Source organism: Bacillus sp. V26 (genome assembly GCF_034296245.1).
In the GTDB taxonomy this organism is placed as follows: Bacteria; Bacillota; Bacilli; order Bacillales; family Bacillaceae; genus Bacillus; species Bacillus halotolerans.
Window position 1 is genome coordinate 115,344 of record NZ_JAXKQF010000007.1, and the last position, 115,343, is coordinate 230,686.

A 115,343-nucleotide genomic window follows, 5' to 3' on the forward strand; every position below is an offset into this window, starting at 1 on the left:
TACGGAAAGAAAAATCAGCTTGAGGATTTATCGCCATATATGAAGGACGGAACAATTGATGTCAGTTCAATCGATGAAAATATGCTGTCCGGCGGAAAGATTGACGGAAAGCTTTACGGATTTACACTTGGGGTCAACGTGCTTTCTGTGATTGCCAATGATGATCTGCTGAAGAAAGCCGGTGCTTCAATTCAGCAGGAAAACTGGACGTGGAAGGATTATGAGAAGCTGGCGTACGAGCTGCAGGAAAAAGCCGGCATATACGGTTCTAACGGAATGCACCCGCCTGATATTTTCTTCCCGTATTATTTGCGCACGAAGGGTGAGCGTTTTTATAAAGAGGACGGCACGGGCCTTGCGTATCAGGATGACAAGCTGTTTGTTGACTATTTTGAGCGGCAGCTGAGACTGGTCAAAGCAAAAACGTCGCCAACACCGGACGAAAGCGCCCAAATTAAAGGGATGGAAGATGACTTTATTGTCAAAGGCAAATCAGCCATTACATGGAACTACTCGAATCAATATTTAGGCTTTGCCCGGCTGACAGACTCGCCGCTTTCTCTCTATCTGCCGCCGCAGCAAATGAAGGAAAAAGCGCTGACGCTGAAGCCGAGTATGCTGTTTTCTATTCCGAAAAGCTCTGAGCATAAAAAAGAGGCCGCGAAATTCATTGATTTCTTCGTGAATAATGAAGAAGCGAACCAGCTGATTAAAGGCGAGCGGGGCGTTCCGGTATCCGACAAGGTGGCAGATGCCATTAAACCGGGGCTGAATGAGGAAGAGGCCAACATTGTGGAATATGTGGAAGCCGCGTCGAAAAATATCAGCAAAGCCGATCCGCCGGAGCCGGTGGGAAGCGCGGAGGTTATTAAGCTGCTGAAGGATACGTCTGATCAGATTCTGTATCAGAAGGTATCGCCGGAAAAAGCCGCCAAAACATTCCGGAAGCAGGCCAATGACATTTTAGAGAGGAATAATTGACGGGAAATGGGGCTGACAGAATGAAAATAAGCCGGAGTATGAGAAAAGACAATCTGGCGGGATATGCTTTTATTTCTCCGTTTATTATCGGCTTCTTCTGTTTTACGGTGATTCCGATGGGCGCGTCCCTGTTTCTGTCGTTTACAAGCTACGACCTGTTTACGGCGCCGAAGTGGATTGGGCTCGATAACTATAAGGAAATGTTTACGGGTGACGAAAAGTATTGGCAGTCGCTGAAGGTCACTTTCACGTACGTGCTTGCCGGGGTTCCGCTCCGCCTCGGCTTCGCGCTTTTTATTGCCGTCATTTTAAACAATGCGGCAAAGGGGACGGCTATCTACAGGACGCTGTTTTATCTGCCTTCTATCATCGGCGGAAGTGTGGCTGTTGCCATTATGTGGCGCAATATTTTCGGCAATGACGGGGTCATCAATGCGCTGCTGTTTTTTGTCGGGATCGATCAAAAAATTCTCTGGTACCAAGACCCGACAAGCGCGTTATGGACGCTGATTCTGCTGTCCGTCTGGCAGTTTGGGTCATCCATGCTGATTTTTCTGGCCGGGCTGAAAAACATTCCGGCATCGTACTTGGAGGCGGCCAGCGTGGACGGCGCAAACCGCGTACAGCGCTTCTTTAAGATCACGCTTCCGATGCTGACGCCGATTATTTTCTTTAACCTGGTCATGCAGACGATTTCTGCTTTTATGACCTTTACCCCGGCCTATATCATCTCAAAAGGCGAGGGCGGTCCGCTTGACGGGACGCTATTGTATTCACTCTATTTGTTCCAGCGGGCGTTTAACTATTTTCAAATGGGCTACGCCTCGGCGATGGCGTGGATCATGCTTATCATTGTCGGGCTGATTACGCTGATTTTATTTAAAACATCATCATATTGGGTTCACTACGAATCAAAGGAGGAATAACGGATGGAGCCGGTCAACCAGCCTGTCAGGCAAGCCCCGGTGTTTGAAGGGAAAAAAGCCGGGCGCATCAAGCCAAAGCGCATTCTGTTCCATGTTTTTACGGCGTCACTGGCGGTGTTATTGCTGTATCCCGTCATTTGGCTGTTTGTCAGTTCTTTTAAAGAAAGCTCCAGTATTTTCACAACCTCTCATTCTCTCATTCCAGATCCTTTTATTCTCAGCAATTATGCTGAAGGGTGGAAGGGCATTGCGGGTCAGCCGTTTTTGACCTTTATTAAAAACTCGGCGATCATTGTCGGGCTGTCTACAATCGGCGCCGTTCTGTCATCGGCTGTCATTGCCTACGGCTTTGCGCGCATCCCGTTTAAAGGAAAAGCATTTTGGTTCGCCTGTATGATGGGGACGTTAATGCTGCCGCATGAAGTGCTGATGATTCCGCAGTACATTATGTTTGCGAAATTAGACTGGCTGAATTCTTTTAAACCGATTGTCGTTCCGCAATTTTTCGGGCATGCGTTTTTTATCTTTCTGATGATCCAGTTTATCCGGACGATCCCTGAGGAGCTGGATGAAGCAGCGAGAATTGACGGGTGCGGGCGCTTTGCCTGTTTTTGGCGGATCATTCTGCCGCTCATTGCACCGGCGCTTGCGACGTCTGCGATTTTTTCTTTCTATTGGAAGTGGGAGGAGCTGATTCAGCCGCTCTTATATTTGAATAAGCCGGAGCTTTATCCTGTTTCACTTGCGCTGAAGCTTTTCCTCGATACGGAATCCGCTTCGAACTGGGGCGCGATGTTTGCCATGTCGGCCGTCTCTTTGCTGCCTGTGATTCTCGTATTCTTTCTGTTTCAAAAATATATCGTTCAGGGCATCAGTACGACCGGATTAAAATAAAAAGGAGTGTTGCAGATGGCACAGCTTATCTTTGATGAAGAAAAGGTCACATCCGTGATTGACCGAATCGTGAAACGGACATTTCAAATGGATTTTGCGTGGGATTGGCCAGGCGGCGTCGCATTTTACGGCGTGGCGGAGGCGTATGAAGCGACGGAAAACGAGGAGTATATCAAACTGTTAAAAACGTGGGTGGATGAACAGCTTGAGGATGGGCTGCCGCCGCTGTCGATCAACGGTGTATCAATCGGCCATACGCTTTTGTTTCTGCATCAGGTGACGGGAGATCACGTCTATTTGGAAACGGCTGGCGAGATGGCGGAATATGTGCTTCATCATGCGCCGCGCTTTAGAGAAGGTATTCTTCAGCATACGGTGAACTCGGCGGATTATGTGTTTCCTGAGCAGGCATGGGCGGATACGCTGATGATGGCGGGGCTGTTTATGCTGAGAATCGGCCGTGTGATGGAGCGTGAGGATTACTTCGAGGACGGCCTGCGCCAGTTTCATGGACATGAGGACGTGCTGCAGGACCCCGTAACCAATCTGTATTACCATGCCTGGGACAACAAAGCGCAAAACCACCTGTCGGGGATTTATTGGGGCCGGGCGAATGGCTGGGCTGCGCTCACGATGGCAAAAGCGCTCCCGCTCATTGAGGTGACGCATCCTTCTTTTATGATCATTGACGGATCGCTCAGAGACCAGCTGAGCGCGCTTGTCCGGCTGCAGGACGATTCAGGGCTGTGGCATACCATTTTGGATGATCCGGATTCGTATTTGGAGGTTTCGGCATCGGCGGGCATTGCCTCTGCTTTGCTGTCGAGCGGGAAGCTCTATACAAAATACGCGCAGAAATCACTTGCCGCCATTTTGGATGCGGTGGAAGAGGACGGACGGGTCAGCAAAGTATCCGCGGGCACAGCCGTCATGAAAAATGCGGAAGGATACAAACAAGTGCCTTACAAACGAATACAAGGCTGGGGACAGGGGCTTGCACTCACATTTCTCGCTGATGTGCTGAGAACGAAAAAACGCGTGTATCAGTAAAGACGGCGGCGGGGGGAAAGGGATGAAAAAACAGCCTCAACAGAAAGAACGGGTTTCACACTGGAAGGGAACGTATTTCAAAAGAAACTTTGTTTTCATTTTGCTGATTGCCTGTATTCCCGGACTGCTGACAGGCGGGGCCATCTACTTTTTGTCTATCGATAAGGTGGAGAAAGAGCTGCAAAAGTCGCATGAAACACAGGTGGCGCGTGAAGTCAGCCGGATGGATGAGAAGCTGGAAGACCTTGAGCTGACGCTTGCCCAAATGGCATACGATTCCTCGCTGATGAACGGATTGGCCGAAAAGGATTTGGAGAAAGACTTTACATTCTCCTATCAATTAACGAAAAAGCTGTTTCTATTGCGGGACCAGCAGCCGCTGATTCAGCAGGCTTCTATCTTTCTGAACAGCCCCCGGCCTCTTGTGCTGAGCCCTGAATACAGCGCGCTGACAGAACAGGATACGCTTCACAAATACCGCTCGCTTCTCGACTCCGATCGGAGTATTTATTGGAGCCGATCGGGAAAAGACGCCGCGCTGATTCAGCTCATTCCGGGTGCGGCTGAGAAACCGTTTGGCGCGATCATGCTGACGGTAGATCCGAAAGAAATGGATGCGCTCCTGCAAAGTTTGTCTCCTTATCCTGAAGGCAGCGCGCTTCTTCTGGATCAAAAGCGTGAGGTGCTTTTCCATGGAGGAGAAAAGGATTTTGAAAATGCTTTAATGAATGAGGTGAAAAAACAGCCTCACCAGAAAGGCCATTTTCAGATGGATTGGGACGGCACGGTGTATTCCGTCTCCTATGGAGAAATGAAGCGAATGCATCAGAAGTGGACCTTTGTTTCTGCAGCGCCTCTTTCAGTCATTACAGCGCCGATGGTGTTTTTATCAAAGGTGATTATTGTGATGCTAGTCATTTGTATCGGCTTGGCTGTGTGCATGACGTGGTACGCTTCAAAGAAAATTTATCGCCCGATTCAGCATCTGCTCGGACTGTTTACGGGAGGAGAGAGAAAAACATGGCAGGCGTCAGGCCAGGATGAATTTAAGTGGATAGAAAAGAGATGGCATGATCTTTCCCTTGAGAGCCGAAAGCTTCAAGAGCAGCTGCTCCGGCAGACGCCCCATATGAAAAAGAGTTTTTTGCAGCATCTGCTTCAGGGTGATTTTTATTATGACACAGAGGACAGTCTCAGATCGCGGATGGAGGATGCGGGCTGGGACATCGGGGAACACGTATTTCACGTGCTTGATCTTCAGGTGACAGGGCTTCGTGGTGATAAGAGCATGTTCTATACCGATGATGAACAGCTTGCTGTGTTTACACTGACCAATTTACATGAGGAACTTGCGGCAAACCGCCGTTTTCAACCTTCAATTCTTGATATTGGCCGCCTTTCCGTCACCGTGCTTGTGATGAAAACGAGCGGCTCGGATCTGAGGGGATATGTTTCAGAGCTGGCCCGCATATTTGGTGCTGTCACGGGACTAAGCCTGACCGGAACAATGAGCAGGCAATCGGCCCGTATTATGGATATCCCATCTCTGTTTAAGGATGTGAAAAGCGGCAAATCCCGCAGGTGTTTTGCCAATCGCCATCAGATCATAGATTTGCAGGATGATGTTTTTCAGGCTGAGCCATCCGCACCCTGCTATCCTTTTGAACTTGAAAAGCAAATCGTTCAGGCCATTCGGCTGGAAAGAAAAGAGGAAGCAGAAGAGCTGATTCGCTTATGTATGGATGAACTGGCCGAAAAGGCGGTCAGCGACAGACAAGTGCATTCTGCGCTGATTCAGCTGTTTTCCCGCATCCAGGAGGATATTCTGCATTCCGGCCTTCATCCGAGCGAGCTGTTTGGCAACAGGGATATGCTTCGCGAAATATCTGAGCTGCATGAGCCTGTCCAAGCGGCTGCCTGGCTGATGGTTGCGGTTGTCACCCCGTATCTCGCCAAACTTGAAGGCAGGAAAAACAGACAGCAAAAACAGGTGGCAGAACGTGTGATTGCGATGATTCATGAGCAGTATATGGCGGATCTTTCTCTTGAAAGCTGCGCGGATGCGCTGGGTATGAATTCTTATACCTTGAGCAAGGCCTTTAAACAAGTGACGGGCGTTAATTTTATTGATTATGTGACCCGCATCAGAATCGAAAAAGCAAAAGAACTGCTGGTAAATACGAATAAAAAAATTCATGATGTGTCAGAAGAAGTCGGCTATCGCCACAATTATTTCAACCGGATTTTTAAAAAGCAGGTCGGCATGCCGCCGGGAGTTTTCAGGCAAATGTATCAGGAAACGCCGTGAAAGGAGAGGACATGTGATGGAAAAACCGATTCAGGTGTTTTTAGCAGGGGATTCCACCGTAAGCGACTGCCCGCCGCATGAAGCGCCGATGGCAGGCTGGGGGCAGGTTTTCGGTCAATTGTTCACTGAACAGGTGAAGGTGCGCAATCACGCCAAAGGGGGAGCAAGCACCAACTCTTTTGTGGAGGAAGGAAGGCTTCGGGCGATTGCTGAGCGTATATCACAAGGCGATTATTTGTTTATCCAATTCGGCCACAATGACCAGAAACCGCGGGGGACGAAGCCGTACTCGACGTATCAGCAATATCTCACTTTGTTTGCGGACACAGCACGAGAAAAAGGAGCGCAGCCTGTGTTCGTTACATCAGTGCAGCGCCGCCGCTTTGATGAAAACGGAAGGATTGAGCACACGCTCGGTGAGTATCCGGATGCGATGAAAGCGTTAGCGAAGGAGCTTGATGTGCCGGTTATTGATTTGTTAACGAAAACGAAGGCGCTTTATGAAGCATACGGACCGGAGGAGTCAAAGCGTTTGTTCGTGTGGCTTCAGCCGAATGAACATCCGAATTATCCAGATGGCATTGAGGATAATACGCATTTTTCAGAAGAAGGGGCCATGGAGGTTGCGAAGCTCGTTGCTGAAGGCATCGAAGAAATCGGCTTGCCGCTGAAGCACCATCTCGTGAGCCGGGAGGGGAAAGAACATGTATAAAGAAGGCGCATGCCTGTACCGCAATCCGCTCCGTTCAGCAAGCGATGTGAAGGACTGGCGGATGGAGGGAGGCGGGCAGGTTTCATTCGAAGATTACCGTATGCACCTGTCACATGTACAGGACGAAGCGCACTTTGTTTATTGGTACCCGGAAACATTTCCCGACGGTATCATTGTGAAGTGGGATTTTTACCCGATTGAACAGCCGGGACTGTGTATGCTGTTTTTCGCAGCTGCCGGCATCGGAGGCGAGGACTTATTTGACCCGCGACTCAAGAAAAGAACAGGAAAGTACCCCGAATACCATTCCGGAGACATCAATGCGCTCCATCTGTCGTATTTCCGCAGAAAATACCCGGAGGAAAGAGCGTTCCGCACCTGCAATTTAAGAAAAAGCCGCGGTTTCCACCTCGCTGCAATGGGAGCTGATCCGCTGCCTTCTCCGGACGACGCTGATTCCCCGTATCATATGAAGCTTATTAAGGATAAAGGGTATGTGCATTTTTCGATCAATGATCTGCCCATTCTGGAGTGGCAGGATGACGGAAGCTCATTCGGACCTGTGTTAACGAAAGGAAAAATCGGGCTGAGGCAAATGGCGCCGATGAAAGCCGCTTATCGTGATTTGTCTGTGCACCAAGCGGTGAAAAGATGAAGACGACTGTGACGGATGCGCTTTATGCAGGCTGTGAAGCGGTTGTGAAAATCGCGTGGCTGAACGGGCTGTGGCTGTTGTTTACACTTTTGGGCGGCGTTCTTTTCGGATGGGCGCCGAGCACAGCCGCGATGTGTGCCGTCATACGGAAATGGCTGATGGGGCAAAAAGATGTCCCGGTATTTGCGTTATTTCTGGATACTTACAAAAAAGAGTTTCTGAAGGTCAATGCGATTGGACTTGCGTTTTTTGCCCTTTTGCTTATTTTGTCGGCTAATTATTATTATTTTTCGGAAAGTGCGGATTGGCTGTCCTTTACCGTGACGAGCTGCACCCTCTTGGCGGGGCTTTTGTATACCGTCGCGCTCATGTATGTGTTTCCTCTTTATGTGCATTACGAGCTTCCCCTTCGCCAATATATTCCGCAAGCGCTGCTGTTTGGCGCCATGCGGCCGCTGACCACCGGCTGCATGCTGATCGGCTGCGGATTTGTGCTTTATTTGCTGTATACGCTTCCGGGCCTGATCCCATTTTACGGCCCAAGTTTATTTGGGCTCGTGTCGATGTTTTTTGCTTTCAGAGGGTTTCAAAAAACAGAGGCGCAGCACCGCCATCAGGCCGGATAAACAAAAAAATGACAAACGGGCAAAAAAGTGCAGCCAATCAAAAACGTTTATGCAAAAATGTGACATTGAAGACAGCTCCTCAAGCGCATAAAATCCAATTTAAGTAAGCGCTTACAGATAAACGATAAGGAGCTGTCTGATGATTAGACGAAGAAAAAGCATGTTTACCACTCTCACATTGTTGGTGTTGTTGATGATGGGGGCTTCTGTGTTTCCTGTCAAAGCAGAAGGAGCGGCGCGGCAGATGGAAGCGCTGAAACGGGGCCTTGTGGCAGTCAAAACGGATGGCGGCATTTTTGTCAGCTGGCGGTTTCTTGGGACAGAAAACGCATCTGTGACGTTTAATGTGTACAGAGACGGACAAAAGCTGAATGCTTCGCCTGTCAAATCCACGAATTATATCGATAAAAACGGAACAGCGGGCTCAACGTATTCCATTCGGGCTGTTGTAAACGGAACCGAGCAGGCCGCTTCTGAAAAAGCCTCTGTATGGGCACAGCCGTATCATTCCGTTCCGCTGGATAAACCGGCTGGCGGCACGACACCAAAGGGCGAAGCCTATACCTACAGTGCCAATGATGCCAGTACGGGCGATGTGGATGGCGATGGGCAGTATGAGCTGATCCTCAAATGGGACCCGTCCAATTCAAAGGACAATTCACAGGACGGCTATACGGGTGAAGTGTTTATTGATGCGTATAAGCTGGACGGAACAAGATTATGGCGAATCGGTCTCGGCAAAAACATCAGAGCGGGCGCACACTACACTCAGTTTATGGTGTATGACCTGGATGGTGACGGAAAAGCGGAAGTGGCGATGAAAACCGCTGACGGAACAAAAGACGGCACGGGAAAAGTGATCGGAAATGCGAATGCCGATTACAGAAATGAGCAGGGGCGTGTACTTTCTGGTCCTGAGTACCTGACTGTTTTTCAAGGTGAAACGGGAAAAGAGCTTGTCACTTCTAACTTTGAACCGGCACGGGGCAATGTATCAGATTGGGGCGACAGCTACGGCAACCGGGTCGATCGTTTTCTTGCGGGCATTGCGTATCTCGACGGACAGCGTCCGAGCCTGATTATGACCAGAGGCTATTACGCCAAAACCATGCTTGTTGCGTATAACTTCAGAGACGGAAAACTGTCAAAGCTCTGGACGCTGGATTCCTCTAAGTCGGGTAATCAAGCTTTCGCCGGACAGGGCAATCACAACTTAAGCATTGCAGATGTGGACGGAGACGGCAAGGATGAAATTATCTTCGGCTCAATGGCGGTTGACCATGACGGCAAAGGCATGTACTCGACAGGCTTAGGCCACGGAGACGCGCTGCATGCCGGAGATCTTGATCCGAGCCGGCCGGGGCTTGAAGTATTTCAGGTTCATGAGGACAAAAACGCGCAATACGGCTTATCCTTCCGTGACGCCGCAACGGGAAAAATCATTTGGGGTGTCCACGCCGGCAAGGATGTAGGCCGGGGCATGGCTGCTGATATTGATCCGCGCTATCCGGGACAGGAGGTTTGGGCGAACGGTTCTCTTTACACATCGAAAGGCGCCAAAATCGGCAGCAGTGTGCCGTCGTCAACCAATTTCGGCATCTGGTGGGACGGTGACCTGCTGCGGGAACAGCTGGACAGCAACAGGATTGATAAATGGGATTATCAAAACGGCGTCTCTAAAAACCTGCTGACGGCATCAGGTGCTGCCTCCAATAACTCTACAAAAGCAACACCGGCTCTTCAGGCTGATCTGCTCGGTGACTGGCGGGAGGAAGCTGTGTGGAGAACTGAGGACAGCAGTGCGCTCCGCATCTACACCACCACAATCCCGACCGAGCACAGGCTGTATACGCTGATGCATGATCCTGTGTACCGGCTCGGCATTGCCTGGCAAAATGTCGCGTATAACCAGCCGCCGCATACAAGCTTCTTTTTAGGAGACGGCATGGCGGCACAGCCTAAACCGAATATGTATACGCCTTAACAGAAGGGGGGAAGGAACGGGCCGCACGCTTGGTCCGTTCCCATTTAAAATGAAACCAAAAAAGAGGCAGATGGAATACCTGACCAGAGGCCTGATCGCGGTCAAAACGGAGCAAGGCGTATTTGTGAGCTGGCGTTTTCTCGGAACCGATCATGAGACTGTTACTTTTCACATTTATCGGAACGGAGATCGGATCACTGGCAAACCGATTGCGGATAGCACCAATTTTCTGGATGAAAAGGGAACGGAGGACGCTCTCTATCAAGTGGCAGCTGTCTATAAAGGCCAGAAAGAAAGGCTTTCGAAAGAAGCTCCCGTATGGCGGGAAAACGTTCTCGAGCTCCCGCTTAACAAACCCGAAGGCGGCGTAACGCCGGACGGAAAACCGTATACCTACAGCGCCAATGATGCGAGCGTCGGAGATGTGGATGGGGACGGAGAATATGAAATCATCCTGAAATGGGACCCGTCCAACTCAAAAGATAACGCCCACGACGGATATACCGGAGACGTCCTCATTGACGCCTATAAACTGAATGGCGCTTTTCTGTGGCGGATCAACCTCGGCAGAAATATCAGAGCAGGCGCCCATTACACGCAGTTTATGGTCTATGACTTAGACGGTGACGGAAAAGCAGAAATCGCTATGAAAACAGCCGACGGCACAATAGACGGCAAAGGAAACATCATCGGTGAAGCGCATGCCGATTTCAGGGATGAGCAGGGCCGAATCCTGTCAGGTCCGGAATATTTGACAGTGTTTAAAGGGGAAACCGGTGAAGCGCTCACGACTGTCGATTATGAACCGCCTCGCGGCAAACTGGAGGATTGGGGAGACGGCTACGGCAATCGGATGGACCGTTTTCTCGCCGGAATTGCTTATTTAGATGGAGAGCGGCCGAGCCTGGTGATGGCACGGGGCTATTATACGAGAACGGTACTGGTCGCTTATGATTTCAGGAACGGCAGGCTGAAAAAACGCTGGACGTTTGACTCCAATCAGCCGGGGCATGAAGCATACGCGGGACAGGGCAACCACAGCTTGAGCGTTGCCGATGTTGATGGAGATGGAAAGGATGAAATTATTTACGGCGCCATGGCGGTTGATCATGACGGAACCGGTCTGTACACCACGGAACTCGGACACGGAGACGCCATGCACGTCGGCGATCTAGATCCGTCACGCAAAGGGCTTGAAGTGTTTCAGGTTCATGAGGACGCAAGCAAGCCGTATGGGTTGTCGCTGCGTGATGCCGGAACAGGCGAGGTGTTATGGGGCGTCCATGCCGGAACAGATGTCGGCAGAGGAATGGCGGCTCACATTGACCCTCGGTACAAGGGGGCGCTCGTCTGGGGAATCGATCCGCCGGGCAATGAAGGAATGTCATATGGGCTCTATACGAGCAAAGGAGAAAAAATCAGCGACAAAGCGCCTGCTTCCGCCAATTTCTCCATTTGGTGGGACGGGGACTTGGTCAGGGAGCTGTTGGATCATGATTGGAATGGAACGATCGGCAAACCAAAGATTGAAAAGTGGGATGCTGAAAACCGCTGTTTAAAAACGATTTTTCAGCCGAAAGGTGTGCTGTCCAACAACGGGACAAAAGGAAACCCGGTTCTTCAGGCCAACCTGTTCGGAGACTGGCGGGAAGAGGTCATTTGGAGAACCGAAGACAGCAGTGCGCTCCGCATCTATACAACGACACACCTTACCCGCCATCGTTTTTACACACTGATGCACGATCCGGTTTACAGGCTCGGAATCGCTTGGCAGAACACCGCGTACAACCAGCCGCCGCACACAAGCTTTTATCTCGGAACAGGAATGAAAAAACCGCCGAAGCCCGCTCTGTACATAGCGGGAAACAAAGCGGAGACGCCGCTTTAGGAGGAATGTATGGGATACGAAGCAAAGGCTGAACGCTATGACAAAATGACCTATCACAAAGCCGGGCGAACCGGATTAAGGCTTCCCGCTATTTCTCTCGGCCTCTGGCATCAGTTCGGCGCTGCCTATTCTCCGGAGAACGCGCGGTCCATGCTGAGAGCCGCATTTGATGCAGGCATCGTCCATTTTGATCTGGCCAACAATTACGGCCCGCCGCCCGGCTCCGCTGAGGAGATGTTCGGGCGCATGCTGAAAACGGATTTTGCGCCTTACCGTGATGAACTCGTCATCAGCACTAAAGCCGGCTATGACATGTGGAAGGGGCCGTATGGCAATGGCGGTTCGAAAAAACATTTGACTGCCAGCTTGAATCAAAGTTTAAAGCGGCTGGGGCTTGATTATGTGGATCTCTTCTATTCGCACCATCCTGATCCTGAAACGCCGCTTGAGGAAATGATGGAGGCGCTGGCAGGCTTTGTGCGTCAAGGAAAAGCTTTGTATGTCGGACTGTCAAACTACAATCCTGAAGAGACAGAGCGCGCCGCCGATCTTTTACAACAGCTCGGAGTCAGGCTCGCCATCCATCAGACGCGATATTCGATGTTTCACCGAGATCCGGAAAAAGGGCTTCTTGATGTGCTGGACAAAAAGGGAGCCGGCTGCATCGCGTTTGCGCCGCTCGCTCAAGGGCTTCTCACGACAAAGTACGTTTCAGGCATCCCGGAAACCTCAAGAGCAAAGGATGCGAACAGTCCTTTCCTGCAGGCGGAGCACATTACCGAAAGGGCGGTCAGTAAGGCGCAAAGGCTGAATGAGATTGCGAAAGAACGGGGACAATCGCTCCCGCAAATGGCGCTCTCATGGCTTTTGAAGGATGCCCGGATGACCTCCGTTTTAATTGGAGCAAGCCGGGCGCAACAAATAGAGGAAAACGTTCAAGCCTTGCAATCAGCGGACTTTTCAAACGAGGAGCTTTCTGCCATTGAGTTGATATTAAGTGAAAAAAACGAGGGGGAATGAGATATGGCACATCATATTTATCTTGCTGGTGATTCGACTGTCCAAACGTATGGAGAAAGGACAAATCAAGGGGGCTGGGGGCAGTTTCTCGGTTCGCATCTGCCGGAGCATATTCAGGTGATCAATAAAGCGATCGGCGGCAGAAGCTCAAAAACCTTTGTGGAGGAAGGCAGGCTTCAGGCGATTCTTGATGTGATCGAGCCGGACGATTGGCTGTTTGTGCAGATGGGCCATAATGACGCGTCGAAAAATAAGCCGGAGCGCTATACCGAGCCCTATACCACCTATAAACAATATTTAAAGCAGTATATCGCAGGCGCTAGAGAAAAAGGCGCGCATCCGCTTCTTATTACCCCAGTTGCCCGCTTTCATTATGAAAACGGCGTGTTTTTGAACGACTTTCCTGATTATTGCATTGCCATGAAGCAGACAGCCGCTGAGGAGAATGTCCAGCTCATTGATCTAATGGAAAAAAGCCTCGCTTTCTTTACTGAGAAGGGCGAAGAAAAAGTATACACCTATTTTATGGTTTCTGAGGGGATTGACGATTACACGCACTTTACAAAAAAAGGCGCAAATGAAATGGCAAAACTCGTAGCGAAAGGCATGAAGGAGCTCGGCCTGCCATTAACAGAATCCATCGTCAAAGAAGGGTGAAGGACTTGGGGAGAAAATTATATCACGGCGCTTGCTATTATCCGGAACTATGGGATGAAAAGGCGATTCAGCAGGACATTGACAGGATGCGGGAGGTCGGCATCAATGTCGTGCGAATTGGTGAATTCGCCTGGTCTGTGATTGAGCCGGAAGAAGGAAAAATTGACGTGAGCTTTTTTAAGGAAATGATCAGCCGGATGTATGAAAACGGCATCGAATCAATCATGTGCACACCGACGCCGACACCGCCTATTTGGCTGTCGCACGGCCGGCCTGAGCGAATGCATATCAACGAAAAAAGAGAGGTGATGGGGCATGGCTCCCGTCAGCATGCTTGTACAAATAACCCATATTTCCGAAAAAGAGCCGCCATCATCACCACAAGCATCGCCAAAGAGCTGGGACACCTGCCGGGGCTGATCGGCTGGCAGCTCGATAATGAATTTAAATGCCATGTGGCTGAATGCATGTGTGAGACGTGCTTAAGCTTATGGCATGACTGGCTTAGAAACCGTTACGGTGTGATTGAACGGTTAAATGAAGCGTGGGGAACCGATGTGTGGAGCGAAACCTATCAAACCTTTGAGCAGGTGCCGCAGCCGGGTCCGGCCCCGTTTTTGCATCACGCTTCATTGCGCACGATGTATCAGCTGTTTTCGATGGAGATGATCGCTCAATTTGCGGATGAACAGGCGAAAATCATCCGCTGTTATTCAGATGCGCCAATCACTCATAACGGCTCGGTCATGTTCAGCACAGACAATGAGCGGATGTTTCAGAATCTCGATTTCGCTTCCTATGATACGTACGCTTCCCAAGAAAATGCATCTGCATTTTTATTAAATTGTGATATTTGGAGGCATTTCAAAAAAGACCGCCCGTTCTGGATTCTGGAAACAAGTCCGTCATATGCAGCCTCGCTCGAAAGCTGTGCCATGCCGCACGCCGATGGGTATTTACAAGCTGAAGCCGTGTCTTCTTACGCCTTGGGGAGCGAGGGATTTTGCTACTGGCTGTGGCGCCAGCAACGTTCAGGCAGCGAGATTTCACACGGTTCCGTCCTTAGTGCCTGGGGAGAGCCGGCGGTTGGTTATCAAAACGTTTTGGCGGTTGAGCGGGCAAGAAAGGAAATCGAACCGATCATTCTTTCTACTGTGCCCGTTCAGGCTGAGGTTGCAATGACCTATTCCGACAGGGCGAAAGCGTTTCTGAAAACAGAGCCTCACCGGGGGCTCCAACACCGAACGCTTATCACACACTTTTACGAGCGCATTCTCAACACGGGTATTCATCGTGATCTCGTTCCGGAAGGCTTTCCGCTGGAGGGCTATCGTGTGCTGTTTACGCCATTTGTGCCTTATCTGTCTTCTGCTTTTATCAAAAAAGCTTCCGCATTTGCTGAAGCGGGCGGCATATGGATTGCCGGGCCGCTGACGGGAGGGCGTACGGGCGAGCATACGGTTCATACCGATTATGGCCTTGGAGAACTGGAGAAAACAGCCGGAATCAAAACACTGTTCACGTTCCCGATGAACGAGGATGCCAATACAGGAAAAGCGTTTGGCATGACGGCGCCGCTCGGGCTGTGGAGCGCGGTGTTTGATACAGAGAGCGGAAACACTCTCGGCACAGTTGAATCAGGGCCTGGTGCCGGCCATGCATTTCTGTCAGAACGAGAGCACGGCAAAGGGAAAATGGTCATGCTCGGCTCGCTTCCATCAGGCGAAAAAGGGGATGCAATGCTGGAAGCACTCGTCAGGCATTATGCGGCGGAAGCAGCCGTTTCTGTCAGGTCCGATGTCACCCCCGGTACGATTGTTGCCCCGAGAAAAGGAGAAAACGGCCTTGTATGGGTTATCGTGAATATGGATGGAAAAGGCGGGAGTGTGACGCTTCCGGAAGAGGGGACCGACCTTTTGGCAAACCGTTCAGTCGGAGCGGGGAGACTGTCAGTCGGCCAACACGAATACCGTGTGATTGAGTTTGATAATCGCAGCTGATTCTTTGCATTGAATCAGCTTTTTTATATGGAAGGAGAGAACCGATGAAAAAGATCAAATGGCTATCAGAACAGCCTAAGCTGTCAAGCGGCGTAACGTGGGGTGTGCCTTGGAAAAGAGGAGAATTGAAAAAGGGAGACTGTCTGGCGCTTGTAAATGCAAAGGGTGAAAGCCGCTATGTGCAAAGCGATCCGTCGGCCTATTGGCCGGACGGGAGCATCAAATGGACGAAGCACGCGGCTGTGTTCAGTGAACAAACCGATACAAGCTTTACCCTTCAAAAAGATGAAAACCAGCTGCCAGCGAAAAAGCTCATGATCCACGAGTCAAAGGGTGCAATCCAAGTGGATACCGGGGCGCTTGTCTGCACTGTGAATAAAACAGGCTCCGACATCATTCAATCTCTGGTGATCAACGGAAAGCCGATCGCCGCAGGCGGGCGGCTGACCGCAATAAAGGAAACGAGAAAGGAGATGGCGGCGGAAAAGGTTTTCTCACATGAAACATCGGTCAGTCTCATAAAACGTGCGGTCATTGAACAGAGAGGTCCTGTAAAAGCAGTCATCAAGATTGAGGGGGTTCATGTACTCCAGAAGACAAATGAAGACTGGCTGCCCTTCATTGCCAGATTGACGTTTTATGCCGGGCTTTCAGAGATGAATATCATGCACACTCAGCTGATCGACAGGAATTTCAAACGAGAGTTCATCAAAGGGCTTGGCATGCAGTTTGACCTCTTTTTGCAGGGAGAGCCGTACAACCGCCATTTCCGTTTTGCGGGGGACAAAGGCGTTTATAAAGAACCCGCCCAGCTGTTTGGCACCCGCAAATGGAATGAACGGTATCCTCTTTATCAGCGGCACATCAACGGCGAACCGATTTCTCCAAGTGAAGAGCACAAGGAATGGTTCGCACATGGCGTACAGAACGCAGTTTGGAATGATGTGAAACTCGTTCAGGACTCCAGCGATCATTACCGACTGGCAAAACGGACCGGCAAGGAATATTCGTGGGTTGACATGCTGCATGGTACGCGGGCGAAGGGGCTTTGCTATGCGGGCGGCGAAAATGGAGGCTTAGCGCTCGGTCTGCGGTATTTTTTTGAAAAATATCCGTCGTCACTTGAGATAACAGGTCTTGCCGGTGATCAGCCGAACTTGACCGTCTGGCTCTGGCCGCCAGACGCGGAAGCAATGGATTTCAGGCATTATACAGGGGACACCCATGTCGTCAGCGCGTACGAAGGGTTTGATGAGATGCGCTCTGATCCGACAGGCATTGCCAACACAAACGACATCAGCCTGTCATGCTTTTCTCAGATGCCGTCTGATGACGTGCTGAATGCGTTAGCGGACAAATGGCAGGCACCGCCATTGCTTATTTGTGAGCCGGACGTTTATTACGAGTCAAAAGCGCTTGGCGTTTGGAGTGTAATCGATACGGCCGATCCGGTCAAAAAAGAGCTGGAAGAACAGCTGGACGCCGCCTTCTTGTTTTATCAAAAAGAAGTGGAGCAGCGCAGATGGTACGGGTTCTGGAACTATGGGGACGTCATGCATACGTATGACCCGGTCCGGCATATGTGGCGGTATGATCTCGGCGGGTACGCGTGGCAAAATAATGAGCTCGTTCCGACCTTGTGGCTGTGGCAGGCGTTTTTCCGCTCCGGCAGAGAAGATTTGTTCCGAATGGCAGAAGCAATGACCCGCCATACAAGTGAAACCGACTGTTTTCACCTTGGAGAATATGCGGGGCTTGGCTCCCGGCATAACGTGGTGCACTGGGGATGCGGCTGCAAGGAAGCGAGAATCAGCATGGCCGGCCTTTATAAATTCTATTATTATCTGACGGGCGATGAGCGCACGGGAGATCTTTTGACGGAAGTGAAGGACGCCGATGCCGCCCTAGTGAACACCGATCCGATGCGTGCTTTCTACGAGAAAGGAGAGCACCCGACTCACGTCAGAACGGGGCCGGACTGGGCGGCGTTTTGCTCGAACTGGGTGGCGGAATGGGAGCGGACTGAGAATCCTGAATATCTCAGGAAAATCCAAATTGGCATCAGCTGCCTGAAACGCCTGCCCCTTCGCTTATTATCAGGCCCGACGTTTGAATATGATCCGGCAACGTCTATGCTTCATCACATGGGAGACGGCATCGCGGGCGGCTATCATATGATCATTGCGTTTGGCGCGCCGCAAGTGTGGATGGAGCTGGCTGAGCTTCTCGATGACCGCGAATGGGAGGAAATGCTGAGTGAATTCGGCGAGTTTTACACATTCAGTGATGAAGAAAAACGCAAAAAAAGTGGAGGTGCGCTCCATGACGGGCATTTTCACTGGCCGATGTTTGCGGCTGGTATGACAGCCTATGCTGCGAGAAAAAAGCAAGACCATAACCTCGCCGAAAAAGCGTGGAATCTTTTGCTCGACCATAAACTGAGCCATACGCCGCTTCCGATCAAACCCGCGCAAATCGAGACGTGGACTCAGCTTGAAGAGCTTCCGTGGGTAACGACAAACACTGTCTCCCAATGGTGTTTAAATGTCATTGCGGCACTTGAATTAATTGGTGAATACCTCCCCGCAAAAAAGGATACATCCGGCAAAAAAGGATAACTGCCGTCAATTCATAGGAGAAATGATGCAAAAAATGAAGATTGCAAGAATTTATGTAAGCGCTTTATATTAGGGGTGGCAAAGGAGAAATGAAAAAGGAGAAAAAGGGGGACTTACGCATCATGAAAAAAAGAATACGAAAAAGATGGATTGCTTTACCGCTCGCTGCCATGATGATAGCCGGGTGCAGCAATTCAGAAACATCCAATTCAGCGAGCGATTCAAAAAACACGATTAACATCATGGCGCCGCTGCTGTCACCGGAAAGCCCGAGTGATAAAAGCCCATCATTAAAAGCGTTAGAGAAATACACAGGCAAAGATATTAAGGTCACATGGGTGCCTGATTCATCCTACAACGATAAATTTAACATCGTCATGGCCTCTGGAGAGATGCCGCATGCGATTGTGATTAAAAATAAGTCAGCCGGCTTTATTAAGTCTGTCAAAGCGGGCGCTTTTTGGGAGCTGTCTCCTTATTTAAAAGACTACAAGAATATAAGCCAGGCTGATGAAAAGATACTCAAGAACAGCTCGGTAAATGGCGAGGTGTACGGGGTCTACAGATCGAGAGACTTGATCAGAGCCTGTATGATCATCAGAACCGACTGGCTCAAAAACATCGGGCTCGATATGCCGGAAACGCTTGATGATTTTTATGAAGTGCTGAAGGGTTTTAAGGAAAAAGATCCTGACGGAAACGGCAAGGACGATACGTACGGCATGGTCGTGCCGAAATGGATGGGGCTTGGCAACGGAAGCCCGTGGGATGTTCTGCAAATCTGGTTCGGCGCCCCGAATCGCTACGGCGTTGAAAACGGAAAGCTGGTGCCTGATTTTACAACGAAGGAATATATGGAGGCGCTCACCTTCTTTAAGAAGCTGTATGATGAAGGCTTGATCAACAAGGATTTCGCTGTTATGGATTCGGCGAAGTGGAATGACCCGGTTGTAAAAGGAAAAGCGGGTGTCATCGTTGATACAGGCTCCAGAGCGTCGCAAATTCAAAGCACCATGGAAGAAGCGGATGAGTCGAACAAGGATATCATTGATATCGTCGGCACAGTAGAAGGACCGAAAGGCAAGCGCACTTTCCCGACATCAGGATATTCAGGCATGATCGCGATACCAAAATCAAGTGTGAAAACGGAAAAAGAGCTGAAAGAGGTGCTGTCCTTCCTCGATAAGCTGAACGATAAGGAAGCACAGATTCTGACCAACAACGGAGTCGAGGACCGTAATTATGAGCTGAAGGACGGCGTATTCACCTCTCTTGAAAAAAACAACAAATCCCTTCTGTATGAGCATGAAGGCTTGGCTCAATTCAGCATGTCTATCCCGAAAAGCGAGTACTACATCGAAGATCAGAAAACAAAGCTCTTCCAGCATCGCAAGGACATCATCACTGAAGGAGAAAAAATAGCCGTCTTTAACCCGGCTGAGTCGCTTGTATCCGATGTATATACCCAAAAAGGGGCCCAGCTGGACAACATCATTCTCGATGCAAGAACACAATTTATTATCGGAGAAATCGATGAAAAAGGCTTCAAGGATGCGGTGAAGCTTTGGGAAAACAGCGGCGGCAATGAACTGATGAAGGACTTAAACAAATTGTATCAATCGTCAAAATAAACCGATGCGCCTGCCGTTCAGCGGGCGCACCGGTATCACGAAAGGAGAACAGATATGGAAACGGTGCCGAAGAAGGGAAACGCACCAGTTCTCACTGCTGGAGAAGGCATCAGCTGGATGGCTGCGCTCAAAAGAGACAAATGGCTTTATCTTCTTCTTATTCCCGGTCTGCTTTATTTTCTGATTTTCAAATACCTGCCGATGTGGGGCGTGCTTATCGCGTTTAAGGATTATTCGCCATATCTCGGTTTCTGGAAAAGCGAATGGGTCGGTCTTGATTATTTTAAAGATTTTTTTATGAATCCGGATTTTTTCCGGCTGCTGCGCAACACGCTCATGCTGGCAAGCCTTGATCTGCTGTTTGCCTTTCCCGCGCCGCTCATTTTGGCTTTGCTGTTGAATGAGCTGAGGAAGGCTGTGTATAAAAGGTGCATTCAGACCCTTATTTACGTGCCCCATTTTGTCTCATGGACAATCGTGGTCAGCATCACCTTTGTTTTCTTTACAGTCGATACAGGGGTCATCAACAAAATGGTCATGAGCCTGACAGGGAATCAGATCTCTTTCTTATCAGACGCTGACTGGTTCCGGCCGATGATTGTCATGCAAAGCATCTGGAAGGAGACAGGCTGGGGAACGATTTTATTTCTCGCTGCTTTGGCAACGGTGGATCAGGAGCAATATGAGGCGGCGATCATGGATGGGGCCGGCCGGTTTAGGCGGATGTGGCATATTACGCTTCCGGCAATCAGAAGCACCATCATTGTTCTTTTGATTTTAAGGATCGGAAGCTTTTTAAATATCGGTTTTGAACAGGTGTATTTGATGACAAACTCGCTTAACCGCAGCGTGGCTGACATCTTCGACACGTACGTTTACATGATGGGGATTACCCAAGGCGCGTACAGCTACAGCACAGCTGTCGGTTTGTTTAAATCGGTTGTCGGGATTGTCTTAATTTTCGGTGCCAATTACATCGCGAAAAAGTTCGATCAAGAAGGATTGTTTTAAAGGGGGGAGAGGTATGGCTGACATTCATACGATGCACAACACTAAAGCCGGACGGGTATTTGACGTCTGCAACATTTTGTTTCTTGGCGGCGTCGGCGCGATTACCATTTTGCCGTTTTTGTATATTATCGCCGGTTCCTTTGCGACAGAAGCTGAGCTGGCTCAGCGCAGCTTCTTTATTTTCCCGAAAACCTTTACCCTTGACGCTTATCGGTACGTGTTTTCGACACCGACGTTTATCAGAAGTATGGGCGTATCCATCTTTATTACCGTAGTCGGGACAGCCGTGCAATTGCTTTTCACCTTTACGATGGCGTATCCGCTGGCGAAGCGGCATGTGAAGGGACGGAATCTGCTTTTAAACCTTGTGATTTTCTCGATGCTGTTTTCCGGGGGGATGATTCCGACGTATCTTGTTGTCAAATCACTTGGATTGCTGGATTCCTATTGGGCGTTGATTCTGCCGATGGCGATCAATCCGTTTAACCTCATTATTATCAAAAACTTCTTTCAGCAGCTGCCGCAGGAGCTTGAGGAATCAGCAAAAATTGACGGCTGTTCAGAAATCGGCGTCTTTTGGCGGATCGCCTTGCCGCTGTCAAAGCCGGTCATTGCCACCTTTGCGCTGTTTTATGCGGTCGGAATTTGGAATGATTTCTTCCATGCTCTCTTATATATCAATGACAGTGCAAAATGGCCGCTGCAAATGGTGCTCCGCCAGGTCACGATTTTATCGGACTTAACGGCGACCAATGGCGATACGATGCAAAATACCATTCCGCCAGAGCAGGGGATTAAGCTTGCTGTCATCGTCATCGCGACCATACCGATTTTGGCGGTTTATCCATTTTTACAAAAACATTTTGCCAAAGGAATGCTGATCGGTTCTGTGAAAGGCTGAGAAAGGGAGTGTTTCATATCAGTACGTTAGATCAGATTAAAATCGCCTATATCGGCGGAGGCTCCCAAGGCTGGGCCCGAAGCTTGATGAGCGATTTGTCCCTTGATGACCGAATGTCAGGCACGGTGGCGCTCTATGATCTGAATTTTGAAGCGGCGCAGAAAAATGAAATCATCGGCAATCACAGCGGAGACGGCAGATGGCGGTACGAGGCGGTTTCAACTTTGAAAAAAGTATTATCCGGTGCGGATATCGTCATTATTTCGATTTTGCCGGGCACTCTGGATGACATGGAAACGGACGTTCATCTGCCTGAGCGATACGGCATCTATCAATCAGTTGGTGATACTGTCGGACCGGGGGGAATCATGAGAGGTTTGCGGGCCGTTCCGATGTTTGCAGAAATTGCCCGGGCAATTAGAGACTACGCCCCCGAATCATGGGTCATCAATTATACAAACCCAATGTCTGTGTGCACGAGAACGCTGTATAAAGTGTTTCCCGGCATAAAAGCGTTCGGCTGCTGCCACGAAGTATTCGGCACGCAAAAACTGCTGGCGGAGATGGTTACAGATAGGCTTGGACTAGAGGTAAAGCGGCGTGAAGACGTCCATGTTCTTGTGCTGGGCATTAACCATTTTACATGGGTCACAGCAGCTTCTTACCGGCATATTGATCTGCTGCCTGTTTTCCGTGATTTCTGTGCGTATTATGCCGAATCCGGCTATGAGCTGGAGGGGGAAAGCTGGAAGGACAGCGTATTTCACTCTGCACACCGTATTGCATTCGATTTATTTGAAACGTACGGTGCCATCCCCGCTGCCGGTGACAGGCACCTGGCTGAGTTTCTCCCCGGTTGTTATCTCAAACAGCCTGAGACATGGAAGTTTCACCTGACACCCATATCCTTCAGAAAACAGGACAGAGACCGGAAACAAAAAGAAACGGATCATATGGCACAGCAAAAACAGGGTGTTGAGAGGAAAGCATCAGGAGAAGAGGGCGTGAACATTATGGCGGCGCTCCTCGGACTGGGCGAACTTGTAACAAATGTGAATCTGCCGAATCGAGGCCAGGTCGCTCATCTCCCATTAGATGCGATCGTGGAAACAAATGCATTCATTACCCGCAACCGTGTCCAGCCGATTGTTTCCGGAGCGCTGCCGAAGGGTGTGGAAATGCTGGCGGCACGACACGTATCCAATCAGGAGGCAGTGGCGGAAGCGGGGCTAACAAAGGACCGCGGTCTCGCTTTTCAAGCGTTTCTCAATGACCCGCTTGTCACGCTCGACCGCCGTGATGCGGAGCAGCTTTTTGACGACATGCTTTCAAAGCACCAGCCGATTTTATAATAGGAGCAGTGACCGTTTAGAAAACGTGCAGTTGACCATAATGATAGTAGCTCTTAAGAAGTAGGTGCTATCAACATGGGAGATTATCTCAGTGTAGCGGCAGAATTAGTTTGCGGTTTGGGTATTTTATTTGTCATTTTGAAGTTTCTCGGAAAAACCCAATTCTCTCAAATCACTCCGTTTGACTTTATTTCTGCATTGATTTTAGGGGAACTGGTCGGAAATGCTGTGTACGATCATGAAATTAAGATCAGAGAGATTATTTTCGCTTCGCTGCTGTGGGGACTGCTGATTTACCTAATTGAATTCATTACCCAAAAAGTAAAAGGGTCCAGAAAGTTTCTGGAAGGTGAACCGAATATCGTCATCCATAATGGAAAGCTCAAATATGAAATGCTGAAGAAAAACAAGCTCGACATTAATCAGCTGCAGAGCCTTTTAAGGCAGGCAGGCTGCTTTTCCATACAGGAAGTGGAATATGCCATATTAGAAACAAACGGGATGGTCAGTGTTCTTCAGAAATCCGATTTTGGCAATCCGACGAGAAAAGATATGAATCTTCCGCAGCAAAATGTGTCTTTGCCCACCACGTTAATTCTTGATGGGGAGATTGTGTATGACAACCTGCGAGAAGCAGGGGTAGACGAACAGTGGCTGAAGCAAACGCTGAAAAAGCAGGGGATTGAAAAGACTGAGGATGTATTATTTGCTGAATGGCATCCTAATAAACCGCTGTACGCTATCACATTTGAAGAAAGCAGATCCTCATGAAAAAAGAGCTTGCGGCATAGCCCAAGCTCTTTTTCGTTATTGATGAGTCCCTTGTTTAACAGCTCTCACGTGATACATGCTCACTTCAGTGCTGATCATATAGTCAGGCTTTGGCTTGCCTTTGTTCGCTTTATGCCCGGCGATATGCGCATCGCTTTTTTCCCACTGTTTCCAGTGATCCTCGGATTGCCAGCGGATCATGACAACGACTTCCTCATCGCCGCGGCGGACGTTTTTCTCAAGCACGGTCACATCAATTAAGCCTTCCTGTTTTTCAATGATTCCTTCAGCGCTGAAACGTTCGATCACTTTATCAGCATGTCCTTCTTTTACCGTCATTTTTCTTAACTGAACAAACATTTATCTCTCTCCAATCACGCTCATATATCCGTTATTGTAAATGAAATTCATTCTCAATGTCAAAAAAAGAGCACGGCGGAGCATTTTCTCCGCCGTCACACTTATGCTTTCAATAAAAACTCATTGCCGTCCTCGTCCTGAAATTGAACAAAGGTGCCCCACTCCATCTGGTTCGGCTCACTGAGAAATTCTACGCCGTTTGCCTTCATTCTTTCATATGTACCAAAGATGTCTTCACACTCAAAGACAATAGAAGCCTTCATGTGTTCGGCGCCTTTCATTATCGCTTTCGGATAAATGACTAAACGAGTCTGTGCCCCCGTGGGCGCGACCTCCAGCCAGCTTGCGTTTGGCCCCATCGGATGGTCCGCCACAATGTCAAAACCCACTTTCTCCGACCAAAATTGCTTCGCTTTCTGCTGATCCTCAACATACACAGCCACAGTGCCGATTTGTTTGATCATAGGGAAACCTCCAATTCAATAGATATGTATATCATAACCTTTATAAAGCTGAAGTAACACAGAAAAATCAGCCGGGAGAACCGGCTGATTTACCATTAAAATGAGCAGCTTACGACATCTATATGTTTTGTGTCCAAGGCGTAATAAAACCAGCGGTGGTGTGAGGCATCCCAATAAAAGCCGCCGACGGATTCTCTTCCAAGAATGACTGGATAGAACCAAAATGAGCTGCCGTTGGTTAACCAAACATAGGTAAAACGGAAGAGGCAAGGCTGAATGAGAACGGGTTCAACTAAATAAGCTGCCCCATGCAAGCCCTGAGGCTTTGTCGGTTTTACCGGCTTTTTATGCGGGGGAGGACCTTGCGGCGCCCCGCCTCCGCCAATTCCGGGCACGGCACCTCCGCCGATTCCGGGCCCAGCGCCTCCGCCAATTCCGGGCCCAGCGCCTCCGCCAATTCCGGGCACGGCGCCTCCGCCAATTCCAGGCACGGCGCCTCCGCCAATTCCGGGCACGGCGCCTCCGCCAATTCCGGGCACGGCGCCTCCGCCGATCCCAGGTCCTGGGTATCCAACTGGGTAGCGGTAATCATATTCAACTGCGAGCCATGGCTCATAAATCGGCCCGTCATACATATATGGATGATAATACATATCATAACGTCCTTTCTCATAGTAAACTGTACATTTGACAGGATATGAGAGTGGGCTTATATTAGTGAATCTGCCTATGGATGGAATTGGCATGCGCTCAATGTGCAGAATCAATCCATTTTTCTCTAGTCCCATTCACAATTCCGATTTATAATTTTATAATATAAGAGCTTCTATTATGAAAAAGGAGACAGGCCGTGAATATCGATCAAAAACTATATCAATATATCATAGACCATACGGCTGACATCACTGAAAAATGGTTCAGTTTACGATGTCAGCTGCAAGGCGAATTATATTCCGCCGACCATTTAAGTGAAGAAACGAAAAAGCTTTTGACAGAGCAGCATACGTTTACTAATATAACAATCGCAAGTGCATTCCTGGAGGAACAAACCGAATTTCAAGACAATATGGCAAAATGGGCGCTGAATGTTGCGAAAAACAGAGTAGAGCAAGATGTTCCGGTGCATGAGGTCGTCGAAGCCATATCAAATTCAAGAATCGCATTCTGGGATGCTGTCGTTACGTTTATAAAAGAACATCGGGATATCGTCACAAATGAGGATGCTGACCGCTGGAACCGTATTGTGAATCAGTCTTTCGATAAGCTGATTATTGAGTTTTCCGAGCAGTATCAAAAATTTATGCTGATGAGGCTCACTTCTCAGCAGGAATTAATCAGTGAATTAGGCTGTCCGGTGATTTCCATTGCGGATGGAATCGGCATATTGCCGCTGATTGGCTCTGTCGACACAAAACGTGCGCAGGTGATTTTAGAGACAGTGCCGGTCCGATGCATTGAGAGAAAAATCACAAGTCTTGTTGTCGATCTTTCCGGCGTCCCGATTGTGGATACAATGGTTGCACAGCAATTGTACAACCTGTCAAAAACGCTTTTCTTACTTGGCGTCAAAGCCGTATTTTCAGGCATTCGGCCGGATGTCGCCCAAACATCCATTCAATTAGGGCTTGATTTCAGTGAATATGAAACATACGGCACGCTGAAGCAGGCGCTTGAAAACATGGGCGTCCGCTGTATTGTTGAGGAATTGGAAGAAAACTAAGATGAAATCTGATTAGGCATATGACCGTCCCTTGATGAGGTGATCATATGCCTTTTTGATTTGAATAGAAATCACCATTGATTTATTGGAAAAAACATAATATTATAATTCTTATAAGAATACTATGAATTAAAACCGAACAGAGGGGGGAAGGTCATTGGTTTCAAAAACAACCGTTGATCCGAAAGTGATTGAAAAAATCATCAGTTCGTTGGAAACACTGGATTTCGGCACTGTTCAAATCACCGTACACGATTCCCAGGTCACACAGATTGAGAAGGTCGAAAAGCACCGCTTCTCACTGAAAAGCAAAGAATCGAAGTAAAAGAGGTGTTTTTAAAGGCCTTTGTTCGACATTAAATTCTCCTTAAAACATATACATATTTCATCCATTTTTTATATAATAGACCTTTAAGATCATTTCTTAGGAGGATTTTTGACATGCAAGCTACGGTTCACGAGAGTAAGCAATCGATCATGCAGCGCATTTTGACAGTCTTTGTCTTCACGCTGCTGATCGCGACTGTCGGCCTTTATATCGGCCAATTTGTTCCTGTCGCTTTGATGCTGCCGCTTTCCATTCTTGAAGTGGGGATGATTATTCTAGCCTTCTGGATGCGCAGAAGAAAAGCGGTCGGGTATGCGTTTGTATATACATTCGCTTTCGTTTCCGGCATTACGTTATTTCCGATCGTCAGCCACTACGCTTCCATCGCCGGCGCCTATGTCGTGCTTGAAGCCTTTGGCTCTACATTTGTCATTTTTGCCGTTCTCGGCACAATCGGCGCAAAAATGAAGAAGGATTTATCCTTCCTGTGGTCATTTCTGCTGGTAGCGGTGCTCGCACTCGCAGTGGTGGGCATTTTCAACATTTTCAGCCCGTTAAACTCAGCGGCGATGATGGCGTATTCCGTGATCGGAACCATCGTCTTTTCCCTTTACATCTTGTATGATTTAAACCAAATCAAACACCGTCATATTACAGAGGACTTAATTCCGGTTATGGCATTGTCACTGTATCTTGACTTTATCAACTTGTTCATCAACCTGCTTCGCTTCTTTGGCATTTTAAGCAGTGATGATTAATCAGAAAGCGCCTGTCATTGGATAGGCGCTTTTCGTCATACATAAAAAGGCAGGTGATGTTGTAATGAAAAAACAAATGGGCGCTTATGTCTCCTTGACAGCAGCCATGACGATCGTTGGCAGCTCGGTCGTCGTCGGCAAGCTGATGGTCGAGCGCATTCCGGTTTTTCTATCCTCGGGACTGCGTTTTTTGCTGGCCTCTATCGTATTGCTGACGCTGCTGTTTTGCATTGAAAAAGGGTTTCCGGCTTTAACGAAAAAAGATGTGTTCGTATTGCTGGTGCAATCATTCACAGGTGTGTTTTTGTTCAGTATTTGCCTGCTGTATGGGGTTCAATATACAACAGGAACGGAAAGCGGCATTTTGACAAGCACAACCCCGATGGTAATCGGTATTTTATCCTTTTTCCTGTTGAGAGAAAAAATTGAGAAAAAGACGCTGATCGGCATTTTGCTGGCGGTTTGCGGTGTGCTGACGATTAATCTGTTTGGAGCGGGGAGCCAAGACGGGACGCCGAACGCCTTATTCGGCAACATGCTGATCATTGCCGCAGTCATTGGCGAAGCGTTGTTTACATTGATGGCCAAGCTGCTATCTCCGCATATTTCGGCATTGGCGATCTCGACCTTCGTATCGCTTTTCGGCTTCCTGTTTTTTCTCCCGTTTGCTTTGTTTGAGGCCTCTTCTTTTGATTTCAGCGTGCCGACTGTTTTGGATTGGTCGTATGTGCTGTATTACGCGCTTTTTGTGACCGTTTTGGCGTTTTACTTATGGTATAGCGGGGTGACGAAGGTGCCGGCGGGGGTATCGGGCATTTTCACATCCGTTCTTCCGGTCTCCGCTGTCATTTTGTCAGGCGTGATATTGAAGGAGCCGTTTGAGCTTGTGCATTTGATCGGCATTGTATGTGTCATCAGCGGCATATTTGTTACGGTCATAAAGAAAAAACAGCCGGATACGTATCCGGCTGCAGAAGAAAAGACGCTGTAGCCTGTCCAGACCGGACGGGTTTTTTTAGTCTTTAAACACGCTCAGCCTTTCAAACAGATTGCCCAGCATATTCACGAACATGTCTTTTTCCTCTTCGCTGTAGTTTTCCATAACAGCGGAAATCTTGCTGAAATGGCCGGGCAGAAATTGCTCCAGCCGTTCTTTGCCTTCCTTTGTCAGCTCGATACTCATTTTTCGTTTATCCTCGGTGTGATGCCTGCGGCGGACAAATCCGTCCCTCGCCAGTCCGTCAAGCAGGCCGGTAATCGTAGCTTTTGTGACGTTTGATTGCTTGGCGAGCTCCGTCGGGCTTAACGTGTGATCCTTTGCGTCGAACAAAAGCATCAGGATTTTAAATTTTCCTTCAGACAGTCCGCGTCTGGCGAAATAATGCTCCATCACATGATTCATTTTTTTCGAGATATCAAACAAAGATAAAAATAATTCAAGAGAACCGGCGTCCACATTGGAATATGTCTCGGCATGCTCTGTTATATGCTTGTATTTCGGTAAATGTTTTAATTCCATCACAATAAGCTCCCGTCGTTTGTCGTGACACGATTATAATGGAGGGGAAATCAGAACGCAACCTGTGTTGGAGATGATTGACAGCTGTTTGCCGCACATAGTAAGGTAATGTAGTTAGGTGCCTAACTATATATAGAGAACTGAAAAGGTGGTTATCAACATGAAACATATACTGATTGCGGGGGGCGGAATCGGCGGGCTGTCGGCAGCCATTTCTCTCAGTAAAGCAGGTTTTTCCGTCACCTTATGTGAAGCGGCTGCAGAAAACCGCAAGACCGGCGCAGGGATTCTGCAGCCGCAAAACGCACTGGCGGTGTTAAAGGAGCTGGGCGTATTTGAAGAGTGCTGCGAGCATGGATTTCAAACAGCATGGTTTAAAACATTTGATAAGCAGGGAAATCTATTATTCAAAGTCAGTGAGTCTTTCTTAGATGATAAGCTTCCGGGCCGCAATAATATTCTGCGAAAAACGTTAAATGATATTCTCATCAAGCATGCCGAAGCTTCGGGTGCAAGGATCTTGTGGGGGAAAAAGATTGTGGCTTATGAAGAAACGCCTGAAGCGGTTACCGCTGTATTTGATAATGGAGAAAAGATGCAGGCCGACATTCTGGCGGGCTTTGACGGCATTCATTCCATTGTGCGGGATGCCATGCTGCAAAAAGAAATAGAAAAAGAGTTTCTCGGCATGGGGGCGTGGCGCTTTTATATCGAGTTTCCTGATTATACCTTTGAGGACGCGACATTGATGTACAGAAGCGGAGAGACACAAATCGGCGTTGTGCCTTTGGCGGAACACGCAGGCTATGTTTTCGTCCTTCAGCCTTGCATGAGCGATTATTGGGATGAGGAAGAGACCCGGTTTGATAGAGTAAGAGAGATTCTCTCTGGCTTTCCGGGGCTCAATTTTGTTACAAAGCATATGTCAAAAGAGCATCCTGTCATTTTTAATAAACTGGAGCAGGTTGCAGTGCAGGAGCCATGGTACAAAGGACGCGTCGTCATCGGGGGAGACGCCGCCCATGCCGGAGCGCCGACCCTCGCACAAGGAGCGGCAATGGCCATCGAGGATGCCATGGTCCTCGCCGAAGAACTCAAAAACCACGACGGCATCAAAACCGCATTTCATGCATACTACGAAAGAAGAGCGCCAAGAGCGCTCAAAGTGCAGGATTTATCCTCAGAAATCGTCCGCCGCGGGCTGAAAGGCCAGCCGGGAGCGGAAGAGCTGATCGGGGAGTGTTATGAGGTGTTGAGGGAAGGGTATTAAATAGGAAAAGTCCAGAATTGAATTCTGGACTTTTTATTCTTGCTCTGTTTTATTCCGTATCCGCTCAATCACCTCATACAGTCCTTCAGGCTTATAAAACTCCACCGGCGAACTGCCCTTCTCAAACGAAATCGTCTCGGCTTCAATCAGCGCGACATAGCGACCGTTCACCTTCGCTAGGTGAATCGATTCGCCAAAATCAGCTAGCAATCCCTTAATCTCGGTTTCTCCGACTTTCATTTTCAGCTCGGCTTCCGGCGTGTGCTCGATGATCTGGGCGGAGGCTTCGATCACTTGATGTGTGTCGAGGCGCTCTTGGATTTCCCGCTTTTCGCTGGCTTCCCAGATTTCGATGTCTTGTTCAAACTGCTTGAGCTCTTCACTGTTGTCCTCAAATGTCTCATAGACGTGCTCCTGCACCATGTTCATGACCTGGGTTTTCATGATTTCCGGCATTGATTCGCCGTACTCAACGAATTTCAGGAAATCCTCGAAATAGCGGGCGTGCGAGGCTTGGTGGATTTTCAGCTCGCCTTCCTCGACCATTCCTTCCTCCGGCATGAACGGGTATTGGATGCTCTTCATGTTTTTTGTCGTGATGGCCATTTCGACTTTTTTAATGAGGGAAGAAGCGTCTGAGATGCGGGCGACCTTCGGTTCAAAATCACATTTCATAATGAAGACAAATGACTCGTCGAAGTACTTTCTCGGCACAGCCGAAGCGACTAAGAACACACCGCCGCGGACCGCGCTTGTATCAAGGTACGTACGGACGAACTGTTCGCTCAGCTCATTAAAGTCCTCTTTTGTTTCCGCCAGGCGCGCGCGGTTGAACATGTTGTAGTTCGGGTTGGAATCCAGCTCGTGGCCGGGTTCGACGATAAAATGGCCGATTTTCGTCGGCACCTGCTCGGATTGCGGATGGCGGTCCGCTTTCCGTTTGACGATTTTTTTCAGCTCTCCGTCAAGAAAGTCCTTCAGTTCGCTTTCTTCAAATTCCTCTGTATCAAGGGTCTGGAAGTGCTTGAATTGCTTGTTTGCCTGCTCATCCTTGCCCTCCACCTGTATGACGTAAAAGGATAAAAATCGAATTTCAAAATCCATATATGAACTCACCTTATTTGCGTATTGTACAGCTTCTCAAGTATAGAAAAAACAATGATCAGGCGTCAATCAGAGAAATGGAATAATCGTCACCATGAAAGGGAAATGTAGTCAGATAGAAAGCATTACATATGAAAGGAATGGTTCGATGAAGGAAATAAGCCCGATTCCTCAGCCGAAGACGTTTGGACCGCTCGGCAATCTTCCTTTAATTGATAAAGATAAACCGACCCTGTCACTGATCAAATTGGCGGACGAGCAAGGCCCCATTTTTCAAATTCACACACCGGCGGGCACGACAATTGTGGTGTCCGGCCATGAACTCGTGAAAGAAGTTTGTGATGAAGAGCGTTTCGATAAAAGCATTGAAGGCGCTTTGGAAAAAGTTCGCGCGTTTTCCGGTGACGGATTGTTTACAAGCTGGACGCATGAGCCCAACTGGAGAAAAGCGCACAACATTCTGATGCCGACGTTCAGCCAGCGGGCCATGAAGGATTATCATGAAAAAATGGTCGATATCGCTGTTCAACTGATTCAAAAGTGGGCCAGGCTCAATCCGAATGAAGCAGTCGACGTCCCTGCGGATATGACCCGGCTGACGCTGGACACGATCGGGTTATGCGGATTTAACTATCGTTTTAACAGCTACTACAGAGAAACGCCTCATCCGTTTATCAACAGCATGGTGCGCGCGCTGGATGAAGCGATGCACCAGATGCAGCGGCTTGATGTTCAAGATAAACTCATGGTCAGAACAAAGCGCCAATTCCACCACGATATTCAAACGATGTTTTCGTTAGTCGACAGCATTATTGCAGAGCGCAAGGCGGATGGGGACCAGGATGAAAAAGACTTGCTCGCCCGGATGCTGAAAGTGGAAGATCCGGAGACCGGAGAAAAGCTTGATGATGAAAACATCCGTTTTCAGATCATTACATTTTTAATTGCCGGCCATGAAACAACGAGCGGCCTGCTTTCGTTTGCAATCTACTTTTTATTGAAGCATCCCGACAAATTGAAAAAGGCGTATGAAGAGGTCGACCGGGTGCTGACGGATGCAGCGCCGACCTATAAACAAGTGCTTGACCTGAAATACATCCGGATGATTTTAAATGAATCATTGCGTCTATGGCCGACGGCTCCGGCTTTCAGCCTTTATCCGAAGGAAGATACGGTCATTGGCGGAAAATATCCGATCACAACCAAGGACAGAATTTCTGTCTTGATTCCGCAGCTTCACCGCGATCAAGACGCATGGGGAGAGGATGCTGAGGAATTCCGTCCAGAACGGTTCGAACATCAGGACCAAGTCCCTCATCATGCTTACAAGCCGTTCGGGAATGGCCAGAGAGCCTGTATTGGCATGCAGTTCGCCCTGCATGAGGCTACACTTGTGCTGGGCATGATTTTAAAGTATTTCACTTTGATTGATCATGAGAATTATGAGCTTGATATCAAACAAACGCTGACACTTAAGCCCGGTGATTTTCACATCCGGGTTCAAACGCGAAATCAGGAAGCGATTCATGCCGGCGTCCCGTCTGAGGAAAAAGCGGCGCACGACGATGAACAAAAGGGCAAACAGGAAACGAAAAGTGCATCGGTTATCGGTCTCAACAACCGGCCGCTTCTCGTACTGTATGGCTCTGATACCGGCACCGCGGAAGGCGTCGCCCGGGAGCTTGCAGATACAGCCAGTCTTCACGGCGTAAGGACTGAGGTGGCGCCCTTGAACGATCAGATTGGAAAGCTGCCGAAAGAGGGAGCCGTTGTGATCGTCACCTCTTCCTACAATGGAAAACCGCCAAGCAATGCGGGGCAGTTTGTGCAGTGGCTTGAAGAAATACGGCCAGATGAGCTTGAGGGTGTCCATTATGCGGTGTTTGGCTGCGGAGATCATAACTGGGCAAGCACGTATCAGTATGTACCCCGAACCATTGACGAGCAGCTAGCGGAAAAAGGGGCGACCCGTTTTTCTGCACGCGGAGAGGGCGATGTGAGCGGCGATTTTGAAGGACAGCTTGACCAGTGGAAAAAAAGCATGTGGTCGGACGCCATCAAAGCCTTCGGACTCGAGCTTAATGAAAACGCTGATAAGGAGAGAAGCACGCTGAGCCTTCAGTTTGTCAGGGGGCTTGGAGAATCCCCATTAGCCCGGTCGTATGAAGCGGTTCACGCATCCATTGCGGAAAATCGTGAACTCCAGTCCGCAGACAGTGGGCGCAGCACCCGCCATATTGAAATTGCGCTGCCTTCTGGCGTCGAGTACCGGGAGGGCGATCACCTTGGCGTTCTGCCAAGGAACAGCCGGACAAATGTCAGCCGGATTCTTCACAGATTCGGCTTAAAAGGAACTGACCAAGTCACACTGACGGCAAGCGGGCGCAGCTCGGGGCATCTGCCTTTGGATCGGCCTGTCAGCCTGCATGATCTGCTCAGCTACAGCGTCGAGGTGCAGGAAGCGGCAACAAGGGCGCAAATACGCGAGCTGGCCGCATTTACCGTCTGTCCGCCTCATAAACGTGAATTGGAAGATATGACAGAAGAGGGCGTTTATCAGGAACAAATTTTGAAAAAACGGATTTCCATGCTGGATCTGCTCGAACAATATGAAGCATGTGAAATGCCGTTTGAACGGTTTTTAGAGCTTTTACGCCCGTTAAAACCGCGGTATTATTCGATTTCAAGCTCTCCGCGGGTGAATCCGGAACAAGCCTCGATAACTGTAGGCGTTGTGCGCGGGCCGGCTTGGAGCGGACACGGCGAATATCGCGGAGTGGCATCGAATGACTTGGCGGAGCGCAAGGCGGGAGATGATGTCGTGATGTTTGTCCGCGCACCGGAATCCCGATTTCAGCTCCCGGAAGACCCTGAAACACCAATCATCATGGTGGGGCCGGGAACAGGGGTTGCGCCATTCCGCGGATTCCTGCAAGCCCGGTCAGCTTTAAAATGCGAGGGAAAAACGCTCGGCGAAGCCCATCTTTATTTTGGCTGCAGAAATGACCGCGATTATATTTACCGGGATGAGCTTAAGCAGTTTGAACAAGAAGGAATTGTTACTGTGCACATCGCTTATTCCCGTAAAGAAGGCATACCGAAAACGTACGTTCAGCACCTCATGGCGGAACATGCGGAAACCTTAATTTCGATCCTCGACCGCGGCGGCCGGCTTTATGTATGCGGTGACGGCAGCAGGATGGCGCCTGATGTGGAGGCCGCGCTGCAAAACGCGTATCAGTCTGTTCATGGCACCAGTGAAGAAGAAGCGCAAACATGGCTCAAACATCTGCAGGAAACAGGCATGTATGCAAAGGATGTCTGGTCAGGGATTTGATTGTTTTTACAAAGGGCTGGAAAGATCCAGTCCTTTTGTTATGTCCTTTTTAAAAAAAATGTGATCTCGCTAAACGTCTGTGCATACAATAACCACAGTCCGCCTGATGGGCGGGCTGTCCTTAAGACCTATTTCTCGTTTTTGCTAGTTTATGTTATTCTTATACTCGGTATCTATTTCTTTTTTTCCAAAAGCGGGCATGACAAAAGAAACCTTTTTTATTTACGAGAAAAAAAGTGAAACGAATTGAGGGCTTCTTTCGTCCAGTGTTTGGTTTGAAATAGGTGTAATAGAAATGGTATGGTGCAAAACGTAAATATCCCGGTATAGCGCGGTATATTTATTTGTTGTGTGATGCCTTGATTTTGTTTGGAAAGAAGGAATTGGAAGACAGGATAAAAGAGAAGGTAAAAGTAAATAAAGACTTAAAGTGTTTAAGAAAGTAGAGGTTGCCATGAAGAAACTTTTTTCTTACAAACTTAGCTTTTTTGTGTTGGCTGTTATACTGTTTTGGGCAAAAACGTATTTATCCTACAAAACAGAGTTTAACCTTGGGGTAAAAGGCACAACCCAAGAAATCCTTTTGGTGTTTAACCCGTTCTCAAGCGCCGTCTTCTTTTTAGGACTGGCTTTGCTTGCGAAAGGGCGAAAATCGGCTATTATCATGCTGATTATTGATTTTGTGATGACGTTCATTTTATATGCAAATATTTTATTCTATCGTTTCTTTGATGATTTCTTAACGTTCCCGAACATTAAACAGTCCGGCAACGTCGGCAACATGGGAGACGGTATTTTCAGCATCATGGCCGGTCATGATATTTTCTATTTCTTAGATATTATCATCTTGATTGCGGTACTGATCTGGAGACCTGAATTCAAAGGATTCAAAATGAAAAAACGTTTTGCGTCTTTGGTGATTCTTTCCGGGGTCGCACTGTTTTTCATCAACCTGCATTTTGCGGAAAAAGACCGCCCGCAGCTGCTGACAAGAACGTTTGACCGCAATTATATCGTAAAATACTTAGGTCTTTACAATTACACCATTTATGACGGTGTGCAGACGGCTCAAACAGAAACGCAAAGAGCGTATGCAAGCAGCGATGATCTGACAAGTGTCGAGAATTACACGACGTCACATTACGCGAAGCCGAACGCTGAGTACTTTGGTTCTGCCAAAGGCAAAAACATCATTAAGATTCATCTGGAAAGCTTCCAGTCGTTCCTGATTGATTACAAGCTTAACGGTGAGGAAGTTACGCCATTCTTAAATAAACTGGCCCACGGCGGCGAAGACGTCACGTACTTCGATAACTTCTTCCATCAGACAGGTCAGGGTAAAACATCTGATGCCGAGCTGACAATGGATAACTCGATCTTCGGTCTTCCGGAAGGCTCCGCATTTGTAACAAAAGGCGAAAACACATACCAGTCGCTTCCTGCGATTTTGGATCAGAAGGAAGGCTATACAAGCGCCGTCCTGCACGGTGACTACAAATCGTTCTGGAACCGCGATCAGATTTACAAACATATCGGCTATGACAAATTTTTCGACGCAAGCACGTATGACATGTCAGAAGAAAACATCATTAATATGGGGCTCAAGGATAAGCCGTTCTTTACAGAATCGATTCCAAAACTTGAATCTCTGAAAAAGCCGTTTTACGCGCATTTGATTACCTTGACAAACCATTATCCGTTTAACTTGGATGAAAAAGACGCGACGATTAAGAAAGCGACGACTGGCGATAATACAGTCGACAGCTACTTCCAGACTGCCCGTTACCTTGACGAGTCCCTTGAGCAATTCTTCAAGGAACTGAAGGAAGCAGGTCTGTATGACAACTCAGTCATCATGATTTACGGTGACCACAATGGGATTTCTGAAAACCATAACCGCGCGATGAAAGAAATTCTCGGAAAAGAGATCACAGATTATCAAAACGCGCAAAACCAGCGTGTGCCTCTGATGATCCGCATTCCTGGCAAAAAAGGCGGAGTGAACCATACGTATGGCGGCGAAATTGACGTCATGCCGACACTTCTTCACTTGCAAGGTATTGATTCTGAGAAATATATCAACTTCGGTACCGATTTATTCTCTAAAGACCACGACGACACAGTGGCGTTTAGAAACGGCGACTTCGTAACGCCGAAGTACACATCTGTCGACAATATCATCTATGATACGAAGACAGGTAAAGAAGTAAAAGCGAATGAAGATACGAAGAACCTGAAAACGAGAGTGACACAGCAGCTGAAGCTTTCAGACAGTGTCCTTTACAAAGACTTGCTGAGGTTCCACAAACTCAGTGACTTTAAAGCCGTTGATCCTTCTGATTATCATTACGGCAAGGAAAAAGATATCGAATAAGACAAAGAAGAGCCTTGAGCGGGCGCATTGCCGCGCTCAGGGCTCTTTTTTTGTGTGGTTATATAACCAAGTTGAAAAAATAGATTCCATTTGGTCACCAAGGCCGCCTCTCTCTCATATCATTACAGTAGATTTTGAAACCGGTATTGGAATCGGACAAATTATCGGGGAAATGCCTTGATAGATTGTAAGGAGGTACCAAGGTTTCGAACTCAATATTCATAGAGATGAGGGGTAGAGATGAAAGCGGTCATTCTCTGCGGCGGAAAAGGAACGAGAATGAGTGAGGTCACGAATGAACTTCCTAAACCGCTCGCCATGATAGGCGGAAAACCGATTCTATGGCATATTATGAAAATCTATCAGTACTACGGAGTGAACGAGTTTATTCTGCTTTTAGGCTACAAAGGAGAAAAAATCAAAGAATATTTTCTGAACTACGAATGGAAGCACAACAGCCTCACGCTCGACAGTTCTACAGGAGAGGTGCAGATGCTGGGACAGCCTGAAACGTGGAAAATCACATTTTTGGAGACAGGGGAAGACACGCTGACAGCCGGAAGAATCTTGCAGGCGAAGGACTACATCGGCGATGAAACGTTTATGCTCACCTATGGGGACGGGCTGGCCAATATCAATCTTTTTCATCTCATCAGCTATCATCAGACAAAGGGTGCTGCCGCGACTGTCACCGGCATTGATAAAGTCTCGCAGTTCGGCACCTTAACGGTTGAGAATGGCATAGCGAAAACATTTTCTGAAAAGACATCGAGTGACGGCATCATCAATGGCGGATTTTTCGTTCTCAATCCAAAGGTTTTCGATTATTTGCCGGAGGACGGAAACGCCATGTTCGAAGATGAACCGCTGAAGAACCTTGCGAAAGACGGTGAACTTGCCGTGTATCGCCATTACGGATTTTGGACGGCAATCGATACGTATAAAAATCTTTTGGAAGTCAACAAGCTGTGGGATCAAGGACAACATGTATGGAAGGTATGGTGAACTGATTTGAGTTTCTGGAAAAATAAAAACGTATTTGTCACGGGTTGTACAGGTCTTTTAGGAAGCTATTTGGTGAAAGAGCTGATCGAACAGGGCGCAAACGTGACGGGGCTTGTCAGAGATCATGTGCCTCAGTCCAACCTATATCAGGGAGAACATGTGAAGAAAATGAACATCGTGCAGGGCGCTCTTGAAGACTTGCCTGTGATTGAACGCGCACTTGGCGAGTATGAAATCGACACGGTGTTTCACCTCGCTGCACAAGCGATTGTCGGCGTTGCGAACCGCAACCCGGTTTCCACCTTTGAGGCGAATATTCTCGGCACGTGGAATGTTCTTGAGGCCTGCCGGAAGCATCCGTTAATCAAGCGTGTCATTGTCGCGTCAAGCGATAAAGCATACGGCGATCAAGAAAACCTTCCGTACGATGAAGATATGCCGCTGCAAGGCAAGCATCCGTACGACGTATCGAAAAGCTGCGCGGATCTGATCAGCCATACGTATTTTCACACCTATGGCCTGCCGGTCTGTATTACACGCTGCGGAAATCTGTACGGCGGCGGGGATTTGAACTTCAACCGTATCATTCCGCAGACGATTCAGCTTGTGCTGAACGGGGAAGCTCCTGAAATCCGCAGCGACGGCACCTTTGTCCGCGACTATTTCTATATTGAAGATGCCGTTCAGGCTTATCTGCTTCTGGCGGAGAAAATGGAGGAACACAATCTCGCCGGGGAAGCCTTTAACTTCAGCAATGAGATTCAGCTGACTGTGCTTGAGTTAGTCGAGAAAATATTAAAGAAAATGAACAGCAATCTAAAGCCGAAGGTGCTGAATCAGGGAAGCAATGAAATCAAGCACCAATATTTATCTGCGGAAAAAGCGAGAAAGCTGCTGAATTGGACACCTGCTTACACCATTGATGAAGGACTTGAAAAAACCATTGCGTGGTATACAGAATTCTTCAAAAAGTAACGCGAAATGAGGTGAACATACCGTGACGAGCGCCTATTGCACCGTTTTATCAAAAGGAAGATTATATCAGGCAGTCGCCTTATTTAAGTCTTTAGCGCAAGTCGATCAAGACAGCCCCATTTTTACGCTTTGTATGGATGATGACACGCACCGCGTATTGCAGAAATTGAATCTGAAGCAGCTGACACTTGTACCGGTGGCAGCGCTTGAAAATGAAACGCTCCTGAAGCTGAAGGATACACGGGATCAAAGCGAATACTGCTGGACGATGAAGCCGATCTTTCTGCAAGCTGTGCTGAACAGCAATCCTGAACTGGAACGGGTGACGTATATTGACGGAGATTTATTTTTCTACACCGATCCGTCACCGATATTTGCGAACCAGCCGGACTGCTCGGTGCTGCTTTCCCGGGGCGATATTATCATCCCTTCCTTTGAAAGAGAGCAAATTGATATGCTGCAGCGTTTGTTAGGCAGATATAACTCGGGCTTTATCAGCTTTAAACATGATAAAGCAGGAACGGACTGTCTGGAGTGGTGGAAGGAGCGCTGTCTTGAGGAGTGTAAAAATGCGCCGGGTGAAGGGAAATTCGGGGATCAGGGCTATTTGGATTATATGTCTGAGCTGTTTCCGAATGTGTGTGACATTACGACACCAGGTGTGAACATCGGCCATTGGAATTACGGACAGCATACGTTTTCCTGGAAGGATGGCCGAATTGTGCTGGAAGATGGAAATCCGCTGATCTTCTATCATTTCAGCGGATATCGAATCGTCAGCATCAATGAAATCAAACAGATTCACGAAACAACACGCACAGACCTGCCGTTCGTGCATGAGCTGTACCAGCAGACCCTGCCGCATATCATTCAGCATATCAAAGCGCTTGACCCTGAATTTAACGGTTTTGCTTCAAAAGATGATAACAAATAAATGATTAAATACAGGAAGTGAAAATGAAGTGAAAGCAAGCGTTATTATTCCTGCATATAATTCAAAGGAGCGCCTCTATAACAGCCTTCTGTCTTTAAATCAGCAGGAGTGCGATGACGAGTTTGAGGTCATCGTAGCGGATAATGGCTCTGAGGACGGAACGCTCTCGATGCTCAAATCGTTTCAAGCGGACTTTCCGTTGATTTTTGTACGGATTAAAGAAAACAGGGGCATTGCATACGGAAGAAATCAGGCGGTCCGCAATGCCAGAGGAGATATTTTGATATTTCATGACAGCGATATGCTTGCTGCCAAGGATCTTGTGGCAAAGCATATCAAAGCGCATGAAAACGAAGAGAATCTTGTCGTGTGCGGTTTATTTTGGAAAAGGATCTACAGCTATTATTATGAGCGCTTTGAAGATGAACATAAGAAGCAGCTCGCAAAATTATATGATGAAATGCCGAAAAAAGACAAACAAAAGCTTCTGGCGGAAGCGGATATCAAAAACGAAAGCTTTCTGGATCAAAGCTTTGACCTTGATACCGATTTTATTGACGTGCTGAAGCGGATACTGGATGAATACGGCGATGACTTAAAGGGCTACCATATGCCGTGGCGTTTTTTTATCACAAACAATTCATCAGTAAAACGAAAGCATGTGGCTGATCTCGGTTTGTTTGACGAAGGCATTGTGCGGTACGGGTTTGAGGATTATGATCTTGGGATCAGGCTCCATCAGGCCGGACTCACGTTCAGGCTGCATCGAGATATTGTCAGCGTTCATCAGGAGCACCCGAGCAATTGCCAGTCAGTAGACGATATCAGAGCAAACATTGCCTATATGTGCGACAAATATAACAACATTCAGTCATTAGACGTTCATCTTGCCTTTAACGGCCCATTCCCTCCGGACATGACCAACAGGATCATGGATGATATTCATAAGCTGCTGGACTCGAAGAAATACGACATGCTGCTGCATCTGTTTCTTGAGCTGCTCCATGTCGTGAAGGATCGCAATCTGGACCCGGATTGGCAGAAAAAAACACCGCGGGTGACTGCGAAAAGCTTTGATTTGCAAGCCGTTCAAAAGCTTCTGCCAAAAGCGAAGAAGAAGCTTGGCGTGAACGATTTTGCCAATGCACTGTATGCGCTTGTCAATGATTTACTGCACGTGGATCTTAGATAAATGGATGTGGTATGGTGAGTCAATTTCATTTTTCAACAATAGTGTCAAGGACGCACATCTTTAAACTGATGCCTATGATTCATTCCCTCCATGAGCATTGTGATGATTTTCATTTATATGTGCTGTGTGTCGATCAGAAGGCATATGAATTGCTTCAGCACGTGCCATGGGAGCATGTCACCTTTGTGCAGCTTCATGAAATGGAAGATCCGGAGCTATTGGAAGCGAAAAGCAACAGAACGTTCCATGAGTATTGCTGGACACTGAAGCCCGCATTTTTGTTCCATGTCATGAGTCAGTGGGATGACGCCGAATATTATGCCCATATGGATACCGATCTGTTTTTCTTTTCTGATCCAGCGCGTATTTTTGCCGAAAACCCGGCGGCTTCACTGTATTTGACCGATCACCGCAACTCGCCGCGGTTCATGTCTTATTATGAGCGAACCGGACGGTTTAACACAGGCTTTGTCGGAGCCCGGAATACGGAAGAAGCCTATAAAGCGGTGTGGCAGTGGAGACAGGATTGCATTGAATATTGCACGGTGGAAATGAATACGAAAAGAAAGACGTACGGTGATCAAAGGTATGTGGAGAAGTGGCCGGCGCAGTATCAGGGTGTGCATGTTGTCAAATCAACCGGAGCCAATACGGCGCTTTGGAATATAGAAAACTATAAGGTGACTCAAAAGGACGGCCGCGTTTATCTAGATGAAACGCCGCTGATTTTCTATCATTTTTCCGGATTCACATTGGTGACGGAGAACGAATTTAATCTTTGCTGGTATTACCGCATTGAAGACGAAGCGACAATTGAAATGATTTATATGCCTTATATATTAAACCTGAAAAGGTGGATTGACGAAATACAGTCGGCATTTCCGGACTTTGCGGACGGCTTTATCCCGAAGCATGCGGTGCCGGACACTCATTTTATACAGCTTGATTAAAAAACCCCTGCCAGGTGGCAGGGGTTTTTTCAGCTATGCCATTCTCTCAGTTTCTGATCACTCGGCAAAAGAAACGCAAGGATGCCAAGAATCGGGAGAAACGCAATGGCAATCATGGTCGGGGTCAGTCCCGCAGCATCAATGAGAGCGCCAAGGGCCACAGCTCCGATTGCTCCCATACCGAAGGCGAGGCCGACGGTTAAACCGGACATCGTGCCAATCTTTCCGGGGACAAGCTCCTGTGCATACACAACCGTTACGGAAAAGCTCGACATGAGAACCAAGCCGATCAAAGCGAGTACGCCATAGGCCAGAACCGGGCCGGCAAATGGAAGCAGAATCGCCAGCGGCGCTGAGCACAGCAGTGAGCCGAGAATGACAACTCGTTTTCCAAAACGGTCTGCGAGCGGGCCGCCGAGAAAGGTTCCGACAGCGCCAAACAGCAAAAAGACGAAAATATAGCTCTGAGCCTGCTGAATGCTTACGTGATATGTATCCATCGCGTAAAACGTGTAAAAGTTGCCGATCGCACTCGTATACCAAGAACGCGCGAAAATCAAAAAGATAATAATAATAAGAGCGGTTATAACGGACTTGGTGACAGACGAGTTTTGTTCAGCGGCTTTCTTTTGGGTGCCCTGCTTCTGTGCAAGACTGCCGAGCCGAGCGGCGTACCATTTTGCAATATAAAGCAGAAACATAACGGCGAGCGCGGCTACAAGTGTAAACCAGACAGCACCGAATTGTCCGAGCGGAACAAGGATCAGCGCGGTAATCAGGGGCGCCATCGCTTGGCCTGAGTTCCCTCCGACCTGATAAATGGACTGGGCAAGCCCGCGTTTTGTGCCGGCGGCCATATAAGCCACACGGGAGCCTTCCGGATGAAAAATAGCAGAGCCTAATCCGATGAAAAACACACAGCACAAGATCGTCACAAATGACGGGGCAAATGCAAGGCCCAATATGCCGAGCATGCTGGCAGTCAGCCCGATCGGCAGGGCGTACGGCCGCGGCCGTTTATCCGTATACCAGCCGACGACAGGCTGCATGACGGATGACACCATGTTTAACGTAAAAGCGATGATGCCGAGCTGTGTGAACGTCAAACTCATGGAGCGTTCCAAAATCGGGAACATGGCCGGAATCACAGCCTGAAGCGAATCGTTGAGCATGTGGCAGATTCCGATGATAAACAAAATCGGATACACGGTGGTGCCCGGTTTTTGAACAGGTTTTTCCTTCAGCGGGGCGGCAATAGCCAAATGATTCTCCTCCTAACATATATCACCAATGCATACCACCATATTATTCATAAGGTGAAGGATTTATCAAGAGGAAAAAAGACTCCTTCTGGAAAGAGCAGCGCCCGCCGCCAAAAAACATTAACAGTTGATGATTGTATTTTCGATTTTCAGAATATAGTATAGCTCTTCAAGATTACGGATGTGATACGTTGGCACAACCTCTGTTTCAGTTAGATTCATGCCAGGGTTAAGCCAGCACGTATCAATTCCGGCGAGCTGTCCGCCTTTGATGTCCGCTGTCAGCGAATCGCCGATGATTAAGGTGTGCTCCGCTGAAAAATGGGGAATCCGTTCAAACACATAGTCGAAGTACTCTTTCATCGGCTTTTGAAAACCTGTGTCTTCAGAAACGAAAATGTCCTTAAAGAACGGAAATAATCCTGAATCTCTGAGACGCTTATATTGAGTACTGGAAACGCCGTTTGTCACGATATACAAATCAAAATGCTGTTCCAGTTTTGCGATGAGATCAAAAGCCCCGTCCATAAGCTGGTGCCCTTCTTCAAGAAAACGGCGATATTTCTGGTCTAGCAGCACTCCGTCTGCTTCATAGCCATATTCCTTGAACAAAGCGGAAAAGCGGGTGGTCATCACTTCATCGCGAGTCATGTTTCCGCCTTCAAAGGCTCTCCAGAGGCCTTGATTAATTGTTTGATAACGGGATTCCATTTCATCGGTAAGCGGAATGTTCTGATCTTCAAACAGCAGGCGCAGCGCTAATTTTTCTGCCGCTGTAAAATCCAAAATGGTATTATCTACATCAAATAATAAAGTGCGGTATGGTTTCAAGGCTTGTCTTCCTTTCTATATGTGTACTCAAAGTATAGCACACGCAAAAACGAAAAAAGCCGGCGGATTGGACGTTTGAAATGTCCGCACCGACGGCTTACAATTATTTGTTTAATAAGCTGTGTTTTTTTGCATAAAGGAAATAAACGATCGTTCCGACGGCGATCCAGATGACAAATGAAAGCCATGTGATGCCTGGAAGGCTGTACATAAACCAAAGGCATATTCCAGCGCTGATGATTGGCACAACCGGAACGAACGGCACCCTGAAGGAGGCTTTGATTTCCGGGTGTTTTTTTCTTAACACAATCACAGCGATCGAAATAACTGTAAATGCCGCAAGCGTTCCCATGTTTACAAGGTGCGCAAGTGTGCCGAGATTAATAAATCCTGCGATCCCTGCCGCGACGATTCCTGTCAGCCATGTGTTGCGGAAAGGCGTTTTGAATGACGGATGAATCTTTGCGAACAATCCCGGCAAAAGACCGTCTCTGCTCATGGCAAAGGTTAAACGGACCTGGGCATACAGCAATGCGAGCATCACTGTTGTGATTCCGATGATAGCGCCGACAGAAATAATTCCCGCAACCGCATCCTGGCCGACGAATTTAAGCGCAAAGGATACCGGGTCACCGACATTTAATTTGGCATAAGGCATCATACCTGTCAAAACAAGCGATACCGTGATGTACAAAATGGTGCAGACGGCCAGAGCTGAAATGATGCCGATCGGCATATTTTTTTGCGGATGCTTCACTTCTTCTGAAGCGTTGGAAACTGCGTCAAATCCGAGATACGCGAAGAAAACCGTTGCCGCGCTCACAATGACGCCTTTCATTCCAAACGGCATAAAAGGAGTCCAGTTATCCGGTTTGACATAACCGAAGCCGACAATAATGAACAATAAAATAATTCCGATTTTCATCAGCACGATCACGTTGTTGAAGCGTGTACTTTCTTTGACACCTCTGCTGACAATTGCAGTGATGATGAGAATAATGACCGCAGCCGGAAGGTTAAACACGGCGCCCGGCGAGCTTCCCGGAGCTCCTGTCAGCGCAGCCGGAATATGAAAGTTAAAGCCGGCGAGCAGCGATTGAAAGTATGAAGACCAGCCTGTGGCAACCGCCGACAGCGCAATGACATATTCAAGCATGAGATCCCATCCGATTAAAAAGGCGAGCAGCTCTCCAAGTGTGATATAGGAGTATGAGTAAACGCTTCCTGAAATCGGAATCGAAGACGAAAACTCAGCATAACAGAAGGCGGCAAGCGCACAGGCGAGACCCGCTAAAATAAACGATAAGATCAGGGCAGGACCGGCACCGGTCGCGGCCACAGTTCCTGTAATAACGAAAATCCCAGTGCCGATGACACACCCGATACCGAGAAGTGTTAAATCAAATGCGCTTAAAGTACGGGCGAGGCTTTTTGACTGGCTCTGCGCATTTAATGTTTCAAGCGGTTTTTTTCTAAATAATGAACTCATAAAAAAGTTCCTCCTGGAAAATTCAAAATATTCTAATCATTATATACATTTCTCGTTGTATTATATTGTCGAAATTTGACGGCGTCAATCATATATTTTTCTGCTTTAAACGATAGAAGCTAAAAAGCGTTGGCGTATCATAATATAGTAATTTTTACAAACGGGATATTGAATTTTGCTGATGGTGAACCGATAGAAATGATAGATTGGCCATATTTTGATTTGCTGTTAAAAAGGAGATGCTGACCATGTTTCAATATGAAGAATTAAACAAACAATTTATTGGCGGAAAATGGCAGGAGGGCAGCAGCCCAAATGTATTGGAAAACAAAAATCCTTATACTCAAAAAACAATCACATCCTTTCAAAAAGCGACTGCTGATGATGTGGATGAAGCGTACCGGGCAGCGGCTTTGGCAAAGAAAAAATGGGATGCGGTCAACCCATTCGAGAAAAGAGCAATCTTAGAAAAAGCCGTTACGTATATCGAAGAGAATGAAGAAGCCATCATTTATTTGATTATGGAAGAGCTGGGCGGAACAAGGCTGAAAGCAGCTTTTGAAATCGGACTCGTGAAAAATATCATGAAAGAAGCGGCGACGTTCCCTGTCCGTATGGAAGGGAAAATTCTTCCTTCTACAATAGACGGCAAGGAAAACAGATTATATCGCGTACCGGCAGGCGTTGTCGGTGTCATCAGTCCTTTTAACTTCCCATTCTTTTTATCTATGAAATCAGTAGCGCCGGCACTCGGAGCAGGCAATGGCGTCGTTTTGAAGCCGCACGAAGAAACACCGATTTGCGGCGGTACGCTGATTGCGAAGATTTTTGAAAGCGCGGGCGTTCCGGAAGGACTGCTGAATGTTGTTGTCACTGACATTGCAGAAATCGGTGACAGCTTTGTCGAACATCCGGTGCCGCGGATCATCTCATTTACAGGATCTACGAAAGTGGGGAGCTACATCGGCCAGCTCGCGATGAAGCACTTTAAAAAGCCGCTTCTTGAGCTTGGCGGAAACAGCGCCTTTATCGTGCTTGAAGATGCGGATATCGAATATGCAGTCAATGCGGCAGTGTTCAGCAGATTTACCCATCAAGGCCAGATTTGTATGTCAGCCAATCGCGTACTGGTTCACTCATCAATTTATGATCAATTCCTTGAGCTGTATCAGGCAAAAGTGGAATCGCTGAAAGTTGGCGACCCGATGGACCCTGATACGATTATCGGGCCTTTAATCAACAGCAGGCAGACTGACGGGTTAATGAAATCTGTTGAGAAAGCGATTGAAGAAGGGGCTGTTCCAGTGAAGCTTGGCGGATTTAACGGGACGATCGTGGAGCCGACCATCTTAAAAGACGTGAAACCGTTTATGAGCATTGCAAAGGAAGAGCTGTTCGGGCCAGTCGTCTCCTTCATGAAGTTTGATTCAGAAGACGAAGCGGTGGATATCGCGAACGATACCCCATTTGGCTTAAGCGGAGCCGTGCATACCTCAAATCTTGAACGCGGCGTGGCTTTTGCGAAACGCATTGAAACGGGCATGATCCATGTTAATGACACGACGATTAATGATGAACCGAATGTGGCCTTCGGCGGCGAAAAGCAATCTGGCCTTGGCCGATTAAATGGCGAGTGGAGTCTTGAAGAATTTACGACGCTGAAATGGATTTCGGTTCAGCACGAAAAACGCAGCTTCCCTTACTAATAAAAGGAGTGATTGGAATTGAGCATAAGAACGGAAAATGAAACAGCAGATCTTCTAGACGCATTTGTGAAAGTAGCCCCTTATTTAAACAGCCTGGTTCAGGATGATATTACAATCGGCATTTATGATACGGAGAAATTGCTGGTCAATATTCCGGCAAAAACCTTTTCCCTTAACGTAAAAGCCGGAGATCCGCTGCAGGAAGGGGATATCATCACAGACGCGATCCGCAGCAATCAGAAAAAAACGAGCATGGTGCCGAAAGAATTGTTCGGCTTTCCATTGATCGCACGCGCCATCCCGCTTCATGACCAGAACGGAAGAGTGATTGGGGGAGTGGGCCTCGGCACGAGCCTTGAGGAGTCCTCTAAGCTTCATGATGTAGCGGAAAGCTTATCGGCAGTTGTTGAACAAACGGCTGCGGCCATTTCCGATATTTCTGAATCAATTAACGGATTCTCATCGCAAATGTCGGGCATTTCCTCACAAGCGAAAAAGGTAAGCGAAAGCGCGGGAGAAATCGCCGATATTTCAGTAACCGTTAAAGGCATTTCTGACCAGAGCAATCTGCTCGGTTTAAATGCTGCGATTGAAGCCGCACGGGCAGGGGAGTCCGGAAAAGGATTTTCTGTTGTAGCGGATGAAATCAGAAAGCTTGCGACGCATTCGAAAGAAAATGTCGGCCAGATCGATCAGATCACGAAAAAAATCCACAGCCTGTTAAAAGGGCTGGAAGAATCGATTGAATCGATTAATCAGCATACTGACGGACAAGCTGCTGCTGTTGAACAGATTTCCGCCACGATGCAGGAGATCTCAGGCAGTGCGCAGCATCTCGCTAAAATGGCAGAAAAAGCGCTTGAAGAAGAGTAAGAGACTGGGGACAGAGTCCCCGGTCTTTTTTTTTGTCCGGTATTTCCATGAAATTTGTCTGCTCTTTTACTAGTTTTATTCCAGCGGCTGATTTAAAATGTACACATGAACTTACGTGAGGATTGATAGGAACCATGAGCATACTAAAAGCGGAGAACCTTTACAAAACATACGGAGATAAGACGTTATTTGACCATATCTCCTTTCATATTGAAGAGAATGAGAGAATCGGATTAATCGGGCCTAACGGCACCGGAAAATCAACGCTGCTGAAAGTGATTGCCGGCTTGGAATCTGTTGAAGAAGGCGACATCGCCAAATCCGGCAGCGTGCATGTTGAATTTCTTCATCAGGACCCGCAGCTGCCTGCCGGACAAACTGTACTGGAGCATATTTATTCCGGTGAATCGGCTGTCATGAGAACGCTCCGTGAATATGAAAAGGCGCTCTATGAACTGGGAGAAGACCCGGAAGATGAAAAACGCCAGAAACACCTGCTGGCTGCGCAGGCTAAAATGGATGCAAACAATGCGTGGGATGCGAATACCTTGGCGAAAACGGTGTTATCGAAGCTGGGAGTAACTGACGTGACAAAGCCTGTCAACGAGCTCTCAGGCGGACAGAAAAAACGGGTGGCGATTGCGAAAAACTTAATCCAGCCCGCCGACCTCCTGATCTTAGACGAGCCGACGAACCATTTGGATAATGAAACGATTGAATGGCTTGAAGGGTATTTGGCGCAATATCCAGGCGGCGTCATGCTGGTGACGCACGACAGGTACTTCTTAAACCGCGTGACAAACCGCATTTATGAGCTTGAACGGGGCAGTCTCTATACCTACAAAGGCAACTATGAAGTCTTTTTGGAAAAGCGCGCGGAACGGGAAGCGCAGGCCGAGCAAAAAGAAACGAAGCGGCAAAATCTGCTGCGCCGTGAACTGGCCTGGCTCAGACGCGGAGCGAAAGCACGCTCCACAAAACAAAAGGCGAGAATCGGCAGGGTAGAGTCGCTTAAGGAGCAGAAAGGCCCTCAGTCAGCCGGCTCGCTCGACTTTGCGATCGGCTCCCATCGTCTTGGAAAGCAAGTAATCGAAGCGGAGAACGTGATAATCGCTTATGGAGGAAACGTGCTTGTCGATCGATTCAATGAACTGGTTATACCAGGTGAACGAATCGGGATCATCGGGCCGAACGGCATTGGGAAAACAACACTGTTAAACAGCCTTGCCGGACGAATCACTCCTGACGGCGGGCATATTACGATCGGCCAAACAGTAAGAATCGGCTACTATACCCAGGATCACAGTGAAATGAACGGTGAGCTGAAGGTGATTGAATACATTAAAGAAACAGCGGAAGTCGTGAAAACAGAGGACGGCGATATTGTCACCGCTGAACAAATGCTTGAGCGCTTCCTCTTCCCACGCTCCATGCAGCAAACCTATATCCGCAAGCTGTCCGGTGGAGAAAAACGGCGCTTATATTTGCTTCAGGTTCTGATGCAGGAGCCGAATGTGCTGTTTCTCGATGAGCCGACGAACGACTTGGATACAGAAACGTTAAGCGTGCTTGAGGATTATATTGAACAGTTCCCTGGCGTTGTCATCACCGTATCCCATGATCGCTACTTCCTTGACCGCGTCGTAGACCGTTTGATTGTATTTGAAGGGAATGGCGTGATTTCACGGTTCCAAGGCTCCTACAGCGACTATATGGAGCAGGCCAAAGCGAAAAAAACGGCTGAAAAACCCGCAACAGAAATCAAACCGGCTGAAGCGGAACCGAAGAAAAAACGGAAAAAGCTTTCTTACAAAGACCAGCTTGAATGGGACGGCATTGAAGATAAAATTGCCGAGCTTGAAGAAAAGCATGAACAGCTCGAAGCGGATATCGCCGCCGCGGGCAGTGATTTCGGGAAAATTCAAGAGCTGATGGCCGAGCAGGCAAAAACAGCGGAAGAGCTTGAGGCAGCGATGGATCGCTGGACGGAATTGTCCCTCATGATAGAAGAGCTAGAAAGCTAAAAAAGTGCGGCCGCAGCAAGGCTGCACTTTTTTTCACATAATGTACAAAAACGAAACGGCCAGCTTATGATAGGATGGAATTGTGTGTCAGCGGCACACGGAAAACTAACGGAGATGATGAAGTATGACATGGGCTATCGTGATGTTAATCCTCATGAGTCTGGTGAAAATCGTATTAACCTGCCTGCCAACAGGCGTCATAGAATGGCTGCTCAGCAAATTCGAGGTTCACGCCAAGCTGAACGACGAAGATGCTGTTCTCTCTCTAGATGGAAAACGGCTCGAGGGTGAAGAGAAAAGGCACATGATCGATCAATTTAACGAAGCTGTCTTCCTGGAGAAATATTATATTTATCCAGGCGACGAAGAGCGTTATTTATACCCTGAAAACGGCGGAACACCGCTCGTGATAGATACGAAAAAAGGCAAAAAAGATGTAAAGCTGTTTGTGTACAGCTACGATGACCATATCGATGTCGTGAAACAGTACAAGAAGAAGGTTATCGCGTATCGACTGCTTTCTGAAAGCATGCAAAAGCAGTCTTTGTCAGTGACAGGGAGCCTAGCTTAAAATAGGATAATGAAAGACGGGTGCTTTATGTACTCGTCTTTTTTATTATATTTTAAAACTTAACGTTTACGTTAAGGTCCGAAAGGTGTATAATAATAACAGAACAGGCGAAGGGGGATTTACCATGGAATGGATGAAGATTGATCAAGTTGCCAAAAGAAGCGGGCTTACAAAGCGGACCATTCGGTTTTATGAAGAAATCGGCTTGATTCCAGCACCGAAACGGACGGAAGGCGGCGTTAGACTTTATTCAGAGGATGATATGGAAGAGCTTGAGAAAGTGATCAGCACAAAGGAAGTGCTTGGCTTTTCCCTACAGGAGCTTCAGCATTTCATGGAAACCAGCCGCCAGCTTGAGTTAAACAAAGAGGGGTATTTGTTGTCACTGGATCCAAAGGAACGGAAAGAGAAGCTGGAGGAAATTCAGGAAACGCTGAATCACCAGCTGGATTTGATTGATGAAAAAATCCGCACATTCCAAAGCTTTAAGGAACGTCTGCACGGGATGAAAGACAAAGCGGAACATGCCATTCAATCAATCGAATAAAACGTTTGGTAAACGCTATTTTTTTGTAGCGTTTCTTTTAATGGAATAAAAATGGAGGTCAGATCAAATGGACAATACAAAACAAGTGAATCAGAAGACAGGTTTGCTGAATCAGCCGAAAGCTGTATGGGCTGTCGCGTTTGCCTGTGTGATTTCCTTTATGGGAATCGGGCTGGTCGATCCTATTCTTCCGGCGATTGCCGCACAATTACATGCTTCACCTAGTGAAGTATCACTCTTATTTACAAGTTATTTGCTCGTTACCGGATTTATGATGTTTTTCTCAGGAGCCATTTCCAGCAGGATCGGCGCAAAATGGACGTTAATTCTCGGACTTATTTTTATTATTATCTTTGCAGCGCTTGGCGGAAGTTCAAGCTCAATTGCTCAGCTTGTCGGCTATCGCGGCGGCTGGGGACTAGGTAATGCTTTATTTATTTCAACAGCGCTTGCGGTCATTGTCGGCGTGTCTGTCGGCGGCAGCGCTCAAGCGATTATTTTGTATGAGGCGGCGCTCGGACTCGGGATTTCCGTCGGACCGCTTGCAGGCGGAGAGCTTGGAAGCATTTCATGGCGCGCGCCGTTCTTCGGGGTATCTGTCCTGATGTTTATTGCGTTAATCGCCATTTCTTTGATGCTGCCGAAATTGCCTAAACCGGCGAAGCGCGTTGGGGTATTTGACGCCATGAAGGCACTCAAATATAAAGGCCTGCGGACAATGGCGGTATCGGCTTTCTTATACAACTTTGGATTTTTTATTTTGCTCGCTTATTCTCCGTTCGTTCTGGATTTAGATGAACACGGCCTTGGGTATGTTTTCTTTGGCTGGGGACTTCTGCTGGCGATTACGTCAGTCTTTACGGCGCCGCTCGTGCACAAAGCGCTGGGTACAGTGCGTTCCTTGGTTGTTCTCTTTATCGCCTTTGCGGTCATTCTGATCATCATGGGCATCTGGACAGAGCATCAGGCGTTGATTATTACATGTATCGTTGTGGCCGGTGCTGTCCTTGGTATGGTCAACACGATCATGACAACAGCTGTCATGGGCTCTGCGCCGGTTGAACGTTCAATCGCGTCTTCAGCCTACAGCTCAGTCCGCTTCATCGGCGGAGCGATCGCTCCGTGGATTGCGGGAATGCTGTCAGAACACTTCACAGCAAGCGCGCCGTATACGGTTGGCGGAATTGTTGTTCTTGTCGGTATGCTTGTGCTTCTGCTAGGTCGTAAACATCTTGCCGGAATTAAGGCAGGACATTAATAAGGAAAGACACTGCTAAGGTGCAGTGTCTTTTTTATTTGCTTAATCTTCCCTTCATAATGGTATGATCGTATTTCCCGCCAGATAGCCATTAACATATTTTAAACCCTTTATTATGAAGTGAAATGGCATGCAAGGATATGTTTTGCAATCGGTTATAATCTAATCATAATGGAATCGACGCGAGAAAGGACATCCTGATGACACAATTTTACTATTTAGCCGCTAAAACGCCTTTAGAAACCGGTTTTTTCAGTCAGCCCTCCGGCTACTCCCGGAAAGGGCATCCGCTCCGGTCAGGTATCGACGCGGCGGGCATTTATCTTGAGGAAGCCGAGAATGTGTCTGTGCATTTACGGTTGTCTTATCAAATAATAGTTCATGCTGAAGAGGGATCATTTTCCATGCATAAGGCAAAGCCTGACGCATATGACCTGAAGTGTTTACACATGCTTTATCAATACATACACAGCGTTATGAAAAACAGTTTTTCGGTTGAATGGTTCACTGCATGGGCTGATGAGGAAGACCTTGAACTGTCTGCCAAAAGAGAGTTGACACTTGATGAATTCACCTCGCCATTGCAGCTCATTTTAAAAGACAGAGAGCTTTTGAGAATCGTTCAGAAAAAATGGCAGTAAAAAACCCGCCCTTCACCAGGCGGGTTTTTTCGTAACATTAAAGCACTTTTGTCGTCCAAGACTCGCAGTTCCATGTTTCTGTCGCGATGTCCATATAGAAATCAGGCTCGTGAGAAATAAGAAGAATGGAGCCTTTGTATTCTTTGAGGGCGCGCTTGAGCTCTTCCTTGGCGTCGACATCCAAGTGGTTTGTCGGCTCATCGAGCACCAGCAGGTTGGTTTCCGAATTGATCAGCTTGCATAATCTGACCTTCGCTTTTTCGCCTCCGCTTAATACGGAGACGCGGCTTTCGATATGTTTTGTCGTCAGTCCGCATTTTGCCAGAGCGGAGCGGATTTCATACTGTGTATAAGAAGGGAATTCGCTCCAAACTTCTTCAATACACGTATTGTTGTTTGTTTCCTTGACCTCTTGCTCGAAATAGCCGGTAAAGAGGTGCTCGCCTCGTTCAACAGAGCCTTCGAGCGGCTGGATTTCGCCAAGCAGGCTTTTCAGCAATGTCGTTTTCCCGATCCCGTTTGCGCCGTAAAGGGCGATTTTTTGGCCGCGCTCCATGCGGAGGTTCAGCGGACGTGAGAGCGGGGAATCGTAACCGATCACGAGATCCTTCGTTTCGAAAACCAGCTTTCCTGATGTTCTGGCTGGCTTGAAGTGGAATTCAGGTTTCGGTTTTTCCGCCGCCAGCTCGATCATATCCATCTTGTCGAGTTTCTTTTGGCGGGACATCGCCATGTTTCGCGTGCTGACCCGGGCTTTGTTGCGGGCAACGAAATCCTTCAGCTCCGCGACTTCCTGCTGCTGTTTTTTGTAGGCCGCTTCAAGCTGCTGTTTCTTCACCTCGTAGACTTCCATAAACTGATGATAGTCGCCGACATAGCGTGTCAGCTCCTGATTTTCTACATGATAAATCAGGTTGATGACGCTGTTTAAGAACGGAATGTCATGGGAAATCAAGATGAACGCATTCTCGTACTCCTGCAGGTAGCGTTTCAGCCATTCGATATGCTGCTCATCAAGGTAGTTGGTCGGCTCATCGAGAAGCAGGATTTCCGGTTTTTCGAGAAGCAGCTTGGCGAGAAGCACTTTGGTGCGCTGTCCCCCGCTCAGATCAGTAACATCACGGTCAAGTCCGATATCACTCAAGCCAAGTCCGCGTGCAATTTCTTCCACTTTAGAATCAATCACATAAAAATCATTGTTCGTCAGCGCGTCTTGAATAACACCGACGTCTTCAAGAAGCTTTTCAAGCTCGTCAGGATCAGCTTCGCCCATTTTGTTATAAATCTCATTCATTTCTTCTTCCATTGCAAATAAATAATGGAAAGCGTCTTTCAGCACATCACGGATGGATTTTCCTTTTTCAAGCACAGTATGCTGATCGAGATAGCCGACACGGACGTTTTTTGACCATTCGACTTTTCCTTCATCAGGCTCAAGCTTTCCGGTAATAATATTCATGAAGGTTGATTTTCCTTCACCGTTCGCGCCGATCAGACCGACGTGCTCGCCTTTTAAAAGACGGAAAGATACATTATTAAAAATGGCCCGGTCACCGAAGCCGTGGCTTAAGTCCTTTACAGATAAAATACTCATGTTTACACCTCTATCGTTTATCGAACACGCTGTATGGCGTGTATTTCTCACCTTTTGATTATAAAGGAGGAAGACGATTGTTGAAAGGCATAGGAAAGAAAAAGAAAAATTGCGTTCCGCGCGCTGTTTTGAGATACTATGGAATAGATTTCAGGAATCGAGGAGAACAAAATGACGCAAACTTGGCCATTTTTACATAATGCACAATCATTTATCAAAGAAAATTGGAACGCTTCAGGCTTTGAAAAGCCGACTCCTGTACAGGAGCAGGCGGCCCAACTCATCATGGAAGGTAAGGATGTCATCGCAGAATCGCCGACAGGAACAGGTAAGACGCTTGCCTATGCACTGCCGGTATTGGAGCGTATCAAACCTGATCAGAAGCATCCGCAGGCGGTGATTTTAGCACCTTCACGTGAGCTGGTGATGCAGATTTTTCAGGTGATTCAGGACTGGAAAACGGGATCAGAATTACGGGCAGTTTCCTTAATCGGCGGAGCGAATGTGAAAAAGCAGGTCGAAAAGCTGAAAAAGAATCATCCGCATATTATCGTCGGGACGCCGGGCAGGGTGTTTGAGCTGATTCAAGCGAAAAAACTCAAGATGCATGAAGTGAAAACGATCGTACTTGATGAAACCGATCAGCTTGTCTTGCCGGAGCATCGTGAAACGATCAAGCAAATCATTAAAACGACATTAAGAGACCGCCAGCTTCTTTGTTTTTCAGCCACGCTGAAGAAAGAAACAGAAGACGTGCTCCGCGACATGACGAAAGAGCCCGAGGTTTTGAAGGTAGAACGCAGCAAAGCGGAAGCGGGAAAAGTGAAGCATCAATACATCATCTGTGACCAGCGCGACAAAGTGAAGCTGCTGCAAAAGCTTTCAAGACTTCATGGCATGCAGGCGCTTGTGTTTGTGAGAGATATCGGTAACCTTAGTGTGTACGCGGAAAAGCTGGCGTACCATCATGTCGACCTTGGCATCCTTCACAGTGAGGCGAAAAAGATGGAGCGGGCGAAGATCATTAAAGCGTTTGAGCAGGGCGAGTTCCCGCTGCTTTTGGCAACTGACATTGCCGCGCGCGGTTTGGATATTGAAAACCTGCCATATGTGATCCACGCCGATATTCCTGATGAAGACAGCTATGTTCACAGATCAGGACGAACAGGAAGGGCTGGAAAAGAAGGAAACGTACTGAGTCTTGTCACGCGTATGGAAGAATCAAAGCTGAAGAAAATGGCGAAGAAACTTGGCGTGGAGCTGAGTGAAGCTGTTTATTCAGGCGGTCACCTGAATACGAAATAAAAGGAAGGGCGGAATCGCCCTTCCTTTTTGCTGTAAAATAAAAGAAAATAGGAGCGGGGTGAGGAGATGGCTTCGATAGACAGTTTTCGTTTTTTGAAGGAGTCTGAGCTGAACATTATTGAAAAGTGGTTTGAAAATGAGAATGTCAGGAAGAGAATGGATGGAATGCTGCCATTACATCAGTGGTACGCCCGAGTGATTAATGATGAAAACAATGCTGTCATGATGGCATATGACCAACAGCTGCCGGCAGGGGTGGTCATCATTGAGTTCGTGGAGGATAAGGCGTATATGGGATTGATCGTAAATCCTCAGCATCATCTTCAAGGTTATGGGAAAACGATATTACGTAAATTAATTGATGATCCCAATTTTGCGAGGGTAAGTGAATGGGCTGCCTGCATTGAAGAAGACAATCAAATCAGTATATCCTGTTTTAAAGCAGCCGGGTTTACGTCGGTAGAAACAGAACCGGATGAAGATGGATTATTTACTTTGACTCTTCGTCATTGACGTATTTTCAAAAATAAAAGGCGGGCGGAAAGCCCTCCTTTTTTAGGTATAATCTCAGCTTTGATCACTGACTTTGATCAGCTGTTTTCCTTTATTTTCTCCTTTAAATAAGCCAAGAAATGCGTTCGGAATGTTTTCGAAGCCTTCAGTGATCGTTTCCTCATAATGAAGCTTTCCGTCTCTCAGCCATTCCGCCAGCTGTTTTGCGCCTTCAGGAAAACGGTCGGCGTAGTCGCTTACGATAAACCCTTGCATCAGCGCCTTCGTTTTGATCAGCTTGGATTGGACGCGAGGGCCCATGTCATCCGCTTCGTTTTCCGCGTTGTAGGAAGAAATGGCGCCGCACACCGGAATGCGGGCAAACTCATTGAGGAGGTTCATGACCGCATCTGAAATCGGCCCGCCGACATTGTCAAAATACACATCGACACCGTTCGGACAAGCGTCAGCAAGCGCTTGTTGAATATCATCTGCGGTTTTATAATTAATCGCTTCGTCAAATTGCAGTTCATTCTTTAGGTATTCAATTTTGTCATCAGAGCCTGCGATACCGACGACGTGTGCTCCCTTGATTTTGGCGATCTGTCCGACAGCGGAACCGACAGCCCCTGCAGCTCCGGAGACAACCACGGTTTCGCCTTCTTTCGGGCGGCCGATGTCCAGCAGGCCGAAATATGCCGTCAAACCGGTCATTCCTAAAATGCCGAGATACGCTGAAGCAGGGGCGAGACTTGTATCAATTTTTCGCACGGCGGACTCGCTGACAGCGGAATATTCCTGCCAGTTCAGGTTTCCGATGACGATTTCTCCTTGTTTCAGCTTATCTCCGTCTGACACGACTTCAGCAATAACACCGCCTGACAGCGCTTCGTCTAAGGCAAATGGCTCTACGTATGACTTCGTGTCTTGCATTCGTCCGCGCATGTAAGGATCGACTGACACATAGAGTGTTTTGACAAGCACCTCACCTTGCTTCGGCTCAGGAACGGGGATCGTTTCAAAGCGGAAATCTTCGTGAACGGGCACCCCTTGCGGACGTCTTGCTAATTGAATCTGCTGTTGAGCTGTTGTCATATTCATCCTCCTATCATTTGATTGACACCAATGTAACACGGACAAGTGATGAAATACAAAAAGTAAGCCGCATAAAAAAAGAAGAGGCAGATTCCTCTCCTTTTCAGCGTGTCGACAGACCCTCGCAAATCTGAACTGTGCGTCGGTGCTCACGAATTTACCCTCCGATGCTCGTCCTTTCTAGATTTCAAGGGTTTTCTATCACGCTGAAAGGATGACAAAAAGCTCAAAACGATAACCGTTTTGAGCTTTTTGTCAACAGTCTGAAAGGAGAGGTTTCCTCTCCTTTTTCATCACGTCCGTAATTTTGGGCATAGTCCCATCGGCAGGCACATCGGCTTCTGGTCGATCGGGCTTCTCATGATGCAGCATTCCAAGCCGAAGACTTTCCGGAAAAACGGCTGGGTGAAGACGTCTTCCGGCGTTCCGGCATTGTAGATTTTTCCGTCCAGTACGCTGATCAGATAGTCAGCGTATTGAGCGGCTTGGTTTAAGTCGTGAAGCACCATGACAACTGTGCGTCCATGATCCCGGTTCAGCTTTTTCAGGAGCTCCAGCACCTCAATTTGGTGAGAAATGTCCAAGTAAGTGGTCGGTTCATCGAGCAAAAGCAAATCAGTGCCTTGTGCAAGCGCCATGGAAATCCAGGCTCTTTGTCTTTGACCGCCTGAAAGGGCATCAAGTGTCCGATCCTTCAGCTCATTCATCCCGGTTGCGTCAAGCGCCCACTCTACCATATCGTGATCCTCTTGTGTATGCTTGGATAACAGTTTTTTATGAGGATGTCTGCCGAAATAGCATAGTTCCTGTACCGTCAATCCTTCAGGCGCCTGAGGAGACTGAGGAAGAATCGCCAGCTTTTTAGCCACTTCTTTGGACGGCTGGCGATGAATATCTTTTCCTTCTAATAGGACCGTGCCGCTTTTTGGGGCCATCAGCCTCGCCAGCGATTTGAGGATTGTTGATTTTCCGCAGCCGTTGGCGCCGATGAGCACAGTGATTTTTCCTTCTTCAATCTTTAAATCGACTCCGTCAATAATCACTGTGCTGTCATATGAAAGAGTGAGTTGGTCCGCAGCCAGTTTTCCCATGGTATCCTCTCCCTACTGTTTCCTCGCTTCGAATTTCAATAAATATAAAAAATAAGGCGCGCCGATCACAGCTGTCAATATTCCGGCGGGTATCTCAACCGGAGGAATGATGCCGCGTCCTAATGTATCTGCGATTAGTAATATAATAGCACCGATTAATGCCGATGCAGGCAGTAAATATTTAGCTTTTTCTCCGGCAAGCCTTCTGGCGATATGCGGAGCAAGCAGCCCGATAAAACCGATTGATCCGACGACAGCTACACAGCTCCCCGCCAGTGCAACTGCGGTGAAAATCAGGATGAATCTCAGCCTGTTTGCGTTTTCGCCGAGACCCTGCGCTAACTCATCTCCGAGTGACATCAGATCCAGCTTCGGAATGAGGATGCAGACAATCGGCAAAAGGACAAGAAGCCATGGTGCAAGGAGCTTAACTTCTTCCCAGTTTCTCCCCCAGAGGCTGCCTGTCAGCCAAATGAGCGCTGCATTGACGTCCCCCGGAAATTTGACCATCATATATTGCATGCCGGCGTGGCAGACCGCGCCTAAGGCAATGCCTGATAAAGCCAATGAAGAGGGCTGAATGTTTTTTTTGCGGGCTATCATTAATAATACTACAGCAATAATGGCTGCTCCGGCAAATGCGGAGAACGGCAGCACGTAGACCGGAGACTCAGGAAAAATGAGAATAACGGCCATGGCGGCCAGTCCGGACCCTTTTGAAATTCCGACAACGTCCGGAGACGCAAGGGGATTTCGGATGACACCCTGCAAAATGGCTCCGGCAGCGGCAAGCCCGGCGCCTGCCAGAATCGCCAGTATAATGCGGGGGAGCCGGTACTGCTGAATAATAAACTCGAAGGAATGATCCACTCCTAACAGGTTCGTAACCACCGCATCAGGTGAAATATACAATGCCCCGAAGCCGATGCTGATCACGGACAGCACTAGCAAGATGACAGCCAATATGAGGATGGCCAGCAAGGGGCGTTTTTGTTTTCTGGTTGATTTCTTCATTTCAGATTTCGCCCTTTCCTGCTAAATATAAGAAAAATGGTGTTCCGATAATGGCGGTGACAATGCCGACCGGAGATTCATAAGGGAATGCAATCCATCTGGCCAGGACATCTGCGTACACCAATAAAATGGCGCCGAACAGTGCCGAAAATGGCAGCACATACTTGTAATTTTCTCCGATCAGCTTGCGGACGATATGCGGGACGAGCAGCCCGACAAAGCCGATTGGGCCGGCAACCGCCACAGAAGCGCCGGAAAGAATTAAAATGATAAAGCTGATCAGAATCCGCATGCCGTTCATGTTTTGCCCGAGTCCTTTTGCGGTTTCATCACCGAGACCGAGAACAGAAACGGGGCCTGAAAACATAAGGGCAAGTCCAATGCCGATGACAGAAAACGGGGCAATGGTCATGACGTCCTGCCAATTGCTGCCGTCAATCGCACCCGTCATCCAATACAGCACATCCTCTCCCGACTCATTTAAAATAATAATCGCCTGTGTCATAGAGGACAGGAACAAATGCACCGCCATTCCTGACAGCGCCAGTTTGACAGGTGTCATTCCGCCGGAAGAGGCAATCATATACACAATTGCGCCGCCTGCCGCCGCACCTGCAAAAGCGAACACAACTGAAGAGTAGGAAGACGCCGGCAGAATGACGAGAGAAGCAACGACAAACAGCGATGCACCCGCATTCACACCGAAAATTTGAGGTGAAGCCAGAGGGTTTCTTGTCATGGCCTGCATCAGCGCCCCTGCTACAGCCAGGCTGGCGCCGACGAAAACGCCGATTAATGTGCGGGGGAGGCGAAGAGTAGAGATGATAAGCTGTTCTTTTGATCCGTCCCATACAAAAAGATATGTCAAAGCATCAATGATGCCGATGTCTGAGGCGCCTACTGAGAGATTCAGCCCAAGCCCGAAAATAAGGATGATCAGTGCAATGATAAAAACCATCAATCTTGATGATGAGCGCCGTTTGGCTGAGTAATACAACAGTCTCACTTCCTTGCTGCGTCTGTTTGCAAAAACGAAGAAGCAAGGATTCTCCTCGCTTCTCTTTTGTCCTACTTATTATACACTTTTTTGAGCACGTCTTTGGCGCTTGTTTCACTGGACTTGATTCCTCTGAATCTTGTCCAAATGTCGCGGTCTGCATCGTAGATTTGTCCGTTTTTCACCGCTTTTAGATTTTTCCAGAGCGGATTCTTTTTCCACTCATCTACGATTGTTTTACCCTCGTTGGCTGAAATAAACAAAATATCTGGATCGATTTTGCTTAACTGCTCGAGGCTGACCTCTTGATACGCGTTATCTGACTTCACGGCGTGCGTAAAGCCGAGCATGCTGAAGATTTCTCCGTCATAAGAAGATGACGTATGAAGCTGGAAGGAATCGGCTCTTGCCACGCCGAGAACGATGCTGCGGTCTTCATCTTTCGGAAGCTCCGCTTTCAGATCGTCAATGACCTTTGTATGGTCTGCGAGTTTTTCTTTTCCTTCTTTTTCTTTATTTAATGCTTTAGAAATGGTTTTGAAGCTGTCCATTGTTTCATCATAAGTCGCTTCCCGGCTTTTCAATTCAATGGTCGGTGCGATTTGTTTCAGCTGTTTGTAAATGTTTTTATGGCGTTCAGCGTCAGCGATGATTAAATCAGGCTTCAAGGAGCTGATGACCTCAAGATTCGGTTCGCTTCGCGTGCCTACGGATATATAATCAATCGGGCTGCCGACCAGCTTTTGAATCATGTCTTTTTTGTTGTCATCGGCTATGCCTACCGGCGTGATGCCGAGATTGTAAACAGCATCCAGGAATGATAGCTCAAGCACAACGACTTTTTTAGGCGTGCCGGTCACTGTTGTTTTTCCGTCTTCGTGCTGAATGACTCTTGAATCCTTAGATTTGCTTCCGGCTTTGCTGCCGCTGTTATCCTGACTTGATGAACAGCCGGATATAATGAAACAAGCGATTAATAAAACACTGATGATGGCAATAAACTTGTTAGGATAGGTGCGCATTGTTTTCTTCCTTTTTTCTGAATTTAATAATGAGAATCATTATCACAAATAAACACTATAATAGCATGGCTTCCTATGTCAATATTTTTTAAGTAAAGAAACAGAAGCCCGCTGCTTTATGTTTTTTTGATGTATGGGTCATATGGCACAAATAAATCGTACATAGCATCGCCGTGTCTGTGGGATAAAAACGAACTGGCATTGGCTTTAGAGGCTTCAAGCATATCTCTGCTGACATGGGGAAGAAGAACGCTGAGATAGCCGGACAATTTTCTTTCGATTTCTTCAGAGAGCGCAAATTCAATGTCTCCGATATTCATGACAATAGAGAAAACAAAGTCAATATCGATGTGAAATGTTTCTTCGGCAAAGATGGCAAGCTGGTGAATGCCGGCTGAATAGCCGACACGCTGATGGAAGACCTGTTTTACTAAATCACTCACAACCCACGCATTGTATTGCTGTTCTGGTGAAAAGTATTGCATTGGACATACCTCCTGCTTGTACGGATAAAAATGGCGATTCATGTTCGGACGCTCCGTGCAGCGGTTTTGATTTTGACTATTCTGAAAATACTCTCGTTCTATCACTTTACCATGGTTAGAAATTAAATATCTACTACCATTCTTCCTGTTTTTGTGCCCAATGCTCCGGATGCTGTTTCATAGAAAAAGGATCGGGTATGAATATAACATAGACATGATGAAGGAGGAATTGGATATGAAACCAGTTGTAAGAGAGTATACAAACGACGAACAGCTCATGAAGGATGTAGAAGAATTACAGCAAATGGGTGTCGCAAAAGAGGATGTATACGTCTTAGCTCACGACGATGACAGAACGGAACGGCTGGCAGACAACACGAATGCCAACACGATCGGAGCCAAAGAAACAGGTTTCAAACATGCGGTAGGGAACATATTTAATAAAAAAGGAGACGAGCTACGCAATAAAATCCACGAAATTGGTTTTTCAGAAGACGAAGCGGCTCAGTTTGAAAAACGGCTCGATGAAGGAAAAGTGCTTCTCTTTGTGACAGACAACGAAAAAGTAAAATCTTGGGCATAATGCAGGAATGTAACCCCAAAAGGCGATTATCGTCCTTTTGGGGTTTTTTATATTTGCGGTCTTTGCGGTGTTTTTTTGCAGGATGCCGCAATAAAATTCGGTACATTTTCGGTTATGAATGCCCATGAATTTGCTATTATGTTTTTTGTGAGAATATGGAACAAATTCTCACAAAATAGAAAATGGGGGTTCATACTGAATGAAAAAAGTGATGTTAGCCACGGCTTTGTTATTAGGCTTGACTCCGGTTGGGGCGAACGCAGCGGATTTGGGCCATCAGACGTTAGGGTCAAATGATGGCTGGGGAGCGTACTCGACCGGCACGACAGGCGGATCAAAAGCCTCATCATCCCACGTGTATACAGTCAGCAACAGAAATCAGCTCGTTTCGGCTTTGGGCAAGGACACCAACACAACGCCAAAAATCATTTATATCAAGGGAACGATTGACATGAATGTCGATGACAATCTGAAGCCGCTTGGTCTGAATGATTATAAAGATCCAGAGTACGACTTGAACAAATATTTGAAAGCCTATGACCCAAGCACATGGGGCAAAAAAGAGCCATCCGGAACACAGGAAGAGGCCAGAGCACGCTCACAGAAAAACCAAAAGGCACGCGTGATGGTGGATATCCCTGCAAATACGACGATCGTCGGTTCAGGGTCAAATGCTAAAGTTCTGGGCGGAAACTTCCAGATCAAGAGTGATAACGTCATTATCCGCAATATCGAATTCCAAGACGCATATGACTATTTCCCTCAATGGGACCCGACTGACGGAAGTTCAGGAAACTGGAACTCACAATATGACAACATCACAATAAACGGCGGTACACATGTCTGGATCGATCACTGTACATTTAATGACGGTTCCCGTCCAGACAGCACCTCTCCAAAGTATTTTGGAAGAGAATATCAGCACCATGACGGCCAAACTGATGCCTCTAACGGCGCTAACTACATTACAATGTCTTATAACTTCTATCACGATCATGATAAAAGCTCCATTTTCGGATCAAGCGACAGCAAAACTTCCGATGACGGCAAATTAAAAATCACACTGCATCATAACCGCTACAAAAATATCGTTCAGCGCGCACCGAGAGTCCGTTTTGGACAGGTACACGTTTACAACAACTATTATGAAGGCAATAAAAACTCATCAGATTATGCCTTTAGCTATGCGTGGGGAATCGGAAAATCATCTAAAATTTATGCACAAAACAATGCCATTGACGTTCCGGGATTGACTGCTGCTAAAACGATCAGCGTATTCAGCGGGGGAACGGCTTTATATGATTCCGGCACATTGCTGAACGGTACGCAGATCAACGCATCGGCTGCAAACGGGCTGAGCTCTTCTGTCGGATGGACACCATCTCTGCACGGGTCAATTGATGCTTCCGCGAATGTGAAGTCAAGTGTTATATCTCAAGCGGGCGCGGGTAAACTAAATTAAGAAATGAAAAAAACACAAAGGGCTGCTCACCTTTGTGTTTTTTAATTAATTAAAATGTTTATTAACTTAGTTAAGGAGTAGAATGAAAAAGGGGATCGGAAAACAAGTATATAGGAGGAGACCTATTTATGGCTTCAGAAAAAGACGCAGGAAAACAGTCAGCAGTAAAGCTTGTTCCATTGCTTATTACTGTCGCTGTGGGACTAATCATCTGGTTTATTCCCGCTCCGTCCGGACTTGAACCTAAAGCATGGCATTTGTTTGCGATTTTCGTCGCGACAATTATCGGCTTTATCTCCAAGCCCTTGCCAATGGGTGCAATTGCAATTTTTGCATTGGCGGTTACTGCATTAACTGGAACATTATCAATTGAGGATACATTAAGCGGATTCGGGAATAAGACCATATGGCTTATCGTCATCGCATTCTTTATTTCCCGGGGATTTATCAAAACCGGGCTAGGTGCGAGAATTTCGTATGTATTCGTTCAGAAATTCGGGAAGAAAACCCTTGGACTTTCTTATTCACTGCTGTTCAGTGATTTAATATTATCACCTGCTATTCCAAGTAATACGGCGCGTGCAGGAGGCATTATATTTCCTATTATCAGATCATTATCCGAAACATTCGGATCAAGCCCGGCAGATGGAACAGAAAGAAAAATCGGTGCTTTCTTATTAAAAACCGGTTTTCAGGGAAACTTGATTACATCTGCTATGTTCCTGACGGCGATGGCGGCAAACCCGCTGATTGCCAAGCTGGCCCATGATGTCGCAGGGGTGGACTTAACATGGACAAGCTGGGCAATTGCCGCGATTGTGCCGGGACTTGTGAGCTTAATCATCACACCGCTTGTGATTTACAAGCTGTATCCGCCGGAAATTAAAGAAACACCGGACGCAGCAAAAATCGCAACCGAAAAACTGAAAGAAATGGGACCATTTAAAAAATCAGAGCTTTCCATGGTTATTGTGTTTCTTTTAGTGCTTGCTCTTTGGATTTTTGGCGGCAGCTTCAACATCGACGCAACCACAACCGCACTGATCGGATTGTCAGTTCTTTTATTATCACAGGTTCTGACTTGGGATGATATCAAGAAAGAACAGGGCGCTTGGGATACGCTCACTTGGTTTGCGGCGCTCGTTATGCTGGCCAACTTCCTGAATGAATTAGGCATGGTTTCTTGGTTCAGCAACGCCATGAAATCATCTGTATCAGGATTCTCTTGGATTGTGGCATTTTTAATTTTAATTGTTGTGTATTATTACTCTCACTACTTCTTTGCAAGTGCGACAGCCCACATCAGTGCGATGTATTCAGCATTTTTGGCTGTTGTCGTGGCAGCGGGCGCACCGCCGCTTTTAGCAGCGCTGAGCCTCGCATTCTTCAGCAATCTGTTCGGGTCAACAACCCACTACGGTTCTGGAGCGGCTCCGGTCTTCTTCGGAGCAGGCTACATTTCGCAAGGCAAATGGTGGTCTATCGGATTTATTCTGTCGATCGTTCATATTGTCACATGGCTTGTGATCGGCGGATTATGGTGGAAATTATTAGGGATATGGTAGAAAGAAAAAAGGCAGACGCGGTCTGCCTTTTTTTATGTTTGATCACATTACTTTAGGGCGTGAGCAACAGATGATGAGGTGGTTTATAATGGATGGGTTTCAGCGCAAGAACAAAACGGGATTATGCCTCTCGTTATAGTAGCCGGCATATGAAAAGTTGGTATAAAAAGTAAAGAACTGAGAAGGAAGCGGGAAAATATAATTGGCAGGTGATTGCTTAACCTAGTGAGAAATGTCCGGCGTACTAGCAGCATATCTAGCATAGATGCGGAAATCACGTTTTTTATGCAACAGGTTTTCTACAAATACAGGGAAAGAAAGGTGATGCAGGGACAATCACCTTTTTTTTATTTTGTTTAGTGACCTTACAGACCGATGATAATTTTCCTGCATATAATAGCTGGAACTAATCAAAGAGGGCGGGGAATGATGTTGGGTGAATAATGTGATTGTAAATGGAGGTTTTGAAACAGGCAATCTGACGGGCTGGGCTTTTGCAAATACGTCCGTTATTAATACTTTTGCTCATTCTGCAAGATATTCCGCACAGTTTATCAGCAGCCAGCCTTATGCTTTTTTAGGGCAGATCGTGCCTATCGTTTCTGGACAATCTCTTATATTCACTGTTTCGCTTGGAAGAATGGGGAATAATCCAAGTCCTCAAGTCACTATACAAATTTTATTTGTTAACAGTGAAGGAGAACAGATTGAAGGCGGACAGGAAATGATCATTGCTGCCGGAAATTTGCCAAATGTCTCATTTAATACATGGAATGAAATATATAGACCAATTGCCCCTCCCTCAGAAGCAGTAAATGCAGTAGTGGTAATAAGTAAAGCTACTTTTGGTTCTGTTCTAATTGATGATGTTTCTTTAATAGAGTCTACCGGGGGGATTGGACCAACCGGGCCGACTGGGCCGACGGGAGCAACAGGATCAACCGGAGTAACCGGATCAACGGGAGCAACCGGAAAAACTGGTGTCACAGGATCAACAGGACCAACAGGAGTCACTGGAACAACAGGATCAACTGGTGTAACAGGCCCAACTGGAGAAACAGGTGCAACCGGACCAACGGGATCAACCGGAGCAACCGGAGCAACAGGACCAACAGGAGCAACCGGAGAAACTGGATCAACGGGAGCAACCGGAGAAACTGGATCAACGGGAGCAACCGGAGAAACTGGATCAACGGGAGCAACCGGATCAACTGGTGTAACAGGATCAACTGGAGAAACTGGATCAACAGGACCAACTGGAGAAACTGGATCAACTGGTGCAACAGGAGTGACGGGATCAACAGGAGAAACTGGTGCAACCGGATCAACAGGAGCGACGGGAGCAACCGGATCAACTGGTGTAACAGGATCAACTGGAGAAACTGGATCAACAGGTGTAACCGGACCGACGGGATCAACAGGAGTAACTGGAGAAACTGGACCAACCGGAGCAACGGGATCAACAGGACCAACAGGACCAACAGGAGTAACTGGAGTAACTGGATCAATCGGAGAAACAGGAGTAACTGGATTAACCGGATCAACCGGAGCGACAGGAGCAACTGGATTAACCGGATCAACTGGTGTAACAGGAGCAACAGGATCAACCGGAGCAACTGGAGAAACTGGAGAAACTGGACCAACAGGAGTAACCGGATCAACCGGATCAACCGGATCAACCGGAGCAACTGGAGAAACTGGACCAACAGGAGTAACCGGATCAACCGGAGCAACGGGAGTCACTGGAGCAACGGGAGTCACTGGAGCAACAGGATCAACCGGATCAACCGGATCAACCGGATCAACCGGAGCAACTGGAGAAACTGGACCAACAGGAGTAACCGGATCAACCGGAGCAATGGGAGTCACTGGAGCAACGGGAGTCACTGGAGCAACAGGATCAACAGGATCAACCGGATCAACCGGAGCAACGGGAGTCACTGGAGCAACAGGATCAACGGGATCAACAGGAGCGACCGGACTAACTGGACCAACCGGAGCAACGGGAGTAACCGGATCAACCGGAGCAACGGGATCAACCGGAGCAACAGGAGTAACTGGATCAACCGGATCAACAGGAGCGACAGGACCAACAGGTGTAACCGGACCAACGGGATCAACAGGAGCGACCGGACTAACTGGACCAACCGGAGAAACGGGATCAACAGGACCAACAGGAGCAACGGGATCAACAGGACCAACAGGAGTAACTGGAGTAACCGGATCAACCGGAGAAACAGGAGTAACTGGAGTAACCGGATCAACCGGAGAAACAGGTCCAACCGGAGCAACCGGATCAACTGGAGTAACCGGATCAACCGGAGCGACAGGATCAACAGGGTCAACCGGGGAAACAGGGCCAACAGGGCCAACCGGAGCGACTGGAGCAACAGGAGCAACGGGATCAACAGGAGCGTCCGGACTAACTGGACCAACAGGAGCAACAGGACCAACAGGAGCAACGGGAGCGACGGGAGAAACAGGAGCAACGGGAGCAACGGGAGCAACGGGAGCGACGGGAGAAACAGGAGCAACGGGAGCAACGGGAGCGACGGGAGCAACAGGATCAACAGGAGCAATCGGAGCGACTGGAGAAACTGGAGCAACAGGACCAACAGGAGCAACGGGAGCGACGGGAGCAACGGGAGCGACGGGAGAAACAGGAGCAACGGGAGCAACGGGAGCAACGGGAGCGACGGGAGAAACAGGAGCAACGGGAGCAACCGGTCCAACGGGGTCAACAGGGTCAACAGGTCCAACTGGATCGACTGGAGCAATCGGATCAACCGGAGCAACCGGAGCGACGGGACCAACAGGTGTAACTGGAGTAACCGGATCAACCGGATCAACAGGAGTAACCGGACCTACTGGATCAACAGGACCAACAGGATCAACTGGTGCAACAGGATCAACCGGAGAAACAGGTCCAACTGGATCTACTGGAGTAACTGGAGTAACCGGATCAACAGGAGCGACAGGACCAACAGGACCAACAGGAGTAACCGGAGTAACCGGATCAACCGGAGCGACAGGATCAACAGGGTCAACCGGGGAAACAGGGCCAACCGGAGCGACTGGAGCAACAGGAGCAACGGGATCAACAGGAGCGACAGGACCAACAGGTGTAACTGGTGTAACCGGATCAACGGGATCAACAGGATCAACCGGAGCGACTGGAGAAACAGGAGCAACGGGATCAACAGGATCAACCGGGGAAACAGGGCCAACCGGAGCGACTGGAGAAACAGGAGCGACAGGATCAACAGGAGTAACCGGAGCAACAGGAGAAACTGGACCAACAGGAGCGATGGGATCAACAGGACCAACCGGATCAACTGGTGCAACAGGAGCAACCGGAGCGACGGGATCAACAGGATCAACCGGAGCAACCGGAGCGACGGGATCAACAGGATCAACCGGAGTAACCGGATCAACAGGAGCAACAGGAGTAACCGGAGCGACAGGAGAAACTGGTGCAACCGGATCAACTGGTGTAACAGGAGCAACAGGAGAAACTGGATCAACAGGAGTAACCGGAGCAACGGGAGCGACGGGATCAACAGGAGCAACAGGAGAAACTGGATCAACGGGAGAAACAGGACCAACCGGACCAACAGGAGCAACCGGAGCGACAGGAGAAACTGGTGCAACCGGATCAACTGGTGTAACAGGAGCAACTGGAGAAACTGGATCAACAGGAGCAACGGGAGAAACAGGACCAACCGGATCGACTGGAGAAACTGGATCAACAGGATCGACAGGAGAAACAGGTGCAACCGGATCAACTGGTGTAACAGGTGCAACAGGAGAAACAGGACCAACGGGAGAAACGGGATCAACCGGAGCAACTGGGCCAACAGGACCAAAGGGAGAAACAGGAGCGACAGGACCAACAGGTGTAACTGGAGTAACCGGATCAACCGGGGAAACAGGACCAACAGGTGTAACTGGAGTAACCGGATCAACCGGGGAAACAGGACCAACAGGACCAACCGGAGTAACCGGACCTACTGGATCAACAGGACCAACCGGAGCAACCGGACCAACAGGAGTAACTGGAGTAACCGGATCAACCGGGGAAACTGGACCAACGGGATCAACAGGAGTAACTGGAGAAACAGGACCAACGGGATCAACAGGACCAACGGGATCAACAGGACCAACCGGAGTCACTGGATTAACCGGAGCGACAGGAGTAACTGGAGTAACAGGATCAACCGGGGAAACTGGACCAACGGGATCAACAGGAGTAACTGGAGAAACTGGACCAACGGGATCAACAGGACCAACGGGATCAACAGGACCAACGGGATCAACAGGAGTAACTGGACCAACCGGAGTCACTGGATTAACCGGAGCGACAGGAGCAACTGGAGCAACGGGATCAACAGGAGTAACTGGATCAACAGGAGTAACTGGACCAACCGGAGTAACTGGATTAACCGGAGCGACAGGAGCAACTGGAGCAACCGGATCAACTGGTGTAACAGGAGCAACTGGAGCAACCGGAGTCACTGGATTAACCGGAGCGACGGGAGAAACAGGACCAACCGGATCAACGGGAGAAACAGGACCAACCGGATCAACGGGAGAAACAGGACCAACCGGATCAACGGGAGAAACAGGACCAACCGGATCAACCGGAGCGACTGGAGAAACAGGATCAACCGGACCAACCGGACCAACCGGATCAACGGGATCAACCGGATCAACCGGAGCAACAGGGGCAACAGGAGTAACTGGATCAACAGGAGCAACTGGATTAACCGGATCAACTGGTGTAACAGGAGCAACAGGAGCAACTGGAGAAACTGGACCAACAGGAGTAACCGGATCAACCGGATCAACCGGATCAACAGGATCAAAGGGACCAACCGGAGCAACGGGATCAACAGGATCAACAGGACCAACCGGATCAACAGGATCAACAGGAGTAACAGGATCAACAGGATCAACAGGATCAACAGGATCAACAGGTGCAACGGGAGTCACTGGATCAACAGGTCTGACAGGAGTAACCGGATCGACTGGATCAACGGGATTAACAGGTCCAACCGGAGCAACAGGATCAACGGGAGCAACAGGTCCAACTGGATCGACTGGATCAACCGGATCAACAGGAGCAACAGGAGTAACCGGACCAACCGGGGCAAATCCGCAGCTGTTTTACAATGAGGTAGCAGGCCCAGTTTCAGTTGCTGTTAACGGTACTGAAACGTCAATTGGGACTTTAAGTCTGCCAACAGTCGCTGGCCAATTAATAAAATTAGATTTTGCCATTTCTGTTGATGTGACAACGACAGCTAACTCGAACTTTACTTTCCAAACCAGAATTTATAGAAACGGAGTATTGGTAGATATACGCTCTGTCCAAAGAAATGTTAATGCTGCCATTACGTCAAGATTTCCAATTGCTACAACGTATGTAGATATTACAACAGTCACAGGCACGACTTCTTATGAGGTTAGGATAATCTTTACCACAATAAGTAATGTGAGTGGCAGCATCGCACTAAACCTAGATATAAATGCTATTAGGTTCCCTTAATAATAGAGAATGAGAGTCACTTCTTTTTTAAAATTCAAGCATTTGAAACAAGAAACCTACTTTATAAAAAAGTAGGTTTCTTGTTTTTGCCTAATGGAAGACTTATCATGTTTTAAAATACTCCCTCAAAAATTTTTCAAGGTAATCAGAATACTGGTCAGAATCAAACTCATTGCCGCAAGCATGTATGACCCATGGCTCTTTTTGAAGAGGAATACCGACAAGATATCCCTTTTTCCTGAACTCAAAGCATTGAGAAGTATCGTAAAAATGCCAGCCGTCAAAGATCTCTTTTCGCCACGGGAGATCGTACTGGGTGGCCAGTAATAAACCGTCTAATGCTTCAACTGTTTTCACGGATCCGTCTATCTCATCAAACAACAAATAGCTATACGTACTGCGGTATTCAATGACTTTTCCCGCTTTTTTAGAAGCCTCCCACCAAATTCCGCTTTGCGGCACTTCTTCAGCTCCTATGACGCCTATCATGCCAAGCACATTGTTCTGCTGAAAGACATGAAGGATATCGTAAATAAATGAACGATTGATGATAAATGTATCCTGATGGACATACACTTTATATTTTGCGTCTGACTGATGCATTGCCGCTTGGTAGCCGGAGGCCATACTGTCAGCCTTTCGTATATCGATTAATTCAACCTCCATATGCGGCGGCACTGATAGAGACTGGATATGTCTCAGGCAGAGGTCATAAAGGGTGTCATCATTGACACATGTAATGAAGCAAATGGAATTTTCATTTAGATGCTGTTTCATCTTTTTTGCGCCTTTATGACATATTGATAGGCTCTGGCTTCCTCCTCGAAATCTGCATGGTGAATACCCATGTTTGCTTTGACATGTGCCAGTTTGCTGATCATTTTTTCATAATAGTGAGTCGTAAAGGAAATAGGATCGATTTGGCTGACCTTGTAACCTGTTTCATGAAACATCTTCTTCATTTCCTGCAAGGTGAAAAAACGGAAGTGTGTTTTATCGAGCAGCCCAGCCTGTGTATACGTCCATTTGCCGGTCAGCAGACTTTCAAAAATTGAGATATGCCCGATATTCGGAATGCTTGCCAAAATGCTCCCTGTTTCTTTTACGTAAGGATTTATGTTAGCTAACACTGCCCAAGGGTCTATTAAGTGTTCCAATACATCGCCGAAGATGACGTGATCAAATGTGTTTTTTTCAAAAGGCAGCTTCAATGTTTCGATGTCTCCTGTTATCACTTCGTCAATGTGATGAACGGCCTTTTCGGCAGCTGGCGGATATGATTCGACCCCAAAATAGGAGCAATTCATTTTTTCCTTAACAGCTGCGCCAAACAGGCCTTCGGCGCATCCGACCTCAAGAATGGTTTTCGCATGGGGATCTACCAGGTCAAACAGCTGCCAGTTGATGCTTTTGTAATACTCTTTATCTTTTCGCTCATATTCTTTCATAGAATCAGCAAGTGACCTTTTATTGATTTCCATGATGTTCACCTCCGGCGCCAGCCTGCTGCTGCAGAACCTCTTCAAAGTATGTTTTGTTGGCAAGCATTCTTGAATCATGAGGACGGTATTGTAAAGCCGATTCATTATGCTGATAGGCAAGCTGATGCTGGCCAAGCTTATCGTAGCAGACGGCTAATTGTAAGTGAGGCAGCCAGGTGGCGCAGGCGCGGTTTTGAAAAGCCAAGCTTTCTGAGCCTCTATTTTCTATTGCTTTTTCATACCAATAGACAGCGGTTTGGACATCGTTTTTTTCTAAAAAAGAGAATCCCAATCTGCAGCACGTTTCCGCTCTGGGAGGTCCGTAGACGAGCGTGTGGAGCACCCAGTTTAATTCTTTTTCCTTCAGTCCCAATGAATGATAGCAATCTGCTAATTTATTGCAGGCTCTGATATTATCCTCAACCCATCCCTGCTTTGATTTCAAAAAACGCAAATAGTATTCTATCGCTTTTTCTATTTTTCCGTGATCACACAGCTCGTTCGCGTAGTAAAATAAATCTCTTGGCGAAAATTCCTTTCCTGACGAGGCCATGTTTTCATAAATTCGCAGATTTCGGTCAGCGTCATGGCTAAGAGGCATGTGAGAAACCGCTGTGTCACTGTGATGGAGATTTCCGTACACCTCTAAATATTCATGAACCGCGCCGATCCACTTAAAGCCCTTTTCCCGTTTTACGAGCCGGTATCTTCTTAAGCTGGATGTGACGTTGCCTTCTTCATCAAACGCCAGGTGATAGTTCATTGATACCGCGTCAATATGCGGATCAAGCGTTCTTTTTAAATCCAAGAACAGTTCTTGATCCTTCTCGGTAAACACATCATCGGCATCAAGCCATAAAATATAGTCAGCTGTTGCCTGCTGAAACGAAAAATTACGGGCGGCCGCAAAATCGTCTATCCATTCAAAATCAAAGATACGGTCTGTATAACGGGCAGCGATGGCTTTCGTCTGATCAGCTGAGCCGGTATCCACAATGTTCATTTCATCAGCAATCCTGCGCACAGAATCTAAGCAGCGGCCGATAACGGCTTCTTCATTTTTCACAATCATACATAGGCTGATCGAAATCATATCGACACCTCCGCTTCAGGCTGTTTTTTCTTCCTTGCATGGACAAACATGTAATCAATCTGAGCATGTTTTGACAAGTGATCCAAAGGCAAATCAAATTGCCCGGCAAGATATTCAACTTCTTGTAAAAACAGCTGTATGTTCGATTCAGGAACGGCTAAATGGGAGGTTGATTTTATGTCATAAAGGTGTTCGGGGAATAGTGTGTTTACGTTTTGAGGCGTGATGAAATGTGTGTGTGCCGGTGTTCCGCATAATAAAGAAAAAAACGTGTCTGCATAAGCTGCATTCGGGATACTGCAAATCAATGAGCCTGAAGGCTTTAGATAAACGGCAAGAGCCTCAATCGTTCGCCGGGGATGCATCGAGCAGCTCAAAAGGTCTCCTATCAGAATGGCATCGAAAAAAGCCTCAGGGTAAGGAAGGCCGCATGTTTCCGTATCTGCTGACGTGACTTGTTCATAATAGGCGCTTGCCATTGTACGTAGCAGCGCATCTTCTTCAATACCGTACAATGTACAGGTTTGCCGGTTCAACAGCTCTGCACCCGCAGCTCCCGCGCCGCAGCCGATATGCAGGATGGAACGGGCATTTGAAGGCACAAGGGCTGTCAGCTCTGGCTGGGGATCAATAAAAGCCGTCACATCGTGCTTCCATTTATCTACGAAGGTTTGGCGGTTGACCTGATATAATCGGCTGATGCTTAAATCCGGATTGCCGGAAAACGTGGCATGCCCGTGATGATGCACAAACGAATCAAGAGCGATTTTCAGCTGATATCCGGCCTGCAGAGCGCGAATGCACAAATCATCGTCCTCAAATGAACCGCCTTCAAAACGCTCGTCAAAGCACCCGATTTTGTCCAGTACCTCTTTTTTGACAAGAAGGCAAAATCCGACCAGTCTTAAAACGCTTCTTGATTTGCCCCGCTGCTGCATGCAATGGCGCTGAGAAAAATCTTCAATTCCTTCTAAACTGGTGTAATCAACTGAAATTTGCTGAGGCCCGCTGACATAATTGCTTACAGGCCCGACCATGCCGGTTTTATCATCTTGATAAAGCAGCTTGATCATCGGCTCCAGCCAATGACTTGTCACAACAGTATCATTGTTTAAAAAAAGAACATTGTCCCCCGAAGCGGCCTCAAGGCCCTGATTGCAGGCTTTCGCAAACCCTTCGTTTGTTTCATTAAAAATCGTTTTGATTGAGGGGATCTGTTTGAGGTAGTCCTGTGTCCCGTCATGAGAGCCGTTATCTACAACAATCACTTCTATACAGTCATCATCGGTATGCGTCCATATGCTCTCCAAGCATTGTTTTGTTAACGCCAATTGATTATAAGTCAGCACAATAAGACTCGTTTTCACCATAACCTCCCGCCCTTCACCATATCACTCAGATACTATATGTATATTGAAATGTTCAGACGGAATGATTCCTTCATGAAAAAAGGAAACATCTTGATCTGAATAATAGATCCTGATCACCAAAGAAATGGATTTTGAAAAATAAGAAAATGACCGGGCGAAAAATGGTATGATCTAGGTAGAAAGGACGGCTGGTGCTGTGGTGAAAAAGCGATTCCATTTTTCTCTGCAAACAAAAATAATGGGGTTGATTGCGGCGCTGCTGATCTTTGTGATTGGCGTGCTGACAGTCACGTTTGCCGTTCAGCAAACAAAAGAAGGGCGAAAACAGGCAGAGCAGCTGGCGGTGCAGACGGCGAGAACGATTTCCTATATGCCGCCGGCAAAGGAGCTTATCGTGTCGAAAGGCGGGCAAGCTGCCAAGGCGCAGGAGGTCATTGAACAAATGAAAGAACAGACCGGCGCTTATGCGATTTATGTGCTTGATGAAAAAGGAATGGTCCGAACCGCCGCGGAAAATAGCGGAAATAAGCATCTGACGAGAAGCAGAGAAATCCTGTTTGGAGGCTCTCACGTCTCAGAGACAAAAGCGGATGGACAAAGGGTGATCCGTGGGAGCGCACCGATCATCGAGGAACAAAAGGGGCGCAGCCAAGTGATCGGCAGCGTGTCCGTTGATTTTCTGCAAACCAAGACAGAGCAAGGCATCAAGAAACATCTGCGAGACTTAAGCTTCATGGCTGTACTCGTGCTGCTGCTTGGATTTGCCGGTGCCGCCGCGCTTGCCAAAAGCATCAGAAAGGATACGCTTGGCCTTGAACCGCACGAAATTGCCTCTCTCTATCGGGAGCGGAATGCGATGCTGCGGGCGATTAAGGAAGGGATTATCGCCACCAATCGTGATGGGATTGTAACGATGATGAACGTATCGGCGGCTGAGATGCTAAAGCTGCCCGAGCCTGTGATGAACGTGCCTGTTGATGACGTGATGCCGGGAGCAGAACTGATGTCTGTGCTTGAGCAGGAAGAAATGCCGCCGAATCAGGAGGTATGCGTCAACGACCAAGTCTTTATTATCAATACAAAAGTCATGACACAAGGCGGACAGGCGTATGGAATTGTTATCAGCTTCAGAGAAAAAACAGAACTGAAAAAGCTGATTGACACGCTGACAGAGGTGCGAAAATACTCAGAGGACCTGCGCGCCCAGACTCATGAATTTTCTAATAAGCTATACGCGATTTTAGGGCTGCTTGAGCTTGGTGAATATGAGGAAGCGATTGAATTGATTAAAGAGGAATACGCCATCCAAAATGAACAGCATGATATTTTATTCCAAAATATTCATTCGCAGCAGGTGCAGGCGATTTTGTTAGGAAAGATGAGCAAAGCATCGGAAAAAAAGGTGAAGCTGTCGATCGATGACAACAGCACACTTGGGCCTCTTCCTCCTCATGTCGGCTTGTCCCATCTCGTTACGATTATCGGCAATTTGATTGATAACGCTTTCGAAGCTGTAGCGGATCAAAGCGTACAGGAGGTTTCATGTTTTATCACAGATATCGGACGGGATATTGTTATCGAAGTATCCGATACGGGACTGGGAGTGCCGCCTGATAAAATAGAGGCGGTGTTTGAAAGGGGCTACTCTTCAAAGGGGATGAAGAGAGGCTACGGACTCGCCAACGTAAAAGAGTCAATGCGTGAGCTGGGAGGCTGGATCGAGCTGACAAATCAAAAAAGCGGGGGAGCGGTATTTACTGTTTTTATACCAAAGGAGAAACAGACAAAGGGGGAATCCATTTGATTCACATCGTGATTGCGGAGGATGATTTTCGGGTTGCGCAAATTCATGAGAGATTGATTCAACAGCTTGATGGATTCAGCATTATCGGCAAAGCGGGCAATGCAAAAGAGACAATGTTGCTTTTGGAGACACACAAAACTGATTTGCTGCTATTGGATATTTATATGCCGGACGAGCTCGGAACAGCATTGATTCCAGAGATACGGAGACTGTTTCCGGAAGTGGATATTATGATCATCACAGCCGCAACGGAAACCCGCCACTTACAGGAAGCGCTGCGGGCGGGTATCGCAAACTATTTGATAAAGCCTGTATCGGCTGACAAGTTCAAACAGGTGCTGCTCCAGTATAAAGAAAAAAGGCAGGTGCTGCTGTCTCAGCCGGAGGTCAGCCAATCCATGATTGACCATATTTTTGGGGGCAGCTCTAAGGGAGCTGTCACTGCGGAGGATTTGCCGACAGGGATCAATCCGATCACGCTGAAAAAAATTAAAGAGGCGCTGTGTACTGCCGGGAGAGGAATGACAGCGGAAGAACTTGGAGAAGCAATGGGTGCGTCACGAACAACAGCCCGCCGCTATGCCGAGTATCTTGTGTCTAAGGAAGAAGCGCGAGCCGAGCTGGAGTACGGGATTATCGGCAGACCGGAGAGAAAATATTATTTGGCGGCTGAATAGCGATGAAAAAATGTGTGATCCTATTCATTTGTCTATTGGTCTTCATGCAAGGTGACATCCGGAAGGTGGCCGCTCCACGTCTGCCGGACGGGCCGGTTGAGATCGTTGTGCCTGCCGAGCCTTCCGGGGGCTGGGATGTAACGGCGCAGGCGATTCAATCCGTGCTCAGGCAAAAACAGCTGATAAAAGACGGGATTCATATTGTATATAAGCCTGGGAGCGGAGGCGATAAAGGCTGGAAATATGTCAACCAAAGCGGCAGGAAGACTATCAGTATGATGTCCAGTTTAATCCTGAGCAATTACCTGCTCGGACAAAGTAAATTAAAAACTGATGATTTTACGCCGCTGGCGATTCTCGCTAAGGAATGGCAGACTGTTGCCATTCCGAAAGGATCGGAGCTGAAAAGCGGAAAGGATGTGCTGAAAGAGATCAAGAAGCATCCTGGCAAAGTCAAAATCGGTTTTTCTCCGGGGCTTGGCAATGACGATCAGCTCTCGTTCGTCAGAGCCGCTGATATGTACGGGATTGACCCTTTTGACATTGAGTTTTTACAGTTTGACAGCAGTGAAGAATTGATCCAGGCGCTTATCAGGCATGAGATAGAAGCAGCTTCCATGACTGTTTCAGAAGCCAAGCCGTACGAGCGAAACGGCGAGATTACATTAGCCGCCGTCACGTCAGATAAAAGGCTGCCCGGTTTTCCAAAAGTGCCGACGTGGAAAGAGCAGGGCATTCCGTTTGTCTTCTCTCATTGGAGAGGGGTGCTGGGACCGAAAAACATGTCTGAGGAAGAGATTTCTTACTGGGACCAAGCATTAAAAAAGGTGACATCCTCGCCCGAATGGAAGCAGAAAATAAACGAGCAGGACTGGGAGAGCTTTTATTTAAACAGCAAGGAAACGAAACGGTTTCTTGAAGAACAATCAGCGTTTTATCAAACCATCATGACAGGCAATTAAGCAAAAAGTATTCTGCCGTAGGCGGAATGCTTTTTTTGTGTTTAGAAATGACCAAAAAGAACAAAACGGTTTTAAAAAATTAAAAATACAAAAAAACCAAATTATTTACTTGAGACCATTTTTCTCATACGATGACAAAAAGGCAAAAGGGGAATAGGGGATAAAATGTAAGCGGATTCATTTAAAGGGGGAATGAATGTGTTAGCAATCTTAGGATTTCTTATGATGCTTGTGTTTATGGTACTGATCATGACAAAACGGCTTTCTGTCCTGACGGCATTGGTTTTGACGCCGATTGTGTTTGCGCTGATAGCCGGTTTCGGGTTCACTGAAGTTGGCGATATGATGATCTCGGGGATTCAGCAGGTGGCGCCGACGGCTGTTATGATTATGTTTGCGATTTTATATTTTGGAATCATGATTGACACTGGGCTTTTTGATCCGATGGTTGCCAAAATATTAAATATGGTCAAAGGCGATCCGTTAAAAATTGTTGTCGGGACAGCGGTTCTTACGATGCTTGTTGCATTGGATGGAGACGGTTCCACAACCTATATGATTACAACAAGCGCGATGCTTCCGCTCTATTTGCTGCTCGGCATCCGGCCAATTATATTGGCGGGAATCGCTGGAGTCGGCATGGGGATTATGAATACGATTCCGTGGGGAGGCGCGACGCCGCGGGCGGCGAGCGCGCTTGGGGTCGATCCCGCTGAGCTGACCGGGCCGATGATCCCTGTGATCGCGAGCGGAATGCTTTGTATGGTCGCAGTTGCGTATGTGCTGGGTAAAGCGGAGCGCAAACGACTCGGCGTGATTGAGCTGAAACAGCCGGCCGATGTCAACGAACCAGCCGCTGCGGTTGAAGATGAGTGGAAGCGGCCGAAGCTTTGGTGGTTTAACTTGTTATTAACGCTTTCATTAATAGGCTTTTTAGTATCAGGCAAAGTCAGTTTAACGGTGCTGTTTGTCATCGCATTCTGTATTGCACTCATTGTGAATTATCCGAACCTCGACCATCAGAGACAGCGTATTTCAGCACATTCAAGCAACGTGCTGGCCATTGGCTCCATGATCTTTGCAGCAGGCGTTTTTACGGGAATTTTAACAGGCACCAAAATGGTTGACGAAATGGCGATTTCGCTTGTGTCGATGATTCCTGAACAAATGGGCGGCTTGATCCCGGCGATTGTAGCCTTAACTAGCGGCATTTTCACATTTCTCATGCCGAATGACGCGTATTTTTACGGAGTGCTGCCGATTTTATCAGAAACGGCTGTCGCATACGGTGTTGATAAAGTCGAAATTGCCAGAGCCTCAATTATCGGGCAGCCGATTCATATGCTGAGCCCGCTTGTGCCATCTACACATTTGCTTGTCGGGCTTGTCGGGGTCTCCATTGACGATCATCAAAAATTCGCTTTGAAATGGGCGGTTCTCGCCGTGATTGTCATGACGGTTACCGCTTTATTGATCGGTGCCATTTCGATTTCTGCATGATAATTCAGGCGGAATGACATACACTAACGGCATACAACGTACCGGAGGTGTCTTCATGAGTGATCCTTATATGCCGCTGACTTCAGTCAGAAGCGGGACTGGGTTCGAGGCCGCAAAGGGTGTACATGGTCTGACCGTGCAAATTGCGAATGTCTATTTTATTCAGTATCCTTCTGAACCTCATTCATTTATTTTAATAGATGCCGGCATGCCTCAATCAGCCGGCATGATTTTAAACGAAGCAAAACAAAGATTCGGTAATGACTATCACTTGAAGGCCATTATTCTGACACACGGGCACTTTGATCATATCGGGGCCATTGAAGAGATCCTGGAGCATTGGGATGTTCCTGTTTATGTTCATTCGCGGGAAATGCCTTTTGTGACCGGAAAAGAGGATTATCCGCCGGCGCGGCCAGACAGCAAAAGCGGGATGGTTGCCAAGCTGTCGCCTCTGTTTCCGCGCCATTCGATCGATATTTCCTCTCATGTTCAAGCGCTGCCTGAAGACGGCACTGTTCCGTTTTTGGACGAGTGGATCTGGATCGCAACACCAGGCCACACACCGGGCCATATTTCATTATTCCGCGAGGACGGCCGTGTGCTTGTCGCCGGCGATGCGGTGATTACAGTTGAACAGGAAAAAATGGCTGACGTTTTCATTCAAAAACAGGAGCTTCACGGCCCGCCGGCTTATTTCACACCTGACACTGAGATGGCCGCCGAGTCCATTCAAAGACTTGCCGAACGAGAACCGGAAGCGCTGCTGACCGGACACGGCATCCCAATGACAGGCAGAAACTTTCGCAGTGATTTAATGGAATTGGCCCATCATTTATCATCCCTTTGACACTCGCAAACGCGGGTGTTTTTTTATTTGTTTTTCCAAGAAGATGCAGAAAAATCATTTGTCTTCCCGCTCAAAAACGATACAATGAGAAGCATGAATGCGATTTGGAGGAGAGAGTTTGTTGGAAGATAAAGAAATACTCTGGAACGAAGCGAAAGCGTTTATTGCCAATTGCTATCAGGAACTCGGAAAGGAGGATGAAGTGCAAGACCGTCTCGATGACATTAAAAGTGAGATTGACCGGACTGGAAGCTATGTACATACAAAGGAAGAGCTGGCGCACGGGGCGAAAATGGCTTGGAGAAACAGCAACCGCTGCATCGGCAGACTGTTCTGGAATTCGCTGAATGTCATTGACAGACGTGACGTCCGGACTAAAGAAGAAGTACGGGACGCTCTGTTTCATCACATTGAAACCGCCACAAATAACGGGAAAATCAGGCCGACCATTACGATTTTCCCTCCGGAAGAGAAGGGCGAAAAGCAAGTCGAGATCTGGAATCATCAGCTGATCCGGTATGCGGGATATGAATCCGACGGAGAAAGAATCGGCGATCCTGCTTCCAGTTCTCTCACCGCAGCCTGTGAGCAGCTCGGCTGGCGCGGAGAGCGGACCGATTTTGATCTTCTTCCCCTTATTTTCCGCATGAAGGGTGACAAGCAGCCGGTCTGGTATGAGCTGCCCCGCTCACTGGTGATAGAAGTTCCGCTGACCCACCCGGAATTCGAAGCGTTTTCTGACTTGAAGCTGCAATGGTACGGCGTGCCGATTATTGCGGATATGAGGCTTGAAGTCGGGGGCGTTCATTATAATGCTGCACCGTTTAACGGCTGGTATATGGGGACAGAGATCGGAGCAAGAAACCTGGCAGATGTGAAGCGGTACGACATGCTAAAAAAAGTGGCGTCCGTGATCGGCATCGCTGCTGATTACAATACAGATTTATGGAAGGATCAGGCGCTTGTTGAATTGAACAAAGCTGTCTTGCACTCGTATAAAAAGCACGGCGTCAGCATCGTGGATCATCACACGGCTGCAAGCCAGTTTAAACGGTTTGAAGAACAGGAGGAAGAAGCGGGCAGAAAGCTGACGGGTGACTGGACGTGGCTGATACCTCCGATTTCACCCGCCTCCACACATATTTTTCACCGATCTTATGACAATTCAATCGTCAAGCCGAATTACTTTTATCAGGATAAGCCTTACGAATAGACAATTGAAAACCGGTGATGGCCTTCAAGACTGCTGGATTCAGTGACAGAGATGCCGGTAACCTTTGAAAAGGGGCTGCCTTTCTTCACGGCCTCAAGAAATGATTGCAAGGCGTTTTCCGGCCCTTCGGCCAAAATCTCGACACGCCCGTCAGCACGGTTTTTGACCCAGCCGGTGAGTTTATGCTTATCGGCTTCCGCTTGAACAAAGTAGCGGAAACCGACACCTTGAACCCGGCCGTCTGCAACGATTCGATATTGAAGCATGTAAAAAACCACCTTTTCTTTTTATGATAATCAATCATTTTATATCCTGTAAAGGAGATGTGTTCATATGACATCAGCTCATTATTCAGTTCTTTCTCTTAATCTGGGAAAGCCGCAGACGCTTGAATATGACGGAAAGAAAATAGAGACCGGCATTATGAAGCGGCCGGCAGATTCCGCAGTGATGCTGTATCGGGAGAATTTTGAGGGAGACGGACAAGCGGATCTCATCAATCATGGCGGCCCTGATAAGGCTGTCTGTGTCTATCCGGCGGAGCACTATCCGTTTTGGGAGGAGTTTCTCTCAAGACCGCTCCCGAGCGCTGCGTTTGGTGAAAATCTCACGGTGCAAGGCCTGACAGAGGAAGACGTTTGCATAGGCGATGTCTTTCAGCTCGCTGACGCCGTTGTTCAGGTCAGCCAGCCGCGTCAGCCGTGTATAAAGCTTGCCAAAAAGTTCGGTGCAAAGGATATGGTGCTGAAAGTTCAGCAAACCGGATATACGGGATTTTATTTTCGCGTGCTGGAAGAGGGCAGGGTTGCTCCGGGCGCCAAGCTCGACCTGCTGTCCAGAGGCGAAAAAGGCATATCCGTCCAATTCGCAAACCATATCAAATACCATGACACAAAAAATCTTGCCGCCATTGAACGGATTTTAAGTGAAGAAGCATTGTCGGAAAGCTGGAGATCTTCCTTTATCAAAAAACGGGACAGGCTGCTTCCGATTCAATAAAAAAGCCGCGCATCTAAACGTGCGCGGCTTTACCATGTCAGGATTGTTTTTTCTTTGTTTCAAGCAGGTTGGCAAGAAAATAGGTTTTATAGCTTTGAAGCTTTCTTCCTTCATATTTCGTGATACCCTGCTTTTTTAATTCTGCTACATACCAGCCTTTACTGCCGTAATGCATGTCAGAAAACTCCTTTCCCTATCTGATTGACCAAACGATTGGCATTGTAACATCTATCAAAAGATGCTGAAAAGAGATGCGGGAAAAACTGAGTCTTTCGAACTAGTGATGCGAACTTTCTTCCTGTATGTATATGCGGAGTAAACGCTGAATATGCTTTAATGCCCGGTGAGTTTCAGCACGACAATGCCAAGGGTCATGATGCTGAACACAATACCGATATATGTAAGCATCCCGTTTTTTTTCTTCACGCCGAAAACGGTCATGATGATGCCTTCAATGAAAAAGACGATTCCAAAAATAATAAACCACATGCGGACAATGGCTCCTTTCACAGACATTAATCCTAGTGTAGCATATCTGGATGGGCCGGGCTTGTGACAATATAAAGAAGCCGGGCATGCGCCCGGCTTAGGTATTTATTGTTTCTCAACCAATTTGACCAACAGCTGTGCCAAATGTTTTTTCTCATCATCATCCGCAACGCGCCAAAGCTCCTGCAGCAGCATTTCTTCACCGTTTTGCGGTTCTTCATGCTTTGCGAGGTAGTCTCCCAGGATCGCAGCGCTTTTGACAAGCTTGCCGTCATCTAATCCTAATTTTTTGCCCCGGTTAACCTGTTTTTTCAGGTAGTCTTTAAATTCTTCAAAGTCTTTTAAAATTTCTTCTTTTGTTGTTCCATGCATTGCATTCATTTCGTTTTCAATTTGGATTTTTTCTTGATCTCTGTTCATTTACGGTGCCTCCTCCTGCAGAATAGTGATGCTTTACCTGTAATAGGAGGAGGTTAAACATACGAAATGTGTTTTACAGCTTTGTCAGGATAATCGGCTCGTCTTTGGTGATGACGATGGTGTGCTCAACTTGGGCGACCATGCTTTTATCCGGCGTCTTAAAGGTCCAGCCGTCTCCAGCTTCGACGATGGTTTCCGCTTTTGTTGAAATGAATGGTTCAAGTGCGATCACTGTGCCGTTTTTGAAAAGCGCGTTATCAAATGGATCATAATAGTTCATGATGTGGTTCGGCGCTTCGTGAAGGCTTCTGCCGATTCCGTGGCCGGTCAGGGTTTTAATGACGGTAAATCCTTTAGAACGTGCTTCATGATAAACGGCTCTCCCGATTTGGTTTTGGCGCTTGCCGGCTTTTGCCTGCTGCAGCCCTTTTTGGAAGGCATCTTCTGCGCATTGGCATAGCTTGTGAAGGCGTTCTTCTCCTTCACCGAGCACAAACGAGATGCCTGTATCGGAGTAGAAACCGCCGAATTCAGCAGAGATATCAATGTTCACAAGATCTCCGGCTTTTAAAATAGTGGATGTGCTTGGAATACCATGCGCCACTTCATCATTTACGCTGATGCATGTCACACCAGGAAAGTCGTATTCTTTTTGCGGAGCCGAAACAGCGCCATGCTCGTCAAGCACCGCTTTTCCGATAAGGTCAAGGTCTTTTGTACTCATGCCGGGCTCTGCCTTCCGTTTCATTTCTTCACGCGCCAGCGCTACAATTCTGCCGATTTTTTTCAGGCCTTCTAATTCTTGATCGTTTGTTACAATCATCTGTCATTCCCGCTTTCTTTTTAAATAATCTAGTTTAAGCTTACCACAATTGGCTCTAGAATAGGAAACACGCGAACCTGGGAAAAAAGAAATATGCCGGGAAAATTGGTATAGATCACTAGATATCTTGTATGGTATATTTTTAAAAAAGGGTAAGAGGGGGATGGGTATGCTTTCATTTTTACAAAAGCTTGGAAAGTCATTTATGCTCCCGATTGCGGTTTTGCCTGCAGTCGGGATTATCCTTGCACTTGGCAGGGAGGATTTATTCGATATCCCGTTTGTTTATCAAGCGGGAACTGCTGTTTTTGATCACCTGCCGCTTATATTTGCGATTGGGATTGCCATCGGCATTTCAAAGGACAGCAATGGGGCCGCGGGTTTATCAGGGGCGATTTCGTATCTGATGCTCGACGCTGCAACAAAATCGATTAATGAAGCAAACAACATGGCGGTATTTGGGGGAATTATTGCCGGTTTAATTGCAGGTTATACCTATAACCGCTTCAAGGATACAAAACTGCCGGAATATCTCGGGTTCTTCAGCGGCAGACGGCTTGTGCCGATTCTCACCGCTATTTTTACAATCATTTTAGCAGGAATATTCGGTTCGATATGGCCGCCGATTCAATCGGGAATTAACGCGTTTGGGGAGTGGATGCTTGGGCTTGGCGGAATCGGCGCGGGCATATTCGGCTTATTCAACAGGCTGTTAATTCCGCTCGGTCTTCACCACGTGCTGAATAATATTTTTTGGTTCCAATTCGGCGAATATAACGGAGTGACAGGTGATTTGGCGCGCTTTTTCGCTAAAGACCCGACAGCGGGCACATACATGACGGGATTCTTCCCGATTATGATGTTCGGTCTTCCGGCGGCATGTCTGGCAATGATTGTGACTGCCAAGCCGTCAAAACGAAAAGCAACGGCCGGAATGATGATCGGTTTTGCATTGACTGCGTTTATCACCGGGATTACGGAGCCAATTGAGTTTGCATTTATGTTTTTATCTCCGCTGTTATACGCTGTGCATGCAGTCTTAACCGGACTGTCGCTATTCATCGTTAATTTGCTCGGCATACGCTCTGGATTTTCTTTTTCAGCCGGTGCGATCGATTATCTTTTGAGCTACGGAATTGCAGAAAAGCCGCTGCTGCTGCTTCTGGTAGGTATATGCTATGCGGCTGTATACTTTGTCGTGTTTTACGTCTTAATTAAGACGTTGAATTTGAAAACGCCGGGACGTGAGGATGATGACTTGGATGAAGTGCTGGACGAGAACACAGCACAGCCTGTCAATGAAAACATCATGCTGAAGGGGCTTGGCGGAAAAGAAAACCTGCAGACGATTGATCACTGTGCGACAAGGCTGAGACTGACAGTGAAAGATACGTCTTTAGTAAATGAAGCGTTATTAAAGAAAGCAGGCGCAAAAGGAGTCGTCAAATCAGGCGGGCAATCAGTACAAGTCATTATTGGCCCGAATGTAGAGTTTGCGGCAGAGGAATTACGTGCTGCAGTGAAATAAAAAAAGCAGAGAGGTTGGCCTCTCTGCTTTTTTCTTATTTATCTTCGTCTTTTGTGGACGTCTCTGAATCCTCGCCATGTTTTGTGTAATCATAATCGGAAGGGTTCACCTTTGTAAAACCTTTCGGGTTGTAGAAACGCAGCAGGTCTCCGTTTATGATTTTATCGGACATTTCGAGTTCCTTCTTGACGAGTGAGTCTTCTGACTTGTCGATCTCAGATTCATCAAGCTGTTTACCGGTTTTTGTGTCATAGTACTTGCCGGATATTTTCGTGTACTTCGGTGATATAAAGTCTCCGTTACGGAACGGAATCACTTCACGGTGTTCTTTAGATAAAATATCAGAACCGGACATCAAGTAGTCTTTCGTATCCACTCCGAGCAAATGCAGAAGGGTTGGAGCCACATCGACGTCTCCGGCATATTTATGAACTTTTTCGCCCTTCACGCCGGCAGCGTGGATAAAGAGCGGCACCCGCTGAAGCTGGGCGTTGTCATAATCGGTAATTTCATCTTTGCCAAGCACTTTGGCCATCGCGTTATTGTGGTTTTCAGAGATGCCGTAGTGGTCTCCGTACATCACGATAACCGATTTATCATATAACCCGTCTTTTTTCAGGTCATTGAAAAATTGTTCAATGGACTGATCAAGGTAATGGGCTGACTGGAAGTAGTTGTTGACGACAGAGTCGCCAAAGTCTCCAGCCGGGAAGTCAGTATCCCCCTCATCCATTCCGAATGGGAAGTGGTTAGACAGGGTAATGAACTTCGTATAGAACGGCTGCGGCAGGCTTTCTAACAGCGGCATTGATTCTTTAAAGAACGGTTTATCTTTCATGCCGTAGTTTTTCGTGTTTTCTTCGTTCATGTCATAGTAAGCAGAGTCGAAGAACTTATCAATGCCTTCCGCTTTGTACATTTCGTTTCGGTTCCAGAACGTCTGCGTATTCCCGTGGAACGTAGCAGATGTGTAATCTTTAGACTTCAAAATCGCCGGAACGGATTGAAGCGTGTTTTGCGCTTTATTAACGAAAACGGAACCCTGGGCCAGCGGGTACAGAGAGTTTTCCATCATAAATTCTGCATCCGATGTTTTACCTTGTCCTGTTTGGTGGAAAAAGTTATCAAAGTAGAACGTTTCGTTATCGTGCGCCAGTTTATTTAAGAACGGTGTCACTTCTTTGCCATCAATTTTATAGTCGATGATAAAGGACTGTAAAGATTCAAGTGAAACGTAAATGACGTTTTTTCCTTCCGCTTTGCCGAAATACACATTGTTCGGCACATCGTAATTGGCTTTCATGTAGTTCTCAACTTCCGTTACGTCGCTTGAATCGGCAAGTGCGCGCTGGCTGTTGGATTTGACATTCTGCACAGCGTCATAAATCGTGAAATTGTATGTTCCTAAATATTTGACAAGATAGTTTCGGTCAAATGATCTTGTCAGCAATTCAGGACGGTCTGACTCCGCAACTGCCAGGTTGATTAAGAAAACGAGAATCGAAGACGCAAGAACGATTCGGAATGATTTTTTGTTAGACGTATCGGCAGGCTTGTTCACTTTAATCGCTAAGATAATCAGAATGATCGTATCGATAAAGTAAAAGGCGTCAGTCGGTCTCATCAGCGAAAATGCGCTGTCACCGAGTTGGCCGCCGTTTGTTTTAGCCTGCATAATGACCGGAATCGTAATAAAATCATTGAAGAATCGGTAATACACAATGTTTGCGTACAGTAAAAAAGACATTAAAAAATGAATCACTATGATGGCTGTCTGCTGTAATTTTTTCTTGAACAAAAGTCCAAATCCAAGAAAGAATAAGCTTGAGCTGAGCGGATTCACAAAAAGCAATATTTTCTGGATCGTGTTGTCTATTCCTAAATTGAAGTTCAGGACATAACCGACATACGTCTTTACCCATAACAGGACGACCGCAATTAAGAAGAAGGCCAGTCCTCTTTCTTTTATAAATGTTTTCATTGTTACACTCCTTTTTTCCGATCACAGTTCGAGCGAAACGATAGAAAAAACGAACGTATCCAATATAACACGAATCAGCGGATTAGAAAAGTGAAAATCGTCCGATGGAAAAAGTGGCGAAAAACGCCGTCGAATCAACGTTTTCTTAGGAATTTGCCAGATGTAAAAGCAGGTTTATTACTGTAAATAAAGGAATAATATGGTTTGTGACAGCTGTATGATAAAATATGTTCATTAATGAAAAGAGGTGGGACGATGGATTTTTCTCATATTGTGTCTGAAGATAAGATTAAACGCGCCATCAAAGACGGAGATTTTGACAACCTGCCGGGAATGGGAAAACCGCTGCCAAAGGATGATGCGGCCCACTTGCCGGAATCCCTGCGGATGGGATACCGAATGTTAAAAAATGCAGGGATGGCTGAGGATGAGGGTGCACTGAAAAAAGAGCTTATGACCCTCAACCATTTAATCTCCAAGTGCTATGACGAAAAGGAACGTGAGCAATTAGTAAGAAAAAAATCAGAGAAGCAGCTGATGCTCGATAAGCTTGCCGACAAAAAAGGCATGTTTTCCAAACCAGCGTCATCGTTTTATAAGAATCAAGTATATGAGCGGCTGGGGCGAAACAGACCTTCTTCCACTTAGTTTTCCTTGTCAGGCGATGTTTTTTAGCCGTCCAGCTTCCTTTCTTCCTCAATTTGACTTAGTTCTGTCTGCCCTAAAAGGTTTATGTTTTTCCATCTGTGGGGAATTGACCCATAAACGGGAAAGGGTGATGGGATGGAACAACTATTAGAATGGGTAGAGCGTATATCTGATTGGCTGTGGGGGCCGCCGCTAATTATCTTACTGACGGGGACGGGATTGTACTTCACCATTTTGCTGAAGTTTTTTCAATTTCGCTATCCTTTATATATTTTGAAGCAGACGATCGGCAGCGTAGGAGAAAAGCCGAAGGGAGAGGGGACAGTTACGCCGCTTCAAGCATTGACATCAGCCCTCAGTTCGACGATTGGGGCGGCGAACATTGTCGGAGTGCCTGCGGCTATCATGTTTGGCGGTCCCGGGGCTGTTTTTTGGATGTGGCTGGTTGCCTTATTTGCTATGGCAATTAAGTTTTCAGAAAGTGTGCTTGCGGTTCATTACAGAGAAAAAAATGAGCAGGGTGAATTTGTCGGGGGACCGATGTATTACATAACAAAAGGGCTGCGCATGAAATGGCTCGGCGTGTTTTTTTCTGTTGCACTGATCGTAGAGCTGATTCCAAGCATAATGGTTCAGGGGAATTCAGTTTCAGTCTCTCTTGCCGAAACGTTTTCTTTCAATAAAATATACGCCGGAATCGGCATCGCGTTTTTGATTGGTTTAGTTGTAATTGGCGGGGTTAAGCGGATCGGAAAAGTAACAGAGTTTGTCGTGCCTCTCATGGCAGGTGCATACGCGGGAGCCGGTCTCCTGATTGTTCTTATGAATCTTTCATCTGTTCCGGCGTTTTTCTCTCTCATATTTTCGAATGCGTTTACTTCTTCTTCGGCAGCAGGAGGATTTGCAGGCGCTGCCTTGGCTGAAACCATCCGCTGGGGGTTTGCCCGCGGCCTGTATTCTAATGAAGCCGGGATGGGAACCGCCCCGATTGCACATGCGGCGGCAATGACTGACCACCCCGTAAGACAAGGCTTCTGGTCTGTGATCGGCATTGTCATTGACACCTTGATTATCTGCACCACCACGGCATTTGTCGTCCTTGCATCCGGAGTCTGGACAGGGAAGAACGCCTCAAGTGACCCAGCAGCACTGACTACGGCTGCATTTCAGCACTATTTCGGATCTGGCGGAGGGTACTTCGTTTCGATTTCTCTCGTCTTTTTTGTTGTCTCGACCATTATGGTTGTCATATTTTACGGCGTAAAACAAGCTGAATTTCTATTCGGACGGCTGTCGGGACATGTCATTAAATTCGTCTATTTAGCGGCTATTATCATAGGTGCCGCCGGCGGAGCAAAAGCCATCTGGGGTTTTCTGGACTTAGCGTTAGTTTTCATTCTCGTTCCGAATGTGATTGCGCTGTTATTATTGAGCAAGAAGGTAAAAGCGCTGTATACCGAATTTTTCACATCTGAACAGTATTACTTGAAAGATAGAAGAAAAACGAAACAGAGTGCTGTTTACCAGACAAAAGAAGCTGAAAACTCTTAGGGTTTTTGGAATCAACATCGTCTTACTCTTGATGATCAATTAGATGAACAAAGGCAGCAAGATCGCATCACCACATTAATGAGCGGTATTGACTCGGAGGCTTTCTGTAAAGCCTTCTGACTCGGTGATCGGTTCTTCAATGACTCTCCTTTGGCCGCCTTTTATTTTACAATCAGGCATTTTGCCGTTCACAAAATAATAGATCTAAACTCGTCTCAGCCGATACGCTGGAAATAGACAGCATATCGGCTGAGATTCCTCGTTTTCCTTATTTCATCCCTCAGATGCCGCAAAAAAAGACGGAGGACGTGAACCTGAATAGATTCAGATTTTACGATTCCTTCGATATATACAATAAATCCGCATGCACATTTCCGAAGTCAAACTTTCTAAACACGAAATCTGAGCAGCCTTCTGTTAAAAAAGGTCAGAGTTTTCCTTGAGATGGGAGAAATCGGCCTTTCCTTATTGTCTTTGAGCTCACGCAGGAGCTGCAGGGCTTTCTCGTGTTTATTCTTTAGAGCAACCCTGCCTGTTTAAGATATTCTATGACTTTACGAATAGTATGAAAGCGCTATAAAAAGTTGTTGACTACATGTTTATACAGGAATACAATATAAACATAAGTTGTATATACAAGTTATCAAACGGAGGGGTTGGCATGGGGGAACTGAACAGATCAGCACGGCAAATTGTTGAAGCAGTCGGCGGTGCTGAAAATATTGCAGCGGCAACTCATTGTGTAACACGTTTACGCTTCGCGTTAATAGATGAAAGCAAGGTTGACCAAGAAGTGCTGGATCAAATCGATGTTGTAAAGGGATCGTTTTCGACAAACGGGCAGTTTCAGGTTGTGATCGGCCAGGGAACAGTCAACAAAGTATATGCGGAACTGGTCAAGGAAACGGGGATTGGCGAGTCAACAAAGGATGACGTGAAGAAGGCCTCAGAAAAAAATATGAATCCTTTACAGCGTGCTGTGAAAACGCTTGCAGATATATTTATTCCGATTTTGCCTGCGATTGTCACGGCGGGTCTCTTAATGGGGATCAACAATATCTTAACGGCGCAGGGGATTTTCTTCAGTACAAAATCGATTGTGCAGGTGTACCCGCAGTGGGCGGATCTCGCCAATATGATCAATTTAATCGCAGGCACGGCCTTTACGTTCCTGCCAGCGCTGATCGGCTGGTCGGCGGTGAAGCGGTTTGGCGGCAATCCGCTCCTCGGCATTGTGCTCGGCGTTATGCTCGTGCATCCTGATTTACTGAATGCGTGGGGGTATGGCGCTGCGGAACAAAGCGGAGAGATCCCTGTATGGAATCTTTTCGGCCTTGAGGTGCAGAAGGTCGGCTACCAGGGGCAGGTGCTCCCGATTTTGCTCGCTTCGTATTTGCTCGCCAAGATTGAATTGTTTTTGACGAAACGGACACCCGAGGGGATACAGCTTTTAGTCGTCGCGCCGATTACGCTGCTCGTGACCGGTTTTGCATCCTTTATCATTATCGGACCGGTCACATTTGCGATCGGGAATGTGTTAACTTCGGGGCTTATCTCGGTGTTCGGCTCATTTGCCGCGCTGGGCGGGCTGCTGTACGGCGGCTTATACTCGGCGCTGGTGATTACCGGAATGCATCATACGTTTTTGGCAGTTGATCTGCAGCTGATCGGCTCTAAGCTTGGAGGCACTTTTTTATGGCCGATGCTGGCGCTGTCAAATATTGCTCAAGGGTCAGCGGCGCTGGCGATGATGTTTATCGTAAAGGATGAGAAACAAAAAGGCCTTTCCTTAACATCAGGCATTTCCGCTTATCTGGGCATTACAGAGCCTGCCATATTCGGGGTGAACCTTCGCTACAGATTTCCGTTTATCATTGCGATGATCAGCTCAGGGCTGGCCGGGATGTATATCTCATCTCAAGGCGTTTTGGCTAGCTCTGTCGGTGTTGGCGGCGTGCCCGGCATTTTCTCGATTATGAGCCAGTACTGGGGCGCATTCGCAATCGGGATGGCGATTGTCTTAATTGTTCCGTTTGCCGGAACATACGCTTATGCGCGACTGAAACGTAAATAACAAAGGGGAGCGGGACGTGTTTTTTACGGTCCCTTTTCCCATTTTCATTAAAAAAAGACGGTGGTGGAGACAGATGAAAACAGAACAAACACCATGGTGGAAAAAAGCCGTGGTTTATCAAATTTATCCGAAAAGCTTTAAAGATACGACGGGAAACGGCATTGGCGATTTGAATGGAATTATTGAAAAGCTTGATTACTTAAAAACGCTTCAGGTTGATGTTCTTTGGCTAACGCCGATTTACGACTCGCCGCAGCATGATAATGGGTATGATATTCGGGATTACTACACGATTTATCAAGAGTACGGCACAATGGAAGATTTTGAACGCTTATTAGCTGAAGCGCACAAAAGAGGCTTAAAAGTCGTCATGGATCTTGTGGTCAATCATACGTCAACTGAGCACAAATGGTTTAGAGAGGCGATTTCTTCAAAAGACAGCCCATACCGTGATTTTTATATATGGAAAAACCAGAACGAAGACGGTACAGCCCCGACAAACTGGGAATCGAAATTCGGCGGCTCGGCATGGAAGCTTGACGAAGCCTCAGGCCAATATTATCTGCACCTGTTTGATGTCACACAGGCTGATTTGAATTGGGAAAATGATGAGGTCAGAAAGCATGTCTATGAGATGATGCATTTTTGGTTTGAAAAAGGAATTGATGGCTTCAGGCTTGATGTCATTAATCTGATTTCAAAAGACCAGCGCTTTCCGAATGCGGAAGACGGCAATGATGGCCGTACCTTTTACACTGACGGGCCGCGGGTGCATGAATTTCTGCATGAAATGAACGAAAAGGTGTTTTCACATTATGACAGCATGACGGTCGGTGAGATGTCTTCTACATCGATTGACCATTGCATCCGATATACAAATCCCGGCAATGAAGAGCTTGATATGACGTTTAACTTCCATCATCTCAAGGTCGATTATCCAAACGGAGAAAAATGGGCCTTGGCTCCGTTCGATTTTCTGAAGCTGAAGGAGATCTTATCCGTTTGGCAGACGGAGATGCAGGCGGGAGGGGGCTGGAACGCTTTGTTCTGGTGCAATCACGATCAGCCGCGCATTGTATCGAGATATGGAAATGACGGTCCATATCGGGTGAAATCAGCAAAAATGCTTGCGACGGCCATTCATATGATGCAGGGCACGCCTTATATTTATCAGGGGGAAGAGCTCGGCATGACCAATCCGAAGTTTACCGGCATCAGCTCCTATCGGGATGTCGAGTCGCTGAACATGTATCACGCCTTCAAGAAAAAAGGCATGGCGGAAAAAGAGATTTTAGCCATTTTACAGGAAAAATCCCGTGACAATTCCAGAACACCCGTCCAGTGGGATGATACGCCGAATGCCGGATTTACAACAGGCACGCCATGGATACCGGCCGCCGGCAATTACCGGGAGATCAATGCCGAGGCGGCGCTGAAGGACAAACACTCGGTCTTTTATCACTACCGGAAGCTGATCCAGATCCGAAAAACCTATGACATTGTCACAGAGGGAACGTATGAATTGATCGCAAAGGATGATCCGAACGTTTTTGCGTATATGAGACATGGAGAAAATGAGAAGCTGCTCGTCATCAATAATTTTTACGGGACGGAGGCAGCCTTTACACTGCCGGACACGCTGAAGCCCGGCGAGTGGAAGGCAGAGGTGCTTTTGACAAACGATGAAGAGAGAGAAGAACTGAAGAATATGACGCTCCGCCCGTATGAGTCCATTGTTTATCATTTAACAAAACCGTGCTAAACTAAGCTGGGTGGTCATAAATGAAGGTGAATAAATTTATCACAATCTATAAAGACATCGCACAGCAAATTGAAGACGGCCGATGGAAGGCGGAGGAGATTCTTCCGTCTGAACATGAATTGACCGCACAGTACGGCACATCAAGAGAAACGGTTCGAAAGGCGCTTCACATGCTGGCTCAAAATGGATATATCCAGAAAATCAGGGGGAAAGGCTCCGTGATTCTCAACCGTGAAAAAATGCAGTTTCCGGTCTCTGGGCTTGTCAGCTTCAAGGAACTTGCGCAAACTTTGGGGAAAGAAACGAAAACAGCCGTTCACAAATTCGGGCTGGTGCCCCCGTCAGATCTGATCCAAAAACAGCTTCGGGCACAGCCGGATGATGACATATGGGAAGTGATCAGGTCAAGAAAGATTGACGGGGAGCATGTCATCTTGGACAAGGACTACTTTTTCAGAAAGCATGTGCCTCACCTGACGAAAGAAATTTGCGAAAACTCCATTTATGAATATATTGAAGGAGAGCTTGGTCTTTCGATCAGTTACGCGCAGAAAGAAATTGTGGCCGAGCCGTGTACGGATGAGGACAGGGAATTGCTTGATTTACGAGGCTATGACCATATGGTGGTTGTGAGAAACTATGTCTTTTTAGAGGATACAAGTCTCTTTCAATATACGGAAAGCAGACACCGTCTGGACAAATTCAGGTTTGTCGATTTTGCGCGACGGGGAAAATAAAGAGCGCCTGCCTGCGGCAGAGCGCTTTTTTCTCTTGGTATCAAAATTGATACTATCATACAAAAATGTGCGTACTTTTACTTTTTATGAGAATGGCTACAATAGAAGTGAGAGTAACCAAAAGGAGAGGTGCTTAACATGGCAGATGTAAAGAAACAAATTCTGGACGCATACAATTTCAGACATGCGACAAAGGAATTTGACCCGAATAAAAAAGTATCAGACAGCGATTTTGAATTTATTTTAGAAACAGGAAGACTATCTCCAAGTTCACTCGGCCTTGAGCCTTGGAAATTCGTTGTTGTCCAAAATCCCGAATTCCGCGAAAAGCTTCGCGAATACACATGGGGCGCGCAAAAGCAGCTTCCGACAGCAAGCCATTTCGTCCTGATTCTGGCGCGTACAGCGAAGGATATCAAATATAATGCGGACTACATCAAACGTCATTTAAAAGAAGTAAAACAAATGCCGCAAGACGTGTATGAAGGCTATCTCAGCAAAACAGAGGAGTTCCAGAAGCACGATTTGCATTTGCTTGAAAGTGACAGAACATTGTTTGACTGGGCATCCAAACAAACCTATATTGCACTTGGCAACATGATGACAGCCGCTGCGCAAATCGGCGTTGATTCCTGCCCTGTGGAAGGCTTCCAATATGATGAAATTCATCGCATCCTTGAAGAAGAAGGCCTTCTGGAAAACGGAAGCTTTGATATTTCTGTTATGGTGGCGTTCGGCTACCGTGTGCGAGACCCTCGTCCGAAAACAAGATCTGCAGTTGAAGATGTTGTGAAGTGGGTATAAAAACGAAAGCTGCTCGATAACGAGCAGCTTTTTTTTATGCTTGATTCGCTCTGTTCTGTTTTCTTCGCTGATGCAAATATAATGCTGTTCCGAGTGCGCTGATCAGAAACCCGGCCAGCAGGATGGAATACATGGACGTGGCTGTGTCAGGAAGCAAGCCGCCAGCCGGTCCATCGGTTCCCGATCCGCCCGATCCATTTGTTGGTTCAGTGCCGGGAGGTGTTTGATCGCCGCCTTTGCCGTCATTCGGCTGCTTTCCGCCTGGATTGTCGGGCCCTCCGCCATTCTTGCCGTCATCACCGCCGCCTGTCGGCTGATCGGACGGGAACGCCGGCGGTTTATCGTGAGCACCGGAATTTAAGATCGTGTATTCGCTGAAGTGGTTTGTGTATCCTGTCACCATATCATCGTCAACTGATCCGTTATCTGTCTTTGTGAAAGCTTTCTTTTTCCTGTCGACATAATAAATGGCAGGGTTATGGGCTTCTTCAATATCAAACATCCGAAGCGAAAGCTGAACGGGTTCCTTGAATGATTTCACTTCTTTTCCTTTTTGCTTCACTGTAAAGTCATATACATTTGATAGGGAGACGTTTAATTCTCCCTTAGATTTGATTCCGATTTCAGTGTTCGCGGTTTTGATATTCGCCATTGGAAGCTTCATGCTGTACCAGTAGTTGAACACCGTCAGGGAAGGATCTAATTCTCTATCCTTCAATAGCTTGACCTGGTCTTTTTTCATTTTTAGATTGATTGGTTTCTCTTGTGATCCTTCAGACGTTTCATAATAGACAAACGGCTTGTTGGCGTTTTTGGCATAAATCACAAATTTGTCTTCATCGAGTGTCCAGCTGCCATCCTTCTGCTTTGTCGGCAGGAATACTTCTTTGATCCGTCCTTCGATTTTCGGAGAGACCTTGTCACCAAGCTTTTTCAGCTGCTCGGTGAAAATCTCATAATCGACGTAGCCGAGGTCTTCACTATGAGAAGCTTCCGTAAAGACAGAGTATCCGTCTCCACCGCCGCCGACAAAATGATTTGTTGCGACGCGGTAGGTATCATCTGTATTCAGATCAACTTTGTCTCCGCTAGGCGATTCGATTTTCACGTCTAAAACACGGTGTCCAGGTTCGTTGTTTAATGTAAAGGTATATTCAATTCCAGCCACCTGAGGGAAGGCCCCGCCTCCGTTCTCCACATTGCTTAATCCTTGTTCAAGAGCTTCTTTGATTTGTTTTCCGGTCAAATCAGCCACGTAAAGCGTGTTGCCGAACGGCATCACGTTCAGTACTTCGCCGAGAGTGATATCGCCTTTATCAATGCCTGCTCTGATGCCGCCGCCATTTGTTATCGCTATTCTGGCGCCGGCTGCTTCTTTTGCTTTTGCAAGCATGCCGTCCGCGATGAAGTTCCCGAGATTGGTTTCCTTCGTGCGCACATGCTCACGCTGGCCGTCAAGGGCTACATCCGTGTAGCCGACTTTTTCATTTTTGACGTCCTCTAATTCTTTTTTGAAATTTTTGAGTTCGTCTTTTGCTTCGGCGTTTTCTTCAGTATTCTCATCAATCGGCAGTACGCTTAGATTTGATTTGTCTGTTTGAACGACGCCGTCATCATCAAACGCGACATCGACACGCCCTAAGAATTGGCCGTATTCTTTTGCCTGTGCCACGATAGTCGGTTCGTCGTTTTCCACGACCTCCATTTTGTCCACGAGAGTGTGGGTGTGTCCGCCGATGATCAAGTCAATGCCTTTCACTTTTTTGGCTAGCTCAAGATCGCGGTTATGCCCAATGTGGGTGAGCGCGATAATTTTGTTTACTTTTTCTTCTTCCTGAATCGTTTTCACGGTGTTCTGCGCAGTTTTAAATGCGTCGTTAAATACAATGCTTTTGCCCGGGCTTGATGTTGTGGCTGTGTCTTCTGTTGTCAGTCCGAACACGGCGACTTTTTCACCGTCAACGTCTAACAGAATGTACGGATGGATGCCCGGCTCTTTCTTTTCTCCCGCAGTAAAGGTCTGCGGCTTTTTGACATATGATTTCAGCTTAGGTTCATTTGATACATCCACGTTCGCGCTGACGATTGGGAAATCAGGCGCTTCAAAGTGATAGCGATTCGCCGGATCGACAGTTGTGCTGTTCCCGCTGAGAAAATCAGAAAGCACAGACGGACCTTTATCAAATTCGTGGTTTCCGAAGGTCATGGCGTCATAGCCCATCATGTTCATCAGTTTCAGGTCGGCTAAACCGTTCCATTTCGTGAAATACAGGTCGCCGGAAAACACATCTCCCGCGTCAAGCAGGATGTTATGGTCTGTTTCGCTTCTTACTTCGCTGATTTTCGTCATTCGTCTGGCTGCGTCATCAAGGTGCGCGTGCGTATCATTTGTATGCATGACGGTAAGATCCCATAATCCGCCTTCAGGAGGATCGGTATCTGAATCGTCGTCAAATTGAAGCTTGTACACGCCATAGCCTTCATTTGAAGAATGTCTCACATAAGCCACATCATCGGCTTTGTCCGCAAAAGGCTTAGCTAAAAGCGAAGATTCAAACGTCAAATTCGTGCCGGAAACCGGTGCAATCGACCAGTTGTTATCGGCTTTTGGATTTAATGTTTTCTGTTCAATAATGTAATCCATCAGTACCTGTCTGTTTTCAACTGCGGAGCCGTGGACAATCTTATCACTCGTCAGATGAGGGAAACCGCCGCCGCCGGAGGCGCGGTAATTATTCGTGACTACGAGAAATTCCTGGCTCGGGCTGATCGGTTTGCCTTCATAGGAAAGGTTGATGATCCGGCTTGAATCCGCGTTAATCACTTTTCCGTTTTCGTTGTATTTGGCCGGTTTTGTGACATCGACCTGATAGGTAACGCCGTCAATCACGTCAAAGTTGTAGGAGCGGAAATTCTCATTCAGCAAGGCCTGATCGCCGCCTTTTGACGGATTGATATGATTAAATTGGCCAGCTGACATGTCGAGCCAGTCCTTCACCTCGCTGCCGGTCAGCTTCACGATCTGGAGGGTATTATCGTACAGATACAAGTCTCCGACGTTTTTAATCGCAAGATCCCCGGCCGGAATGTTTGTATAGTAATTGGCTCCGTTTCTGCCGCCGGCTTTAAACGGCGCGCCTGCTGACAAAATCGGAAGATCCTTATACTCGGTATCCTTCATTTCATTTTCCGCGTACCATTTTTGCGCATCTGTCACAATTTGAATAGAAGGGTCGTCCTTGACTTGTGCAAAGAAGCTGTTAATGTCGGCTTCTGTTTTTCCGACAGGCTTTCTGACATATTCCAGCGTATTTTGATGTGTTTGCTGAATGGCTTTTGTGACGGCTTCGTTTCTGGATGTGACGCTGCCGGAAATTGATTCGATGCTGCCCTTGGAATCTGCGACCTTCCATGAGCCGTCTGTTTTTTCAAGCTTGAGGTCAATGACGCCTAAGTATTTGCCCCAGCTGCTTGGCATGACGACCGGAATGCCGTTAATGGTTCCTTTTTCAACATCAAACTGAGCGGCACCCGCATATTCTGCGGAAGGGAAGAGTCCGTGCTGATGGCCCGAGACAATCGCATCAATGCCCTTTGTTTTCGTGGCCAGGTCAAAAACGGCGTTTTCTGCACCTGACGATTGCGCCTGCTTTTCAATACCGGTGTGGGCAAGGGCAATAATGACATCCGCGCCTTCTGCCTTCATTTTCGGAATCGTTTCATTGGCAGATTCGACGATATCCTGCACCTGAACCTGTCCTTCGAGATTCTTTTTGTCCCAGGTCATGATTTGCGGCGGGACAAAGCCTATGTAGCCTACTTTGATCTTCTGTTCGTTTCCGTTTTCATCTGTGACTGTTTTCTCGTTAATGACATACGGCGTATAACGGTGTTCGCCGCCAGTTGTTTTCACATTGGCGTTTACAATCGGGAAATCGGCTCCTTTGATCGTGCCGTCAAGAAAGTCGAGCCCGTAATTGAATTCATGATTGCCAAGTGTTCCTGCGTCATACTTCAGCGCGTTCATGACGCTGATAATCGGGTGGGTTTTTGCACCGGAGATAATGTTGTCTTTTTCGTATTTCACTGCGTATTCGCCCAGCGGATTTCCTTGAATCAAGTCACCGTTATCCACGAGCAGGGTGTTTGGGTTCTCCTCGCGGTGCTTTTGGATCAGCTGTGCCGTTCTGGCAAGCCCGAATTCTGTCGTTTCTTTGTCGCTGTAGTAATCGTAATCCATCATGTTGGCATGAATATCAGTTGTAGCCAAAATACTGAGATTCACTTGAGGAGCCGTGTTTTCTTCTGCATGAACGGGCGGTGTTGGGAGGATTAGGCTAAGTATCATAATTGGGGGCAGCAGAATACGGAGAATGTTACTGACGTCTTTTCGTCTTTTCTGTATTCTCACCAGTTCTCCACCTTTCAACGAAATTTGTGTTACTGGTTCTATTGTAAGAATATTTTGTAAGCATTTGTAGATGTTTCTTTATGATTATTGTAAAAGGGAGAAAAATAAGTATTATGTATCATCTTTGGGTGATGTGAATTGGGTCATTATGCTTATCGTATGTCAGCTCTGCAAAATGTTTATTATATTGTGGCTGGGGTAGAGTGTTTTATGTAGACATATTAAGGGGGAGGTTATCAATCATGGGTAAAAAAATCGCAGTTGTGCTGACAGATTATTTCGAAGACAGCGAGTATACTGAACCAGCAAAAGCATTTAAAGAAGCGGGGCATGAGCTGACCGTTATTGAAAATGAAAAAGGGAAAACCGTAAAAGGCAAGCAGGGAAATGCGCAAGTCACAGTCGATGCGTCCATTGATGACGTAAACCCTTCCGACTTTGACGCGCTATTAATTCCGGGAGGTTTTTCACCTGACCAGCTTCGTGCCGATGAGCGTTTCGTCCAGTTTACAAAAGCGTTTATGACGGACAAAAAGCCGGTATTTGCGATTTGTCACGGCCCGCAGCTGCTGATTACTGCTAAAGCGCTGGAAGGCAGAAAAGCGACAGGCTATACGTCCATTCGTGTAGATATGGAATACGCGGGGGCCGATGTCGTTGACCAGGAAGTCGTGGTTTGCCAAAATCAATTGGTCACCAGCCGCACGCCGGATGACATTCCTGCATTTAACCGCGAATCTTTGGCACTGCTTGAAAAATAACAAAAACGGACGCCCTGCGGGGACGTCCGTTTTTTCATGATAGCTTGGAACCTGCGGTCAGTTTATTGTATCTGTAATACAAAAAGGCAGCAGAGGCTGTTCCGATGACGGCAATGCCGAAGTCGAACATAAAGATATGGGCTATGCCTCCCGCTTTTGCGATGAGCCCGGTGGCAATCGGCAGCAGAATCGACGCAATACTTGAAGCTGTCGCAACAATTCCGGTGACAGTGCCTTTGCGGTTCCAGAAAAGCTCTGTCATTAATGTAACGGTAATTTGAAACACACCCGCGGTTGAAAATCCTAAGAAAAAGGCTGTGATGTCCAGTACCACTGGGACGTGAACTGTCAGCATAACGGCAAGCGTACATAATGTAATAATCGGATACAGCAGTGTAATCATCACCGGTTTTACCCATCTGTTCAGCAGAAGGGCTAATAATAAAACAGATACCAAAGCGCCTATACTATAGTAGCTCAGCAATTGTACAGAAGCTGATTCAGCTAACCCTGCAGCCTTTTGGGCGAAGCTTGGAAGCCAGATTTGAGAGACTGTGAATAAAGCCGTTGATGTAAAACCAATGATAATCAGCGCGGCGCCTTCTTTCTTCATGTCTGGTTCAGATAAGAAAGCAGGAGATCCCTGTTGCCCGGGTTTGATGGGTTGTTTCTGTTTTTTTGGCAGCGAAATCGCTGATAAGCAGAGGATGTTCAGCACATAGACAGCTGCCGGCAAATAAAATGCATATCCGTAGAATAGGCTATGGTCTGCCAAAACTGTAATCAGGAGCGGCAAAAGAGCGGCCCCGAGAGACATAAAAGCTTTTACCAAGACATTCGCCGAGCTGGGAGCAGTTGGGAAGAGCTCCGTTAAAGCCGGATATGTTCCTGCGTCCATGGCCGAATTTGCGACTCCGGCTAATAAAGCAAACACAAACGCAAGTTCATAACTCGGTGATAATGGAATACCGATTAAAAAGACAGCCATCATTCCGGCGGAAGCCACAATGAGCGGTTTTCTGCCTATTTTATCTGATAAAACGCCAGATATTCCGTATGTCAGCAGCTTGCCGAATCCGATAGCCGCAATCACATAACTGATGCCTGTCGGGTCGGTATTCCACTGCTTCGTTAAGGAGGACATGTTGGATGCGAGAATGATATTGACCATTCCGAGCAAGAAGTAGTTGATGTACATTCCGGATGCTGTTTTGACGTATTTCGTTTTCATTCTAGTACTCCTTCAAAATCTTATTCGGCCATTTGCTGGATTCGCCGGCCTCAGGAAGCCCGGCGCCTTGCTGCCGCGTCTTTCCGGCTCCCTAATAAACGAAAGCAAAAAGAATCATCTTCATCAATAAGAAAAAAGACTTGCCGGATGCCGGCAAGCCCCTTTATTTTCGTAGTGATGCAAGTTCTTGAGCGATCGCCTGCATTTCGCTCGGGCTGAATGCTTCTTTTTTCATCACCATTTTATGAAGGTAGGTGAGGTCCTCTATTTTTTCGTCGCTGAAGTCTTCCGCTTTGATAACCCCGACATTCAGCATGTTCAGTTTTTGTGAAATCTCTTCAATCATTTGAGTTAATGTTTCTGTATTTTGGCTGGACAAATGATTCCATCCTTTCTTTCGCGTCATTTGGTATGTTTTATTCTAACAGAATTCCATCAGAAAAAAACCCTATTCTCATTTCGGCCATTTATTTCAAAAAAGTGGTGACATCAGTTGAAAAGTGATTGAACATCCTAATAAGATAGCGGTAAAGGTTTCTTTTTAGAGAAATATGGGCAAAGAATAGGGAGGTTGCACAACATGATCAGCGTGTTATTTGTTTGCTTGGGGAACATTTGCCGGTCTCCGATGGCGGAAGCGATATTTCGGGACTTGGCAGCGAAAAAAGGATTAGAGGGGGAAATCAGAACAGACTCAGCCGGCATCGGCGGCTGGCACGTCGGCAATCCTCCGCATGAAGGAACGCAGGAGATATTGCACAGAGAAGGAATCAGCTTTGAAGGCATGCTGGCGCGCCAGGTGCGCGAACAGGATTTAACCGATTTTGATTACATCATTGCGATGGATACAGAAAATATCGGAAGCCTGAGAAGCATGGCGGGTTTTAAAAAAGCCGCACCGATCAAGAGACTGCTTGACTACGTTGATGATTCAGATCTTGCGGACGTTCCCGACCCTTACTACACGGGGAACTTTGACGAGGTCTATCAATTGATCAGATCAGGCTGTGAGCATCTGCTTGCATCCATTCAAGAAGAAAAACAATTGTGAGGGAAAGGAGAGTTCATCATGAACAATGAACGCTGGTTGCTGAAAGGTGTCATTCTCGGAGCTGCGGCAGGTGCGGCGCTATCCTTGCTCCATAAGCCGACGAGACAGGCCTGCGGCATGAGATGGATGACGTGCAAGCATAAAATGTCTCTGTACAAAAACAATCCTGAACTATTGAAAAACAATGTCATTACAAAAATTGATGAAGCAAAACAGCTGGCCCAGACGCTGTCAGATGAAGTCGGCTTCGTTAATCAGCAAGTCAAAGAGCTGAAGAAAACAACGCCGAAAGTGATGGAGCTGGTACAGGAAACAAAGGAACATTTTACAAAAGATAAATGATCAAACATTCGAGGTGAGACGACATGAACTTTCTGAAAGAGCTGTTCGGCAGATACACCCTTCATGAGGGGCAAAGCAAATCTGCGGAGCTGGCGTATTTTTTTCTATTATCGCTGTTTCCGTTTTTGATTTTTATGCTGACGCTCACCGCGTATCTTCCGATTTCTACAGATGACGTGCTGGGGGTTGTAAAACAATACGCTCCCGGAAGTGCGATGTCCCTCGTTGAATCCATTACCCACCAAACATTAAATGACCGAAACGGCGGATTGCTGTCATTCGGGATCATCGCGGCGTTATGGTCTGCGTCTAATGGAATGAATGCCATCGTCAGATCGTTAAACCACGCGTATGAAGTGGAGGAAAACCGCTCTTTTATCATTGTACGTCTAACCTCAATTTTTCTGACGATCGCCATGGTGTTTACCATTTTAGTTGCCTTGCTTCTGCCGGTATTCGGCAGGCAGATCGGAATGCTTGCTGCGGACTTTGTCGGCGCTTCGGACCTGTTTTTATCCATCTGGACTGCGATCCGCTGGGGAGTCAGCCCGCTTGTGCTGCTGATTGTTTTTTCCGCTTTGTACGTCATCGCGCCTAACAAAAAGCTGTCGCTTCGCTTTGTCATGCCGGGTGCCCTGTTTGCGGCCATCGGCTGGATTGTCGTCAGCACCCTGTTTTCGTTTTACGTCAGTACATTTGCGAATTATAGCGCCACATACGGAAGCATTGGGGGGATCATCGTCCTGATGATCTGGTTTTACTTAAGCGGGATTTTAATTATTTTAGGGGGAGAAATCAACGCGCTTTTACATAAACGTAAAAAGCTTCCTGATGAAAATCCCTACAATTAGCGCACCCTATAAAGGAACTTCAGTTCAAAAATGATCCGGGGGGCAAAACGTGATGACAAAGCATACGAAAAAAGGCGGAAGCCATAACAAACAGAACTCAAAGAGCAAATCGAGTCATAAAACAAGCGGAAGTGCCAACGGACAAAACGGCTATCATTAGAACAAAAGCCTCCTGACTTTGTGTCAGGAGGCTTTTTCTTATGAAGAGGAAGAATAGGTCTCAGCCGCTGGCCAGCTTTTTGGTTTGCCTAAAGCGATAGCGAGCCAGACAGCGGCCAGAATGAGGGTAATCAAATAAAACAAGTTAGCGCTTTCGAAGGTTTGCATATACCAGCCGCCTGCAATCGGCCCGAAAATGCTGCCGAGACTGAATGAAATGCCGCAAAGCAAATTCCCCGCCGGAAGCAGGTGGGACGGAAGAAGGTCTGTCATAAAGCTGATGCCGAGTGTAAAGGTTGACCCGACTGCCATGCCCGCAATAAAGAAGCAGCAGCCGATCACGTAAGGAAAAGGGAACACGCCAGCAATGAGAAAGCAGAAGGCCCCCGTCAGCAAAATCACAAGCAGCACATTCCGTCTTCCGTATTTGTCGCTGAGAATGCCGAGCGGGAATTGAAAAATAATGCTTCCGATCGCAAATGCAGGAAGAATCAAAGCGACGGCGTCCACAGATAAACCAAGACGCAGCGCATACACAGGAAAGCTGCCGTTTAATGCAGTCTCCAGAAATCCGTACCCGAACGTAGGCATAAACGCCACCCATGCAAACAGCATAGCCTGGTAAAAGCGTCTGAAACTATTGTCAGATTTGGTTTCGTGAGGGCTGGTTTCCGGGTATGCATTTTGTAGCAAGAAAACAAAGAGCCACGCAAGCAAACTGATGCAGCCTGACACGATAAAAGGCAGTGACGGACTCAGCTTAACAAACGGGACCATAAATGGGCCCGCAGCAAAACCAAGGCCAAAGGAGAGTCCGTAAATGGAAAGATTTCTCCCGCGGTTTTCCTTTGACGACATGGAGGTCACCCACGTTTGCGTAGAAAAGTGAAGCATATGGTCGCCGATCCCGATGAAAAGACGAAGCAGGAACCACATCCAAACCGACTGAAGCCAAAGGAACCCGAACAAGCTTAAAATGACGATGCTTCCGCCAATGACGATCAGCGGTTTGAAGCCCAGTTTTCTAAGCGGGGCCTCCATAAACGGAGAAGCCAATAGCACTCCGATGTAGAGTCCAGTCGCATGCAGGCCGTTAATCGCCGCTGATTCACCATTTGTTTCAAAGATAATCGAGATGACGGGCAGCAGCATGCCTTGTGAAAACCCGGATATGGAAACGAGCAAAACCAGGATAAAAAAATGCATTCGTGACATCGTGTCTGTTCTCCTTTGTGAGATCTATGTTGATCGTACACCGATTTCCAAAAGCCGGCAACCTGAAAAAAGCCTATATCGCGCGCAAACATTTGACCTCGTGTAATCATGATGATTTTTGTGAAGAATAAAAATAAAACAAGTCATACAAAAGGAGTCAATTCACTATGAATCGTATCTTTTTTATATTAGTGGCGGCTGGTGTTCCGCTTTCTGTTATCGGCAGTTTGATGCATTGGCCTTCTGCCATTCTCTTTGCAGTCTATTGTGTAACAATTATTGCTCTGGCAAGCTATATGGGAAGAGCGACAGAATCGCTGTCCATTATTGCCGGGCCGCGGATCGGCGGTCTGTTGAACGCCACCTTCGGGAATGCGGTTGAGCTGATTATTTCGCTATTTGCATTAAAGGAAGGCCTTACAGGAATCGTGCTTGCCTCTTTAACAGGTTCAGTGCTGGGAAATCTCCTGCTGGTTGCGGGCTTATCGTTTTTTGTCGGCGGTTTAAAATACAAGCGGCAGGAGTTTAATATCCATGATGCACGCCATAATTCAGGGCTTTTGATTTTCGCCATTATTGTGGCTTTCGTAATTCCTGAGGTGTTTTCGGTTGGAATGGGGGATACAAGCAAGCTTAATTTAAGCATCGGGATCAGCATCATTTTGATTCTGTTATATGTGGCGGCTCTGTACTTTAAGCTTGTCACGCACCGCGGTGTATATCAGCCGAACAATGCTGTCCAGCCTGAGGAAGAGGAGCAGCCGGAATGGTCAGGGAAGGTTGCCACGATTGTTTTGTTTGCAGCAACAATTGTCGTGGCGTACATATCCGAAAACCTGGTGCACACATTCCACTCGGTTGCTGAACAGTTCGGCTGGAGCGAGCTGTTTATCGGGGTCATCATCGTTGCGATTGTCGGTAATGCGGCGGAACACGCGTCAGCCATCATTATGGCCTATAAAAATAAAATGGATATTGCGGTGGAGATCGCAGTCGGTTCGACGCTGCAGATTGCTATGTTTGTCGCGCCTGTTCTTGTGATCTGTTCCATCTTTTTCCCGGTAAGCATGCCGCTTGTGTTTACACTGCCGGAGCTTGTCGCGATGGTATCTTCCGTTCTCTTGATGATTGCCATTTCAAATGATGGTGATTCCAACTGGTTTGAAGGTGCCACGCTGCTAGCGGCTTATGTCATTATGGCGATCGGCTTTTTCCTTCTTTAACCTGAAAAAATGATGGATAACAACAAAGCGGGATGAAAAGACTAAAGGAAAATGCGATAGAAAGAGTGATATGATGAAAAAGCTATTTCATTCCACACTTATTGTGTTGTTATTCTTTAGTTTTTTCGGCGTTCAACCCATCCACGCGAAGAAGCAGTTTAAGGTGCCGAATTCTGTAGCAAGCATTTCGAAGGAAAACACGTATCCGAATGCTTCACAGGATCAGCCGATGCTTCAGCCGAGCAAGCTGGCTAAGGAACTGCTGAGTTCATCAGAGGTGCAGATCGAAAATCCGCACCTCATCAAAATGCTGAACGAGTCTACGGTCTCTGGCACACCGCTTGCGGTCGGCTACCGGGCCACAATATTTCTCGGGAAATGGGCGCTTGGATATGAATCGAATGAAACAGTCGCCAACTGGGAATATAAAAAAATCAATACAAACCGCGCGGATAACCGCGGCGGAAAACAAACGGCTGAAATGCATTATGACCAAGAGCAGCAATATAGAGTAACGGGCGGCCTGACAGCAAAAGTTCCAAACACGGAAGATGTCAAAAGCATGATGATGCTGAAGGCGATGAAAAAAACAAATCTTCCGCTTGCATTTGAAACGGTCATCGGAGCGGGAACAAAACGAGATCAAATTTATAAAGTCGCTCCGAAAAAACTCGGTTATTTAAACGCGTATGCTCCGGCTGTGAATGAAAAAGGGAAAGTGACTTACGGAGAAGTCTATTTAGTGCTCAAAGGCAATAAACGAAAACTTGTTGTGAAAAATGTCACGTCACAGGGAATCGGCGCGTGGATTCCGGTTCAAGACCATGTCACGTTTAGCTTCCAGCTTTCCTCGCAGCCGAGATAAATAAAAAACTGATTCCTATAATGGAATCAGTTTTTTTATTGGGTTCTTTCGATTCTTACAGCTTCCTCAAGCATTTGCACATTGTTTTGGTACAGCTGGCGAACGAGAACCCGTCTGGCGGCAAGGCTGGCACTGAAATAATCTTCATCCCGCACCATGCCCTTTACGGTAAATTCCACCCCGCGGTTGATTTTATTCAAAGCGGTGATGCCGTGTATTTGAAAAGGCTCTGTCGGATTTCCGAATTCATCCCGCTTCAGTGAATCGCGAAGCTCTTCATTCAGCATGTCGCACGCTTCCTCCAGCACACTGTATACACGATCTGGATCTTCTTTAAAGCTGATGAGAAAGGATTCGGTAATCCGCATAAAATCAATATTATAATTTTCTATTTGTCTGACCTCGCCGTTGCTGATGGTGAGAAGCTTTCCGCTCCATTCACGGATTTGCAGCGAGCGCAGGCCGATTTCTTCGACGGTGCCGTTAAATAAATTGTTTACCGTCACATAATCGCCTTTATGAAGCTGGCGTTCATAAATTAAAAACACACCCGCCAGCACATCCTTAATCAGTGATTGGGCGCCAAAACCGATGACGATACCGGCTACGCCCGCCCCGGCTAAAATCTTGCCGAAATCATGCACAAATAAAGAAATAACATAAAAGATAAAACCGATCGTCGCCGTATATTGGGTGATAGAACGGACAAGGCTTTCAATGGTTTTCTCTTTTCTTTCTTCAATAAAGTCCGTCCGTTTAAAAAATAACTGCACCAATCGGTTAATGATAAAAACACCGATCCACAAAATGACGGCGACGAGGAGAATATCAACGATTTTATTCTGAAAAATCTCCGTAAGTGTTTCTTCCATCCGCATCTAACTCCTGGCTTGACGTTTTGAAAAATCTGTATCCTGGTAGTAGCTGTTTTTGACGAGAACGTTTGGTCCGAGGCACCGGACATTCGGGCAGTGGCAGTTCAGTTCTTTGGCCAGCTTTGTTTCTCTCCACTTTTGATAGGCGGAAGGCAGGCTGTCCGTCTGTATATTGCCGAGCGGCGGTGTATCGCCAAAGTCGGTCACGATAATATTTCCATCAAAAATATTGACATTCAGGCGCGACCGGCCGTCAGGGTCATTTCTCACTGTCACGTTTTTCGCCGTGCGAAGCCGGCGAAGCAGCTCTTGATCCTCTTCATCAGGACTGCATGCGTAAAACGGCAGTGTGCCGAACAGCATCCATGTCTTTTCATCACGAATATCCAGCAAACGGTGAATCGCCTGTCTCATGTCCTTCAGGCTGAGAGATTCAAGAGCGCTCGCAAAATCACTCGGATACATCGGATGGATTTCATGACGCTGACATTTCATATCTTCTGTGATTTGGCGGTGAATATGCTCAATGTGCGGAAGTGTGCGTTTGTTCAGCATCGTTTCCGCTGATACCATCACTCCGGCATCCACTAGCTTGCGGCTGTTTTCGATCATTTTATCAAAATAGCGCGCGCGCTGTTCGAAGGTCGGTTTTCTGTCCATCATAGCAAAACCGATTTCCGCAAACTCTTCAACCGTTCCCCAGTTATGAGAAATATGTAACACATCAAGATACGGAATAATCCATTCGTATCGCTCGATATCGAGAGTCAGGTTTGAATTGATTTGGGTCCGCACCCCGCGCTCGTGGGCGTATTTCAATAACGGCACGACATATTCCTTTACAGATTTTAATGAAAGCATCGGCTCTCCGCCTGTAATACTGATGGATCTGAGGCGGGGAATTTCCTCCAGCCGTTTTAACAGAAGATCTATTGGCAGAGCATTCGGGTCTTTGGGCTGCAATGTATAGCCTACAGCGCAATGCTCGCATCTCATATTGCACAGTGTCGTCGTTGTAAATTCAACGTTCGTCAGCTGCATATCTCCATACTGGTCGACATCCATATAGGCTTCCCAAGGATCGAACTCAGGTGTAATCGGACGCAGCTTCGTGTTTTGTGTCATGACTATCTAACTCCTTTATAAATGGGGCATACTAACGCTGCCAACAGTTAATTTTAGACCTGATTTGCCAAGATCGCAAGTAGCGGAGCGATTGAAAAACGGCAAAAAATGAGCTACCATAATAAAAAATGAATGGAGGCGCAGAATGGGGAATGCAGTAAACAATAAAGATCAGCAGCTTGATTATTTAAAGAACAGACTAGACATGTTTATGAACGTCATCGATTCATTAGACCCTGAAGCAACAGACGTTGAAGATATAGACAGGCTCATCGGCATGCTGGATGACCTGGAAGCCAAATATGAACGCTTTAAAAAAGACTGGGAATAAAACCGCGCATGCCGCGGTTTTTTATATTGGCATAAAGCGTCAGTATAAAACAGAGCGCCTTTCTGTAAAATAAGAAAAAATGCAGAAGGAGCGCTGGCCATGAAGTGGATGTGTGCAATATGCTGCGCCGCCGTCCTGCTTGCAGCAGGAGCAAAACAGGCAGATGCGGTACCGAATGAGCCGATTAATTGGGGCTTTAAGCGAAGCGTTAATCATCAGCCGCCAGATGCGGGAAAACAGCTGAACAGCCTGATCAAAAAATATGACGCGTTTTATTTAGGCAATACAAAAGAAAAAACAATTTATTTAACATTTGATAACGGTTACGAAAATGGCTATACGCCAAAGGTGCTTGATGTCTTAAAAAAACATCACGTGACAGGAACGTTTTTTGTCACCGGGCATTTCGTGAAGGATCAGCCCGAGCTGATCAAACGGATGTCGGATGAAGGGCATATCATCGGCAACCACTCCTTTCACCATCCGGATCTGACGACAAAAACAGCTGACCAAATTCAGGATGAGCTTGATTCAGTCAACGAAGAGGTTTATAAGATCACGGGAAAGCAGGACAACCTGTACTTACGGCCGCCGCGCGGTGTGTTCAGTGAATATGTGCTGAAAGAAACAAAACGCATGGGCTATCAAACCGTTTTCTGGTCCGTCGCTTTTGTAGACTGGAAAATCAATCATCAAAAAGGGAAAAAATACGCCTACGACCACATGATCAAACAGGCGCATCCGGGTGCGATTTACCTGCTTCACACTGTCTCCAAGGACAATGCCGAGGCGCTGGACGATGCGATTACCGACCTGAAAAAACAAGGCTATACCTTTAAAAGCATTGATGACTTGATGTTTGAGAAAGAAATGAAGCTGCCGTCTTTGTAAACAAAAAAGCCTCTCCGCAATGGAGAGGCTTTTTCTATTTTTCTATGCATTTTATTAAAGCGGCCCAATCTAGGTTTCCAAGCCCTTTTTCAATACCGCTTTCAAAATGGCTTTTCGCCAGCTCGGCAAGAGGGAGGTTTGCAGAAACCTGCTCCGCGGCGGCGAGCGCCAGATTGGTGTCCTTCAACCCCAATGACATTTTAAAGCCCGCCGGCTCAAATGTTTGCTCGGCCATGATCGTTCCGTAATTTTGATATACAGGGGAGCCGAAAAGCGCGTTGGCGATCTCTAAAAATTGTTTTTGCTCTAATCCGTATTTCTCCATCATCAGGAATGATTCAGATAACGCCTCCAGCATGGATACGAGCAGGAAATTGATGCTGATTTTCGCTGCGTTTGCTGTTTTGCTTTCTTCGCCGACGTCAAACACTTGCTGACTCAAGCTTTCGAGCAGAGGTTTTGCTGTTTTTTTCGCTTCCGCGGGTCCTGCCGCTATAATGCGAAGCGCGGCTTTTGCGGCGGCATCCGGTCTACCCAGCACAGGAGCCGCAAGGAAGGATTGTCCTTTTTCGGCATGGGCGGCCGCGAGTTTTTCTGAGAACTCCACACTGATCGTGCTCATCGAAATGTGAATGCCATTCTCTGATAATCCTTCAATCAATCCGTCTTTGCCGAATGTCACGGCGCTGACAGAATTGTCATCAGAAAGCATTGTCACAACGATATCAGCGGTCTCGGCCGCCTGGCGCGGCGTTTCTGCCACTTGGGCGCCCTGGGATGCGAATTCTTCCGTCTTTTCTTTCGTCCGATTGTATACTGTCAAACGATAGCCTGCTTGAAGCACGTTCCGGGCAATGGGCTGTCCCATATTGCCGAGTCCGATTACAGCGATTTTCAATCTGATCACTCCCTGAACATTTTTTTCATTATATACAAAATGAACAGGATATGCTGGAAATCGGCTTACCAAAATAAAAAGAACAGCTTCACGCTGTCCTCATTTAAAGATGTTGAACCATCCTTTATGTACAAACCATATCAGCATGCCGGCCACAAGAGCGGCCATCAGGCCAAGCACGGCGAAATATCCGTATTTCCAGTGAAGCTCCGGCATGTTGTCGAAGTTCATGCCGTAAACGCCGGCGATAAACGTGAGCGGGATAAAAATCGTAGACACGATGGTCAATGTCATCATAATCGCATTCATCCTGTTCGAATTCAGTGTCACGTAGCTGTCACGCAAATCGGACGTCATGTCGCGGTTAGATTCCACAATTTCTGTAAGCTTTAATAAATGATCGTAAATATCGCTGAAGTATGCCTTTGTTTCCCGCTGCTCTTTCACATGGTCAAGGCTTAAAATCCGATACAGCAAATCACGCATCGGAATAATGGTCCGCCTGAGATGCAATAGGTCTGTTCTGAGGTCAAACACCTCGCTCATCAGCGTCCCGTACGTTTTGTGGCTGCGGCTGTCTTCAATCTCATTTAGCCGGTCTTCTATTTTGTACACCAGAGGAAAATATTCATCAACAAGCTGATCCATGATCATGTAAGAAATATGCCCCGGCCCTTTTTTTAACATGTCCGGTGAAGTATATAATCGCTCCCGGACTTTGGCGATACCGGGCGTTTCGTGTAAATGAAAGGTGACGACAAATTTTTCGCCTTGAAAGATATCGACTTCCTCGGTCTCAAGTGTTTCCTGATTCAGCGCATGAAGCACGTAAAAGCGATAGCCGTCGTAATGGTCAAGCTTCGGGCGCTGCATATGCTGAAAGCAATCTTCAATCGCAAGCGGATGAAAATGAAAAAAATCTCTCAATAACGCGGTTTCCGTTTCCTCCGGGCCGTAAAAATCAACCCAGTACCACGCAATATCCGGCTGTTCAACCCGTTCGATCGGTATATTTTTCAAAAGCTGATGCTGTGTTGTGATAGCGGTAATGTTGATCATAAACAACCCTCCACCTGCCATTATATCATGCGGCCTTTTTCAGAAAAGTATACAGTGTTTTCTACAGATTTCCAGCGGCGTGGTATACTGAACAAAATACGGAAAAAGGGCTGATCATATGTGGAAAGAAAAAGTATCGGTCACACCGCCGTACCATTTTGACCGTGTGCTCGACAGGCTGGCGCTAGACCCTCTGAATGCAGTTGATTTGAAAGCGCGGGAAATAAGAGTGCCGATCAGAAATAAGGCCGGTGACGTATGTATTGTGAAGGTGCAGGCGTTAGGCCATGCGGACGAGCCCGAGTTTCTCGTCAGCGGGGAAACAGAGCAGGAAGACATGATGAAGGAAATCAAACGGATTTTTCAATGGGAACATGATTTGCAGCATGTCCTTGACCATTTCTCAAAAACGAATCTTTCCGCGATTTTTGAAGATCATGCAGGCACGCCGCTCGTATTGGACTACAGCGTGTACAACTGTATCATGAAATGCATTGTGCACCAGCAGCTGAATCTATCTTTTGCGTACACCTTGACAGAACGGTTTGTCCATACGTTCGGCGAGCAGAAGGACGGCGTGTGGTGCTATCCGAAGCCGGAAACGATTGCGGCGCTGGATTATCAAGATCTCCGCGAGCTCCAGTTCAGCATGAGAAAAGCGGAATACGCCATTGATACGTCAAGGATGATCGCAGAAGGCACACTCGACTTGTCAGAGCTGCCCCAACTGACAGATGAAGACATCATGAAGAAACTGATCAAAATCAGAGGCATCGGCCCATGGACAGTACAAAACGTGCTGATGTTTGGGCTCGGAAGGCCCAATTTATTCCCGCTGGCCGATATCGGACTGCAAAACGCGATCAAACGCCACTTCAATTTGGACGACAAACCGGCAAAGGATGTTATGCTCGCGATGAGCAAGGAGTGGGAGCCTTATTTGAGCTATGCGTCGTTGTATTTGTGGAGGAGTATAGAATAATTCGTCTGACAATGAAGGAAATCGTGGAAACGTGTTATACTAGAAAGATGTGAAAAAAACATTTCACTTTCTGCCATCTGCAGAAAGCTTCATATAGAAACGGAGAGAACAACGTGAACCAACAAAACAAAAAGGCGCCCGTCGAACTGAAAGTCGGACAGACCTTTCCGCTGACGATTAAACGTCTCGGAATTAACGGGGAAGGCGTCGGCTATTTCAAGAAAAAAGTCGTGTTCGTGCCCGGCGCGCTTCCTGGTGAAGAGGTTGTCGTCCAAGCGACGAAAGTGCAGCCGAAGTTTTCGGAGGGACGGATCAAGAAGATACGCAAGGCTTCGGAGCATCGAGTGGCACCGCCTTGCCCTGTCTACGAGCAGTGCGGCGGCTGCCAGCTTCAGCATCTTGCTTACAGCCAGCAGCTTCGGGAAAAGCGCGACATCGTCATCCAGTCTCTGGAGCGCCATACGAAGTTCAAAGTCGAAAACATGGATATCAGAGAAACGGTCGGCATGGACAACCCATGGAATTACCGCAACAAAAGCCAATTCCAGATCGGACGCTCACAAAGCGGCAGCATCAT

At 47.3% G+C, this 115,343-nt stretch carries 98 protein-coding genes and 4 pseudogenes (2 of these 102 cut by a window edge); 68 read left to right on the plus strand and 34 right to left on the minus strand.

Annotation, left to right across the window (positions count from 1 at the left end; genetic code table 11):
* From UJ203_RS18070 to UJ203_RS18160, 19 genes are all read left to right on the plus strand, one after another.
* A protein-coding gene (locus UJ203_RS18070) for an ABC transporter substrate-binding protein (protein WP_322012967.1) crosses the window boundary here: on the plus strand, positions 1–981 show its 3' portion. It extends 303 nt beyond the left edge of the window; only the last 981 of its 1,284 coding nucleotides appear in the window; the start codon falls outside the window, past its left edge; the stop codon is at positions 979–981.
* Complete coding sequence (locus UJ203_RS18075) at positions 978–1,907, plus strand: carbohydrate ABC transporter permease (protein ID WP_105991305.1); 930 nt, start codon at positions 978–980, stop codon at positions 1,905–1,907. Before UJ203_RS18070 ends, UJ203_RS18075 begins: the two co-directional genes overlap by 4 nt.
* A gap of 3 nt (positions 1,908–1,910) precedes the next feature.
* A complete protein-coding gene (locus UJ203_RS18080) occupies positions 1,911–2,801 on the plus strand; it encodes a carbohydrate ABC transporter permease (RefSeq protein WP_059293888.1) in 891 nt (296 codons plus the stop codon).
* A gap of 15 nt (positions 2,802–2,816) precedes the next feature.
* Positions 2,817–3,851: a rhamnogalacturonyl hydrolase YesR gene (gene yesR / locus UJ203_RS18085; RefSeq protein WP_322012971.1), complete on the plus strand. Its 1,035-nt coding sequence runs from the start codon at positions 2,817–2,819 to the stop codon at positions 3,849–3,851.
* Between the two features lie 22 nt (positions 3,852–3,873).
* Entirely contained in the window at positions 3,874–6,159 is a 2,286-nt protein-coding gene (locus UJ203_RS18090) for an AraC family transcriptional regulator (RefSeq protein WP_322012973.1), read from the plus strand.
* 13 nt (positions 6,160–6,172) lie between these two features.
* The gene (locus UJ203_RS18095) at positions 6,173–6,871 is read left to right on the plus strand and encodes a rhamnogalacturonan acetylesterase (protein WP_105954774.1); all 699 of its coding nucleotides are present in this window, start codon (positions 6,173–6,175) and stop codon (positions 6,869–6,871) included.
* Complete coding sequence (locus UJ203_RS18100; protein ID WP_322012975.1) at positions 6,864–7,526, plus strand: YesU family protein; 663 nt, start codon at positions 6,864–6,866, stop codon at positions 7,524–7,526. Before UJ203_RS18095 ends, UJ203_RS18100 begins: the two co-directional genes overlap by 8 nt.
* Positions 7,523–8,152, plus strand: a complete 630-nt coding sequence (locus UJ203_RS18105) for a YesL family protein (protein ID WP_248338667.1) — start codon at positions 7,523–7,525, stop codon at positions 8,150–8,152. The genes UJ203_RS18100 and UJ203_RS18105 overlap by 4 nt, the downstream gene beginning before the upstream one ends.
* Positions 8,153–8,291: 139 nt before the next feature.
* Positions 8,292–10,136, plus strand: coding sequence for a rhamnogalacturonan lyase (locus UJ203_RS18110; RefSeq protein ID WP_202853022.1), 1,845 nt, complete (start codon positions 8,292–8,294; stop codon positions 10,134–10,136).
* Positions 10,137–10,185: 49 nt separating this feature from the next.
* On the plus strand, positions 10,186–12,024 hold the full coding sequence (locus tag UJ203_RS18115) for a rhamnogalacturonan lyase (RefSeq protein WP_322012977.1): 1,839 nt from the start codon (positions 10,186–10,188) through the stop codon (positions 12,022–12,024).
* 9 nt (positions 12,025–12,033) lie between these two features.
* Positions 12,034–13,044, plus strand: a complete 1,011-nt coding sequence (gene mgrA, locus UJ203_RS18120) for an L-glyceraldehyde 3-phosphate reductase (RefSeq protein ID WP_322012979.1) — start codon at positions 12,034–12,036, stop codon at positions 13,042–13,044.
* A 3-nt stretch (positions 13,045–13,047) separates the two neighbouring features.
* Complete coding sequence (locus UJ203_RS18125; protein ID WP_322012981.1) at positions 13,048–13,701, plus strand: rhamnogalacturonan acetylesterase; 654 nt, start codon at positions 13,048–13,050, stop codon at positions 13,699–13,701.
* Between the two features lie 5 nt (positions 13,702–13,706).
* Complete coding sequence (locus tag UJ203_RS18130) at positions 13,707–15,701, plus strand: beta-galactosidase (protein WP_322012983.1); 1,995 nt, start codon at positions 13,707–13,709, stop codon at positions 15,699–15,701.
* A 44-nt stretch (positions 15,702–15,745) separates the two neighbouring features.
* Positions 15,746–18,319, plus strand: coding sequence for a hypothetical protein (locus tag UJ203_RS18135; RefSeq protein ID WP_322012985.1), 2,574 nt, complete (start codon positions 15,746–15,748; stop codon positions 18,317–18,319).
* Between the two features lie 122 nt (positions 18,320–18,441).
* Positions 18,442–19,950 (plus strand): extracellular solute-binding protein, encoded by a 1,509-nt coding sequence (locus UJ203_RS18140; protein WP_322012987.1) that lies wholly within the window; start codon positions 18,442–18,444, stop codon positions 19,948–19,950.
* A gap of 54 nt (positions 19,951–20,004) precedes the next feature.
* The gene (locus tag UJ203_RS18145) at positions 20,005–20,961 is read left to right on the plus strand and encodes an ABC transporter permease (RefSeq protein ID WP_105991316.1); all 957 of its coding nucleotides are present in this window, start codon (positions 20,005–20,007) and stop codon (positions 20,959–20,961) included.
* 13 nt (positions 20,962–20,974) lie between these two features.
* Positions 20,975–21,862 (plus strand): carbohydrate ABC transporter permease, encoded by an 888-nt coding sequence (locus tag UJ203_RS18150; protein ID WP_322012991.1) that lies wholly within the window; start codon positions 20,975–20,977, stop codon positions 21,860–21,862.
* 8 nt (positions 21,863–21,870) lie between these two features.
* The gene (gene lplD / locus UJ203_RS18155) at positions 21,871–23,214 is read left to right on the plus strand and encodes an alpha-galacturonidase LplD (protein WP_322012993.1); all 1,344 of its coding nucleotides are present in this window, start codon (positions 21,871–21,873) and stop codon (positions 23,212–23,214) included.
* A gap of 75 nt (positions 23,215–23,289) precedes the next feature.
* On the plus strand, positions 23,290–23,985 hold the full coding sequence (locus UJ203_RS18160; RefSeq protein ID WP_305934927.1) for a DUF421 domain-containing protein: 696 nt from the start codon (positions 23,290–23,292) through the stop codon (positions 23,983–23,985).
* Between the two features lie 36 nt (positions 23,986–24,021).
* Here UJ203_RS18160 and hmoA read toward each other — a convergent pair whose 3' ends face one another.
* The 3 genes from hmoA to UJ203_RS18175 all read right to left on the minus strand — a co-directional run bounded on the left by hmoA (position 24,022) and on the right by UJ203_RS18175 (position 25,462).
* Positions 24,022–24,345 (minus strand): heme-degrading oxygenase HmoA, encoded by a 324-nt coding sequence (hmoA, locus tag UJ203_RS18165; RefSeq protein WP_024120514.1) that lies wholly within the window; start codon positions 24,343–24,345, stop codon positions 24,022–24,024.
* Positions 24,346–24,446: 101 nt separating this feature from the next.
* Entirely contained in the window at positions 24,447–24,809 is a 363-nt protein-coding gene (locus UJ203_RS18170) for a VOC family protein (protein ID WP_106021468.1), read from the minus strand.
* 95 nt (positions 24,810–24,904) lie between these two features.
* Positions 24,905–25,462 carry a hypothetical protein gene (locus UJ203_RS18175; protein WP_322013000.1) on the minus strand — a complete coding sequence of 186 codons (558 nt, stop codon included), beginning with the start codon at positions 25,460–25,462 and terminating at the stop codon, positions 24,905–24,907.
* Between the two features lie 197 nt (positions 25,463–25,659).
* On the opposite strand from UJ203_RS18175, the gene UJ203_RS18180 reads away from it, so the two are divergent.
* The 4 genes and pseudogenes from UJ203_RS18180 (at position 25,660) to UJ203_RS18195 (ending at position 28,606) form a co-directional block, all read left to right on the plus strand.
* Entirely contained in the window at positions 25,660–26,529 is an 870-nt protein-coding gene (locus tag UJ203_RS18180) for an STAS domain-containing protein (RefSeq protein ID WP_305934925.1), read from the plus strand.
* Positions 26,530–26,686: 157 nt separating this feature from the next.
* Positions 26,687–26,854, plus strand: coding sequence for a YezD family protein (locus UJ203_RS18185; RefSeq protein WP_024120518.1), 168 nt, complete (start codon positions 26,687–26,689; stop codon positions 26,852–26,854).
* Positions 26,855–26,970: 116 nt separating this feature from the next.
* Entirely contained in the window at positions 26,971–27,615 is a 645-nt protein-coding gene (locus UJ203_RS18190; protein ID WP_227599286.1) for a Bax inhibitor-1/YccA family protein, read from the plus strand.
* Positions 27,615–28,606, plus strand: a pseudogene (locus UJ203_RS18195) (DMT family transporter). Before UJ203_RS18190 ends, UJ203_RS18195 begins: the two are co-directional and overlap by 1 nt.
* A gap of 24 nt (positions 28,607–28,630) precedes the next feature.
* Here the strand turns inward: UJ203_RS18195 and UJ203_RS18200 are convergent.
* A complete protein-coding gene (locus UJ203_RS18200; RefSeq protein ID WP_322013004.1) occupies positions 28,631–29,134 on the minus strand; it encodes a MarR family transcriptional regulator in 504 nt (167 codons plus the stop codon).
* A 160-nt stretch (positions 29,135–29,294) separates the two neighbouring features.
* On the opposite strand from UJ203_RS18200, the gene UJ203_RS18205 reads away from it, so the two are divergent.
* Entirely contained in the window at positions 29,295–30,404 is a 1,110-nt protein-coding gene (locus UJ203_RS18205; protein ID WP_322013006.1) for an FAD-dependent oxidoreductase, read from the plus strand.
* Between the two features lie 33 nt (positions 30,405–30,437).
* On the opposite strand, the gene UJ203_RS18210 is transcribed toward UJ203_RS18205, so the two are convergent.
* Positions 30,438–31,508 carry a DUF3900 domain-containing protein gene (locus tag UJ203_RS18210; protein WP_322013008.1) on the minus strand — a complete coding sequence of 357 codons (1,071 nt, stop codon included), beginning with the start codon at positions 31,506–31,508 and terminating at the stop codon, positions 30,438–30,440.
* A gap of 148 nt (positions 31,509–31,656) precedes the next feature.
* Here UJ203_RS18210 and UJ203_RS18215 point away from each other — a divergent pair, with 148 nt between their 5' ends.
* The 7 genes from UJ203_RS18215 to UJ203_RS18245 all read left to right on the plus strand — a co-directional run bounded on the left by UJ203_RS18215 (position 31,657) and on the right by UJ203_RS18245 (position 42,275).
* Positions 31,657–34,845, plus strand: a complete 3,189-nt coding sequence (locus UJ203_RS18215) for a bifunctional cytochrome P450/NADPH--P450 reductase (protein WP_322013010.1) — start codon at positions 31,657–31,659, stop codon at positions 34,843–34,845.
* Between the two features lie 454 nt (positions 34,846–35,299).
* The gene (gene ltaS1, locus UJ203_RS18220; protein WP_024120525.1) at positions 35,300–37,219 is read left to right on the plus strand and encodes a lipoteichoic acid synthase LtaS1; all 1,920 of its coding nucleotides are present in this window, start codon (positions 35,300–35,302) and stop codon (positions 37,217–37,219) included.
* A gap of 240 nt (positions 37,220–37,459) precedes the next feature.
* Positions 37,460–38,224, plus strand: coding sequence for a glucose-1-phosphate cytidylyltransferase (locus tag UJ203_RS18225; protein WP_322013013.1), 765 nt, complete (start codon positions 37,460–37,462; stop codon positions 38,222–38,224).
* Between the two features lie 6 nt (positions 38,225–38,230).
* Complete coding sequence (locus UJ203_RS18230) at positions 38,231–39,199, plus strand: GDP-mannose 4,6-dehydratase (protein WP_024120527.1); 969 nt, start codon at positions 38,231–38,233, stop codon at positions 39,197–39,199.
* 22 nt (positions 39,200–39,221) lie between these two features.
* A complete protein-coding gene (locus tag UJ203_RS18235; RefSeq protein ID WP_103672164.1) occupies positions 39,222–40,133 on the plus strand; it encodes a putative nucleotide-diphospho-sugar transferase in 912 nt (303 codons plus the stop codon).
* A 28-nt stretch (positions 40,134–40,161) separates the two neighbouring features.
* Positions 40,162–41,325, plus strand: coding sequence for a glycosyltransferase family 2 protein (locus tag UJ203_RS18240; protein WP_322013017.1), 1,164 nt, complete (start codon positions 40,162–40,164; stop codon positions 41,323–41,325).
* 14 nt (positions 41,326–41,339) lie between these two features.
* Entirely contained in the window at positions 41,340–42,275 is a 936-nt protein-coding gene (locus UJ203_RS18245) for a putative nucleotide-diphospho-sugar transferase (protein ID WP_227599279.1), read from the plus strand.
* Positions 42,276–42,304: 29 nt separating this feature from the next.
* On the opposite strand, the gene UJ203_RS18250 is transcribed toward UJ203_RS18245, so the two are convergent.
* From UJ203_RS18250 to UJ203_RS18260, 3 genes are all read right to left on the minus strand, one after another.
* On the minus strand, positions 42,305–43,537 hold the full coding sequence (locus UJ203_RS18250; protein WP_059293863.1) for an MFS transporter: 1,233 nt from the start codon (positions 43,535–43,537) through the stop codon (positions 42,305–42,307).
* Positions 43,538–43,657: 120 nt separating this feature from the next.
* Complete coding sequence (locus UJ203_RS18255) at positions 43,658–44,368, minus strand: YjjG family noncanonical pyrimidine nucleotidase (RefSeq protein ID WP_322013021.1); 711 nt, start codon at positions 44,366–44,368, stop codon at positions 43,658–43,660.
* 103 nt (positions 44,369–44,471) lie between these two features.
* On the minus strand, positions 44,472–45,857 hold the full coding sequence (locus UJ203_RS18260) for an amino acid permease (protein ID WP_106022429.1): 1,386 nt from the start codon (positions 45,855–45,857) through the stop codon (positions 44,472–44,474).
* A gap of 248 nt (positions 45,858–46,105) precedes the next feature.
* Between UJ203_RS18260 and yfmT the strand changes: the two genes are divergently transcribed.
* The 7 genes from yfmT to UJ203_RS18295 all read left to right on the plus strand — a co-directional run bounded on the left by yfmT (position 46,106) and on the right by UJ203_RS18295 (position 53,477).
* Positions 46,106–47,563, plus strand: a complete 1,458-nt coding sequence (gene yfmT, locus UJ203_RS18265; RefSeq protein WP_024120534.1) for a benzaldehyde dehydrogenase — start codon at positions 46,106–46,108, stop codon at positions 47,561–47,563.
* Positions 47,564–48,031: 468 nt separating this feature from the next.
* Positions 48,032–48,436 carry a methyl-accepting chemotaxis protein gene (locus UJ203_RS20945; RefSeq protein WP_369888597.1) on the plus strand — a complete coding sequence of 135 codons (405 nt, stop codon included), beginning with the start codon at positions 48,032–48,034 and terminating at the stop codon, positions 48,434–48,436.
* Between the two features lie 134 nt (positions 48,437–48,570).
* Positions 48,571–50,460, plus strand: coding sequence for an ABC-F family ATP-binding cassette domain-containing protein (locus UJ203_RS18275; protein ID WP_322013026.1), 1,890 nt, complete (start codon positions 48,571–48,573; stop codon positions 50,458–50,460).
* A gap of 124 nt (positions 50,461–50,584) precedes the next feature.
* Complete coding sequence (locus tag UJ203_RS18280; protein WP_044163571.1) at positions 50,585–51,031, plus strand: YfmQ family protein; 447 nt, start codon at positions 50,585–50,587, stop codon at positions 51,029–51,031.
* A 124-nt stretch (positions 51,032–51,155) separates the two neighbouring features.
* Positions 51,156–51,578 carry a MerR family transcriptional regulator gene (locus UJ203_RS18285; protein WP_024120538.1) on the plus strand — a complete coding sequence of 141 codons (423 nt, stop codon included), beginning with the start codon at positions 51,156–51,158 and terminating at the stop codon, positions 51,576–51,578.
* A 67-nt stretch (positions 51,579–51,645) separates the two neighbouring features.
* Entirely contained in the window at positions 51,646–52,836 is a 1,191-nt protein-coding gene (locus UJ203_RS18290; RefSeq protein ID WP_322013029.1) for an MFS transporter, read from the plus strand.
* 200 nt (positions 52,837–53,036) lie between these two features.
* Complete coding sequence (locus UJ203_RS18295) at positions 53,037–53,477, plus strand: hypothetical protein (protein ID WP_322013031.1); 441 nt, start codon at positions 53,037–53,039, stop codon at positions 53,475–53,477.
* Positions 53,478–53,514: 37 nt separating this feature from the next.
* On the opposite strand, the gene UJ203_RS18300 is transcribed toward UJ203_RS18295, so the two are convergent.
* Complete coding sequence (locus tag UJ203_RS18300; RefSeq protein ID WP_322013033.1) at positions 53,515–55,071, minus strand: ABC-F family ATP-binding cassette domain-containing protein; 1,557 nt, start codon at positions 55,069–55,071, stop codon at positions 53,515–53,517.
* Between the two features lie 171 nt (positions 55,072–55,242).
* Between UJ203_RS18300 and UJ203_RS18305 the strand changes: the two genes are divergently transcribed.
* Positions 55,243–56,376, plus strand: coding sequence for a DEAD/DEAH box helicase (locus UJ203_RS18305; RefSeq protein ID WP_105991340.1), 1,134 nt, complete (start codon positions 55,243–55,245; stop codon positions 56,374–56,376).
* A gap of 66 nt (positions 56,377–56,442) precedes the next feature.
* Positions 56,443–56,889, plus strand: a complete 447-nt coding sequence (locus tag UJ203_RS18310; RefSeq protein WP_322013036.1) for a GNAT family N-acetyltransferase — start codon at positions 56,443–56,445, stop codon at positions 56,887–56,889.
* 54 nt (positions 56,890–56,943) lie between these two features.
* On the opposite strand, the gene UJ203_RS18315 is transcribed toward UJ203_RS18310, so the two are convergent.
* The 6 genes and pseudogenes from UJ203_RS18315 to UJ203_RS18340 form a co-directional block, all read right to left on the minus strand.
* Complete coding sequence (locus tag UJ203_RS18315) at positions 56,944–57,963, minus strand: NADP-dependent oxidoreductase (RefSeq protein WP_305934913.1); 1,020 nt, start codon at positions 57,961–57,963, stop codon at positions 56,944–56,946.
* Between the two features lie 293 nt (positions 57,964–58,256).
* Positions 58,257–59,054 (minus strand): Fe(3+)-citrate ABC transporter ATP-binding protein YfmF, encoded by a 798-nt coding sequence (gene yfmF / locus UJ203_RS18320; protein WP_322013039.1) that lies wholly within the window; start codon positions 59,052–59,054, stop codon positions 58,257–58,259.
* Positions 59,055–59,066: 12 nt separating this feature from the next.
* Complete coding sequence (yfmE, locus tag UJ203_RS18325) at positions 59,067–60,068, minus strand: Fe(3+)-citrate ABC transporter permease YfmE (protein ID WP_322013041.1); 1,002 nt, start codon at positions 60,066–60,068, stop codon at positions 59,067–59,069.
* Positions 60,065–61,065, minus strand: a pseudogene (gene fecD / locus UJ203_RS18330) (Fe(3+) dicitrate ABC transporter permease FecD). Before fecD ends, yfmE begins: the two are co-directional and overlap by 4 nt.
* Before the next feature lie 71 nt (positions 61,066–61,136).
* The gene (locus tag UJ203_RS18335; protein WP_322013045.1) at positions 61,137–62,087 is read right to left on the minus strand and encodes an ABC transporter substrate-binding protein; all 951 of its coding nucleotides are present in this window, start codon (positions 62,085–62,087) and stop codon (positions 61,137–61,139) included.
* Between the two features lie 116 nt (positions 62,088–62,203).
* Positions 62,204–62,572: a DUF3212 family protein gene (locus tag UJ203_RS18340; protein WP_322013047.1), complete on the minus strand. Its 369-nt coding sequence runs from the start codon at positions 62,570–62,572 to the stop codon at positions 62,204–62,206.
* A 235-nt stretch (positions 62,573–62,807) separates the two neighbouring features.
* Between UJ203_RS18340 and UJ203_RS18345 the strand changes: the two genes are divergently transcribed.
* The 4 genes from UJ203_RS18345 to UJ203_RS20950 all read left to right on the plus strand — a co-directional run bounded on the left by UJ203_RS18345 (position 62,808) and on the right by UJ203_RS20950 (position 71,730).
* Positions 62,808–63,155 (plus strand): general stress protein, encoded by a 348-nt coding sequence (locus UJ203_RS18345; RefSeq protein WP_024120550.1) that lies wholly within the window; start codon positions 62,808–62,810, stop codon positions 63,153–63,155.
* A 199-nt stretch (positions 63,156–63,354) separates the two neighbouring features.
* Positions 63,355–64,617, plus strand: a complete 1,263-nt coding sequence (locus tag UJ203_RS18350) for a pectate lyase (protein WP_103672169.1) — start codon at positions 63,355–63,357, stop codon at positions 64,615–64,617.
* A 128-nt stretch (positions 64,618–64,745) separates the two neighbouring features.
* Positions 64,746–66,182, plus strand: a complete 1,437-nt coding sequence (locus UJ203_RS18355; RefSeq protein ID WP_322013051.1) for an anion permease — start codon at positions 64,746–64,748, stop codon at positions 66,180–66,182.
* A 436-nt stretch (positions 66,183–66,618) separates the two neighbouring features.
* Positions 66,619–71,730 (plus strand): NTTRR-F1 domain, encoded by a 5,112-nt coding sequence (locus UJ203_RS20950; protein WP_415859197.1) that lies wholly within the window; start codon positions 66,619–66,621, stop codon positions 71,728–71,730.
* 105 nt (positions 71,731–71,835) lie between these two features.
* Here UJ203_RS20950 and UJ203_RS18370 read toward each other — a convergent pair whose 3' ends face one another.
* From UJ203_RS18370 to UJ203_RS18385, 4 genes are read right to left on the minus strand one after another with little or no spacing between them, the layout of a single operon-like run.
* Positions 71,836–72,507 (minus strand): glycosyltransferase family protein, encoded by a 672-nt coding sequence (locus UJ203_RS18370; RefSeq protein WP_322013053.1) that lies wholly within the window; start codon positions 72,505–72,507, stop codon positions 71,836–71,838.
* Positions 72,504–73,211 (minus strand): class I SAM-dependent methyltransferase, encoded by a 708-nt coding sequence (locus tag UJ203_RS18375; protein WP_305934908.1) that lies wholly within the window; start codon positions 73,209–73,211, stop codon positions 72,504–72,506. Before UJ203_RS18375 ends, UJ203_RS18370 begins: the two co-directional genes overlap by 4 nt.
* Positions 73,198–74,304, minus strand: coding sequence for a glycosyltransferase (locus UJ203_RS18380; protein ID WP_305934907.1), 1,107 nt, complete (start codon positions 74,302–74,304; stop codon positions 73,198–73,200). Before UJ203_RS18380 ends, UJ203_RS18375 begins: the two co-directional genes overlap by 14 nt.
* Complete coding sequence (locus UJ203_RS18385; RefSeq protein ID WP_305934906.1) at positions 74,301–75,674, minus strand: glycosyltransferase; 1,374 nt, start codon at positions 75,672–75,674, stop codon at positions 74,301–74,303. Before UJ203_RS18385 ends, UJ203_RS18380 begins: the two co-directional genes overlap by 4 nt.
* A 196-nt stretch (positions 75,675–75,870) precedes the next feature.
* Between UJ203_RS18385 and UJ203_RS18390 the strand changes: the two are divergent.
* The 6 genes and pseudogenes from UJ203_RS18390 (at position 75,871) to nosA (ending at position 82,680) form a co-directional block, all read left to right on the plus strand.
* Positions 75,871–77,503: pseudogene (locus UJ203_RS18390) on the plus strand (ATP-binding protein).
* On the plus strand, positions 77,475–78,155 hold the full coding sequence (locus UJ203_RS18395; RefSeq protein ID WP_322013057.1) for a response regulator: 681 nt from the start codon (positions 77,475–77,477) through the stop codon (positions 78,153–78,155). Before UJ203_RS18390 ends, UJ203_RS18395 begins: the two are co-directional and overlap by 29 nt.
* 2 nt (positions 78,156–78,157) lie before the next feature.
* Positions 78,158–79,117 carry a tripartite tricarboxylate transporter substrate binding protein gene (locus tag UJ203_RS18400; protein WP_322013059.1) on the plus strand — a complete coding sequence of 320 codons (960 nt, stop codon included), beginning with the start codon at positions 78,158–78,160 and terminating at the stop codon, positions 79,115–79,117.
* Positions 79,118–79,315: 198 nt separating this feature from the next.
* Positions 79,316–80,617, plus strand: coding sequence for a citrate transporter CitM (gene citM, locus UJ203_RS18405; RefSeq protein ID WP_059293848.1), 1,302 nt, complete (start codon positions 79,316–79,318; stop codon positions 80,615–80,617).
* Between the two features lie 55 nt (positions 80,618–80,672).
* Positions 80,673–81,467 (plus strand): MBL fold metallo-hydrolase, encoded by a 795-nt coding sequence (locus tag UJ203_RS18410; protein WP_322013062.1) that lies wholly within the window; start codon positions 80,673–80,675, stop codon positions 81,465–81,467.
* A 121-nt stretch (positions 81,468–81,588) separates the two neighbouring features.
* Positions 81,589–82,680, plus strand: coding sequence for a nitric oxide synthase (gene nosA, locus UJ203_RS18415; RefSeq protein ID WP_322013065.1), 1,092 nt, complete (start codon positions 81,589–81,591; stop codon positions 82,678–82,680).
* On the opposite strand, the gene UJ203_RS18420 is transcribed toward nosA, so the two are convergent.
* Positions 82,671–82,946 (minus strand): acylphosphatase, encoded by a 276-nt coding sequence (locus UJ203_RS18420; RefSeq protein ID WP_059293845.1) that lies wholly within the window; start codon positions 82,944–82,946, stop codon positions 82,671–82,673. The two genes, nosA and UJ203_RS18420, sit on opposite strands and share 10 nt — an antisense overlap.
* A 67-nt stretch (positions 82,947–83,013) precedes the next feature.
* Between UJ203_RS18420 and UJ203_RS18425 the strand changes: the two genes are divergently transcribed.
* Positions 83,014–83,679: an MOSC domain-containing protein gene (locus UJ203_RS18425; protein WP_322013067.1), complete on the plus strand. Its 666-nt coding sequence runs from the start codon at positions 83,014–83,016 to the stop codon at positions 83,677–83,679.
* A gap of 37 nt (positions 83,680–83,716) precedes the next feature.
* Here the strand turns inward: UJ203_RS18425 and UJ203_RS18430 are convergent, their stop codons facing one another.
* From UJ203_RS18430 to map, 4 genes are all read right to left on the minus strand, one after another.
* Positions 83,717–83,854, minus strand: coding sequence for a YflJ family protein (locus UJ203_RS18430; protein WP_010333376.1), 138 nt, complete (start codon positions 83,852–83,854; stop codon positions 83,717–83,719).
* Positions 83,855–84,012: 158 nt separating this feature from the next.
* Complete coding sequence (locus UJ203_RS18435; RefSeq protein ID WP_010333377.1) at positions 84,013–84,168, minus strand: hypothetical protein; 156 nt, start codon at positions 84,166–84,168, stop codon at positions 84,013–84,015.
* A gap of 105 nt (positions 84,169–84,273) precedes the next feature.
* The gene (locus UJ203_RS18440; RefSeq protein ID WP_322013070.1) at positions 84,274–84,588 is read right to left on the minus strand and encodes a DUF3243 domain-containing protein; all 315 of its coding nucleotides are present in this window, start codon (positions 84,586–84,588) and stop codon (positions 84,274–84,276) included.
* 73 nt (positions 84,589–84,661) lie between these two features.
* Positions 84,662–85,411, minus strand: coding sequence for a type I methionyl aminopeptidase (gene map, locus UJ203_RS18445; RefSeq protein WP_024120572.1), 750 nt, complete (start codon positions 85,409–85,411; stop codon positions 84,662–84,664).
* A gap of 169 nt (positions 85,412–85,580) precedes the next feature.
* Here map and nagE point away from each other — a divergent pair, with 169 nt between their 5' ends.
* Complete coding sequence (nagE, locus tag UJ203_RS18450) at positions 85,581–86,939, plus strand: N-acetylglucosamine-specific PTS transporter subunit IIBC (protein WP_322013073.1); 1,359 nt, start codon at positions 85,581–85,583, stop codon at positions 86,937–86,939.
* Between the two features lie 34 nt (positions 86,940–86,973).
* Here the strand turns inward: nagE and ltaS are convergent, their stop codons facing one another.
* On the minus strand, positions 86,974–88,920 hold the full coding sequence (ltaS, locus tag UJ203_RS18455) for a lipoteichoic acid synthase (RefSeq protein WP_322013075.1): 1,947 nt from the start codon (positions 88,918–88,920) through the stop codon (positions 86,974–86,976).
* A 255-nt stretch (positions 88,921–89,175) separates the two neighbouring features.
* On the opposite strand from ltaS, the gene UJ203_RS18460 reads away from it, so the two are divergent.
* The gene (locus UJ203_RS18460; protein WP_322013077.1) at positions 89,176–89,568 is read left to right on the plus strand and encodes a DUF1992 domain-containing protein; all 393 of its coding nucleotides are present in this window, start codon (positions 89,176–89,178) and stop codon (positions 89,566–89,568) included.
* Positions 89,569–89,703: 135 nt separating this feature from the next.
* Positions 89,704–91,119, plus strand: coding sequence for a sodium:alanine symporter family protein (locus UJ203_RS18465; protein WP_322013079.1), 1,416 nt, complete (start codon positions 89,704–89,706; stop codon positions 91,117–91,119).
* Positions 91,120–91,200: 81 nt separating this feature from the next.
* On the opposite strand, the pseudogene UJ203_RS20955 reads toward UJ203_RS18465, so the two are convergent.
* Positions 91,201–91,616 (minus strand): annotated as a pseudogene (locus UJ203_RS20955) (spore germination protein); the annotation flags it as partial.
* Positions 91,617–91,780: 164 nt separating this feature from the next.
* On the opposite strand from UJ203_RS20955, the gene treP reads away from it, so the two are divergent.
* From treP to UJ203_RS18490, 4 genes are all read left to right on the plus strand, one after another.
* On the plus strand, positions 91,781–93,193 hold the full coding sequence (treP, locus tag UJ203_RS18475; protein ID WP_059353393.1) for a PTS system trehalose-specific EIIBC component: 1,413 nt from the start codon (positions 91,781–91,783) through the stop codon (positions 93,191–93,193).
* Positions 93,194–93,266: 73 nt separating this feature from the next.
* Positions 93,267–94,955 (plus strand): alpha,alpha-phosphotrehalase, encoded by a 1,689-nt coding sequence (gene treC / locus UJ203_RS18480; RefSeq protein ID WP_305935097.1) that lies wholly within the window; start codon positions 93,267–93,269, stop codon positions 94,953–94,955.
* Between the two features lie 20 nt (positions 94,956–94,975).
* Positions 94,976–95,692 (plus strand): trehalose operon repressor, encoded by a 717-nt coding sequence (gene treR / locus UJ203_RS18485; RefSeq protein WP_024120578.1) that lies wholly within the window; start codon positions 94,976–94,978, stop codon positions 95,690–95,692.
* A gap of 138 nt (positions 95,693–95,830) precedes the next feature.
* The gene (locus UJ203_RS18490) at positions 95,831–96,496 is read left to right on the plus strand and encodes an NAD(P)H-dependent oxidoreductase (RefSeq protein ID WP_044163631.1); all 666 of its coding nucleotides are present in this window, start codon (positions 95,831–95,833) and stop codon (positions 96,494–96,496) included.
* Positions 96,497–96,530: 34 nt separating this feature from the next.
* Here the strand turns inward: UJ203_RS18490 and UJ203_RS18495 are convergent, their stop codons facing one another.
* Entirely contained in the window at positions 96,531–100,907 is a 4,377-nt protein-coding gene (locus tag UJ203_RS18495; RefSeq protein WP_322013088.1) for a multifunctional 2',3'-cyclic-nucleotide 2'-phosphodiesterase/3'-nucleotidase/5'-nucleotidase, read from the minus strand.
* Positions 100,908–101,149: 242 nt separating this feature from the next.
* On the opposite strand from UJ203_RS18495, the gene UJ203_RS18500 reads away from it, so the two are divergent.
* A complete protein-coding gene (locus UJ203_RS18500) occupies positions 101,150–101,668 on the plus strand; it encodes a type 1 glutamine amidotransferase domain-containing protein (protein WP_059336024.1) in 519 nt (172 codons plus the stop codon).
* 34 nt (positions 101,669–101,702) lie between these two features.
* On the opposite strand, the gene UJ203_RS18505 is transcribed toward UJ203_RS18500, so the two are convergent.
* The gene (locus UJ203_RS18505) at positions 101,703–102,899 is read right to left on the minus strand and encodes an MFS transporter (protein WP_322013092.1); all 1,197 of its coding nucleotides are present in this window, start codon (positions 102,897–102,899) and stop codon (positions 101,703–101,705) included.
* A 163-nt stretch (positions 102,900–103,062) separates the two neighbouring features.
* The gene (locus tag UJ203_RS18510; protein ID WP_010333391.1) at positions 103,063–103,278 is read right to left on the minus strand and encodes a DUF1128 domain-containing protein; all 216 of its coding nucleotides are present in this window, start codon (positions 103,276–103,278) and stop codon (positions 103,063–103,065) included.
* A gap of 201 nt (positions 103,279–103,479) precedes the next feature.
* Here UJ203_RS18510 and UJ203_RS18515 point away from each other — a divergent pair, with 201 nt between their 5' ends.
* Genes UJ203_RS18515 through UJ203_RS18525 form a run of 3 tightly spaced genes read left to right on the plus strand, consistent with a single transcriptional unit; the run spans position 103,480 to position 105,143 of the window.
* A complete protein-coding gene (locus UJ203_RS18515) occupies positions 103,480–103,950 on the plus strand; it encodes a low molecular weight protein-tyrosine-phosphatase (RefSeq protein ID WP_322013096.1) in 471 nt (156 codons plus the stop codon).
* Between the two features lie 18 nt (positions 103,951–103,968).
* Positions 103,969–104,292, plus strand: coding sequence for a hypothetical protein (locus UJ203_RS18520; RefSeq protein WP_024120585.1), 324 nt, complete (start codon positions 103,969–103,971; stop codon positions 104,290–104,292).
* Between the two features lie 23 nt (positions 104,293–104,315).
* Positions 104,316–105,143 carry a YihY family inner membrane protein gene (locus tag UJ203_RS18525; RefSeq protein WP_024120586.1) on the plus strand — a complete coding sequence of 276 codons (828 nt, stop codon included), beginning with the start codon at positions 104,316–104,318 and terminating at the stop codon, positions 105,141–105,143.
* Positions 105,144–105,341: 198 nt separating this feature from the next.
* Here the strand turns inward: UJ203_RS18525 and UJ203_RS18530 are convergent, their stop codons facing one another.
* The gene (locus tag UJ203_RS18530; protein WP_322013100.1) at positions 105,342–106,517 is read right to left on the minus strand and encodes an MFS transporter; all 1,176 of its coding nucleotides are present in this window, start codon (positions 106,515–106,517) and stop codon (positions 105,342–105,344) included.
* A gap of 167 nt (positions 106,518–106,684) precedes the next feature.
* Between UJ203_RS18530 and cax the strand changes: the two genes are divergently transcribed.
* Positions 106,685–107,740 (plus strand): calcium/proton exchanger, encoded by a 1,056-nt coding sequence (gene cax, locus UJ203_RS18535; protein WP_024120588.1) that lies wholly within the window; start codon positions 106,685–106,687, stop codon positions 107,738–107,740.
* Between the two features lie 70 nt (positions 107,741–107,810).
* A complete protein-coding gene (locus UJ203_RS18540) occupies positions 107,811–108,605 on the plus strand; it encodes a YfkD famly protein (RefSeq protein WP_082687919.1) in 795 nt (264 codons plus the stop codon).
* Between the two features lie 35 nt (positions 108,606–108,640).
* Here UJ203_RS18540 and mscC read toward each other — a convergent pair whose 3' ends face one another.
* A complete protein-coding gene (mscC, locus tag UJ203_RS18545) occupies positions 108,641–109,483 on the minus strand; it encodes a mechanosensitive ion channel protein MscC (RefSeq protein WP_083504394.1) in 843 nt (280 codons plus the stop codon).
* Positions 109,484–110,605 (minus strand): radical SAM/CxCxxxxC motif protein YfkAB, encoded by a 1,122-nt coding sequence (gene yfkAB / locus UJ203_RS18550; RefSeq protein ID WP_059291645.1) that lies wholly within the window; start codon positions 110,603–110,605, stop codon positions 109,484–109,486. It abuts the gene before it with no gap.
* 145 nt (positions 110,606–110,750) lie between these two features.
* Between yfkAB and UJ203_RS18555 the strand changes: the two genes are divergently transcribed.
* Both UJ203_RS18555 and pdaA read left to right on the plus strand, forming a co-directional pair.
* A complete protein-coding gene (locus UJ203_RS18555; RefSeq protein ID WP_010333401.1) occupies positions 110,751–110,936 on the plus strand; it encodes an SE1561 family protein in 186 nt (61 codons plus the stop codon).
* 99 nt (positions 110,937–111,035) lie between these two features.
* A complete protein-coding gene (pdaA, locus tag UJ203_RS18560; protein ID WP_059291644.1) occupies positions 111,036–111,827 on the plus strand; it encodes a delta-lactam-biosynthetic de-N-acetylase in 792 nt (263 codons plus the stop codon).
* 34 nt (positions 111,828–111,861) lie between these two features.
* On the opposite strand, the gene UJ203_RS18565 is transcribed toward pdaA, so the two are convergent.
* Together UJ203_RS18565 and corA are read right to left on the minus strand one after the other, a co-directional pair.
* Positions 111,862–112,725 carry an NAD(P)-dependent oxidoreductase gene (locus UJ203_RS18565; RefSeq protein ID WP_322013113.1) on the minus strand — a complete coding sequence of 288 codons (864 nt, stop codon included), beginning with the start codon at positions 112,723–112,725 and terminating at the stop codon, positions 111,862–111,864.
* A 99-nt stretch (positions 112,726–112,824) separates the two neighbouring features.
* Positions 112,825–113,784 (minus strand): magnesium/cobalt transporter CorA, encoded by a 960-nt coding sequence (corA, locus tag UJ203_RS18570; RefSeq protein WP_322013115.1) that lies wholly within the window; start codon positions 113,782–113,784, stop codon positions 112,825–112,827.
* 118 nt (positions 113,785–113,902) lie between these two features.
* Between corA and UJ203_RS18575 the strand changes: the two genes are divergently transcribed.
* Positions 113,903–114,766 carry a DNA-3-methyladenine glycosylase gene (locus tag UJ203_RS18575; protein ID WP_322013116.1) on the plus strand — a complete coding sequence of 288 codons (864 nt, stop codon included), beginning with the start codon at positions 113,903–113,905 and terminating at the stop codon, positions 114,764–114,766.
* 113 nt (positions 114,767–114,879) lie between these two features.
* Positions 114,880–115,343: the 5' portion of a 23S rRNA (uracil(1939)-C(5))-methyltransferase RlmD gene (rlmD, locus tag UJ203_RS18580; protein WP_105991363.1), read on the plus strand. The gene runs 934 nt beyond the window's last position; only the first 464 of its 1,398 coding nucleotides appear in the window; the start codon lies at positions 114,880–114,882; the stop codon falls past the right edge of the window.

Coding starts and splice junctions, on each gene's coding strand:
- UJ203_RS18080 (WP_059293888.1), top strand. CDS start 1,911: ATGGAGCCGGTCAACCAGCCTGTCAGGCAAGCCCCGGTGTTTGAAGGG.
- yesR (WP_322012971.1), top strand. CDS start 2,817: ATGGCACAGCTTATCTTTGATGAAGAAAAGGTCACATCCGTGATTGAC.
- UJ203_RS18090 (WP_322012973.1), top strand. CDS start 3,874: ATGAAAAAACAGCCTCAACAGAAAGAACGGGTTTCACACTGGAAGGGA.
- UJ203_RS18100 (WP_322012975.1), top strand. CDS start 6,864: ATGTATAAAGAAGGCGCATGCCTGTACCGCAATCCGCTCCGTTCAGCA.
- UJ203_RS18105 (WP_248338667.1), top strand. CDS start 7,523: ATGAAGACGACTGTGACGGATGCGCTTTATGCAGGCTGTGAAGCGGTT.
- UJ203_RS18110 (WP_202853022.1), top strand. CDS start 8,292: ATGATTAGACGAAGAAAAAGCATGTTTACCACTCTCACATTGTTGGTG.
- UJ203_RS18115 (WP_322012977.1), top strand. CDS start 10,186: ATGAAACCAAAAAAGAGGCAGATGGAATACCTGACCAGAGGCCTGATC.
- mgrA (WP_322012979.1), top strand. CDS start 12,034: ATGGGATACGAAGCAAAGGCTGAACGCTATGACAAAATGACCTATCAC.
- UJ203_RS18125 (WP_322012981.1), top strand. CDS start 13,048: ATGGCACATCATATTTATCTTGCTGGTGATTCGACTGTCCAAACGTAT.
- UJ203_RS18135 (WP_322012985.1), top strand. CDS start 15,746: ATGAAAAAGATCAAATGGCTATCAGAACAGCCTAAGCTGTCAAGCGGC.
- UJ203_RS18140 (WP_322012987.1), top strand. CDS start 18,442: ATGAAAAAAAGAATACGAAAAAGATGGATTGCTTTACCGCTCGCTGCC.
- UJ203_RS18145 (WP_105991316.1), top strand. CDS start 20,005: ATGGAAACGGTGCCGAAGAAGGGAAACGCACCAGTTCTCACTGCTGGA.
- UJ203_RS18150 (WP_322012991.1), top strand. CDS start 20,975: ATGGCTGACATTCATACGATGCACAACACTAAAGCCGGACGGGTATTT.
- UJ203_RS18160 (WP_305934927.1), top strand. CDS start 23,290: ATGGGAGATTATCTCAGTGTAGCGGCAGAATTAGTTTGCGGTTTGGGT.
- hmoA (WP_024120514.1), bottom strand. CDS start 24,345: ATGTTTGTTCAGTTAAGAAAAATGACGGTAAAAGAAGGACATGCTGAT.
- UJ203_RS18170 (WP_106021468.1), bottom strand. CDS start 24,809: ATGATCAAACAAATCGGCACTGTGGCTGTGTATGTTGAGGATCAGCAG.
- UJ203_RS18175 (WP_322013000.1), bottom strand. CDS start 25,462: ATGTATTATCATCCATATATGTATGACGGGCCGATTTATGAGCCATGG.
- UJ203_RS18190 (WP_227599286.1), top strand. CDS start 26,971: ATGCAAGCTACGGTTCACGAGAGTAAGCAATCGATCATGCAGCGCATT.
- UJ203_RS18200 (WP_322013004.1), bottom strand. CDS start 29,134: ATGGAATTAAAACATTTACCGAAATACAAGCATATAACAGAGCATGCC.
- UJ203_RS18205 (WP_322013006.1), top strand. CDS start 29,295: ATGAAACATATACTGATTGCGGGGGGCGGAATCGGCGGGCTGTCGGCA.
- UJ203_RS18210 (WP_322013008.1), bottom strand. CDS start 31,508: ATGGATTTTGAAATTCGATTTTTATCCTTTTACGTCATACAGGTGGAG.
- UJ203_RS18215 (WP_322013010.1), top strand. CDS start 31,657: ATGAAGGAAATAAGCCCGATTCCTCAGCCGAAGACGTTTGGACCGCTC.
- ltaS1 (WP_024120525.1), top strand. CDS start 35,300: ATGAAGAAACTTTTTTCTTACAAACTTAGCTTTTTTGTGTTGGCTGTT.
- UJ203_RS18225 (WP_322013013.1), top strand. CDS start 37,460: ATGAAAGCGGTCATTCTCTGCGGCGGAAAAGGAACGAGAATGAGTGAG.
- UJ203_RS18260 (WP_106022429.1), bottom strand. CDS start 45,857: ATGAGTTCATTATTTAGAAAAAAACCGCTTGAAACATTAAATGCGCAG.
- yfmT (WP_024120534.1), top strand. CDS start 46,106: ATGTTTCAATATGAAGAATTAAACAAACAATTTATTGGCGGAAAATGG.
- UJ203_RS20945 (WP_369888597.1), top strand. CDS start 48,032: ATGTCGGGCATTTCCTCACAAGCGAAAAAGGTAAGCGAAAGCGCGGGA.
- UJ203_RS18275 (WP_322013026.1), top strand. CDS start 48,571: ATGAGCATACTAAAAGCGGAGAACCTTTACAAAACATACGGAGATAAG.
- UJ203_RS18280 (WP_044163571.1), top strand. CDS start 50,585: ATGACATGGGCTATCGTGATGTTAATCCTCATGAGTCTGGTGAAAATC.
- UJ203_RS18285 (WP_024120538.1), top strand. CDS start 51,156: ATGGAATGGATGAAGATTGATCAAGTTGCCAAAAGAAGCGGGCTTACA.
- UJ203_RS18290 (WP_322013029.1), top strand. CDS start 51,646: ATGGACAATACAAAACAAGTGAATCAGAAGACAGGTTTGCTGAATCAG.
- UJ203_RS18295 (WP_322013031.1), top strand. CDS start 53,037: ATGACACAATTTTACTATTTAGCCGCTAAAACGCCTTTAGAAACCGGT.
- UJ203_RS18300 (WP_322013033.1), bottom strand. CDS start 55,071: ATGAGTATTTTATCTGTAAAGGACTTAAGCCACGGCTTCGGTGACCGG.
- UJ203_RS18305 (WP_105991340.1), top strand. CDS start 55,243: ATGACGCAAACTTGGCCATTTTTACATAATGCACAATCATTTATCAAA.
- UJ203_RS18310 (WP_322013036.1), top strand. CDS start 56,443: ATGGCTTCGATAGACAGTTTTCGTTTTTTGAAGGAGTCTGAGCTGAAC.
- UJ203_RS18315 (WP_305934913.1), bottom strand. CDS start 57,963: ATGACAACAGCTCAACAGCAGATTCAATTAGCAAGACGTCCGCAAGGG.
- yfmF (WP_322013039.1), bottom strand. CDS start 59,054: ATGGGAAAACTGGCTGCGGACCAACTCACTCTTTCATATGACAGCACA.
- yfmE (WP_322013041.1), bottom strand. CDS start 60,068: ATGAAGAAATCAACCAGAAAACAAAAACGCCCCTTGCTGGCCATCCTC.
- UJ203_RS18335 (WP_322013045.1), bottom strand. CDS start 62,087: ATGCGCACCTATCCTAACAAGTTTATTGCCATCATCAGTGTTTTATTA.
- UJ203_RS18340 (WP_322013047.1), bottom strand. CDS start 62,572: ATGCAATACTTTTCACCAGAACAGCAATACAATGCGTGGGTTGTGAGT.
- UJ203_RS18345 (WP_024120550.1), top strand. CDS start 62,808: ATGAAACCAGTTGTAAGAGAGTATACAAACGACGAACAGCTCATGAAG.
- UJ203_RS18350 (WP_103672169.1), top strand. CDS start 63,355: ATGAAAAAAGTGATGTTAGCCACGGCTTTGTTATTAGGCTTGACTCCG.
- UJ203_RS18355 (WP_322013051.1), top strand. CDS start 64,746: ATGGCTTCAGAAAAAGACGCAGGAAAACAGTCAGCAGTAAAGCTTGTT.
- UJ203_RS18370 (WP_322013053.1), bottom strand. CDS start 72,507: ATGAAACAGCATCTAAATGAAAATTCCATTTGCTTCATTACATGTGTC.
- UJ203_RS18375 (WP_305934908.1), bottom strand. CDS start 73,211: ATGGAAATCAATAAAAGGTCACTTGCTGATTCTATGAAAGAATATGAG.
- UJ203_RS18380 (WP_305934907.1), bottom strand. CDS start 74,304: ATGATTTCGATCAGCCTATGTATGATTGTGAAAAATGAAGAAGCCGTT.
- UJ203_RS18385 (WP_305934906.1), bottom strand. CDS start 75,674: ATGGTGAAAACGAGTCTTATTGTGCTGACTTATAATCAATTGGCGTTA.
- UJ203_RS18400 (WP_322013059.1), top strand. CDS start 78,158: ATGAAAAAATGTGTGATCCTATTCATTTGTCTATTGGTCTTCATGCAA.
- UJ203_RS18410 (WP_322013062.1), top strand. CDS start 80,673: ATGAGTGATCCTTATATGCCGCTGACTTCAGTCAGAAGCGGGACTGGG.
- UJ203_RS18420 (WP_059293845.1), bottom strand. CDS start 82,946: ATGCTTCAATATCGAATCGTTGCAGACGGCCGGGTTCAAGGTGTCGGT.
- UJ203_RS18425 (WP_322013067.1), top strand. CDS start 83,014: ATGACATCAGCTCATTATTCAGTTCTTTCTCTTAATCTGGGAAAGCCG.
- UJ203_RS18430 (WP_010333376.1), bottom strand. CDS start 83,854: ATGCATTACGGCAGTAAAGGCTGGTATGTAGCAGAATTAAAAAAGCAG.
- UJ203_RS18435 (WP_010333377.1), bottom strand. CDS start 84,168: ATGTGGTTTATTATTTTTGGAATCGTCTTTTTCATTGAAGGCATCATC.
- UJ203_RS18440 (WP_322013070.1), bottom strand. CDS start 84,588: ATGAACAGAGATCAAGAAAAAATCCAAATTGAAAACGAAATGAATGCA.
- map (WP_024120572.1), bottom strand. CDS start 85,411: ATGATTGTAACAAACGATCAAGAATTAGAAGGCCTGAAAAAAATCGGC.
- nagE (WP_322013073.1), top strand. CDS start 85,581: ATGCTTTCATTTTTACAAAAGCTTGGAAAGTCATTTATGCTCCCGATT.
- ltaS (WP_322013075.1), bottom strand. CDS start 88,920: ATGAAAACATTTATAAAAGAAAGAGGACTGGCCTTCTTCTTAATTGCG.
- UJ203_RS18460 (WP_322013077.1), top strand. CDS start 89,176: ATGGATTTTTCTCATATTGTGTCTGAAGATAAGATTAAACGCGCCATC.
- UJ203_RS18465 (WP_322013079.1), top strand. CDS start 89,704: ATGGAACAACTATTAGAATGGGTAGAGCGTATATCTGATTGGCTGTGG.
- treP (WP_059353393.1), top strand. CDS start 91,781: ATGGGGGAACTGAACAGATCAGCACGGCAAATTGTTGAAGCAGTCGGC.
- treC (WP_305935097.1), top strand. CDS start 93,267: ATGAAAACAGAACAAACACCATGGTGGAAAAAAGCCGTGGTTTATCAA.
- treR (WP_024120578.1), top strand. CDS start 94,976: ATGAAGGTGAATAAATTTATCACAATCTATAAAGACATCGCACAGCAA.
- UJ203_RS18490 (WP_044163631.1), top strand. CDS start 95,831: ATGGCAGATGTAAAGAAACAAATTCTGGACGCATACAATTTCAGACAT.
- UJ203_RS18500 (WP_059336024.1), top strand. CDS start 101,150: ATGGGTAAAAAAATCGCAGTTGTGCTGACAGATTATTTCGAAGACAGC.
- UJ203_RS18505 (WP_322013092.1), bottom strand. CDS start 102,899: ATGAAAACGAAATACGTCAAAACAGCATCCGGAATGTACATCAACTAC.
- UJ203_RS18515 (WP_322013096.1), top strand. CDS start 103,480: ATGATCAGCGTGTTATTTGTTTGCTTGGGGAACATTTGCCGGTCTCCG.
- UJ203_RS18520 (WP_024120585.1), top strand. CDS start 103,969: ATGAACAATGAACGCTGGTTGCTGAAAGGTGTCATTCTCGGAGCTGCG.
- UJ203_RS18525 (WP_024120586.1), top strand. CDS start 104,316: ATGAACTTTCTGAAAGAGCTGTTCGGCAGATACACCCTTCATGAGGGG.
- UJ203_RS18530 (WP_322013100.1), bottom strand. CDS start 106,517: ATGTCACGAATGCATTTTTTTATCCTGGTTTTGCTCGTTTCCATATCC.
- cax (WP_024120588.1), top strand. CDS start 106,685: ATGAATCGTATCTTTTTTATATTAGTGGCGGCTGGTGTTCCGCTTTCT.
- UJ203_RS18540 (WP_082687919.1), top strand. CDS start 107,811: ATGATGAAAAAGCTATTTCATTCCACACTTATTGTGTTGTTATTCTTT.
- mscC (WP_083504394.1), bottom strand. CDS start 109,483: ATGCGGATGGAAGAAACACTTACGGAGATTTTTCAGAATAAAATCGTT.
- yfkAB (WP_059291645.1), bottom strand. CDS start 110,605: ATGACACAAAACACGAAGCTGCGTCCGATTACACCTGAGTTCGATCCT.
- UJ203_RS18555 (WP_010333401.1), top strand. CDS start 110,751: ATGGGGAATGCAGTAAACAATAAAGATCAGCAGCTTGATTATTTAAAG.
- pdaA (WP_059291644.1), top strand. CDS start 111,036: ATGAAGTGGATGTGTGCAATATGCTGCGCCGCCGTCCTGCTTGCAGCA.
- corA (WP_322013115.1), bottom strand. CDS start 113,784: ATGATCAACATTACCGCTATCACAACACAGCATCAGCTTTTGAAAAAT.
- UJ203_RS18575 (WP_322013116.1), top strand. CDS start 113,903: ATGTGGAAAGAAAAAGTATCGGTCACACCGCCGTACCATTTTGACCGT.